We start from the raw sequence: 86,571 nt of genomic DNA, 5'->3' as shown, positions 1-86,571 counted from the left end.
GCTTTTTCAGCCCCTTTTCGTCGGGGGTTGTGAATTATCTCGCACTATACCTACAAAGTGCAATATTGAATTGATATTAAATTTAACCTCAGCCTAACAAAATGACATATACGATTGTTTTATATATATTTTTTATTTATAAATTATGAAATTTGCGAAAAATTAGCTGTTCAAATATAAACTGCCAAAATAACTATTACGAAGATAATTTTTGGATTAAAAAGCAAGTTAAGCACACTACCTGTGGATAACACCAGCACTATCATAAATATTATCAACAGCCAAGTAAAAGGATCAATTAATTGTGGATAGACTTTTTTTCAGGATCTGTGCGATCTTCGATTGACAATAGGATTAAAGATCTCTAGTATTCAGCGTCCTTTTTGAGCGCAATGGTTTATACTCTATTGATGTTCATTTTGTATTAACCCTTATGTATCGGGACTAGGTCATGAAAAGAACATTTCAACCAAGTAACTTAAAGCGTAAGCGTTCACACGGTTTTCGTGCCCGTATGGCGACTAAGAATGGACGTAAAGTCCTTGCTAATCGTCGTGCTAAAGGCCGTGCTCGTTTATCTGCCTAATTTATCAAAGTGAGTGAAAATTCGTTTTCAAGGGAGCTAAGACTTTTAACTCCCACTCACTTTGAAAATGTCTTCCAGAAAGCCATTCCTTCAGTTTCGCCCCAATTAACTATATTAGCTCGACACAATCAGCTTGACCATCCTCGGCTGGGCATTACTGTAGCTAAAAAACGGGTTAAAAAAGCTCACGACCGTAATCGTATTAAACGACTTGTCAGAGAAAGTTTTCGTCTGAATCAGCATGCCCTACCAAACACTGATATAGTAGTGGTCGGTAAAAGTGGTCTCGACACGCTGACAAACCAACAACTGACTCAGCTGTTAGGAAAATTATGGAAAAAGCTCTCTCATCGATGCGCGCAATCCCAATCTGGTTAATACGACAATACCAAAAGTGGTTGTCACCCATGCTTGGGCCCTCGTGTCGATTTCATCCAACCTGTTCGCAGTATGGAATTGAGGCAATAACGCGGCATGGTTTTCTGTATGGCAGTTGGTTAACCTTGAAAAGAATTGGAAAATGTCACCCGCTTCATCCGGGTGGAATTGATCATGTACCAGAAAAAGACAATAAATCGCACGATTGAGCTTATCAATTGGTTCATTTGCCTTTACTATTTCGCCCTGGTAAGAAAACAGATGTAATAAACTAATTCATATCAAGACTAATCAAGATATGAAGAGGAATAGCGCAGCGCTTGGCGCAGCAAAGTTAATCGTAAGTAGTTGAAGAGTATCTTATGGAATCCCAACGTAGTTTTTTGTTAATTGGCCTGGCATTGGTCAGTTTTCTTTTGTGGCAACAGTGGCAGGTCGACTATGGTCCAAAACCCGTCCAATCCACACAAAATGTAGAATCAGTTACACCTTCTACTCCAAGTTCTGATATTCCAACATCCGTGCCATCTGCGACTGCTCCTAACACTAGCGGCGATGTTCCCGTATCAGATAATGTAGCTCAAGTATCTCCTGTGGTATCAAACAGTAATAGTTTGGTAAAAGTGACCACAGATACACTTGACCTACTGATAGATACACGTGGTGGAGATGTGGTTTCGGCAAACTTAGTCAAATTTCCTGTCACCCAAGGCTCTAATGATTCATATAGCCTATTACGTCCCGACAGCAACAGTTTGTATATTGCCCAAAGTGGTTTAATTGGTAGAGACGCAATTGATACACCAAAAGGTCGTCCTGCTTATGTAACTGCTCAGCAACAATATAGCTTACAAAATGACCAATTGATTGTGCCGCTAAAATGGACATCAGCAGATGGTCTGGTCGTCACCAAAAGCTTTATATTTACCCGTGGTCACCATGAGGTAAAAGTAGAATACAGCTTAGAAAATAACACTGGCAGCGATAAGCAATTTCAACAATACGCCCAGTTAAAGCAAAGCATCGAAGGTCAAGAAAGTAGTATGTTCATGCCGACTTATCGCGGTGGTGCATACTCAACACAAGAAGACCAATATTCTAAGTTTTCATTTGACGATATGGAAGATGAACGTTTAAACCAAACTACCCTAGGTGGTTGGAGTGGGATGCTAGAGCATTACTTTGTATCTGCTTGGGTTCCACCACAAGACCAAACCAACCAATTATATAGTGCAACTATACAAGGTAGATATGCAGCCATTGGTTTTAAAGGTCAAACCGTAGACGTTCCCGCTGGTAGCACAACCACTATTAGTTCTACTTTATACATGGGTCCTAAAGATCAAGATTCTTTGGCTAAAATAGCTAAAGGCTTAGATCTAACCGTCGATTATGGTCCACTATGGATGATTTCGCAGGTTCTGTTTACCTTACTGCAGTGGATCCAAAGTATCGTTATAAACTGGGGTCTGGCGATAATTGTGATCACTATTATCGTTAAAGGTGCTATGTATCCTTTGACCAAAAAACAATACGAATCTATGGCTAAAATGCGTAATCTCGCGCCTAAAATGGCCCAGTTAAAAGAGCGCTTTGGTGACGACAGACAGAAAATGTCACAAGCCATGATGGAAATGTATAAGAAAGAGAAGGTTAACCCAATGGGCGGCTGCTTCCCTCTTCTTCTACAAATGCCTATATTCTTAGCTTTGTATTGGGTATTGCTAGAAAGTGTTGAACTACGCCATGCAGACTTTATTTTCTGGATCACAGATTTATCGGTCAAAGACCCATATTTCGTATTGCCCATCTTAACCGGTCTGAGTATGTACTTGTTGCAGAAATTACAGCCTATGACAGTACAAGACCCTATGCAGCAAAAAATTATGCAATGGATGCCAGTAGCGATGAGCTTATTCTTCTTCATCTTCCCAGCAGGTCTAGTTCTATATTGGTTGATCAGTAATATTATTACTCTCATACAAGCCAAAATAATCTATTCTTCAATGGAAAAACGCGGACTTAAAACCAAATAAAATCGCGGTTTTAAAGTGTATCAAACAAAATTAATCTAAAAGCCCGCCCTTGCGGGCTTTTTTGTCACCGTGGAGCCGTTTACAATAGCTCCTATTATTTTACTGGAGCTAACTATGCCTTCTTTTGATATTGTCTCAGAAATTGATATGAGCGAAGTCCGCAATGCCGTGGACAATGCCAACCGTGAACTCACCACCCGCTTTGATTTTCGCAATGTGCCAGCAAGTATTGAGTTCAAAGATGAATCAGTGGTACTCGTTGCTGAAGGAGAGTTTCAGTTACAGCAATTGCAAGACATGGTTCGCAACGCTTGCTCTAAACGCAATTTAGACACCTCCGCAATGGATTCTCAAGATGTGGTCAGAAGTGGTAAAACCCATAAACGCACTATCATCTTCAAGCAAGGTATCGACCAACCGACCGCCAAGAAAATCGTTAAATTGATTAAAGATAATAAACTAAAAGTGCAAACTAGCATTCAAGGTGAGCAACTACGGGTTAACGGAAAGAAACGAGATGATTTACAAGGCGCAATTGCATTGCTGAAAAGCGAAGATGTGGGTCAACCCTTACAATTTAACAACTTTCGCGACTAAGTTAGATTATGAGTGATTTGTCCAATGATACCATTGTAGCTCAAGCCACCGCACCTGGCCGCGGTGGCGTGGGAATAGTGCGGGTATCAGGTCCCCTTGCCAATGAAGTCGCTAAAATAGTATTGGGTCATCCCATCAGTCCACGACAAGCACATTATTTACCCTTTAAAGATGAGCAAGGTGAGACCCTAGATCAAGGGATAGCGCTGTATTTCCAGAATCCAAATTCTTTTACCGGTGAGGACGTACTTGAGCTACAGGGGCATGGGGGACAAATCATTCTTGATTTGTTGATTAAACGTATATTGAGTATCCCTAAATTACGTATGGCCAGACCCGGTGAATTTAGTGAACGGGCATTCTTAAACGATAAATTGGATTTGGCCCAAGCTGAAGCTATAGCTGACTTAATTGATGCCAGTTCTGAACAAGCAGCAAAAAGTGCCATGCGTTCGTTACAAGGGGAGTTTTCCGCTCGTATCCACCAACTCGTTGAACAGGTTATTCATCTACGCATCTATGTGGAAGCCGCAATTGACTTCCCTGATGAAGAAATTGACTTTCTATCAGACGGAAAAGTGGCAAAGGATTTGGCCGATATCATTGAACAAATTGAACGAGTAAAGCAACAAGCTAAACAAGGCAGTCTATTACGTGAGGGCATGCAAGTTGTTATAGCAGGCAGGCCCAATGCGGGTAAATCTAGTTTATTAAATGCATTAGCAGGTAGAGATGCAGCAATAGTGACGGATATTGCTGGTACCACTCGCGATGTATTGAAAGAGCATATTCACCTAGATGGCATGCCACTGCATATAATAGACACAGCAGGCTTACGAGATAGCGAAGATAAAGTTGAGCAGATTGGTATCGAACGGGCATGGCAAGAAATAAATAAAGCTGACAGGGTGCTGTTTATGTTGGACAGCTGTGAAAGTACAGAAAATGATCCCTATAAAATCTGGCCTGAATTTATGCAAAAACTCCCTAAGAATATTGGTTTAACCTTGGTGCGTAATAAAATTGATCTATCAGGGGAGTCAGTAGGTTTTGAACAACATGGTGATACGCCCGTATTCAAATTATCCGCTAGCTTAAATCAAGGAATCGAAGCCCTCGCCCAACACTTAAAAGATATTATGGGGTTTGACCAAAGCGGCGAAGGCCAGTTTATTGCCAGACGCCGTCATATCGATGCCATTGAAAGAGCCGCGGAGCATCTATATATAGGCCATCAACAACTACACGATAACCTAGCTGGGGAACTTTTGGCAGAAGAGCTACGATTAACGCAACAGGCACTAGATGAAATCACCGGAGAATTCAGCTCAGACGATTTGTTAGGGCGGATTTTTTCATCTTTTTGTATTGGTAAATAAAGAGTATTTAACATGGCGAATTTTGACATCATTGTAGGAACAGTATTGGGTGCCAGTGAATACGTTGCCGATGCACTGCAAGAAACATTAGAAAAGCATGGCCATAGCGCAACTATTTGGCTGGAGCCTAATCTAGAAGATTTATCTAAGCAATCCACTTGGCTCATATGTACCTCTACCCATGGCGCTGGAGACTTACCGGATAATATTCAACCTTTTGAAAAACAACTAAAAGGTCAAGATCTAAGTGAGGTTAACTTTTTAGTGGTAGGCTTAGGTGATAGCAGCTACGACACTTACTGTAACGGTGCCATACAAATGCAAGATAGCCTAGAACAAGCAAACGCCACTATGTTGCATAAACCTATTCATATTGATGTGTTACACCATCCCATACCGGAAGACGCAGCAGTAGTATGGCTAGAGGACTTGTTGCAACGCCAAAATGAAAATGTGTAGGCTAACGTGAATTCAACTGAACACGCTGCCCTGACCCAACCTTTGAGCAATGAAGCCCGAGTCTTATATTTTCTGGGGCTTAGGCCTATAGCTGATCAACAAACCGGTATCACCGCACCACTTAATTATAAGCAATTAATTGAGTTGCTAAATGGAGGGGATAAACAATTCACCCTTGGTCGACAGATTAATAGCCTAATAAAAGAGTTAGTTGCCTGCCAACTGGTAGAGCTCGACCCACAATCTTCATTAGACAAAAGCTTTAATGGTCAGCCACTGCATCTGCCCTTGCTCAACAATAAGCAAGACGACTACCCCACTCTTCATCTACAATGGACACCGATGAAAATGGGATGGCAACCTCATCAAAGCCTATTTGATGATTTAGCTGCTTTAGTGGGTATCATCGATCGGGAATATAGTCAGACTGAGCTAGGTGAATTTATTGCCTATTGGATGGGCCGACCGGAAATGCAGTTTAGCCAATTTCAGTGGACTCAAAAATTTGTATTTCAGCTCAAACAACGACGTGTCGCCAGCGGCAGTAAAAATGTGCAAAAAGTCGGAACCCAATGGGTGGCGCCTAAAGCTGGTGTGGAAGCAGACGACAATGCCAAGCAATTGGTAGCCAAATATAGTAAAAAGCACAACAATAACAGTTAGCAACTATTAGCCAAGTCAACAGCACAGTAGCGGATTAAAGTGGATAGCATCAAAAATAAAATCGAGCAGCTTGCAAAAGCGCTAGGAAAATCACATATTCCAGATACTTACACCGAATATAAAGAGGTGCGGGTTGAATATGAACGTTTGGCCAATCAGGATGTTCGCAAACTGCAGTTAGAAAATAAGCTAAAGCGTATTCAAGAGATCCACGGTCGCTCCGATCTAAATCCAAAATGGACCTTTAATACCTTGGTTGAAGACAGTGAAGACGTGATTGAAGCTGTCAGCATTGCCCAATCCTTTATTGCCGCTCACGATGATCCAAACTGGCGTAAAAGTGGCTCTCATATGATGATTTTTTATGGCGATTATGGCCGCGGAAAATCTCATATTGCCGGTGCTATTGCCCATCAACTGATTGAACAATACGAAATATCGGTGTTATACCGCCAGTTATCTAGCTTATTAGAAATGCGTTTTTTCTCTTATGATTACAACGCCACTGATAACGTGGCAGAACAATTTAGGGAAATACAACGAGAATTACTCGAAGTGGACTTATTGATTTTAGATGAGGTATGCGTGAATGAGACTATGCTTAAGAAGAATACCCAAAGCTGGTTAGGTAATTTATTAAGACAACGTTTGGTCAATCATAAAAATTGCATAATGATCACCAATCACAATCTTGCCGAACTAGAAACCGCATTAGGTCGCTACTGTTTTGAGTCTATGAAAGAATATGACACATACAAAGTTAAATTCTCCGGCCCGAGTCGCCGTAAAGAAATCACCCCCCAAGCGGCCGAGCCGATGAACGTTTCAGGTTATCAGCCCAATCAAGTTAAATAGTCTGATTTATACAAACAGTGGCAACCTAGTGCCACTGTTATGCAATTAACAGGATATTGGCCGGTTATAACTTTTTAATCGATACACTACCACCGCTGGTGTGTAATTCTAATTTAGGACCACCACCGTTAATTTCACCACGAATAGATTGTTTCTTAACTTTACCATCCACGTCAAAATCTGTGCGTACTCGTCCACCGCTTGTTGACGCATCAATATCAATTTGTATATTTTCAATCAGATAAGCTTTTATTGATCCGCCTGAGGTAGTCAGCTCAGCATCTTTGCTAGGTTGCTTAGAAATAGTGGTTCGTATACTGCCACCAGAGGTATGCGCATTTAACTCGCCATAAATCGATTCAGTTTCAATCGAACCACCAGATGTTTTCAATACAACATCACCAGTAACTTTACCCACTGAAATTGAACCACCTGAGGTATGAGCATCAATATTTCCGATTAAATCTTCAATATGAATAGAACCACCAGAGGTATGCATATCTAGATTGAATTCACGTGGAACCGTGACTCGAAATTCGATTTTTAAATCTCGATTCCAACCCCAATTTTTTTTGCGTTCTATTTTACCGATTATCTCAATCCGGTCGCCATTAACATCGTGACTCAATTCAAACTTATCGGCGTCTTCGCCTTTGAGTTCTACCTCTAATAACACTTCATTGCTGTTATGGGTCTCGATAACTAATCGACCCATATCAGTGCGCAAGTATAACTCCCCACCTTTATCCACTTCAAAGGTTCGATTGATAACCTCAGCCGACGCACTAAAGGTGGCGAAAAAGACGACTAATATTATGAGCTTATATATTAATAAACGAGACTGTGTGAACATGGTTTTCCCTTATTTTCACGTTTAGATTAAACATAGGTCGCAGTCAACGTTCAAAAGGTTTAAACCGCAATAAAATAATTACGGGCGATTACGACCAAACTGATCATGACTAGACACCCATTCATCAGCAACGATGGCTGATGCGAGGGAAAGCTCGCCGCATAAGACAGTCGCGGCTACAATCTCAGCAAACTTTTTTACCTTACCCTGTCCGTAGCACTCCAAGCCATCCAAACACTCCCGCTGTGTTGCTAGACCAGTTCCACCACCATAAGTTGCTACTACTAATGAGGGAATAGTGACCGAAAAATAATAATCACCTTCAGGAGTGATTTCACTAAAGGTATAACCGGCTGAGGATTCAGCAACATTCGCTACATCTTGACCGCAGGCAATAAATAACGCCGTTATTCCATTAGCGAAATGAGCACCGTTACTTACACTGCCCGCCATAAACGCTCCCATATTCGAATATTGACGTTGTTTATACAAATCTTGCGGCGTGCAATGCATTAACGATGAAAGCAATTTAGCTGGTATCACAACCTCAGCAACAACTTTCTTTCCGCGAGTATGTAGTGCATTCATAAAGGAATGTTTTTTGTCGGTATCCAAATTAGCCGCCAACGCAAAATGCTCTAGCCCAGGGATATCTTGATCCAGTATCCATTGGCACGCATGCCGCGTGGCTTTACTAACCATATTCTGACCTGCTGCATCACCACAGGTAAAATTGAATCTGAGCCAACGCATTTTTGAGGCTGCAAATTGTTGAATATCGCGAAGCTTACCCACCGAAGTGGTCATCTGAGCTTGTTGTTTTATCTGTTCAAAATTGCGCTCAACCCACTCTCCAAATGCTAAAGCTGAACGGGCATCATTGAAGGTAAAAATCGGCGCTCGTTGCATAGCATCATCAATAACCGTGGTTTTGATTCCCCCAGCTTCACGGGTTAAACGCATACCGCGATTGTAACTTGCAACCAAAGTCCCTTCGGTTGTGGCCATAGGTACATAGAACTCGCCTTTAGCATCAATGCCATCTATTAACATAGGGCCGGCCAGTCCAATTGGTACTTGAGCCACTCCAGTGAAATTTTCTATGTTGCCAGGCAAGGTATCAGGCTGAATTGAAAAATGCCCGACATGATCCCAACGACTATTGTTGTGTTGAGTTAAGAAATCGCGGCGGGCTTTAGCCATATGTAACGTATAGTCATTGATTTTATCTCGTGGAATTTTAGGCATGATAGACCCTCATCTTATTATTGTTATAGAAAGATTACCTAGTATGTAGGAGGTATTTAATCAAGAGCAAATTTTACTAGTGAATCTATAACTATAAATATGAGTAAGAATTAATCGATCCAATATGACAATAAAATGCCCAAAAGAAGATCCGAATAGCCTAATAATGGGATCTTATTAGCAAGGATCTGTCTGAAACGATCTTATTTAGATCAGCGCACGCTTGCAAATGGCAGCGTTTTAACATTCAAACAAAACACAAAAAGCACCAACTCTATAAAATACAAAATATTGTAAATATTTGATTTTTAAAGCATTTTAGTTAAAATGAAATCTGTGTATAAGTCTGCGGATAAGCTTGTAGTAACCTATGATTATTCACTGGATAAAAAATCCCGTCGATCGCCCTGTGGATAAGATCGGTACTTACCCACATCTTATACGCAGTTGATCATCTTTTGATCACAGCCTTTGAACGCTTTTAACTATATGATTTAAATAAATAATTATGGGTTATATACAGAAGATCCCTTGCTTAATAATAATAAAAACAAACTACAGATCAATATAGATCATAAAGATTAGAGATCGCGATCTTGCAGAAAACAGCTAATTTCCGATCTAACTCGGATCGAAAACAAAATAGATATTTAAAACCTTTAAATATCTTAGCTTGAAGGAATTTTAAACATTTATATTTGCTTAAAAAAAGGATAAAATACGCGCCCTTTTTTAAACTGTGGTCGATCCTGTTGATCAGCGGGTTTAAAAATATTCAATTTTAAAGCCAGAGGCGTATATGTTTTACCAACAAGAATTTGATGTGATCGTTGTAGGCGGCGGGCATGCAGGTACTGAAGCTGCATTAGCTTCTGCACGCATGGGAGTTAACACGCTGTTGTTGACCCACAACATCGAAACCCTTGGTCAAATGTCATGCAACCCTGCGATCGGTGGGATCGGCAAGGGCCATTTGGTAAAAGAAATTGATGCCTTAGGTGGTGCTATGGCACTAGCCACAGACAAAGCTGGCATACAATTTAGAACCCTTAATTCCAGCAAAGGCCCTGCGGTAAGAGCAACACGTGCTCAAGCTGATCGATCGCTGTATCGAATTGCGATCCGCTCAATGATAGAAAATCAGCCGAATTTAACGATCTTTCAGCAATCTTGTGATGATCTGATCGTTGAAAATGATCGAGTCAGCGGTGTTGTTACCCAAATGGGATTGAAATTTAAAGCTAAAACTGTGGTACTTACCGTAGGCACATTTTTAGGCGGTACTATTCACATTGGCATGCAAAATTATAAGGGCGGTCGGGCCGGTGATCCTCCTTCAATCGCTTTAGCAGAGCGCTTACGTGCTTTACCATTTAGAGTTGATCGACTCAAAACAGGTACGCCAGCACGGTTAGATTCTCGCTCGCTAAATTATGATTTAATGCAAGAACAACCCGGTGATTCACCTTTACCGGTGGTGTCATTCATGGGCAAAGTAGAAGATCATCCTCGTCAGATTTCTTGTTACATCACCCACACCAATGAGCGTACCCATGAAATCATTCGATCAGGCCTTGATCGTTCACCGATGTATACGGGCGTAATTGAAGGCATTGGGCCGCGTTATTGTCCTTCCATCGAAGATAAAATTAATCGTTTTGCAGACAAAAATTCACATCAAATATTTGTTGAGCCTGAAGGACTAAACAGCATAGAGATTTATCCAAATGGGATCTCTACCAGTCTGCCATTTGACGTGCAATTTGATTTGGTCCGCTCAATTAAAGGTTTTGAGAACGCGCATATTATTCGCCCGGGTTATGCCATCGAATATGACTTTTTTGATCCGCGAGATTTAAAGCAAAGCCTTGAAACCAAATTTATCCAAGGCTTGTTCTTTGCTGGACAAATTAACGGCACGACAGGCTATGAAGAAGCCGGAGCACAAGGTTTATTGGCAGGAGCAAATGCTGCCTTACAAGTATTGCAAAAAGATCCGTTAATTTTACGACGTGACGAAGCTTATGCTGGTGTATTAATTGATGATTTAGCTACCATGGGTACCAAAGAACCCTACCGCATGTTTACCAGTCGTGCTGAATATCGCTTATTGCTTCGTGAAGACAATGCCGATGTACGTTTGACCGCCAAGGGCCGTGAAATTGGCTTAGTAGATGATAACCGCTGGGCGGCGTTTAATCTGAAAATGGAAGCGATTGAGCTGGAAAAACAACGCTTAAAATCCACTTGGATCCATCCGAATCATCCGGCTACGAGTGAGCTTAATCCGCTGTTGAAAAATCCAGTTAGTCGCGAACATTCCCTCGTAGATCTGATCCGTCGACCCGAAATGACCTATGCCAAGTTGATGAAAATTGAAGGCTTGGGGCCTGCAATTGAAAATCCACAAGCGGCCGAACAGGTTGAGATCCAAATAAAATACGCAGGCTACATTGAGCGTCAAAAAGACGAAATTGCAAAAAGTCTTCGTCATGAAAATACCCTGCTTCCCATGGATTTTGATTACAGTACTATTTCTGGTTTATCTAATGAGGTTGTGGCCAAGTTAACCGACACGCGGCCTGAAACCATAGGTAAAGCGACGCGTATCTCTGGCATTACGCCAGCGGCGATTTCATTATTGCTTGTTCACTTAAAAAAACAGGGGTTGTTGCGCAAAGATTCAAATAACGCACAGCAAATTGCTTAATGAGTGAATTAAAAACATCGTTACTTGCGGCATTTGATCATGCCGTTGCACCACTTGAATTAGAAGTCAGTGAACAGCAGCGACAACTGCTGGTGGATTTTGTGCTGATGATGCATAAATGGAACAAGGCCTATAACCTCACTTCGGTGCGAGATCCTCAACAAATGTTGATCAAACATATTGTTGATTCTATCGTTGTAGCGCCTCATCTGACTCGAACTCACTACATTGATGTTGGGACAGGACCAGGGTTACCCGGTATTCCCTTGTCGATAATGCACCCTGATAAACATTTCGTATTGCTCGATAGTTTAGGTAAGCGAGTGAGGTTTATGAAACAAGCGAGCTTTGAACTGGGTCTAAAAAATATTCAGCCTGTGCAATCGCGGGTAGAGCAGTACAATAGCGAGATTGCTCTAGATGGAGTGCTAAGCAGAGCATTCGCGTCGATAAAAGATATGTTGCACTGGTGTCAACATCTGGTAGATTCAACAGGTGAATTTATCGCGTTGAAAGGGCAATATCCAGAACATGAAATTGCCCTTCTACCAGAAGGTTTTGAAGTGGTAGAATCAATACCACTAACGATCCCAACATTGGAAGGACAGCGACACTTGATTAGAATCAGGAAACTCGCCTAGTCTTTTAAAGATCAACAACCAGTTAATCAGCAAGCGGAAGAATAACTTGGCGAAAGTCATAGCAATTGCAAATCAAAAAGGTGGAGTGGGTAAAACTACCACGGCAGTCAATGTTGCTGCATCCATGGCTGCTACCAAACGAAAAGTATTATTAATCGACTTGGATCCGCAGGGCAACGCCACTATGGGAAGTGGTGTTGATAAATATGATGTTGAATCCACTTGTTACGAGTTGCTGATCGAAGAAAAACCGATTCAAGATGTGGTGATCACCGAAACCAGCGGTAAATACGATTTAATCGCTGGTAATAGTGACGTTACCGCTGCAGAAATAAAGTTAATGGAAGTCTTCGCTCGTGAATTACGCCTGCGAAATGCTTTGGCGCCGGTGCGAGATTATTACGATTATATTTTTATTGATTGTCCGCCTTCTTTAAACCAATTAACCGTTAATGCAATGGCGGCCGCTGATTCAGTGCTAGTGCCCATGCAGTGCGAGTACTATGCTCTGGAAGGCTTAACTGCGTTAATGGACACCATTAAAAAACTGGCATCAGTGGTCAATCCAGATTTAAAAATTGAGGGTGTACTTCGCACCATGTATGATCCGCGTAATCGACTTGCCAATGACGTGTCTGAACAACTCAAACGTCATTTTGGTGAGCAAGTTTATCGTACTGTTATTCCCCGTAATGTGCGTCTAGCCGAAGCGCCAAGTTTTGGTGCACCTGCGATGTATTACGACAAATCGTCCACTGGCGCAAAAGCGTATTTAGCCTTGGCAGGTGAGATATTGCGCCGCCGTGATAAAAATATGAAAAAAGCCAGTTAAGCAAAAAAAGGTTAGTAGCTGACATGTCGTCGAAGAAAAGAGGTTTAGGAAGAGGACTTGATGCACTGCTTGCAACAAGCAATGCAAATACCAAGCAAGAGTCTAGTATTTCCGAAAGTGAAAGCGAATTGCAAAAAATACCGATTGAATTTTTGCAACCGGGTAAATATCAACCTCGTAAAGACATGTCGCCAGAAGCGTTAGATGATTTAGCTTCTTCAATTCGTTCTCAAGGGATCATTCAACCTATAGTGGTACGTCAGGTTGGCGAACAAAAATATGAGATTATTGCCGGTGAACGTCGCTGGCGGGCCTCGCAATTAGCCCAGCAAGAAGTTGTGCCTTGTATTATCAAAAACGTTCCTGATGAAGCTGCTGTTGCGATTGCGCTGATTGAAAACATACAGCGAGAAGACCTTAATGCAATGGAAGAAGCACAAGCATTAGACCGTCTGATGACAGAATTTGAGTTAACTCACCAAGAAGTGGCTGAAGCCGTAGGTAAATCTCGAACTACCGTCACAAATTTATTACGTCTGAATAATCTTAATGAAGATGTAAAGTTATTATTAGAACACGGTGATATTGAAATGGGTCACGCCCGTGCCCTACTCGCTTTAACAGGTGAGCTGCAAACCGATGCCGCACAAACGGTTTCGGGTAAAGGTATGACGGTAAGAGATACCGAAAACTTAGTGCGTAAGCTTCTTGAGCCTGCTAAGGCCAAAACGGAGCAAAGTATTGATCCTGATGTGCAGCGTTTACAGAATGAATTATCTGAAAATCTTGGCGCGGCGGTAACTATTGCCCACAATGCAAAAGGCAAAGGAAAATTGGTCATCAATTTTTCCAGTTTGGATGAGCTAGACGGTATTCTGACACACATTAAATAAGTTATTTTACACCCAAAAACCTTCATTTTTACGTTTATGACATTAGATAGTGCAGCTTAACAGCAACCACTGCCCGTTGGGGCCGGATTTCTGCATTAAAATGACAAAGCAACTAAGGTCATGTAGGCTGAGTTAGAATTGTTTGACGGCTACCGATTAGCCTAGAATAAAGCGGTATTTTACCCCACATGGGTAAATAGTAAGCGTAAAGGTTGGAAACACAAAATCATTACTTTTTGTGGGGCTTTTGTAGGTAGCTTCGTACTTTTACCAAAGCAACAACAAAACACGCTTAATGGTTGAATATTTGCGATAAAACAGTATACTTTTGGCGCTTTTTGTTTAGCTTTGAATGTATAGAGGGATAAATTGGCAACTAGTTTGAGCCATGTAGGTCGACAGTTGGCCAGAAAAGTTCTGATTTTTCAGACGATAGTTTCCATTGTCAGTGCTGTTATTTTTACCCTCTTAGCTGGGAAAAATAGTGGTATATCAGCAGCTTTGGGTGGTGTTAGCTGTCTTATACCAGCATTCATATTTGCCCATTTTGCGTTTAAATATGCTGGCGCTACGCAAAACAAGTTGGTAGTGCAGAGTTTTAGCAAAGGCAATAAACTGAAATTTTTTATGACCATCATTTTATTCGCCTTAGCGCTGAAGTGGTCTGAAATTCAGTTTTTACCGTTAATAGTCACATATATTATTACGGTAGCGGCCCAGTGGCCGATAATCATTTTTTTACATCGGGTTGATAAGCTCACTTAGTCGCTTATAACGAGATGTGGTACCAGTATTTTTAACTTTATAATTTTGGATGGGAAAATGGCAGGATCGGGTGGCGAACAAACCATTAGCGGTTATATTCAGCACCATTTGACCAATGCGGCAGTCGGAGAAGGGTTTTGGACCTTTCACGTCGATACGCTGGCATGGTCTGTGGTTCTTGGATTAGTGTTTATTTTAAGTTTTCGTGCAGTAGCTAAAAAAGCCACTGCTGGGGTACCAGGAAAATGGCAAGCGACGGTTGAGTTAATCGTTGAGTTTGTTTCAGATACGGTGAAAAGCACCTATCATGGTAAAAGTCCTCTTATTGCGCCATTAGCGTTAACCATCTTTGTATGGGTATTGCTGATGAACTTTATGGATTTAATCCCTGTCGATTTCTTGCCTTCATTTGCACAATTTATTGGTGGTCAACTCGGTTATGATCCGAGCCACGTTTATATGAAAGTGGTACCTACCACTGACGTGAACATGACTTTCGCTTTGTCTATTGGCGTCTTTATTTTGATGATTTACTATTCGGTCAAAATTAAAGGCTTCGGCGGCTTTATGAAGGAGCTATATGCTCATCCGTTTAACACGCCGTGGTTATACTGGTTCAACTTTATCCTTGAAGTAGTTTCGTTACTTGCCAAACCTTTGTCATTGTCATTGCGTTTGTTCGGTAACTTGTACGCTGGTGAGCTGATATTCATCCTGATTGCGGGCACTATGGGGCTATGGCAGTTGCCGTTGCATTTCATGTGGGCTGCATTCCACTTATTGGTTATTCCTTTGCAAGCGTTCATTTTCATGATGTTAACCATCGTGTATTTGAGCCTAGCAAGTGAAGAGCATTAATTTTTTACATTACTATTTTTATTTAAACTTTAACTTAAAACACAAAGGTGAAAATCTATGGAAATCTTGGGTAATCTATATATCGCAGTTGGTATTTTGATTGGTCTATGTGCATTGGGTCCTGCTATTGGATTCGGTATATTGGGTGGTAAATTCTTAGAGTCTGCTGCACGCCAACCAGAGCTTGCTCCAACACTACAAGTTAAAATGTTCATCGTAGCGGGTCTTATCGATGCTATCGCGATGATCGGTGTTGCTATCGCTCTATTCTTGTTGTTCGTTGAAAGCGCGAAGTTCGCTGTTTAAGCACCTTACTTGTAATCAACGAATAGAGGAGGAGCGGACTTGAATATCAATGCCACTCTACTAGGCGAATTAATAGCATTTATATTCTTCGTGTGGTTCTGCATGAAGTATGTATGGCCCCCTATAATGGGCGCTATTGAAGAACGCCAACAAAAAATTGCGGACGGCTTAGCTGCGTCAGAACGAGGTGAAAAAGACCTTGAATTGGCACAACATAAAGCAACCGAGCTTCTCAAAGATGCTAAGTCTCAAGCGGCTGAAATCATCGAACAAGCGAAAAAGCGTTCTACGCAAATCGTCGATGAAGAAACCCAACGTGGTCATTCTGAGCGTGAAAAAATCATCGCACAGGGTCACACTGAGATCGAAGCAGAGCGTAACCGTGTGAAGGAAGATCTGCGTAAGCAAGTAGCAGTTTTGGCTGTTGCAGGTGCTGAGAAGATTTTGGGTCGAGAAATCGACGCCGCTGCACAAAGTGACATAGTTGAAAAACTTGTCGCTGAGCTATAAGGGGCACATGAGCTATGTCTGAATTGACAACTGTCGCTCGCCCTTATGCTAAAGCAGCTTTCGACTATGCGGTCGAGAAAAATGCCATTACACAATGGCAAGAAATGCTAGTGTTTGCCGCTGAAGTAGCAAAAAATGATTCGGTGACTGACATCTTGTCTGGCGCTATGGCAGCAGAAAAATTAGCAGATTTATTCGTCAATATATGTGGCGAACAACTCGACCAAGCGGGTCAAAACCTGATACATGTTTTGGCTGAAAATGGACGTCTGAAAGCGTTACCTGAAATTGCCTTGTTGTTTAATCACTACAAAGCTGAGTATGACAAAGAGATTGACGTTGAAGTTACCTCTGCCGTTGAACTGAGTAAAAAACAACTTGATGAAATCAGCGCGTCTCTTGAGAAGCGTCTTGCACGAAAAGTTAAGCTGAATTGTAGTGTCGATGCTGACATCGTAGCTGGTGTAATTATTAAAGCCGGCGACACAGTAATTGATGGCTCGGTTAGATCGAAATTAAACCGTCTATCAGACACACTACAATCATAGCGGGGAAATAGAGCATGCAACTGAATTCCACTGAAATTGCAGAACTGATCAAAAAACGAATTGAACAGTTTGATGTAAAAAGTGAAGCTCGTAACGAAGGTACAATCGTTGGTGTTACTGACGGTATCATTCGTGTCCACGGCCTTGCCGATGTTATGCAAGGTGAGATGATTGAGCTTCCTGGTAGTCGTTATGCTATTGCACTGAACCTTGAGCGTGACTCAGTGGGTGCGGTAGTAATGGGTCCTTATGCGGATCTACAAGAAGGTATGAAAGTCCAATCTACAGGTCGTATTTTGGAAGTGCCAGTAGGGCGTGCCCTACTTGGTCGTGTGGTTAACACCTTGGGTGAACCTATCGACGGCAAAGGCGCGATTGAAGCTGAAGGTTTTGAACCTGTAGAAAAAATCGCACCTGGTGTAATCGAACGTCAATCTGTTGATCAACCTATCCAGACTGGTTATAAGTCTGTTGATGCCATGATCCCAGTTGGTCGTGGTCAGCGTGAATTGATCATCGGTGACCGTCAAACAGGTAAAACTGCATTGGCAATCGATGCCATCATCAACCAGAAAAGTACTGGCGTTAAATGTATCTATGTTGCGGTTGGCCAAAAGGCTTCAACAATTGCAAACGTAGTACGTAAGCTTGAAGAGCACGGCGCAATGGGCCACACAATTGTGGTTGCTGCAACGGCTTCTGAATCAGCTGCGTTACAATACTTGGCACCCTACTCTGGTTGTACTATGGGTGAATTCTTCCGCGACCGCGGTGAAGATGCCCTTATCGTATATGATGATTTGTCCAAGCAAGCAGTAGCTTACCGTCAAATTTCATTGCTACTTCGTCGTCCTCCTGGTCGTGAAGCTTATCCTGGTGATGTTTTCTATCTTCACTCTCGTCTACTAGAGCGTGCAGCTCGTGTAAACGATGTATATGTAGAAAAGTTCACTAAGGGCGAAGTTAAAGGCCAAACAGGTTCATTGACGGCATTGCCAATCATTGAAACCCAAGCGGGTGACGTTTCAGCATTCGTACCAACCAACGTAATCTCGATTACCGATGGTCAGATCTTCCTAGAATCTGATTTGTTTAACGCAGGTATTCGTCCAGCGGTTAACGCAGGTATTTCGGTATCTCGTGTTGGTGGTGCGGCACAAACTAAAATCATCAAGAAGTTGGGTGGCGGTATCCGTCTAGCCCTAGCTCAGTATCGTGAATTGGCGGCGTTCTCGCAGTTTGCATCTGATCTTGATGAAGCCACACGTCAGCAGTTAGAACATGGCCAACGTGTTACTGAATTAATGAAGCAAAACCAGTATGCGCCACTATCTGTAGGTGACATGGGTGTGTCTTTGTTCGCAGTTGAAAAAGGCTACCTTAAAGGGATTGAACTGAATAAGGTGCTAGATTTTGAATCTTCACTGCATTCATTCATGAACAGCGAATATGCTGAGCTTATGAAAACACTTAACGACACCGGTAACTATAACGGTGAAATTGAAGCCCAGTTAGCTGAAGCTTTGGAAAAATTCAAAGCGACACAAACGTGGTAATCAATACAATCGCTGTAAAGCTCAATATGAGCAATACAGCGGTTGGTCTGTTGAGTAATCGGAGATAAGTCATGGCCAGCGGTAAAGAGATAAAAGGTAAGATCGGGAGTATCAAGAATACTCAAAAGATCACCAGTGCTATGGAAATGGTCGCCGCGTCTAAAATGAAAAAGGCGCAAGACCGTATGGAATCTAGTCGTCCATATGCCGAAAGCATGCGCAAAGTGATTGGTCACGTTGCCCACGGTAACCTTGAATATCGTCATCCTTATTTGGAAGAACGAGAGGTTAAACGTGTTGGTTATATTGTTATTTCAACTGATCGTGGTTTGTGTGGTGGTTTGAACTCTAACGAGTTTAAGAAAGTTACTGCAGATATCAAAAAGTGGAAAGAACAAGACGTGGACGTTGACTTTGCTGCCCTAGGCGCAAAAGCATGTACATTTTTCGGTCGATTCGGTGGCAGAGTATTAGCCGCAGAATCTGGCATCGGTGATTCACCCAGTGTTCAAGACGTGGTTGGCTCTGTACGCGTAATGTTAAACGCATACAATGAAGGTTCGATAGACCGTTTGTTTTTGGTCTACAACGACTTCATCAATACCATGACGCAAGAACCCAGAATCGATCAATTGTTACCTTTGCCTAAGTCTGATGAAGAAGAATTGAAGCATCGTTGGGACTACATATACGAACCAGATCCAAAACCTATTTTGGAAAAATTGATGGTCCGTTATATCGAATCTCAGGTGTACCAAGGCGTAGTAGAAAATACTGCGTCAGAGCAAGCGGCTCGAATGGTCGCAATGAAAGCGGCTACCGATAATGCCGGCGATCTAATCGACGATTTGCAATTGGTATACAACAAAGCACGTCAGGCAGCAATCACACAAGAAATTAGTGAGATTGTGAGCGGCGCGGCAGCGGTGTAGGCAAAGGTTTAAAAATTAATGAGGACTAAACATGAGTCAAGGTAAGGTCGTCCAAATCATTGGCGCGGTTGTGGATATTGAATTTCCACAAGATTCCGTTCCAACAATCTATGACGCACTGAGAGTTACTGAAGGTAACTTACAGGGATTAACCTTAGAAGTGCAACAGCAGCTTGGTGGCGGCGTGGTACGTAGTATCGCAATGGGAACTACCGACGGTTTAAGCCGTGGTCTGACTGTAGAAAATACAGGTGCACCCATCATGGTGCCAGTGGGAACTAAAACACTGGGCCGTATTATGGATGTACTAGGTAATCCTATCGACGAAGCAGGTCCAATTGGTGAAGAAGAGCGTATGTCTATTCACCGTGAAGCGCCTAGCTACGAAGAACAATCTAGTTCAGTTGAACTACTCGAAACTGGTATCAAAGTAATCGACTTGGTTTGCCCTTTTGCAAAAGGTGGTAAAGTTGGTTTGTTCGGTGGTGCGGGTGTAGGTAAAACTGTAAACATGATGGAATTGATTCGTAATATCGCAATCGAGCACAGTGGATACTCAGTATTCGCCGGTGTTGGTGAGCGTACTCGTGAGGGTAACGATTTCTATCATGAAATGAACGAATCTAACGTACTTGATAAAGTATCACTAGTTTACGGACAAATGAATGAGCCTCCTGGAAACCGTTTACGCGTAGCGTTGACCGGTTTGACTATGGCTGAGAAATTCCGTGACGAAGGTCGTGACGTTCTATTCTTTGTTGATAACATCTATCGTTATACACTAGCGGGTACAGAAGTTTCTGCACTACTAGGTCGTATGCCTTCTGCTGTAGGTTACCAGCCTACCCTTGCTGAAGAAATGGGTGTGCTTCAAGAGCGTATCGCATCAACTAAGACAGGTTCAATTACGTCCATCCAAGCGGTATACGTACCTGCGGATGACTTAACTGACCCTAGCCCAGCGACAACTTTTGCTCACTTGGATGCGACAGTTGTATTGTCTCGTGATATCGCCTCTTTGGGTATTTACCCAGCGGTTGATCCACTAGATTCTACTTCACGTCAGCTTGATCCACTTGTAATCGGTCAAGATCACTACGACACGGCTCGCGGTGTTCAGTCTGTATTACAACGTTACAAAGAGCTTAAAGATATTATCGCTATCTTGGGTATGGATGAATTGTCTGAAGAAGACAAACAGTCTGTATCTCGTGCACGTAAGATCCAACGTTTCTTGTCACAACCATTCTTCGTTGCTGAAGTATTTACCGGTTCGCCAGGTAAATATGTATCTTTGAAAGATACTATCAGTGGCTTTAAAGGGATCCTAGCCGGTGAGTATGATCACTTACCAGAACAGGCATTCTATATGGTTGGCTCAATTGACGAAGCCATCGAAAAAGCAAAAGGTAAATAAGACGTATCTTTGATACGTTTTTCCTGTGTTTTTTCTTAAACCTTATTAGGAGGTCCCATGGCAATGACAGTAAATTTGGACGTAGTAAGCGCTGAAGACAAGATTTTTTCTGGTCTGGTTGAAACGATTCAGATTACCGGTAGTGAAGGTGAGCTAGGTATACACCCTGGTCACGCACCTTTAATTACTGCATTGAATCCTGGCATGGTTCGTTTGGTTAAACAGTTCGGTGAAGAAGAAATTATTTATATTGCAGGCGGATTGTTAGAAATTCAGCCAGGCAGTGTAACGGTTTTAGCTGACACCGCTGTGCGCGCAGAAGATTTGGATGAACAATCCGCATTAGAAGCCAAGCGCAGAGCAGAAGAACATATTGCCAATGCTGGTGCTGATTTTGACTATGCCGAAGCAGCCGCAGAGCTAGCTGAAGCTATCGCGCAAATTCGACTTATTCGTAAATTGCGTAAATAACAGCACAAAAAATTCATCAAGAACCCAGCCTAGCGCTGGGTTTTTTATTTTTCAGTCCGCTAGCCTAATGATCACTTTGCGTTCTACAATAATTCTATGTATCACTATAAACTGATGGAACATCAACTATTTCGATAGAGTGTTGGGGGAGATATGCAAATAAAAACTATTATGACTCCAGATGTAGTCACAGTAACCATGGATGATACTCTCGCCCACGTGAAGCGATTATTTGAACTTAATAGCTTTCATCATATTCTGGTAGTGGCAGAGGCAAAACTGGTTGGAATATTGTCAGATCGTGATTTGTTCAAAGCGATTAGCCCGAATATCAATACTTCTGGCGAAACGAATAAGGATTTAGCAACTCTCAATAAACGTGTTCATCAAATAATGACTCGTAAACTTATTACTATAGACGCCGAAAAGGGCATGTTTCATGCTATTCAATTATTTAATAGGCATAAGATATCCTGTTTGCCCGTGGTAAATAGCGATAACAAACCAATCGGGATACTAAGCTGGCGAGATATATTGTATTTCATTGAAAAGAATCAATTGGAAAGGCACAAGACTTAGTCTACATAATACCTATAATTGCCATTGTAACGGCCTAGAGCAAATTTAAAGGACTGACTACCGCATTACCCCCTCGCTGTAAAATATGGGTATAGATTTGCGTTGTACGCAAGTCAGCATGGCCTAATTGATCTTGTACCGTTCTTATATCTGCACCTGATTGCAATAAATGAGTGGCAAAGGTATGGCGCAAGGTATGGGGGGTAACATTTTTTCCGATATCGGCATTGCGGCTAGCAATTCTTATGGCTTTTTGCAAACCAGACTCATCAATATGGTGACGACGTAGGCGTTTGCTTTCTGGATCAATTGAAAGTTGCCGAGCAGGAAATAGATATTGCCAACCTAATTCCTTACTAGCAGACTTAAATTTAACTCTTAAACGATTCGGTAACCATACCCCCGAAAACTCCGGGTTGGCGATATCGGCTGCTAAATAGAGCTCAACGAAAATGACTTGTTTGTGTAATTCAGATAACAGTGAATCTGCCAAAGTCACAACACGATGCTTCCCGCCCTTACTATTCCAAATTCGAATTGACCTATAATCAAAATCGATGTCTTTTACTCGCAAACGAATACATTCCATCAACCGCAGGCCACTACCGTACAACAACGAAGCGGCTAATTTGTAATTGGCATTAATATGATTGAGCAAGCTAAGCATTTCTAGTTGGGTTAACACCACCGGAAGTTTTTGTTGTCTGGTACTGCGAACATATCTCAATTTTAAAGACAGAGGTTTTTCAATGATTTCAGCATATAAAAATGAAAGTGCATTTAACGCGATTTTTTGAGTAGACACTGCCACATCCAATTCCAATACCAAATGGGATAAAAAAGTCTCCACTTCAATATCGTGCAACTGCGCAGGATGACGCTTTTTATGAAAAACAATATAGCTGCTTATCCAGGTTAGATAAGTTTCAATGGTCCGCTTCGCGTAATGACGTTTAAACATTTCCTCTTTAACAAATTGCAAAAATGGTGATTTCATCCGGTTTACATTCCTTGTAAAAATACTGTATAAAAAAACAGAATAGACAAATTTTCCGCCTAACAGCAATAAAACGGATAAAAACTGTACTTCATAAATGCAAAACAGGACTAACTGGACATATTTTTAACCTGTACATACAGTTACAACTTATGCTAAAAAAGACCTACGTTAATTTAAGGATAAATTCCATGTTGGTTTTACGGAATTTTTCTAACTAATAATATTGTTATATGGCAAATGTTGAATATAGGTGATCTAATATGAATGAGGGTTTGATATTTGTAATTCCAGTATCAATTCTATCTTTCATAATCTTATTAGTTTGGTTTGTGAATGGTGCAGGTAAAAAAAAGTGGAAGTTAACATTCGTCTTAGTCTATGTTTTAATTTCTTGTGTACCCTTGGTGTTTAACGCTACTTTTTTTGCATTTTTATTATTGTTCTCCGGCGGCTTTGTAGTACCAGTATTATCGAGCAGGTGGTTAAATCGTAATGCAACATAACAAACCAATTATTCCGACCTCAACTCGCTGCGCTCGTTTCGTCGGCATATTGGGGCGTTAGTGCGTCAAGCGAAGCTTGATGCATCTTGCAGGGTGTAAGTCCCTGTCAGGTAAGGTTTAGCCAGCCACCTGTATCGAGTGTTGCGCCTATGGCGGAGTCTAGGATTGGTGAAATACTTATCAGCGATGTATTCGTGACTAGATGAACAATATAGGTGAAGCGTACACAGAGAATTATATAGGCCATAGGGAATACGTGTTCCTGAAGTGCTGTTATCGCTCCGATAATAAATTAAGTTCTGACTGACGAGGCTTGTAACGCCGTCGAAGTCCATGCAAAGCAACCATTATTCAATGGATTTGAGATGGCAAGGTTGTGGCGAGTCAGCGGAGTTATTAAGCCGTGGCATGTATAAAGAGATGTATTGAGAACTTGAGAGAGCCAAAGGTGTTCCATAAGGAAAATGGTAGTGACGCTAAGCCACAAGCGAGGCCAACGATGACCCTCTGGCAGTCAGACTTGCTCATAGTAGTTTGAGGTTGGGAAAGCCAATCACGTGGCGAAGGGGCAAGCAGTTATATCAGGTATTTAGCAGATACATAGGCCGGACAAAGTAGGGCTGGATTCACTATGACAACCGCACTAAATTCCATCACAATTAAATCACAGACACACCCTAATCACAGATTTCAGAACCTATATGGATTACTAGGAGATGATTTACTGTATCAAAGTTGGGGGCAACTGAATAAACGAGCGGCGCCAGGTATTGATGGTATCACTATGCCGAAATACCAGACATCGCTTGTGGAAAACGTCACACGTTTAAGTTCAGCCTTGGAAGCCAAGCGCTATCGGGCTGATGATATTAAGCGTGTCTTCATTCCCAAAAGTCATGGCAAACAACGTCCATTAGGTTTACCCACGGTGGATGACAAGCTGGTACAGCAAAGCGTGAGCCAGATACTGCAAGGTATCTGGGAAGCGAATTTCTTGCCTAACAGCTATGGTTATCGGCCAAATAAGAGTGCGCATCAAGCGGTGCATAGTTTGAGTTTGAATCTTCAGTTCAAAGGTTATGGTTATATTGTTGAGGCTGACATTAAAGGCTTCTTCGACAATATTGACCACGACTGGCTGATGGGGATGCTTAAACAACGCATTGATGATAACGCGCTCTTGAGCTTAATAGGGCAATGGTTAAAAGCACGGATACACACCCCGCAAGGAGAATATCTCAAACCAAAAAGTGGCACCCCACAAGGCGGTATCATTAGCCCTGTGTTAGCCAATATCTATCTGCACTATGCATTGGATTTATGGTTTGAGAAGAAGGTAAAACCTCAGATGAGAGGCAGAGCTATGCTTATCCGCTACGCAGATGATTTTGTGTGTGCGTTTCAGTATGCCAATGATGCCGAGCGATTTTACCGCGTGCTGCCAAAACGACTAAAGAAGTTCAAACTGGACACGGCACCAGAAAAGACGAGCCTGATAAGGTTCAGTCGATTCCATCCCAGTCGTAAGCGCCAGTTTGTGTTCTTGGGTTTTGCGTTTTACTGGGGAGTGGATGTGAAAGGTAAACCGAGATTGCGGCGGCGAACTGCAAGTAAGAAGCAGCAAACCAGTCTAAGCGAGTTTTACCATTTCATTAAAGCCAAACGCTCGCAGAAGCTAGCAATTTGGCTGCCTCAATTGAAACGCAAACTCACAGGGTTTAGAAATTACTTCGGATTACCCGACAACAGCCGCAGCGTGAGTAAGCTGTATAACTATGTACTGCATAGTTTATACAAATGGCTGAACCGACGCAGTGGCCGTCGAAGTTACAATTGGCGTGATTTTAAGAAGATGTTAGAGTATTTCCAAATACAGAAGCTACGAGTTAGCAAAAGAGTGATCGATGTTGACTGGTATTAAGGTGCGCGTGATTTACACGGGTGAATATATAACTGAAGAGCCGGATGCGGTAATTCCGCACGTCCGGATCTGTGTGGGGTCGGCTCAGTAATGGGCCGCTCTACCACGATGGCATTAATTTATGGTTCGAGTTCTTTTCATGCTCCTTGCTGTAGTTTTATCGCAAAGTATCTTTGCCGCAGATGAGCATGCTCCTGTATGGAGTCAGGATAAAAAAGCTAAAGCATTTTGTGACACAAATACTCAATCGGTCTGTTATGTGTTGTGTAACGATCAATTAGTGAATGTCAGTCTGGTCGAAAAAGGCAATTTAGGAAAGATTGGAAAATATGATTACGAAAAGGTCATTAGATTTCCAATACGTTGGGAATCTAATGATGAAGTTGGATGTTTATTTTGGTTTTCAACGCAGGCTTGGATTGATGGTCAAAGACATACTGTTTCTGAACCTGTTTGGGTTAAAGGCAATGAATACATTCAGCGATAAAATACCTAACAAAAAACAAAAAACAAACAACATTCGCTTCGCTCACTGGGAAAAAGCCTCGCTGTCGCTCTGCTTTTCCCGTTATTGTAAGCGTTTTGTATAAATGAGGGGTAAGCTTTTGGCCGTCTTTTTGCGGCTCTCGGCTCAATTTTTCCTAGCCGAAGGCCAACAGGATCAAGAGGCCAGACTCCTTGATCCTATTATTTAGCGCGGGGGAAAATAGCGACTATAAATACTTGTCAATATTAATCTTTCTACTCTTCCCGTTGGCTTTCTTAACCGCTTCTAGCATTGCGTCTAGTTTTGCACGATCAAACACACGGCCGTTGAGTATGACTGTATCGATAGTACGAGTGTTCGCAATATCAACCAGTGGATTCCTATTTAGGAGCAGCAAGTCAGCGCGTCGGCCAGCTTCAATGCTTCCTGAATTACTGTTCATCATATTTGCTGGGTTTTGAGTGGCGGCTGCCAGTGTTTGTGCGGGGGACATGCCGGCTGCATTAAGTGAAGTTAATTCATCGTGTATCGAAAAGCCTGGCACCACCAAGTTTGCACCTGAATCTGTTCCAGCTACCAGTTTGACACCCCGACGAATCATCGCCTTTAGCAGAATATGATGTGCTTTCTCTCGTGCTTGCCAGAAAATGTCATTCTCTTTGCGCAATTTTTCAGAGGCATTGCTCGTTAGTTCGAATTGATTGTAGCTAGGCAACCAGCCAACTTTAAAATCTTTGGAGTCTTTGGTGCCTTCAACAATGCCGGGGTTGGCATACTCGATAGCGACATCCTTCAAGGCCAACTCAAGATTGCTGAATTGATCATGGATACTTTCCATAAACCACAACACCGAGTTGACCGTAATATCCTTCGCTAATAAGTCATCTACTATTGCTTCACTGCGGGCTTCAACATGAGCATAGAAGGCGGTGCTGCCCTGGTCATTTATCGATCCAAACTCGCGAATCAGCACGCGAACGATTTCCTCAATATGAGCAATTTCCTTTTGCTGTGTTATAGCGAGTTCAGACAACTCCATTGTTAATGGGAAATGGCCCGTCGTCGGCACTCCCAGTGTGGCGGCCAACTCATTCACTGCTCGATAGCTAGGCATATCGAGGTGGTAGATTTTGATCGCATCGTAACCTTGTTCTACAAATTTCTTCACCATGGTTTTTGCGTGCTTGACACTGCGGGTATTTTTATGAAACGTAATGAGTTCATAAAAGGCACCTTGGAGCAGCCCCATCGAATCAATCGGGGGTGATGCAACAAACATCCGCGGACCCACGCGACCTTGTGCAATCTCTTCGCGCAACTTCAAGCGCTCTGGCGGCCCACCCAAGTCGCGAACATGGGTGACGCCGTTGGCAACGTAAAGCAATAGATCGTTGGGGCTCTTTAGTATGTGCACGTGCGAATCAACCAGGCCCGGAATGATGTATTTGCCACGCCCATCTATTACCGTCGCCTTGGCAGGTACAGTGCCGTTGGCCGTCACTGAGATGATTTCGCCACCGTCGATGACTACCGTGCGGTTTGGCAGCATCATTTGACCGTCTGGTGATAGTACGCTGACATCCGTAATCGCTGTAAGCTCGATAGATGAAGCAAAAACTGAATGGTCGACTAGGTCGGTGTGGGCGCCATAGATAAAGTTGACGCCGTTATTAAACCAGAATAGGTATGTGGTTATAGCCATTAGTGCGCAGGCTGCGAGGCCGATAAGCCATTTCGAAAGTGTTTTTAACATGGGTAGGTTCCATTTGTGATTAATGGCCCTATTTCAACACTCAGGAGAGGTAGGTGCGTCCCGCTTTATAAGATTAGACGTCCAATATTGTATTTCTACACCAGTCTAGTGTCTAAATTGACCGCGCCTTCAGGGTGCGGCTATTGGCGTCGGTACAGGCTTGGGGTTTGTCCGGTGAGCTTTTTAAATATGGCATTGAAACTGCTTTTTGATGAGAAGCCGGCGGCTAGCGCCAGATCAATCAATTTTTGATCGCTTTTTTGGTCGAGTTGTTGACAAACCTCAGCTACCCGATATTCGTTAATGAATTGATTGAAGTTCTTCCCTCCATGTTGGTTCAGCGTCTCTGATAGGTGATGCACACTGACCCCAACTTTGTCGGCGAGTGTTGCAAGCGTTAGCTCACTATTTCGATACAAAGCCTGTTGTTTGACTTGGTGTTGCGTCGATCGCAAAATTTCTGCCCGTGTATCTTGATCTAATAAGCCATCCGATAGGTGTTTGCTGGCGGCAGGCGTTGGTTGCTCCTGTTGCGTTGTAATTTGCTGAATCTGAAACAGGCTTGGGTTACGCCATTGCACAATTGCAATAAAATAAACCATTACCGCCAATAGACAGTCGGCCAGTATATCTAGAATTGGCGACCGGTAAATAAAGTAAAATACTACTTTTAAGGCCCAAATTGAAACTATGAAAGCAATCAGACTCCATAACCACTTAAAAATATCTGGGTTGTAAGATGAATGCGTTTGCTTAGCGTTAGTTTGGTAGTAGCTGACCATTCGCATCAACAGCGCCGTGTAAACCACAACTTGGCCGTAAAAAATAGCTTTAGTGAGGGTGTGTCTAAACAGTGTGATATCGGCCATTCTGACAAAGTTCAACGCCTTTTCGGGGGAGAACAGAATGTCATAATTGAGTAGGTAGCAAATTGCTAAGGGAAGTAGATGGACAGTGTCACTATATTTGAGCGGCAAGCCGGTAATGGCTGCTCGACAATATAAGTAGGTCAGCGCGCCGTAACAGGCGGGGAGAAATACTAAGAAGCCAATCAGCCAGGTAAATTTGCTATCACCGCCGGCAACAATTAGCGGCAGTAAGAAAGTAGTCGCTATAAACAGACATTGTAGACCCAGTAATTTACTGGCGTAGTTAACCCGCTTATCACTCACCAGCAGTGTGAATAGAAGAAAGCCCTGAAGCCCACCAATGGCCAGTATGACAGTCTGAACTTGAGACATAGTTATTTTTGTGTTTTATCAGAATATAAGATGTGTGAGTTTATCTATTAATGAATTAGAAGGACAGCCAAGATAAACACCAGAATTGCTGGGGTAGCCATGTTGCAGGATGTTGTGGATGCATCTCGTTTGTCAGCCAGATAGGTGGATAAAAGGCGTATTATTTTGCGGATACCGGAGAAAGGGTGTGATAACTTACTGACTTTATTGGCAATGTCCGAGTTCGTACACAGGTGTCAAGCTGGATAAATGGATTAAATCCGTATTCTATTACGGACTTAATCCACTGAAAGTAGTGATTTGTTGTCAATATCCAAAGTCATCAGAGGACCACTAAACGTTATGTATGATTTGGGGTTATTTCAATTGTTGTAACGCACATATCAATTGCAGTTTTAATTTAGTCATGGCATTAAATAAACCAATATTGTTTAGCCGGCAAGTTGGCTTGGGAAAGTTACTGCTGGTACTGCGTACCAAAGCGCTTACAAACGCCACAAATTGAAGCGTTAGTGTGTAAAACGGATAGAGTCCAAGTTTAGTTTCCTAGGGAAGTATCGATTTGAAAAAGTATATGGTTGTAGAAAAGTTCAAGGATGGTTGCATTGAGGCCAATTATGAAAGATATAACTCTAATGGGCGCATGTTTCCCGATGGGCTACATTATTTAAACTCTTGGGTGAATAAAGAACTTAATGTGTGTTATCAGCTCATGGAATCAAACGACATTGAACTATTTTACGAGTGGTTTAAAAAGTGGGATGATTTCGTTGATTTTGAATTAGTACCGCTGGACTAATTTATCCACAACACGCCAATTTTCAGTGGCTATTTCTTGCTGACGGCTGCTTATTTTCGCCAAGTATAGCCAGCAATGTTGCTCGGAAAATACGGGCGTTATGTGTCTTTGCAAATGGAGCATTTTTTGCCAAAAGAGTTAAGCTTTAGGTTTATCAAGGGGATGTCTTTGGTTACCTTTGTGACTACATCATTGCTTTCTTTGCAATTACCGTGGAAAAACGACATATAACAAATACTTGCTGGCCTTTGGCCAAAGTACTCGTATTTGCCCATATTCAAAGTATTATGTTTACATGGAAGGAACCTAAATGTCTGTCAAACTTAATCACCATGCACAACCGATAAAGACTAATGTTAGGACCAATATTGAAGCTAGTTTCATAGAGTTATTTATTGGCCTTATTTGTGCCGGTTTTGCATACTTTACCTACGATGAAACACTGGTTCTATTCGTGTCTACTGCCCTTATCGCAGGAGTCTGCTTTCTACTGACTATTTATAACATTTACATAGTTATTCAGGATGTTAGCTCGCAAAGGCGGGCTCGAAATTTGCTGAAGGACACTAACAAGGATGATTAAGAAAAGTGGTAATTCGTTTGTGTCAATTAAGAGTAAATATAACAAGCAAATGCTACTGACCCACACTCGCTTCCATAGCTCGTGCTGCATAAAGTTACCCAACAAGTCGTTTCAGTTATTAAGAGCCTTTTAAAATGAAAAAAATGGTTAGTCGTATCACTTTTGTTCTTTTTTTATTAGCGGGGTGCGCACAGCCATCACGATTTGCCCCCAGTTATGCTGATGCACATGTCGGCACTCCAGATGCTGATAAGGCAGTATTAGTTCTTTATAGAAAAACTGTTCCACCATTAATTTACACTGTAACCAGCCAAGTTAATGACAAAGAGTTTGCGAGTCTCCCTAATAATGCATTTTCATGGTCGTACCTCACACCAGGTGATTACGAAATTAAGATGAAATGGCCTTTATTAGCTTTGACTCCAGGCAAGACGATTAATCTCAATATTGAGGCTGGAAAGTATTACTTTGTCGAGTTTGGCGGTGATACTCATATAGCTGGCGTGGGAGGGGTAGTCTACAGTACTCATGATATAACGCTTAATAACTATGAACAGGGCATATTAGCAGTCCAAAATTGCTGTAAATATGTGCCTAGTAGGTTATGAAAAGCCGCTAAACTAAGATAAAACCAAGTAAGCTGTTTCGTATAGTCATTTTTAATTGTTGGCTTAATAAGAGAGGCAAAAGTGGATCCATTAGTCACTATAATTTGGGCTTGTGTAATTGTTTTCATACTTACCGCATTTCTTAGCCTTTTACATGTTTCAGGAATATATCAGTTACCGGATCCTGATCACGGAAAGATACTCTTTAAGGCGCTTGTTGTAGAAGTTGTCGTGATATCCGTCGGGGCTTTTGGATCTTATTTAGGTGGTTTTAATCAAAGTGATAAGCTCAACTCTAACAATGAAAATGTCCAGTCTGGCTTAGTCTGGGAAAATAAAATTGAAATGGTAGGGGGTATAGAAAGAGGCTGTATTTACTTTGAAAACGATAGCACCTCAATATTTTCCAATGCGCTACCTAGTGTAGCTAAAGAGAATATCAAGCTTAAACTTGAATCAATGGCATTCGGAAAATTATTACTAACCGGATATGGTGATCCTGGTCATTCAGAAAATTACTCCGCTACTATTGGCATGAGCAGAGCCAGAACGGTTGCCGATTACTTAATTAATAGTGGGGCATCAGCAGCAGACATTACTATGATGTCAAGTGGTGAGTTTAAGCGAAGCTTGTACGTACACCCTTTTGTGTGTGGAGTCATCGTGCATCGACAAGAAAGCTAGTAAAGCGGTCATTCATTCACATAAAAAGTCCGTGCTGTGGTAGCTTCCGTATTACTCTACCGGCCCAAACAGGCGCAAAACATCTTAGAGGTTAAATTGAAGTATTACGTGAAAATTTTAATTTTGCTCTTCTCTAATTGGGTATTAGCGACAGAGCCAAATATGTGCCCTATAAATAAAAATGTAGCTGAAGATATGAGAATTTTGGAGTCTGATTTCACTAAAGAAAGAGCTGAATCGGCTACAAAATTATTAGCTGGAATTATTGACGGGTCTATCACTTCATATAGTTCGTTCAATGTTTACAACGCACAAAAATTAGTCACAGGGTTTATTCTCAAAAAGAATGCGCTTGATGCTGCAGCAGCGGATAAAGATTTTAGGAAGAAAGAGTTTTGCTCGTTTATGGAAAAATCAGCATGGTGGTATGATTGAAAATGATGTGTAAATTGTGGATGCTCCTCTACAGCTGGTGCTGAATAGATTACCCTTTGGGCGCGCTCTCAAATTCATTTTATTTTGAGGAATAACATGTCAGCAAAGACGATTAATCAAGATGCAGCTCAAACGGTATCCCTTCGCCAGTGGATCAGATTGGTAGGCGTGTATTGCTTAATTCCGCTGATCTTATTCATATGCGGTGGAGATGTCTGCTGGTGGCAGGCGTGGTCATATTCCTTGCTGATTTTGGCTGCTGGTATAGGTGGGCGTGTGTGGGCGGAGCAGCGTCACCCAGGATTAACAGCCGAAAGACAAAATATTGAAAATATCCAAAGTGCAAAAGCCTGGGACAAAGTGCTTGCTCCACTGATGGCGGTGAGTATCGGGTTTCCTATGGTCATTGTTGCAGGGCTGGATCATCGCTATAACTGGTCCCCCGAATTTCCGCTATGGCTCATGGTGATTGGCTTTATTTTAATCTCGCTCGGATACGCTTATGCTGTTTGGGCTCTGGCAGAGAACCGCTTTTTTTCCAGCGTGGTGCGCATTCAGACGGATAGAGGGCATGTGGTGTGCGACAGTGGTCCATACCAGTTTGTGCGGCATCCGGGTTATGCCGGAAATGTTGTTGCACTGTTCGGAATCGTTCTTGCCCTGGGCTCGGTTTGGACCCTGATTCCTACGGTGGTAGCATTAATTATCACAGTGATTAGAACCGCCCTTGAAGACCAGACTTTACACGAAGAGTTACCGGGCTATCGAGACTATGCACGTCGCGTGCGCTACCGGTTGATTCCTTGGATTTACTGATAGAATTCAGTGCTACATATCCTAGTTCCGAGATAGAGGACCTATCGAGAGAGTGGCGTGCGGCCAATAATAGGTGAAAATCAAATATGTACTGGACCAAAGACTGGCAAGAGATTACAAAGGCATTTGCCATTGCGCCGGCAGTACCAATAGGGATTATTAGCATATTATCACTGCCAACGGGTCTCTTTATATTCATCCTCGGAGTTCCGGTTGCCTACGCTTGTGCGGCTATTGTAGGCATTCCATTGTTTGCTGCTTTCAAAAAAGCGCACATTTTTGGATGGTCTTACTTTGTGATGGGTGGCTCAATGTGTGCTGCTCCAGCAATACTCCTATTTGCAAAATTCGATGCGCCCTTGGTATATAGCCTTCAAACCATCAGTGTATTTAGCTTGATGGGAGCCGCGGGTGGCAAGTTACATAGGTATAAGTCTTGTAACGTTTCTGGCTTACTTAATCGATAAATCAGCCGCGCAAGAAGGTCGCTGGCGTACCAAAGAAAGTACCTTGCATTTGTTTGCCTTACTGGGGGGCTGGCCTGGTGCACTAGTGGCGCAAAACTGGTTACGGCACAAGTCTAAAAAAACCTCATTCAGGCTGGTATTTTGCTGCACAGTGGTGCTTAATTGTAGCGGCCTAGGCTGGTACTATTGGCATTTAGTAGCCGTATAACGTTAATCTCGCTTTCTTAACTGCCCGAAGCGTTATCTTGCAACAGGAGACACGGCAATGACCCCCGCAATAAACCTTGCCATTAAACAAAAAATTGCCCATACCGTGCACGAATATAGCCATGACAGCGCCAGTGAATCCTATGGTTTGGAAGCGGCGGAAAAGTTAGGCGTGGCTCCCCAGCGAGTCTTTAAAACCTTGGTGGTCAGCTTGAACAATAATGAGTTGGTTGTAGGGATAATTCCGGTAGCCTCAAAGTTAAGTATGAAACTGATTGCCAAAGCCTGTGACGCTAAAAAAGCCGAAATGGCCGACCCGGCTTCGGTTGAACGCAGCACTGGTTATGTATTAGGTGGTGTTAGTCCATTGGGGCAGAAAAAACGTCTCAAGACGGTTATCGATGAATCGGCTCAACAGTTTGCCAGCATTTATGTCAGTGCTGGACGACGGGGCTTGGAAATCGAATTAAGTCCCGCTGATTTGCACCAAGCAGTGAATGGAGTGTTTGCGTCAATCTGCCAAAGCCAATAGGCGATAAAGTTAAGACTTTTAACAAGCGCACTATCACTTCAAGTTGATCTGTGTGCATCTAATCCAAGTTGCTAATTTGATTTTTCTAACATAATCATACAACACCATCAGGAGGTGTCGTGGTTTCAAAATTACCTCGCTGGGTAGAATACGGCGCTTTTATTCTGGCGTTTATCGCCGGAAATGTGAATGCCATTGGGTTGCTTGGCTTTCAACATCAATCTGTTTCCCATCTGTCGGGAACGGCGACGCTCGTTGGAACAGGACTCATGGGGGCATCCACCAGCGATGTACTGCATCTGATTGGTGTTTTGATTAGCTTTTTGATGGGCGCATTGGTGTCTGGCTTTATATTGTCTAGCAGTTCGTTGAAGTTAGGCCGTCATTATGATTCATTGTTGGCAATTGAAGGGCTGTTATTACTCATGTCTTATTATCTATTAAGCAATGGCTTACCCGCAGGACATTATGCTGCATCGGCAGCCTGTGGGTTACAGAATGCCCTTGCTACATCTTATAGTGGTGCGATTGTGCGTACTACGCACGTAACCGGTATTTTCACCGATTTAGGTATTATGCTAGGCGCCAAGTTACGGGGTGAGCTATTCGACCAACGCAAAGGAATTCTATTTTTACTGATCATAGTGGGCTTTATTGTCGGTGGGACAAGCGGTGCTGTGTTATTTAACTCTTTGCAGTTTTTTGCATTGGTGGTGCCTGCCTCAATTTGTCTGGTGTTGGCGGTTTCCTACCGCATATACACCCGAGATAAAACTAACTAATATATGGCAGTAGGTTGACACCTAGACACAAAGTCGTTGCTATAAAGAGAGCTAAATTATGCAGAAACGAACACGTTGGACCTTTTTACTGGAAGCCCTGTTAGGCTTTATCTTTATCATGGCACTGTGGATATTAGGTATCAAAGCGGGGTTTGATATTGGCATGAAGATGATTTCGGCTGGCAACTTGTATGGCTATGCTATGGCTGGTGGCTTTATTCTCAGCGCAGTGGGAGTGTGGGGAGTATTCCAAATTGTGCTGAAACTGGTGTTTCCTGAGGCTTACGAGCAAAGCATCTCCTACTACCAACTTCATTTACTATGTGGCGCGTTTGGCGTGCTAAGTTCCACGGTGTTTTTCAGCCAAACAGAAGCCACGTTGGCTCTGATATATCCCATTAGCATTGCGATTTGTGGGTATCTTTATTTCAAATGTAAAAGAGTAGAAGTACAGCTTACTGACTAGCCAATTTATAGGGTACTAGCAGGTTTAACGGTTGCAAAGGTTGAATTGCTTCACAACCTTATACTATGCTGGTTCACCTCTTACTACAGCGAGACACAATGAAAACCTCCGAGCATCTCGACAACCCACAAAACGAGCCTGATCAGCCAGTTAACCCAACCCGTAAAAAATTACCGGCTAATGTAAGGGTAATGATTGGTATTGTTGCCTCTCCTACTCTATTGATTATCGCCTTTTCACTTCATGCGATATTTTTCGGTAACTGGAAAGATCCTGGTATCGGTGGGATCATTTTTAGCGCTTTAGGCGTGTTTGCTTATTATGTTGTGATAATGGGAAGGCTACCGAGATGGTTCAACTTCAAAGATAAAAAGCCATAAGGTTGTTACTTTGCGCATTAGGCGTTGCGGTTTCATTAGGGTTTATCATGATAAGCGCTAATATAGCGTTGACGGTTATTCTGCATGGCATTTAGGGCATCATACAAAGGCGAGGTGTCAATGGCATACATCTGCTGCAAGGCATAGGCCGTAGCTTCTAGGGTTGATAAACTATAGCTTAATGATGATTTGCGGATGGCATACCGGCTCTCTGGTAGCTGGTCAAAATGCCAGCTCGGTAAGGACTGCAACCACGGATTTAGCTGCCACATCTTGTAAGCCTTTCGCCAAGTGGCATCAATCAGAATCAATTTTTGCGGTAATGACGCCACAGGCAATGGATGCTGCTTCTCAATGGGTTGGCTGCTTGCATTGGGATAAATTAACCAGTGATGCTTAGGAAACTCAATGCACTGGCGTTTCAATTGAACAAAATCTTGGCTATTTTCACCAATTATTATTTCGCTATTTTCACAGCATAGCCTCAGCAACCTTGCGGTATTTTTAGCATGTTTGGCTTCGTCTGGATGTTGCAAGATTATGAGTTTAACCGGCAAATCCAATGCACGAATTGAGTCGCACACGCAAACCTGCTGTGGATAATGGCAACGCTGGCAGTATTGTCGTTTATTCATGAACTTGATGTTGCTTTTGAAGTGGCGGTTTAAACAAAGGTGAAGTTGTCAGCGGCAAAGCACGTTTCGACTCAAATTGATTCACACAACGCTACTATAACTGATAATCTAGCATAAACGTAGACTCTGGTTTATCTGTTGCCACTGACAAAACCGCACAGTTATTAGAATGGAAGAGAAGCATGTCTTTTAGTGAAAATGTAGAAGTGATCCCGTCACAAAACGGTGCGGGTAGCTCAGATCAAATTGCCACACAGGAAGCGAAAAGGCTACAAAAACAGAAATGGTGGGTACTCACGGCGACATTCCTAGTGATTTTTGTCACGGCGATGATTTGGATTTGGTCCCGTGCACCTATTTATCAGAGTCAGGCGATTATCCACTTTAGTTATGCCCAAGCGCTTAACAACGAACAAACCGCGGTGCCTGAAGAGCAAATTACCCTCAATAGTAAGCGCCTTACCAGTTATCGCATTCTTGAAATGCTAAGTCTAAAGCTCGATGAAGAATACAGCCTTAATCTCAATCCTGAAATGCTGGCACAGATGCTATTCACTGAAGAGCAACTAAGCAGCCGGATCATCAATCTGTATGCAACAGGTGAGCAAGCAGAGGTTTTACAACCGGTTTTAGAACAATGGTTGGCGCTGTATTTGAGTTTATTGGCAGAGGAAACTGAAGATAACACCGAACAAGACATTTCACTTGGGCAACAAAAGCTGATCGCACTTGAAGAGAAAATCATTGAACAAAGATTGCTGGTGGAGCAATACAGCGAAGATAACAATATCATTTCGATGGAAAGAGATGAAAACCGGGCTCTGTCAAAAATTAAGAGCATGGGTGCAGCTTTGGATCAGGCAGAATCTCAGCACGCAGAATCTACTTCAACCCTCAATAGTGTGAAGCAGAGCATTGCCAAGGGTGAACAAGTCACTCATCCTGTGGATAAAAATCGCTTGGATGAGGTGAAAAAAGCGATCCGCGATCTAGAGGCTACCCTCGCACAGTTGGCGCAACGTTATACTCCGGAATATATGAATTTGGACCCAGCTATTGTCAATCAAAAACGTAACCTAGACAGCTTGCAAAACCGCCTTATTGAAATATCGGCGGAGAGCCAGGAAAAGTTTGTAGCTGATTTACAGCGTACCGTATTGGCCTCGAAAGACAAACAAAAGCAGCTAGAAATACAACTAAATGAGTTGGGGCGTGAGGCGCAGTTATTTAATCAGAAGTTGGAAGAATATGGCCGTCAAACTCGCTCACTCAAACAGCTTGAAGAGCAGGCGCAACAATTAAAAGATCAATTGGTAGAAAAAGAAGTGCAAAAGCCGTTTCAAGCCAAAATCAATGTGTTGGAAGCGCCCTTTATTCCCAGTTACCCCATCGCTCCGCACTATTGGCGTGATACGGCAATTGCTGGCGGCGCAGCCGTTTTAATGAGCCTGTTTGCATTGCTACTATTTAGCTTTATTCATCGCCACAAGCAGCCTGCGGCAACTATGACAAGCTACACGGTCGTGCCGCCTACAGGTTTAACATTCAATCAGCAAGCCGCACAGCAGGCTTTAGAGCAACAACAGATGGCGATGCTTGAACAGCAAAATACACCCTTACAGTTAGGCCAGGCTGAGGCAGCCAATGCCGCTAGACTGCTTAGCGATTTCGAAGTAAAAGAGTTATACAAAGTAGCGAATAGAGACGGAAAAATAGTATTGCATCTACTCCTTAGCGGCGTCAGAACAGACGAGCTACTGGCATTGACAGTAGCTGATGTAGATAGTCAAACAAACACCTTGCTTGTGAACGGTGAGTTTCCTCGCAGCCTGAGGTTGAAAGATGATTGTGCGCAATTGCTGATAGGCTTGAGCCTTAATCAACCGCCTGAAAAAGTGCTATTAAGTAGCCGTCTCGACGTACAACAACTAGATCAGATGATGATCAATATGGCGCATGATGCGGGCTTAGCTTACCCAGAGCAGTTTTCAATGGCAGCCTTACGGCATACCTATTTGACATTTTTAGTCTCACAAGGCGCAAGGTTGAATGACTTAGAGCAGGTTGCGGGGTATGTAAGTCCAGCCGAATTAGGCTTGTACCGCCAGGTAAATCGCCGTGGCGAACCAAAAGACATCGATCAACTTGAACTGCAATATTCACTGGTCTAAACGCTCATGGCCGCTAGTGTAAGTTACTACCAAAAAATCTGGCATACGGTGCAAGCTATTCCTGCCGGAAAGGTGGCTAGTTACGGTCAAGTGGCTGACTTGGCAGGGTTGCCGGGCCGAGCGCGTCTAGTGGGCAAAGCCCTTGGCTATGCCCCAGATGATATGCAGGTTCCTTGGTATCGAGTACTGCGCTCAACAGGACAAATTGCTTTTCCTGTTGGCAGCGAAATTGGCGAACAACAAAAAGCGCTATTGCAGCAAGAAGAGGTGGCGGTACTTAATCACCGCGTGAAATTAGCTATTTTTCAATGGCGGCCTGAGCTGGGTGACTTACTGATTAAACTAAAGTACTAGTAAAAGGTGTCTATAAATCAACCAATTGTTTATTTATAAACTTGTGTCACACACAGCGATAGTTTATTTTTAACTGTCGAAACAACAAAAGTGTTTAGGTTTACGTGATTAAAGAAATTTCCATTGATGAATTAAAACCAGGGATGTATGTTCAAGGCATAGTTGAACAACGTGGTAACTTGAAAATAAAAAGTCAGGGAAAGGTCACTAAAAGAGCGATAGTATCTCAGTTGCGCAAGCAGGGAATATTGAGACTACTAGTGGATACTGACAAAGCATTCACAGCAGATCCAAGCGAAGTAGATGAAGCAGACATTGCCAGTGCAGCCGATCCAATAGAAGCACAGCAGGCCCCGCAGCAACCAGAACAGCAGCATGTTAGTTTTGATTCGGAAATCACCACAGCTAAAAAGCTGCATGAAAAAGGTAAGGCCGTTCAACGGCGTATGCTCAACGCTGTGGCCAAAGGTTTGCCGATTGATCTGAAACTGCCAGAAGAATTCACAGAAGAGTTAGTTGGCTCTATGGACCGCAATCCCAATGCGCTAATGTGCCTAACCAAGATCCGCGAAAAAGATACCTACCTCTTTGAGCATTCTCTTAACGTGGCGATTTTACTGGCTAATTTTGCTAAATATTTAGAAATGGACGCTGTTGAAGTACAGGAACTAGCATTAGCGGGTTTCTTACACGATATTGGAAAAATTAGAGTTCCGGATGAGATCTTACATAAGCCGGGTAAATTAACTGAGCCTGAAATGAACATTATGCGAGATCATGTTTATTACGGGATCCAGACACTAGAAGAAATGGGGTTACCTGAACATATAATCCGCACTATGGCTGAGCATCATGAGCGTTTAGATGGGTACGGCTACCCTGAAGGTTTACGAGGTGATGAAATCAGTCAATATGGCCGTATGATCGCAATTACAGATACTTATGATGCTATCACCGCTGATCGGGTATACAAAGCCGGTATGCCCTCGCAAAAAGCACTAAAAATTCTATTGAGCGATTCGCCTGATTTATACGACCGTGATTTGGTCCAAAAATTCGTTAAGTGTGTGGGCGTCTATTCTGCTGGGAGCTTGGTGAAGTTAACCAATGGCCAAATCGGTATGGTTGTGCATCAAAATGAAGATCTGCCATTGAGTCCGATTGTTAAGGTATTTTACTCGGCTCGCAATGAAACTTACCTTCCTATAAAAAATATTGATCTGAAAAACAGTCAGTTGAAAATAGAAAAAGGCGCAACCGCGAGTGAATTTGGCCTAGATTTTAATCGCTTTTTCAATGAACGCATTGCCATCTAGTGTTGCTAATCAACTGACGTCTTTAATGATTGATTCAACCTGATCTTCTGTAATTGAAGAAGGGCAGATGCCGATATTGATCAATAAAGCTCTGACTTCTGCCGGTTCTTTGCTTGAAACTAATTGGTTATTACGCTTTAAATAACGGGTTAAGTTGTAGTGTAATTTGCGTGTTAAACAAGACATGCTCGCCTCTTCATTATTCCTGTCGGTGAATCGCACTACTGCTGATAAAAATGCACCATGCGAATTCGATTAAACCTATTTACTCTTCAGCATAATTTGAACCAACTGACATTTTACTTATATTTCAATTGGTTAATGGTTTTGGCTGTTAGGGGGGTGTTTGTGGTGTGTAAAAAATGCGCAGTTTGGCAAGTGAAAATTACAGAGTCTAGACGCTGTATCATTTCGATTATTTCCGACGCCAATCATTAGCTAGCCGCTAGATTTTTATTACCGAGCCAGTAGTTTGGAAGATATCAGCCCTATTTATTTTTGGGCAACGCGCAAGATGTCTCGCATTTGATCCTCAGTCACATGGGATGGACAAATGCCAACATTGACTAATTCATAACGGACATTATCAATAGACTTTTCAGCCAGCAGATCATGGCGTTTTTTAAGATACTGAGTAATATTTTGCTGCAATTTACGGGTTAAACAAGACATAACTTCACCTTTTACTACAAGGACAATCTCACTCACCTATACTCGTTAAAGGGGCTTACACAAAGCTATTAATAAGATAGGCTACTTGGTTTAATTATATACAGCATAAATTGGGCCATTTTAAATTTTTCATTAATAATCATTAGCATAACCTAAAGTGAAAAAGGGCTTATATAGGGGATTTGTTAAAATTACTGACAATTTTGACCCTCTACGCCAATTATTGGCACTCTTGCATAGGGTTGAGTGGGCGGTTCATGAAATACCAAGTTACTCCTGCAGGTCATATTCACAACTGGGCTCAACGCAAAGCCGCCTGCATTTGACATTTATCTGGTGATTTTAGGAATAGAATTTGAAATCTCATTTACGTAAAGGTAAAGCGCTTATCTGGACACCACTGCAAATTAAGATTTTTGTGTTGGTGGTCAGTTTATTCTCATTAGTTTTCACCCTTACTCTGGTGAGTGTCTACAACGCTGCTTACAATCAGGCAGAAAGGCAGTTCTTATCGCGCTTAAATGTCGGCCGCAACGTATTTCTTAATGAAATTGCCAATGCTAAATCGCAGTTAGATGTGAACGTTGAAACCATCTCTAAAGATTGGGCGCTCCGCAGCGCAATAGGAACAGCAGAGGATACCGAATCAATCCGTACAGTCTTGTTCAATTTTGGTAATCGAATTGAAGCTGATATTGCCTTAGTGCTCGACAAGGACTTCATGTTGATTACCCAATACGGTGGCCAAGACGATGATATAGCCCAAGCACTAGGACGGCGACTAAGTCAATCCCAGCAGCAGCGAGCATGGATCGCTATGGTGGCAAATGAGCCCTATTTGGTCTCCGCTGAGCCTATTCGTGCCCCCGGTATTATTGGTTGGTTGATCATGGGTAAAAAGCTGAATCTAAGCTTGTTAGCACGGATCAAGACCCTGATTTCTTTGGATATAAATCTCGCAGTAGTGACTGGCGACACCAGCGTAGTGCCGCTGTCCTCGGCGCAAAATGATCCTATGATGGTTGAGAAAATCCAGCAAACCAGTTTAATGCTGCCGGACCAACGTAGACCAATTGAATTCCAAACCGTCGATGCCAGAGAAACCGTGCTGCTACCTTTCGTGTTATTTGAAGATGAACAGCATCAATTTGTGGTGGTACTACAAGACTCAATTCAAGTGTGGTTAAAGACATTACGGGAGTTTATGCTTGAGTTACTACCCTTTTTCTTAGTTGGTGTGCTGTTAGCAGTGCTTGGCTCGTATTACATCGCACGGAGTATCACCCGGCCAGTCGGGCGTTTGCTTGATGCTGCTAAGCGGGTAGCAAGTGGCCAATACAGTGAAACGATTGAAATATCGGGGAAGAGTGAATTGGGTGAACTGGCCCATGAATTTGCGGCTATGCAACATGCGGTGATGATTCGAGAGCAGAAAATCAAAGATCAAGCAGAAGAAATACGCCAAACCAATAAAGCCAAATATCAAATAGAGATTATCCAAAAAGAACAGCAATTGGCCGCTTCTGCCAATGAAGCCAAAAACCGCTTTTTAGCCAATGTCAGTCATGAGATACGTACCCCACTCAACTCTATTATTGGTTATTCAGAAATGCTGAGTGACCAACATGCCAGTCAACAACAGATACACCAGGCCACCCTAGCAATCAATCATAGTGGCCATTATTTACTCAATATTGTCAATGATGTGCTGGACTTATCCAAGATCGAAGCAGGGAAGATTCAGTTAGATAGAGCCGATGTGTGCTTGGTTAGTTTACTCAACGAAGTCTGTTCATACATGCGTGGGTTTGCTGAAGAAAAGAACTTGCAGTTTGGCTTACAACTGCACTACCCACTTCCCCAATATTGCAATATAGACGGTACACGGTTGAAACAGATTTTGCTGAACCTGTGTAACAACGCGATTAAATTCACCGCACAGGGCCGAGTGGATCTGCAGGTCTACTTAGATAATAGCAAAGGTCGGTTTATCTTTGTGGTATCTGACACTGGGTTGGGAATGAGTGAAGAGCAGCAATTGCGTTTGTTTACCGCTTTTTCACAGGGCAATCAGGCAATAAATCGTAAGTACGGTGGCACAGGATTAGGTTTGCACATCAGCAAACAGTTAATTGAAATGATGGGCGGCCATATCAAGGTGACGAGTCAGGAAGGCATAGGTAGTCAATTTGCGGTGTACTTGCCTTGGACGCCGGCCCAAGATGAGCGGATGCTGACCTGCGAGCAGCAGGTAGATTGGATTGCCCAGCATCAGCACAGTCATGATTTGGCCGTGCCGCAGATAAACGGCCGTATCTTAGTTGTTGATGACAACGAAGACAATCGCCTGTTAGTTGCCTATTTACTGGCTAAAACCGGTGCACATTTTAGCTTAGCAGAAGGCGGTAAAGCAGCCTTGGAGTTGGCCGGTAAAGAGCAATTTGATTTAATTTTGATGGACATGCAAATGCCAGACATGGATGGATTGCAAGCTACCGGAAAATTACTCGAGCAAGGATTCACTAAGCCAATCATTATGCTGACCGCCAATGTGGATAATGAAAGTATTAAACAAGTGGAGGAGGTGGGAGCGACAGCGCATTTTGCTAAACCGATCAATAGTGAGCGTTTTTATAAATTGTTAGAACAATTCATGGTTATTGACGTCCAACCCCATGGGATGGTTGGAGATGCTCCAGTAGGAGAGGGTTATGCGAAGTTAACCCAGCAGTATACTGCCAGTTTTGAAGATAAAATCATTCAGTTTCGCGCCGCGTTGTCGGAACAGAATTGGCCCATACTTAAAGAATTGCTGCACAAATTAAAAGGCTCAGCGGGGAGTTACGGATTCGATCATATTAGTGATTTGGCCGAAGAAATTGAAGATGCGCTGCAGCAAAATAATATTCCATCGGTTAACGTATTGATGAGTAAAATGTTTAGTGATATGGCTCGCGCAGCCGACTAATTTTGCAGGTATAGTATTGCTTAGACTGACAGGAGAACACTATGGCAAGTCCGCAAGACAACTTATTCGCCAAACAAACTCAAAATGCGCTAGATAATTTTAAGATTAGCAATTTGACCATGCCAGTTGCTTTTATTCATGCCTTAGGCGAGGTTAAATCTGCCTGCGCAAAAGCTAATAAAGCCTTAGGCCTGTTGGATGATAAGATTGCCAACAGTATTATTGCAGCCGCTGAGCGTATTGCAGGTGGCGAATTTGATCAGCAATTTCCCATAGACGTTTTTCAAACGGGCTCAGGCACCAGTACTAATATGAATGCGAATGAGGTGATCGCCCAGCTTGCTAGCTGCGACCTAGGCCAACCAGTTCACCCCAACGATCACGTCAACATGGGGCAAAGCTCCAATGACATCATTCCCAGTTGTATCCACATCAGCGCAGTCAAGACCTTGTCTAATCAACTATTGCCGACAGTGACTCATTTAGTCGACGTCATCGACCATAAAGCGGTAGAGTATGCGACGCTGGTAAAAACCGGGCGCACCCATTTGATGGACGCTATGCCCATTTCGGTGGCACAAGAGCTAGGTGGATGGTCGGCGCAGCTTCGTGCTGGTATATCTCGTATATCTGAAACCCTGCCGCGAGTTTGCCAATTGGCGGTAGGCGGCACGGCAGTAGGTACAGGTATTAATACCCATGTGGAATTTTCACAAAAAGTCTGCTCCCATTTATCCAAACAAACGGGATTGCCCTTTACCCCAGCAGTGAATTTCTTTGCCGCGATCAGCTCGCAGGATGCGGCAGTAGAATTAAGTGGCCAATTGAAAACTCTCGCAGTAAGTTTAATGAAAATCAGCAATGATTTACGTTGGATGAACAGTGGTCCCAATAGCGGGCTAGGCGAAATAGTCCTGACCAAATTACAAGCGGGCAGCAGTATTATGCCTGGTAAGGTGAATCCGGTCATACCTGAGGCTACCGCTATGGCATGTGCCCAAGTGATGGGTAACGATGCCACTATTAGCATAGCCGGACAATCCGGTAATTTTCAGCTCAATACCATGTTACCTGTCATCGCCTATAATTTGCTGCAAAGTATCGAGATACTAGCCGGGAGTTGCACTGCTTTAGCTGACAAAGCCATCCATGACATGCAATTCAATCGCAACAAACTAGAGCAGGCAGTATCACGTAACCCCATCTTAGTCACCGCATTAAACAGTATCGTGGGCTATGACAAGGGGGCAGAGATTGCCACTTGCGCCTATAAACAAGGGCGGCCAATACTGGATGTTGCCAAAGAGATGACGGATTTGAGTGAGCAGCAACTAACTGAATTACTCGATCCAAGAACGATGATTTAAGCTCAATCATCACCATTGGCTTAGCTGCTAGGGATACTCTTGTTTTTAGCTGCTGGGCCTGTTCAGCCGCCTTGATAAACACAAAACTTCATCCAACGGACACGCCTAGTTACACTAAATGCTTACTGCTTAACGGATAAAAGATGGGAGTATGGCTCTTTAAATGATGGAATTAACAGGGACGTATGCATGTATTTAAGCAAGCACATTTATAACAGTGGCGAGGCTAAAGGCTGGCTACCTTGGATAGTTTTAGCGCCATTTTTGGGTATGTTGTTTGTGATTGGCTCTGTTTTGCCAGTTGATCTCGCCTTAGGCCAGTTCGGTTTGACTGAAGAAGATGGCAGTTTCAATAGCATCACCGGTTTTATACTTTTCCTGATACTGCCATTTTCAATCATGTTCTTCATCGTAATTTTATGGACCCTGAAGGTCGAAAAACGTTCTTTGCAAACCATAGGGGTTTTCTGGCCAACTGCCGCTAAAGTATTTCCCCGTTATGTGATGGTTGGTGTGTTGACCAGCGCTACGGTGGTGTTGCTAATAAGCCTTGCTGGCGGATATGAAATTGGCGCTTGGTTGCCCGCATTTGAGAGTCTGTCTGAACTGGGACTGATTCTGTTATTGCTTGGCGGTTTCGCCATTCAATCCAGTGCCGAAGAGTTGTTATTCCGCGGTTGGTTGTTATCTACTGTGAGCCGCAAAAGTAACTTGCTGGTGGGCATGCTGGTCTCATCAGCCTTGTTCACCTTGCTGCACTTCGACCCGAGAGTGGCGTGGTATGTGGCTGTTGGCTCCTTTTTGTTTTCTATTTTTGCGTGCTACCTAGTGTTGGTGACAGGCAATATCTGGTCCGCCATGGGCTGGCATGTAGGATGGAATTGGTTTATTGGCGTTGGCTTTGAGATCCCTATCACGGGGATCAAAATCGACGTTTCTGCTCTTATTGTGCAATTATCGCCCAATCAACAAACGTGGTTAAACGGCGGCAACGGTGGCCCAGAAAACGGCGTTTTTTGTCTGTTGGTACTAACGCTGGGGATCTTGATTTGCCAAAGAAGTTTGTCCAAAAGAGCAAGCTCTTTGCGGCCCACCGATGACGCTTAGTTTTTAAGAATATGATTTAACTGGCATCCAGAGATGGTTGAAAGTGCAGCCATTAGCTCAGGATGCTAACCAAACCTACAACCTCGTATGATGAGGTTGTAGGCAGATCTATCAAATTCCAAATATGGACTGAGCCAATTAGCTAAGCTCGAAAGCTCTTATTAGCAACTAGTAGTTAGTGCTTACATTCGTACTTGGCCATCTCTATCACTTGCTCTTTGGACTTGTCGGAAATGAGTCTAACTTTGCCATGACGACGGTTGCTGCATAATATTTTCCAACCGTATGAGTAATCTAAATTGGCGAATTCTTTACCGTTAAAATACAGACGTCCATCGCCATCTGTTCGATAGCCGCGATCACTTTTTTTAGGGCTGGTGCTGGCGGCAGGCTCATTGTAAGTAGAGCTGGAACCGCTACTTGCATAAGATTCATATTGATAGTCGGTGCCGCGAGATGTGGTTCGATATTGCCAGTCTGTTTTATTGGCTAATTCAGAATAAGCCTGACTATTTCCCAGCGTTTGGCTAAAACGCTCAATACTGGCTATATCAGCGGATTGGGCTTGGCATGAGTAAACATTATTATAATAGGTTGCCTTGTCTGCGCCTAGGGTAAATATTGACTCTATGATGCCTGTGTCGCGGGTGCCACTTTCTTCACGCAAGAATTTGCAACTGCCATCAAAGCTAAGGGGGAAGGTGCTGTCCCCATACTTGATATCAACAAAATATTGTTCTTGTGCAAAACGCAGCTTGGTTGCTGGAGTTAGATACTTCAAGACGTAGCGATACTCAACAGAATCAAAAAAACGCTCAGGACGGTTCAAGTGTTGTCCAAATCCACTTACTTGCATCGATTTTCTAAAGTACTTGGCTTGCTCAAAATTAGCTATGTTGCTAGCCATATCGAAAAAGCTTGGTATGTCTCTAAGGTATTTGGTGCGCGAATCAAAATAGTTCTCAAGCAATTTGCTAGCAACTTCAACTTTAGATGAGGAGCTAACTACAGCTTGATGGGCATGGTTTAAATGGATATTTTTGGCAGTCAGTCTGTAGGCGTTCATGTAACCGTTAAAGCTATGATATTCGACGAATAGACTTTCCAAATTATTAGTTGCCTGTTGGCTGAATTCGCCCTTTGGATAATGGTTTAAATACTGCTGATAGCTTGCAATGGACCCAGCATTTTTTGCAAGGTTAAAGGCTTTGCGATCTTTATCTCGGGCAATTTGGTTTTGAATATTACTACGTTTGCCATTGACCCGCGCAATCAAACTTTTAGATACCTTAGGGATCACAGGCGTGACATCGCGCTTGCTGATGTAGCCGATAGTCATAGTTTCGGGCGAAAACGCATAAATATTCTTACTGATTTTTACCCAGTTTGCACCAACCTCTCCTTGAATGTAATCACCTTTGTAATAAGTCCAATCCCACTTTTGATGGAGGTCACCCGCTTTTGGCGTTTCATTAGCGATGAGCTTTTTTCTGGTGACCTTGTAGCATCTATCAGCGGTGCGCTTGCGCTTTTTATGCCATGCGGTGACATCTCTCTGCGTTTGGATATCGTTAAAATCGGTCGATAACTCAATCTCAATTTGTCTTTTTTCCATCATGCAGTGGTTTTTGGTACTGACCGGAGACATCTTGTTTAATACTGAAGTCAATTTTGCTAGTGCGGGTTCTGAGTCAGACGCGTTGATCTGCGCAATGATTTCTTTGTCTAGAAATGGTTGTAAATAATGGAAATTTGCTTGCCCCAGACCTGCTATTTCTCGTGTTTTTAATGATTGCTTGAACTGAGCTAGCGCAGCGGAGTAATCGATAATTTCGACCCTATAGCTTCGATAAGCTACGTCACTCTTGTAGGGTCTGATTAACACCTCTATACCTGATTTTAATGATACCTCGTGATACACATTGGAGCCCGGCGAAATGTTGGGGTTGTCTGCCATTAAGCTCAAACCCATTTGCTTGATTCTCTGATCCGCTAATTTTCTTGCCTGTTGTTTGTTGCCATAGAAGCTCTCGCTAGTACTATTTTTAAGTCCAAATAAACTTCCGCTTCCCATGTTATTGCTATACACATAGATATAAACGTCTTGTTCGTTTTCAAAAATACGCAATTTACCGTCATTGAAGTATTTTCCGACTCTTGCTACACCGACATCAGGATGTTTTTTAACAAACTTCAGTTCTTCAGGCGCAACCACTGCGGTGGAATCGTAAGTACCACATCCCGCTAGGAGCAGTGCTAGTGCAGTGACAGATATCCAACTGCATAATCTAAAAATATTGTTAAACAAGAGACGATTTCCTTATTATCAAAGTTTGTTTGACAAAAATAACCCTAGCATCACTGGACTCTAAACACCCATAATTGGCGTGTAAATATCGGTGATTTCCGGGCGTTACACCTATTTTCGGCAATAGCCTAGCACAATGTTTTTACTGAAATAATCAGTTTTATTTATATTTATCTACAAGCTGAATTGTCAGAATGCGTTTTAAAGGTTAATTAATTTCACTTTATATTCAATTGGTTACATCTTACAGTAACCTCAATCTTATTTTTGAATGGGTTAACTGGGCGCCGTGTACTATTAAATAGGCTTGACTATAGATAGACTAATTCCCGTTGATGTAAGGTGAAAATACAAGAGTTAAACCAAATGAAAATTGGACGTAATGATCCCTGTCCGTGTGGCAGTGGCAAAAAATATAAAGGTTGTTGTATGGATCAGGTATCCAAGCAGCACGCCGAAATAGCCGATGACATCCAACAAAGCGTGTTGATGAATCCAAATCTAGATATTGACCAGCTGAATGTCATTGCTCAGCACAAAATGGCACAGAGAAATAATCACCCCAATGAAGATTTTTGCGGCCTGACGCCTACACAAATGGCGAACTGGCTATACGCGCCTCTGAATGAATTGGCTTGGGTTAAAATAAACACGCCGGATGATTTATCCAGCAGCCCAGTGATGCGCTACTTAGCATTAATACTAGATGAAGCTTTGCAGAGTGGAGGCTCGTTCAAAGCAACGAGCAAAGGCAATCTACCGGCAAAATTGGTTAAACAAGCCAGTGCGCTATTAGATGAGTTTGCCGTGGCCCAGTATCAAACTGTGCCAAGCATTAGCGAATATTCGGGTAGTAACGAAGACAAACTCAATGGGCTGCACTATACCCGCGTGTTGGCTCAACTGTCAGGGATCCTCTATGTAAAAAGCGGGCGTTTTCACATGAAAAAGGCTGCGCAGAAACAATATCAGGCTCAGGGAATCAGCGCTTTCTTCCTGCCTATGCTAGAGGCTGCGGTAGCAAAGTATAACTGGGGGTATTTAGATGGCTGGTCTGAGGATATTGATCTGCAAACATTCTGGCTATTTATGCTCTGGCGTGTGCAAAGTCATGGCTCTATCGATCAATTAATTGACGAAATGTGTATTGCCTTTCCGGATTTGCTTCTTCAGTTCCCAAAAGGAGAATACAGTACACCATCAGAGCAGCTCGGTTATCGCATTGAAGCTCGCTTTATTAAACGTTTTTTAGAGTTTTGGGGCTTTATTATCGTTAATCCTAGAAGGGTTTTAGATAATAAGCCGCTACCGAGAAAAGCAGATATCCAGCCGTTGCTAGTACAAACATTCGAGTTCCACTTCTAGTCTAGGTGGCAGATAACGTTCAATAACTAAGTGTAGTGCTACTCCATTGAATATATAAGAATGCAGCAGCTTAATATTGAACGTGATTTTATAGTGCACATCCCACTTGTGATTTGTTCATTATTAATGAACGGAAAGTTATGTTGAACGATATGCAAGAGAATGAAATTAGCGATGCCACTATAGGTCAGCTCAACAAGCAAATAGGCTTGGGGCCTTACACACTTTTCCCAAGCGTAATACTAGAGCAGCTTCGGTTAACTGCTTAATGAGGTGCGTTAATACACCATTTTCACCCATTAAACCTTTACCTGATTGAAGTTCAGCTAATGCTTTGTTGAAGTCGAAAGATTGAGTGATGTTTTTAAATTTAAATATGTCAATGCCTTGAGCTTTAAACTGATATGTAATATTGAATGTTACTCACCATTTCAATCACCGGCTGATGGCTTCTAAACGTATTGGGGATGTTAAGTTAAAAGAATGCGTCAGTTAATTTGCTCGATGAAGAATATACCGGCTTTGAATGCCTTTCTCTATATATGATCGCACCTCATATTTATGGATATTATTGTATCCAAAATCCGCCTTTTTGCACTATAATGGACATTACTGTATCCATAAGGGTTGAATATGAGATTTTCACTTTTAGACGACACTGATGTTAGCCAAGCTTTTGCAGCTCATCTTCGTGGCTTACGTGAACAAGCTAAGCTATCGCGAGAGGCGCTTGCACAGCGTAGTTGTGTACCTGCGCCTACCATTAAAAAATTTGAACTCACTGGGCAAATTTCATTTCGCCAGTTACTACTATTATGGCAGTCACTTGACTCACTCGATAGGCTTTATCAGCTAACTCAGGTAAGCGCAGACCGCACTGCTTTGCCTACCAGTATAGAAGAGGTCCTTAAAGATGAGCTTTAAATCAATTCAAAAGCTGAATGTGCAACGAACGCTCGCAACGGGTGAGACTGTGCCGGTGGGCGTAATAGCTCAAAACCGTCAGGGAGTGTTCTTTCAGTACTTTGATGAATACATTAGTAAATTTGGAAATTTATCCCCGTTTACTTTACAAACTAATGGACAGCTTCAACAAGCCCCCAAAGAGCCTCACCAGGGAATTCATGGCGTTTTTGGTGATAGCCTTCCTGATGGCTGGGGTCTCTTGCTCCAAGACCGAATATTTCGCCAACAAGGCGTTTTACCTGCTCAAGTAACTGCGATGGATCGCTTAGCGTTTGTAGGCGACCAAGGGATGGGAGGGTTGTCTTTTACGCCCGTATCAGCATTTTCACCTGAACAACATCAAAATATTGACATAGCAACGCTAGGGCTAGAAGCACAAACCTTGTTTGATCAGTCTCTATCTGAAGAGTTAGATGGTAAGACTCAACAAGTTTTAGCTACTTTGGTCGCTGTGGGTAGCGCTGGTGGCGCAAGGCCTAAAGCACAGGTTTATATGCCTACTGGTGATGCACAGCAATGCCGAACGTATGCAAAGACAGGGGATGAAGCATGGTTAGTTAAGTTTACGTCGAAGAACTTGGCACTAGGTCATGAAGAAGGCTTATGTGAAGCCGTGTATTTACAAATGGCTGAACAAGCAAAGTGCCAGCCACCGGTTTGGCAATTAATTGATGCACCACCAAGTAGTGGTGCAAAGGCTTGGCTAGCACTTAAACGTTTTGACTATTTACCTAATGAACAAGGGTTACCGGCACATAAAGTAGATGGTGAACAACATGCAGGGCGTTTGCATATGCATAGTGCCTGTGGGTTATTAGATGCTGACTTTCGTACCCCTAGCCTAGACTATAGCGACCTTATTAAAGCCAGTCGTCAGTTGTGTAAGTCTCCTGCGGCAGGTCAACTTCAGTTTCGTCGCGCTATCTTTAATTTATTTGCTGCAAACCAAGATGACCACAGTAAAAACTGGGGATTTTTGCAAGGCGATGATGGTAACTGGCAACTAGCCCCCTTTTACGACGTCACATTTAGCCCTCAGCCCTTTAATGAGCATGCAACAGCCTTTGCAGGGCATGGAAAAGCGCCCCCACTCAAAGTAATGCAAAAGTTGGCAGCAAGTGCTGGTTTTGCTAATTGGAAAGAAGCGCAGCAATGTATTCAAGAAGTCGTTGAGGCGATTAGCAACTTTTCATCCTTGGCGACACAACAAACGATCAGTAAAACAACCGTACTTGCAATTGCTGAGACGCTTGCCCAGCGAAAACAAGAGAACGCAGCGCTTTTTCTACAGCAATAAGAAAGCTCAACAATAACTGGGGATCTTTGGACGGATTTGAATATGATGTGGACTTGCGTACCTTTTGGTTGTTTATGCTGTGGCGTATTCAGAGCCACAACAGTGTGGATACACTTGTTAAAGAGGTGATGATGGCTTTCCCCGACTTACTACAGGCATTCCCTACAGATGATTGCTTGTCACCGGAAAGCAACTTAAGCATGCTAATTGGATCCAGATTTATTGAACGATTTTTACAGTATTGGGGTTTTTTACGATTGCTCCAAGACGTTATATAAACACTGTACCTGTCGGCAGTATGGTACCGGTACAGCCTTTATTAAAACAAACTTTTCAATTTTTGGTTTAATATGCGAGCTATGGTTACTTAGGTTTAACAGGTCAAGAGATTATTAACTATAACGTAACTTGGATGACTAACGGGGCGATAAACCCAGTACCAGATTGTCACCTTTTAGTGCACTGTCAGTCAACATAAGGGCTTGACAAGGGTTGAAGTACAGTACAGACAATACCGCTAGTGTACAGGTGGAACACTTCCTGTAAATGGGGATTGGTATTGCACTAAAAGGAAAATATTCTTGCGCTATTATCAGCAGTTGATAAGATGCACAACTTATGTATAAACGTACAGTCTTTGATCGGCTAAGCACTGCTTTTATTTGCAGCATTCATGCTAGCGAATACACGATTCGAGTAAACAATGGAAAACGTTAAACAATCGCGCTGTGTGATAGGAATTAAAGGGCAAACGACCGACCCAGATTACCCCGTCGATATTTGGTTCGACTCGCTTAAATCGGTGGCCAATGTGCTGTCGAAAGAAAACCAGCAATTGTTAAAAATGATCGCCGAGCACCAGCCGCAATCGGTGACTGAGCTAGCCATGCTTACCGGTCGGGCGGTCAGTAATGTGTCGAGAACACTGAAAACATTGGGCACGTACAACTTAGTTGAAATGCAAAAGTCACCGCACGGATTAGCGGTGAAACTGCAATATCAATCGATGGTATTATTGATCCAGCCATTAGAAACAAAGGAATATCATGCAACAAGTCGGAATTTATGAGCAGTTAATCACGCAGCTTATTGCCAGTCGTATTGACCGTAAGCGATTCTATGTAGGTGAGCGAGAGCTCAATAGCAGTGAAGCATCCACTTGGTTATCTCGTTTCCTCTCGCACATTATTGAATACGCCATTGATTCCGTTCCAGCCGCTGATGATCGGTTGCAACAACAAATTACTTTGTCTAATCAGCTGTTACTATGGCTAAAAACGCAAATTCAAGATAAGGATTTAATCGAAGACAATTTACTTGTTAGCCAAGGTAAAATTCTGACTGCGCTATACGAATTAGAAAATCCCGTCTCAGCTGATTTTAAAAATTATATTAAGGACATTTCCCCCCTAACAGGTTTAACGCAAAGTGAACTGTTCTGTGGCAGTAATGCCGGATTGTCGCTTGAATCTGAATTAAAAAGAGAGATTTTATCAGCAGATAAAATTTATTGGTTGGTGTCATTTATTAAGTGGGCGGGCATTCGAATTTTTCGCAAAGAGCTTGAAGAATTCACTGCAAGCGGGCGCGAGCTAAAAATCATTACCACGTCATACATGGGTGCAACTGATGCGAAAGCGGTTGAATACTTAGCAAGCTTGCCTAATACAGAAGTTAAACTGAGCTACAATACAGAGCGCGAACGTTTACATGCTAAGAGCTATCTATTTTTGCGCAACACTGGCTATCACACCGGCTACATAGGCTCGTCCAACCTGTCGCGTTCCGCACTAACCAATGGCTTAGAGTGGAATTTAAAAATCACTTCGCAAGAAATTCCACACATTATCAATAAATCATTAAGTACCTTTGAAACCTATTGGGCTTCTAATGATTTTGAAAATTTTAATGGCGATGCGAAAAGCAGTGAAAAACTCAAAAAAGCTTTGAGCAAGCAGCGTGGTGATTATGATGCCAGCCCAACGCATTTCTTTGATATCTCGCCGTTTCCTCACCAAAGTGAAATTTTAGAACAACTGGCCGTTGAGCGCAGTGTTCACCAGCGCTTTCGCAATTTAGTGGTCGCGGCTACAGGTACTGGAAAAACCCTGATTTCCGCCTTTGATTTTGCGCGTTTTATTAAAGAAAAACCGCAAGCCAATTTCTTATTTATCGCGCACCGAGAAGAAATATTACAACAAGCCAGAGCGGCGTATCGTGGTGTATTACGTAATGGCACTTTTGGTGAACTTTGGGTTGGTGAGCATACGCCAGAGCATTATCGGCAGTTGTTTGTTTCCATTCAAACGCTCAACAATCAGCTTGCTCAGTTGAACCTAACATCCGATTTTTATGACTACATCGTGATAGATGAAGTTCATCACATTGCTGCAAGTAGTTATCGAGCGGTATTAGAATATTTTGCACCCGCTATATTACTAGGCCTTACAGCAACGCCAGAGCGCCATGATGGTGGCGATATTTTAGCGGATTTTGGCGGTGTGATTGCGGCAGAAATTCGTTTGCCCGAAGCGATTAACCGTCGCCATCTATGCCCATTTCAGTATTTTGGTACAGATGATGATACCGACCTGCGAACGATTGCTTGGAGTCGAGGGCGTTACGATATTGCCCAACTAACTAATTTGTATACACACAACCAAGCACGTTTTAACAAAATTTTGCAGAGTTTACAGGAGGTCATCACTGATATTGGCAAAATGAAAGCGTTAGCTTTTTGTGTGAGTAAAGAGCATGCCCAGTACATGGCACAGCAATTCCTGCTAAAAGGCATTAAAGCGGATGTACTGACCAGTGATAACAGCCATGAACGGCAACAAAAGCAACAAGCTATTCGTTCAGGAAGTATTAACGTGCTCTGCGTAGTGGATATATTCAATGAGGGTGTCGATATTCCCGAAGTGGATACCTTGTTATTCCTACGACCAACAGAAAGCTTAACTATTTTTTTGCAGCAGCTTGGTCGTGGATTGCGTTTAGCTGACGGTAAAGAGTGTTGTACAGTGCTAGATTTTGTCGGTAATTCTCGCCCGGAATACGACTTTGCTAATAAATTTAGATCTTTAGTAGGGAAAAGCAATCGTGCGATCAGTGATGAAATAAAGCAAGGGTTTCCCCATGCGCCACTTGGCTGCCGTATTGAATTGAGTAAGCGAACTCAAGAAATGGTGATAAGAAATATTCGCCAAGCATCCCTAACATTGAATCGTTTAGTCGCGATGATCCGCCAGTTCCCTCAACATTCTACTTTACCGTTAACCCTATCCAACTTCTTAGCGCTAAATCCTCATATCGACTTAAATGAGCTATATAAGCGAGGTTGTTGGTCGCAACATGTTCAGCAAGCTGAAGATAAAATCAATGAAAATACACTGAATGAAAACCTTCTAAAAGTGCTTAAAAAAGCTATCCATAATCGTATTTTGATCTGTGATGACCATGCCTATTTGAGTTTTCTAAAGCGACTCTACCAAGCGAATTTTGTTATTGAAGATACGAATCATCGTCATGCTTTGATGTGTCATTACGACTTTTGGCAGAAAACAGGAGCAGAGTGTGGTTTTAACTCAATTGCGCAGAGTTTAGAAAAGCTGAATTCACCTGAATTAAAATCAGAATTATTAGACGTACTAAACTGGCAACTGGCTCAAACAAAGCACGAACAGCCAATAATGCGTGCCTTAGCAGAGGTTTCGTTAAGGTTACATGCGCGCTATGCGCGTGAACAAATATTGGTTGCATTTGGGGCGACTACTTTCGAGCGTCAACCGCCAGCACGAGAGGGTGTATTTGTTCTGAAAGATCAAAATATTGAACTGATGTTTGTCACATTAGATAAAAACGAAAAGCAGTTTTCGCCAACCACCATGTACCATGATTACGCGATTAACGAACACCTTTTCCATTGGCAGTCGCAAAATAGCGCACGGCCAGACAAGGGGCGTGGTTTGGAATACATCCAGCACCAAAAAACGGGTAAACGTCTGTTTTTATTTGTTCGTGAGCAAGCCAAAGATGAATACGGTCGCACTATGGGCTTTGTTAACTTTGGAGAAGTGGAGTATGTATCGCATACAGGTTCACAACCTATGAGTATCACTTGGCAGTTAGAAGAGCCGATGCCGAACTTTATGTGGCAACAAGCCGCTAAGTTGGCTGTGGGGTAGTGGAAATGACAGTGGCGTTGGCATCTACCTCAGACACCCAAAGTTCAACCAAGGAATTGACAAACTTTGGCCGGTTAAACGGGTAACCAAGGTGCCACATCGCCCAATGAAAAACTCGATGAAGCTCACAACCTTAACTCGCCTAGAGAGCGTGACAAAATTTGCCAAAGTCGAAAAAGTGTACGAAGAGGCAATAGTGTGATTAAGCAAGTCCTATCAATTATAAAGAAGGTTAATTGAATGACAGAACACGTCCCTCAAGCTCCACAAGGAGAGTTTGTTCTTTTTACTAGCGCAGACGGCCAAACTCGTGTTGAGTGTCGCTTTGAGTCCGATACCTTGTGGCTATCTCAAGCCGTGATGGCAGAACTTTATGACAAAGATGTTCGTACGATTAATGAGCACTTAATTAATATCTACAATGAAGGTGAACTTGTACAAAACGCAACCATCCGGAAATTCCGGATAGTTCGATTAGAAGGAACTCGCCAGGTATCTCGCGAAATCGACCACTACAACCTTGATTCCATTTTGGCAGTGGGCTACAGGGTTCGTTCACAGCGCGGTACACAGTTTAGGCAATGGGCGACTGGGATATTAAAAGAATATCTTATCAAAGGTTTTGCCATGGATGATGAACGTCTGAAAAACCCTCCAGTCGGCCAGTCTGCCGTTCCAGACTACTTTGATGAAATGCTTGAACGCATTCGCGATATTCGAGCTAGTGAACGACGTATATATTTGAGGGTTAAAGAGATTTTCACAATGGCAGCTGATTATGAGCCATCTAACCAAGATACAACCCGCTTCTTTCAAACCATCCAGAACAAGCTCCATTATGCTTGTACGCACATGACTGCTGCTGAGCTTATCTCCAGTCGTGTAGATGCCAGAAAGCCAGATATGGGCTTAACAAGTTATAAAGGCGATGAAGTTCGCAAGACAGATGTCACCATTGCAAAGAACTATTTGCGTGAAGATGAAATTAAAGAGCTCAATCGCATCGTTAACATGTGGCTTGATTTTGCCGAAGACCAAGCTTTGCGCCGCAAGCAAGTTTTCTTACAAGACTGGGCCGAGAAGCTTGATCAGTTTTTGAACTTCAATGATAGAAATGTGTTGAACGATTCCGGAAAAATTTCAAAAAAAGCGTCAGATGAAAAGGCTAAATTGGAGTTTGATAACTTTGCAGAAAATCGCCGCCGTCTAAGAGAAGCTGAAGGCGCGCAAGCTAATATCGCCGCCCTTAAGGCAATACTTAAAAAAGAAAAATAGAAACAATAGGAGGAGGATGATGCAAAGACAAAATTCCCTCGTTTTGTCTACTGAATTGAAATTTGACAATGCGGGAGGGGCTACTTTAAACGGTGAATTGTTTACCGGTGGTGTCATTTTTACTAAAAACGGCATTTTGGTTGATAAGTTATCTTATATCTAAAGAAAAAGGGGTCGGAGTGAATATTCCTACTGGACCCCTTAACTGACATTGGACTGATGAAAAACTACTCGATATTCTGGATCTGTTTATCGTTTTAAATTTCACGATTTCAGTAATAACAAGGCCTGCAAAGTACTTTTGACCCGTTTTTAAGCCCTCTTACTCACCGGTGTACTCACCATAAAGAAATCGAAAAAATTTATGAAAAAAATTAAAAAAATGCTCAATTTCTAACTGGGAAAGTTGGGATATGGGAAACATAACTAACTATCAGCGTCGGTACAAACACAAAATGGTGAGTGCAGAGAAACATTCACAGATAACAAGCAATCATCACGAATGATCCAGAATTGTAATTTACTGCCTGCTTTAACCAGGTAACATTTATCGCTAGCCCGAACGTGTTTAAGAGTCGCACGTTCAATCGGTTTCGCCGACCTTGCTATATCAGCAAATTCTACTTTTTTAGCCCTGTTTATAAAGTCCATAGATTTCATAGAAGCCCCTTTTGCTATGAGGTTGGTAAGTTTTAGGCGCTTGCCGCCTAAAGGCGCGCCATACCTCATGGCCAAAACAGACTACGCAGAGAAAAGCCAGTCAAGCTAGAAATCGCCCGAAGGGTTGCGTAGCAAGGGGGCCCCGCTTGCGGGGTTCCGATTTATGGCTTTACAGGATTTGAACGAAGTGGTTTAGGGCTATCTAACCATTGTCTATTCCCCAATTTTCTCATATTCTCTCATTTATATACATATTCAGGTAAACGTATTGAAATGTCAGACCAAATTTTGACCTTGAAAGAAGTAGCTGCTTATTTAAAGTTGGCCGAAAAAACCGCTTATCGCTTGGCTAATGAAGGCCAATTACCTGGCTTTAAGGTGGGTGGTTCGTGGCGTTTTAAGCGTGAGGATATAGAAATATGGATTGAAGAGAAAAAGAAACAAAATACTTAACTCTTTATACATCTGACCCCTTCTACCTGATAACAAAAGCTTGCTTGGACATACCGAGCGACAGCGGAAATTTTATGCAAAAACTAACTCTAGCTAAGCTATCTAATAAACTATTTAAGGCCTGTGACATCCTAAGAGGAAAAATGGATGCCTCCGAGTACAAGGAATACATATTCGGGATCCTGTTTCTTAAACGTATGTCCGATCAATTCCATAAAGACTATCAAGCGAAATTCAGCAAGCTAAAGGAAGAAGGGCATGACGATGATGAAATTGAACTTCTGCTAGAAGACGAAGAGCAGTTTGATTTTTATGTTCCAGAAAGAGCTCGTTGGGAAAATATTAAACACATTAAAGAAAATGTTGGATCTGGCTTAAAGAAGGCACTTGAAGAATTAGAAGAGCGGAATACTGCAAAAGGGTTAGAAGGGGTTCTCAAACATATAAATTTCAACAAACAAGCGGGTAAGAAGCCAATTCCTGATACCCGCTTAGTTGAATTTATTGAACACTTTAACGAAATTCCTTTGTCGAACGATGACTTCGAGTTTCCAGACCTACTTGGTGCAGCTTATGAGTACCTGATTAAATATTTCGCCGATAGCGCAGGTAAAAAAGGTGGAGAGTTCTATACACCAGCTGAAGTTGTTCGTTTATTAGTTGAAATACTTGAACCTCAAGAGGGTATGGAGATCTATGACCCAACTTGTGGTTCTGGCGGTATGCTCATCCAAAGTCGTAATTACGTCGAGGAAACTGGGGGCAACGTCAAAAACATCCACCTGTTTGGTCAAGAAGATAATGGTGGGACTTGGTCTATCTGTAAGATGAATATGATCTTACATGGTTCAGGTGGTGCAGATATTGAAAATGGAGATACGTTAGCAAATCCTCTTCACAGAACGAAAGACGGTGAGCTTCGTTCATTTGACCGTGTGATTGCGAACCCTCCGTTCTCTCAAAATTACAAAAAAGCGGAAATGAAATTTAAAGACCGCTTTAGCACCTTTATGCCTGAATCTGGCAAGAAAGCTGACTTGATGTTTGTGCAGCATATGGTGGCAACCCTCAAAGCGAACGGTAAAGCTGCCGTGGTGATGCCTCATGGCGTATTGTTCCGTGGTGCAGAAGAGCGTACATGCCGCGCAGATTTTATCGAGCGAGGCATTCTGGAAGCGGTGATAGGCCTACCACAAGGTTTGTTTTACGGCACCGGCATTCCTGCTTGTGTGTTGGTACTCAATAAAGCCGGGCGCGAAAGCCGCGATTCAGTGCTGTTTATTAACGCTGACCGCGAATATCGTGAAGGCAAAAACCAAAACAGCCTTCGCCCTGAAGACATAGAGAAAATCACCAGCGTTTATAAAGCGATGCTGGAAGGTGAAAAGCACCCAAGCATCGAAAAATATGCACGCTTGGTTCACAAAGATGAACTGGCTCGTGAAGACTATAACCTCAATATTCGCCGCTATGTCGATAACAGCCCAGCGCCTGAGCCTCAAAACGTGAAAGCCCATTTAAACGGCGGTATTCCAACCACAGAAATTGACGCGCTGAAAAGCACTTGGACTGATTATCCCGGCTTGAAAGAAAGTCTGTTCGTTCCACGTTCTGACAAGGATCTACAAGATTTTGCCGATGAGTTTGAAGTACTGTCATCGCTCAAACTTCATATTGAAAACTTCCCCGCAGTACAGAAAAAGCATGCTGTTTTCCAAGCAGCGTTGGATGGTTGGAAACAGGACTTCGCGGGGTTTGAAGCACTAGGCGATCAAAAGCTGGGTGATAAAGGAGTATTTGCACTGCGCCGCGAATCCCTGAATACCATTGAGAAGCACCTAATGCCTATCAACCTGTTGAACCAATACAAGGTACGTGGAGCGTTGGCGGATTGGTTTAAAACCCTGGAAGCAGATTTTAAATCTGTTGCTGCGAGCGGTTGGAATGCTGAACTCATTCCCGACGAAGTGATATTCGCCAGTCAGTGCGCGGATGTGGTGGAAGAGTTAGAAGCTAAGCAATCGCGTATCAGCGCACTACAAGCTTTTGTGGATGCAGCAGATGAAGAAGATTACGAGCCGACCGATGAAAATCCTGCGCTGCCGTCGGAGTACGTCAAACAGCTTAAAGAAGAGCTGAAGAGTTACAAAGCGACGATCAAAACTAGTCTGGCAGTGCTGAAAGCCCAAATCAAAGATGCGTATATACAGCTGAAAAACAGTGCTGAACTTCCCAAAGGTATCAAGCAAGGGGATTTTGCAAAAGGACTGACGGGCAAAGACCTAAACTTTGCTGTTCATAGCGAAATACTTACACTCGCTGATGAACTCGGCGTTCAGTTGGATAACTTTGAACTGATCAAAGAGCACGCGCGACGAGGTACTCAAGCTGCGGCTGAAGCAATTGCGATTGAAACCAAGTTGACAGCACACAAAGAGTTGGAGAATGAGCTAAAGCAACTGAACGCTGAAATCAAGGAAACAGAAAAACGCCGTGATGAATTGCTTGAGATAGCACGTAATGATATTACGGATGAAGAGGCTAAAGTGCTGATTCTAGAACGATTCAAAACTGCGCTGGATCGCCAATACCAAAATTATGTGCGAGCCTTGTTGCTTGACCGTATCGCTGCAATCGAGAACCTACATCGCAAATACCAAGTCACAGCTAAGAGTATTATTGCTAAACGAGAGCAGGAAGCGAGTAAGCTGGCTGGCTTTATGAAGGAGCTGGGTTATGAGTGATTTTGAATGGGTGCAACTAGGGAAAGTTGCTGCGATTACGATGGGGCAATCGCCAGACTCTGAAACATATATAGATGATGATAGGTACATCCCTTTCTTGCAAGGTTGTGGAGACTTTACAGGTAGCTATCCTGAGACTGATGTTTTTTGTACGTCTCCTGGAAAGGTTGCTAAAGAAGGTAGCTTATTAGTTAGTGTTAGGGCTCCTGTTGGTACAACCAATGTTGCAGACAAAGATTATTGTATTGGTCGAGGGTTAGCTGCGGTTAAAAGCAATATTGTCTCGGCGATATATTTGAGGGAGGCGTTCACTATATCAGCTAGTTTTCTTCATCGTCGTGCTCAAGGTTCAACGTTTGATGCTATTTGCGCAAAAGATCTTTCGGAAATGAAAATTTCTATGCCAAAGAATCGTAGAGTGGGCGAAAAAGTCACAGATATAATCCAATGCCTTAACTCTGAACTCGACGCCACTCAAGCCCTTATCGACAAGTACACTGCTATCAAGCAAGGCATGATGGCAGATTTGTTTAGCCGAGGTATCGACCCAGAAACCAAAACCCTGCGCCCAACTTTTGAAGAGGCGCCAGAGCTTTATAAAAAAACACCTTTGGGGATGTTGCCTAAGGAGTGGGATGTAAAAACACTTGGAGATATATCAGAAAAGATAACAAGCGGCTCTAGAGACTGGGCTAAGTTTTACTCTTCGGAGGGCGATCTTTTTGTTCGGATCAGTAATCTTACTCGTGAGCATGTGAATTTTCGTTGGAATTCCGTTAAATATGTCAATATCGGCGGTGGCTCTGAGGGGGAAAGAACCCAGCTACAGCCTGGTGACATTCTTATTTCGATTACTGCGGATTTAGGTATTGTTGGTGTTGTCCCTGAGGATATGGGGAGAGCCTATATTAACCAACATACGGCACTAATTCGCTTATCCACTGATGGTGAAAATGCGAGATTTATTGGTAATTATTTGTCGTCTCGGTGTGGGCAGGGTCAGTTTGAAAAAAACAATGATTCCGGTGCAAAAGCAGGTATCAATTTACCTACAATAGCCTCGTTTCGTTGTCCAATCCCCAAGGAAAAAGAGCAAATCTTAATAGCATCAAAAATCGATACTTTAGACGAAGTTATTGCTGATCTCAAAAGGGAAAAGTCGAAGAGTATTTCAGTCAAACGAGGCCTAATGCAAGACCTCCTAACAGGCAAAGTCTCCGTACCCGTATAACAAAAAATAAAAAATGTCGGCAGGCAAACGCCTCGCTGACAGCTACAAGGATAGCAAACAATGTCAGAGTACCAATTGGTTGAAAAGCCCCTGCTAAACCAGCTTAAAAGTATGGGGTGGGATGTGACGGATTTAGGGCAAGGTGTACCTACCGATCCAACTACCAGCTTTCGCAGTTCTTTTCGTGAAGTCATTTTAAAAAACATTTTTAAAACCGCAGTGCATCGCATCAACACTACCGATGAAGGTAAACCATGGCTAACGGATAGCCAACTAGATGTATTACTGGACAATGTCACCGACTTTGGTACTCAGAAATTGCTGGCGGCCAATGAGGAGTTTATTGGCCGTCTGCATAAGTGGCAGCTCGACCGTAACGAGTTAACCGGCGAAGAAGACCCTGTTGTTAAGCTGATTGATTTTGATAACTGGGAAAACAACTCGTTCACCGCCATAAATCAGTTCCGCGTAGATACCCCAGGGTTCGGCAAAGAGCATATTCGCCCTGATATTGTATTGTTCATTAATGGCTTGCCACTTGTAGTGATTGAAAGCAAATTACACTCTCAACACTGTAGTGACCCAATGGCCGCAGGTATAGAGCAACTGCGCCGTTATGCAGACTTACGTGAACCGGAACACAGTAAATATAGAGAGGGTGAGCCAGCTCTATTTTTTACTAATCAGTTGATGATCAGCACCCACGGTGATGATTGTAAAGTGGGCACCATTACCTCAAATGAAGATTACTATTTTAACTGGAAAACTATCTACCCAGATACAAAGCCCTACATAGCATCGGAAATCGGCACCCACCGCAGTCAAGAACGGCTAGTTCAAGGTATGCTTGAGCCACAAAGACTACTCGATATCACCCGTTGCTTTACCCTATTTATGGATACAGATAATGGTTCTCGAGTAAAAGTTATTTGCCGCTACCAGCAATTCCGTGCAGTGAAAAAAATCATCGAGCGTATGGAGCAGGGGGAAACAGGGATTCAGCGTTCGGGCGTGGTTTGGCACACCCAGGGAAGCGGAAAAAGTCTAACCATGGTGTTTTTGGTACGGAAGCTCCGTCGCCATCCAGAACTGAAAAGCTACAAGGTATTGATGGTTAACGACCGGAGTGACCTGGAAGAACAACTGACCAATACCGCAGCGTTAATAGGCGATACTGTGGTGGAGATCAAAAGCACTAAAGATGCAAGGGATAAGCTGGCAAACGACACTTCAAACACCAATATGGTAATGGTGCATAAGTTTCGCGAGCAAGACAGCAGCTTCCTACCGGAATCCGTGCGTAAGCTGTTATCTAAGAATCTCGCAGAAGCACAAGAAGCTGGCGATGTTGAGCGTATTGAAGAGCTAGAAGCAGATTTTGACGCAGAAATTGTCATGCATCGCCCTTTTGGTGTGATAAATAGCACTGAGAAAGTACTTATCTTGGTCGATGAAGCCCACCGAACCCAGCGCGGCGGAAAAGATCGCCCTAGCCTTTCGGACAATCTGTTTGATGCTTTTCCCAAATCAACCCGAGTGGCATTCACGGGAACACCGCTCATTGCTGAGCACCACACTTATCCAACCTGGAAGCGTTTTGGCGTCAGCCAAGAAAAAGCCTATATCGACAAATACAAACTTCAGGATGCTGTCGATGATGGCGCTACGTTAAAAATTCTCTACGAAGGTAAAACTGCTGACAGTGCGATATATGATAAATCGGGGTTTGATACCAAATTTGAAGATCTCTTTGCAGACAGAACGGAAGAAGAGCTAAGAGAGATCCGTAAAAAATACGGTGCGGAGGGGGATATCCTTGAAGCAGAAAAGCGCATTGAGGAAATAGCTGAGGATTTAGTAAAGCACTACATAAGGCAGATTTTGCCAGCGGGCTTTAAAGCCCAGGTGGTGTGCTCTTCCAAACGAGCGGCTATTCATTACCGAACCTACATTGAAAAAGCGTTGGCGAAAGAAATAGAGCGATATAAAAAGCAGCCAGAGCAATGTATTGATAAAGCTTGGCTTGAGCGACTTGAGTTTTTAAAAACGGCGGTTGTGATTTCTAGTGATGACACCAATGAAGCAGCGTCTTTCACTTATGCCAGAAAGCAAGCCAAAGAGCTAAAAGCAGTCGAGAATTTCAAGAAGAAGTTTGATCACAGCAAACCCAATACGGGCGTTGCTTTTCTAATTGTCTGCGACATGCTGCTAACAGGCTTCGATGCGCCAATTGAGCAGGTGATGTACCTCGATAAAAAGTTGAAGGAACATAACTTATTGCAGACCATTGCTCGCGTGAACCGTACTGCGAAGGAGAAAAAACGCGGCTATATCGTCGACTATATAGGGCTAGCTAATCATCTTAGAGAAGCGCTGTCGATGTACTCGCAGGATGACCAAGACGATATTTTGGAAAGCTTGCAAAACATAGATAGTGAAGTGCCGGTTTTAGAAAGTCGTTATCGCCGATTGCTTCAGCTGTTTACTGAACTCAAGGTTTACAACATCGAAGCGTTTGTGAATCAGAAGCTAAGTGTGGATGAACATTATCAAGTTCAGCTTCAGGCTATTGCTGTTTTAGAAGACCCTCGCCAGCGTGACAACTTCAACGTGTTTTTGAAGAAGTTTCTTCAGAGTATGGACATCATCATGCCGAACTCATTGGCTGACCCTTACAAAACGCCGATGTACCAATTTGTGCATATCCAGGCGAAAGCGCGCCAACGTTATCAAGATAGCAGTATGAGTTTTCATGGTGTAGGTGAGAAAATTCGTAGCCTAGTTAGTGAACATCTCATTAGCTTAGGGATTAACCTTAAAGTCGATCCTGTTGACCTATTTAGTCCTGAGTTTATGAATAACGTCGGGAAGGAAAAAAGTAAACGCGCTCAAGCCAGTGAAATGGAGCACGCGATTCGAAAGCACTGCAAAGTTAATGCTGAAGATGATCCTGCGTTTTACAAGCAAATGAGTGAAAAGCTCGAAGAGGTGATCAAAAAGCACTCAGGAAACTGGGACAAAATGATCATTGAGTTAAGCGCGCTTCGCGAACAAATTAACGTAGGACGTGGACCAAACGCTCGAGTGGTCGATCCATTTTTTGACCTAATCACTAGTATTGCTTTCCCCGATGGTCAGAAGGTTAAGCACATCGATAAAGTTAGGGCATGTGCTGAAGCCGTTATGGAGGAGCTAGGAGAGCATATTGGGAGTTTGGATTTCTGGGAGCGTGAAGATCTGGTATCTCAATTGCGAGGAAGAATAAAAAAGCATTTTATTCTGAGTAAAGTCCCAGAGCTTAAAGATGCAAGAGAGCAACTTACTATTGAGGTAGTAGCACTAGCACGTAGGCGGGAACAACTACTCCTATCTGATCATGAATTGACTATCAGAATTGAGAGACTTATAGAATCCATTAAAGATCTTAATATTACAGGTACTATAGAAGATGATCGCAGGATACTGGATATGCTTAAATATTCAGTTTGTGGTGTTGAGCTTTATTTAGCGAGTGAGCTTGAACAGTATGAGCAGTTCATTCGGGTAGCTTCGGTGACGGTAAGAACTGATATTGATGTTCCAAATGCGCCAGCAGCTCTATCATCGGAGAGCACGATGTCTTATGAAGTGAAAACCGAATATGATCTAATGTCATCGCTGTCACAAAATGCTCTTTCGGATATTGTTTCTGCTCTTCAAAAAGAATTAAGCGTTGATGGTCTTGAGACTCCGCTTATTGCCTTAAAGCAGACAAGAAGAGGTAGTCAAGATTTTGATGTTGTAGCGTATATTCAAATGGCTGCACTAACTGGCGTAATCGGCAATGTTGCCACTTATATTGCAGTAGCTACGTTTAAAAAGCTCTTTAAAAAAATCTCAGAGCTTCCACTAATGCTTCCAGGAGCTATGGAAGTACACAGAGTGGAGAGTGAACGAATTGAGCCAACGTTTGGCATTTATGGTGTCGTGTCTGAGGAAGAGTTAGAAAAAGCAATAAAAGAGCGCGATGAGCTAAAAAGTAAGAAGCTTCATTAATATGAAGTATAAAGATATCAAATACAGCTTGAAGCAGAGTAAGCGAAAAACCACCAGTATTTTCATTGAAAGAGATGGTTGCGTTACTGTATTAGCGCCAGAGAGTTATAGCCTGACAAAAATAGAGGGGATTCTTGAAGAAAAACGTAGCTGGATTTATCGGAACTTAGCTGAGTGGGAGGACCTTAACCGAACTAAAATTGAGCGAGAATTTGTAAGTGGTGAAGGCTTTCCGTATTTAGGATGCAATTATCGATTGAAATTAGTGGATGAGCAGCAAGATAGTCTGTTATTGAAAAGTGGATGCTTTTTAATGCGAAGAGACAAGTCTCAAGATGGTGCTGACTTATTTAAGGACTTCTATAAGAAGAAAGGCGTGGAACGTCTGCGTAATCGTGTAGCGCATTTTGCACCAAAGTTGGGTGTAAAGTACGGAGTGATCCGAGTTCTGGAACTTCAACACCGGTGGGCGTCATGTACGCCTGTAGGAGATTTGAATTTTCATTGGAAATGCATGATGGCTCCCTTAGCTGTTATTGATTACATTGTTGTGCATGAGTTAGCTCACCTTAGACATCTAAATCATAGCCCCGCATTTTGGAATGAGGTAGACAAGGTACTTCCCGATTATTCTAAACACGTTTCATGGCTGCGACATAATGGTGCGGGAATGGATTTGTAAGTTTAATGTCAATTTTTTAAAAGCAGCACACACCAATTCTTAAGAAAAACAGCCCAATATAATGGGCTGCGCGTGTAGGAACTACACGACTATCCTCTAAGACTACAGACGATAAACCCTAACGTCTGATGGATTACTCGCCTCCAGGGTCGCACCCTGATGCACCATAGCCCTGTTTCATGCACCCAGGTGTGGGCCGTTACTATCGATAACGAATCGCGGTGTGCGCTGCCAATTACAAAGATAAACCCTTTCCAAAAATAATGTTTGGAAAAACCCAGGTTAGATTGCCGGGGTTTTTTTGAAGGCGGATTGGCGACGAGTCGTCCCTACTCGAAAGAGGTAGGGACGACTCGCAGAGTCGCTCGTCGAGGCCACTGCTCATGATGCCTCGATACCCAATCCGCCTTGAAAAATTGCAGGGCCAGAAGAGGGATGGAGATTTGAGCGCGTCAAAGAGGTGTTGCAATTTCTGATTACTGTGATAATTTTATTTATGAACTAGCTCGACATGAGCATCAAGAAAAAGGGCGTATCCACTGCCCGCAACACGTTCCTGAGGAGCTGCATTCGCAGCATTATGGGTCACACGACCACCCCACTATAAACAACACAAATATAAACCACAGTAGTTCGCGCTGTATTTCAACAGAAATCACACGGCTCAGCTTTGTTGCTTTAGACCAGTTAGCCTTTATGTCTTATGACAATATGCTCGGTTACGCACCGTTCATATGGCTTTAAAACTTACCTATTTTGGCATTTCGCCCCCTGGTCTTCGGTTTGGTGTTTTTCTCAATACTTTCAAAAATTAGTTTTTTTATTTATGAGGAACATGACATGAGCCAATTAGGATATCGTCTTCATCAAATGGTGAACGACACTCACCGCGAAAGTAGCTTTAGCACTAGAGCTACCCGTAGCAAAGTATTAAACCTTGCTGCAAAGCAGCTACTCAAACATGGTTATAGATTAAAAGACCCGACCGGCCTTAAAACCAAGCATATCAATCATCTTGTTACACGTTGGCAAGATGAAGGTCTAGCAGCAAAAACAATAAAAAACAGAATGGCGGCCTTGCGTTGGATTGCCGAAAAAATAGGTAAACCTAATATCTGTTCACGTAGCAATGATGATTACGGCATTCCAAGAGTTCGCAACAACCCCATTGGCAAGTCAAAAACGTTAGATATGGATAAGCATGCCAAGATCAAGAGTGACTTAATCAAGCTTTCCCTGCGTTTGCAGCAAGAGTTTGGGCTTAGAAAAGAGGAGTGTATGAAATTCAGCTTATCCTATGCTTTGATAGACGCTAACACTCTACAAATAAAAGGCTCATGGGCTAAGGGTGGCAAATACCGCAAAATTCCGATTTTAAAAGAATCCCAACGACAGCTTATTCGTGATATAGCTGCTGTTACTAAAGGCGCACTTATCGAACCTGATAAGAATTACAAATTACAAATGGGGGAGTATGATCGCGAAACCATCAGAGTTGGATTAAATAAAAATCACGGATTACGTCACCATTACGCAAGGGAGCGTTATTTAGAGCTTACAGGTTGGAAATGCCCTGCCGACGGTGGCCCGCATAGAAGAGAGCTGTCGCCCACTGATTATGAGCACGATACCAAAGTCCGTGAGCAAATTAGCCAAGAGTTAGGTCATGAACGTTTGAAGATAACCTATGCTTACTTGGGCAGTTAAAATTAGGCATGCCTAATTTTATCCGCTTACTGACCAATCCAATATCTTTTCAGCCAACTCGTCTTCAATGCAGTACAAGAAGGCAGTTGGCACCTTTAGAACACCGCTCAACGCGACTACCGTTTTGAAATCTGGAGTGTGAACACCACGTTCATATTGGTTCATACGAGCAGACGCAACAAACTTATCCATCCCCGCCATTATTCCTAACTGCTTCTGGGACAGACCGAGTCTTGTTCTTGCTTGCTTTAGCCGTGTTGGAAACGGTGAACCATCATTAGTTTTCAATTGGTGTAAGACATCTGCTCTTGAAAACTAAGATTTTCTTAGCTTTAATTGAATCTAGATACTAAGGAATACTTAGCAACAAAATTAGGCATGCCTAATTTTTTGGGAGGAAATGACTATGCTTGAAACTTTCGTGTGTGTGTCGGTAGGGGTTATCTACTTGTTGATTAGTATATTTACGGCTGATGATCAATCATCTACGGAAAATGAACAACTCGATAAGCTTGATGATGGTATGGGTAATATTATCGCTGATGGCGAACATATGACTCGTCAAGAGGCTGAGGATGCTCAGGCACGAGGCGAGTTATACGACACTTATTACTAGAGCTAATTTACAGCCCAATTTGGCATGCCAAATTGAGGAAAGGCTTTTATGAACGAAGAAAAACTGATTAATAACTCTGTGTTATGGCCCTTTTTACCCGCGCTGGCTGAGATTAAGCATCGACTGTGTGGTATTGAAGTCGAATGTGAGCCACTAGGCCTTTCTTTTGATAAGGATGTTCAGACTGAAGAGGATATGTTACTCACTTTAATATCTCAAAAGGCGTTTGTGTTCGATGTAACCAACGAAAATGGGGTTGTCTGGGATATAAGACGGGAGCCCTTTTCACAATTTAAAGCGCGCAGCACCAAAATAACATTCCCGTTTACTGGCTATAATCCTAATAAGCGACAGCAAATCAGTAATTGGGTTATCGAGTTGTGTAATTGGGAAGGTGACGTGTTTACCGGCATTACTAGGCATTAAAATTAATAGGAACTGCTATGACAACATATGAATGGTTTCAAATGTGGGTGCTGATGGTTTTAGCTATTAGCGCTACTCGCCAGTACGACAAACTAAAACATGACCTATTTGAAGCAATTAAAGAGGGGAGAATATAGTTATGGCTCCTTTGCTTACAGGATGTGCCTTGGTTCTGGCAGTGGTGATATTTTTTGCTGTGCTATTTCACTTTAATCGCGACAAGCTCAATAAAATCGACTGATTTCCAATATTTCTAGCGAAAGAATTAGGCATGCCTAATTTAAAACGCCCAAAACCAGCATTTCCTCCCCCCATTTTGAGTAAAGATTACTCCTCTAATTTTGCTAAGTCCGCATTTTTAAAGGCTTGAAAAACCCATCAAAAGTAAGGTGGGCTTTTTCGATCCAACCTGTCTCAAACCGTGTCAACCTAACTCTCAATGATTCAAGTAATACAAATGCGTTGATTTTGAGAGGTAAAATTCATGCTAAAAGCAAAAGCTGATGGTATCTACTCATACAGTAGTAGCGGTGAAGAGAAAAAAATATCTGGGCCAATTGAGGTTAAGGCAATTGTGTCTTCCCCCAACAAGCGAGAAGACTTTGGTCGTCTTATAGAATGGAAAAACTACTTTGGTCTAACAATTCGAGAAGTACTCACTATGGGAGAAGTGTGCGAAGGCTCAGCAACAAGTTTTAAACAACGGTTGATGAACTCTGGATTTCAACTATCTCCTGAAAAAAGATCTTGGGAGTTACTTTTAGCACACCTAATTGAGGCTCCATGTAAATTGCATGCCTACAGTGCAAGACAAAGTGGTTGGATTAACGGGCAGTTTGTGACACCAGATTGGAGCGTAGGTCGACACGAGACACCTGCTATCTATGTCGGTGATTTTGCTGGTGCTAGTTTAGAAGAGTCAGGCTCTCTATTGGATTGGCAAAAACATGTCGCCCAATACTGCCGAGGTAATCCAATCTTGATTATGGCTGTGTGTACAGCCCTAGCGGCCCCCATTGTCGAGTGGACAGATTTGGAAAGCTTTGGAATACAGATTGTTGGGAGCTCTAAGTCTGGCAAGTCTACAGTCATGAAAGTGGCTGCCAGTGTTTATTCAGATCAAACCTACTGGGAAACTTGGAGCTCGACTTCAAACGGGATTGAGTCTATTGCACGGGCAAGAAACAACATGTTGCTTTGTTTGGACGAATTTAAGCAGTGCCCTGCAAATGAAATGGATCGACTGATTTACCACTTATGTAATGGTGTATCAAAGCTTAGAAGCACAAAAAACGGTGGACTAGACAAACGGTATCGGTGGCGCACTATTTTGCTTAGTACAGGAGAGCTAACTCTTGAGGAGCTTTTCCTGAGTATTAACCAGAGTGTGAGCGCTGGTCAGTCTGTTCGCCTGATAGAGGTACCAACTTTCTGTACGTATGATGCCTTTGAAAATACTCATGAGTTTCCTTCAGCAAAGGAATTTGCTGAATATTTATCAGCCAGCGTTAATAAATATCACGGAACTTTTATCAAATCATGGTTGGAAGTCCTATCGAGATTTAATTGTCCGCAAGATGAAATAATAAAAGAGTTTAAAAGCATACGCGAGGAATGGCCTTGGCCAAAAAACATAGAGAGCCAAGCTAATAACGTTTTAGATAAATTTGCACTGCTAGCTGCCGCGGGGGAAATTGCCATTAATTTAGGGCTGTTGCCATGGCACTTGGGTGAAGCTAAAGATGCATTAGAACAAGTAGCAACAATTTGGTTAGATGACCGAAATAGCACCGAAAATTCAGAAAGTAAGAAAATTATTAAGAAGCTTATCAAGCTAATCAATAAGTGGCGGCATAGCCTGAGTTCTCGGGGGGAGTCCCATAATGGGAGCATTGGATTCTTCGAATCAGAGCCTGAGCTGACTTGGTTCATCCCTCAGCAGCTGTTCAAATCGGAAGTAATAGAATCCGTTGCTCATGAATACACTCAATTATTACATTACATGCTTCAAAAAGGTTGGGCCATTTCAAATGAGAGAACGCGTCGTACATTTAAAATAGGAGGGAAGCGGTTTATTAAGTTCTTTCCAGAGAAAATATGTCGCGAATGCGGTGAAAATGTGGATCTATCCCACTTTTATCCAAATGATAACTCATTGAATAGTAATTTAAATCCCACTTTCCCAGTTTCCCAGAGCGAGAATTACTAATGCTTACTGACCAACTATTTGACGAAATAAAAGGCGTTATTGAAAGCCAACTTTGCAAAGTAGCGCTCAATAGCAAAGAGTTCCTGACATTTGATGAATGTGTTCAGTACACAGCACTGAGCCCGAATTTCTTGCGTCAACAAGTACGGGATGGTTTGCCATGTTACAAGCTTGGAGGGCGGCGAACCTTTTTTAAAAGAAAAGAAGTTGAAGCTTGGATACTAAAGAATCGCGTGAAATTGGGAGACGAACATGAATAACGAACTATTTGAAAAACGAGCGGGCATTTTAAAACTTTACGGTGAAGAAGAGCGCTTGATAAGCGAGACTGAACGCTGCCGCAAAACCGGCATAAGCCGCACTACCTGGTGGCGCATGCAAAAGGCGGGAGAGACCCCTCCTGCTTCCAGCGTTAGTAAGGGAAAAGCCCGCTGGTTGTTGTCTGATATTTTGCTTTGGATAAATGGAAATTAATGAATAGCACTATGTTAATGCTGGAAAAATAGCGTTATTTGTACTGGCTCATACACGATCTGACACTGTTAGTTTTTGGGCGTGACCTAATGTGACATTTAGGTTTTTTCTGATTGATGACCGCTATGAGCGAATTGCAATCGTTCGATGGTTGCCGCCAAGGTCTGGTTTAGACAAACAACGGACGTTCATTAGTAGTGTTCTCTTACTTTCAAGTAGTGTCTTCCATAACCGGTCATTCAGTAACACCGCATTCAGCGGCTTGTACGCTGCAATGCTTTGTTGACCGATTTTTTATACCAATACTTTGAAAGAGACCAATAAAATCTATCGATTTTCTTTGGCCTGAAAATAGTAATAACAAGGCTGACGAAGCTTGCCAGACCAAATATTACTGAGAGTGATGTATCTGACGGAGAGTATAAAGATACCATCGCATAAATAAGGGCAAGGGGAATAATGACGTAAGTTAAAACCCTGAGACCAGTATACTGGCGTCTTGCAACAGCCTTGATAGGCTCTCGCTTCCGAAGCTCTGCTTGATGCTTTAATGCTGCCAGTTCAGAAATGGCTTGTTGACCATCTGAAGCCTGCTTTTCAAGCAAGTGTTTTTCATTTATAACCTTTTCAATATATGAGTCATTTAAGAAGTCATGTGCCATTGAAATTGATGCGATCGAAACATCCTCGGGCCTAGATGGGGCTTTGTATATTTCATGATGAATTCTTGCCAATACATCTTTATCAACTTTCCCTTTAGCATATTTATCAGAAAGATCTCGATATATACTTGATACAGACTTGCTTATTTGATTGGAGATAGTCATCTTGGCTCTGATAACCGGATCAAAAGAAATTGGCATCTTTGACTTACCACCAAACCCCTTATTTAACTTGAACCACAATTTTTCGGTTAGGAACTCAATATTAGTTGCAAACGGAATTGCACCATTACCATCGTGTACACAGCTTGAAAAAGCCATCCTTTGTGGTAGCCAACTCTCCGTAAGAAAAATTGATGAAATCTGATCAATACCAACGTTATTTTCACCTTTTCTTAAAACATTAATCTTTGTAAATATTTTGAGGATTGAAGAAATATCATCAGTTTTAGCGCTGGTTTCGGCTAATTCAGCAATTAGTCTCTGAAGGACATCTGATCCTTCTACGTTATAGTTAGGAAGGGAATAATAATCCGTACGAGGCTCTTGATTTATTTTAAGCCGAGCCAAACTGGTCATAAATTCTGCTTTCTTGGTTAAAACATCACTTTGATATTTACAGCCATTGCATATATTTATCATTGCCGTTTTAGACGGATCAACAGTGCCTTGTCTTCCAACGATTTTTTCTGCGGCATAGAAAAATGATTCAATATCACTGGATGTTTCCTCTAAATATTTTAATTCTATTCTGCCCCCCTTCTTATTTCGATTGACTTCACATACTAAATCATTGAAGTCGTCAAATAGAGATTTATACAAAGTTCCATTCAAGCCGGCTGCATTAAAGAGGTGCTCAGAATCCAAAAATATTGTTAAATTACCCCTCCAGCTACCTAATGTAGATAAGTCTGGGGAGTATCGAATTCCGGTATAAAGAATCAACCCCTCCTCGATCCTATCTAATTTATCTTTAAATCCAGACTCACTCTCATATGTAATGATAAAATTCGCGATTTCATTAGCAAGTTTATCGTTTTTATCTGGACGAGTTAGATAGGTTTCTAGGCTTTTCTCGACGTCCTCTTTTTGTATGCCAAGTAATCCATTATCATTACAAAACCTATGAATTCTTGTGACAATCTCATCATAATCATTACGAGATTTTTGAAAATCGGAATTGAATGTAGAACTTGAAATAAAATTCTCTGCAACACTATATATTCCGCTATTTAGAGTGATGAGCCCTGCTTTAACTAGGCGCTTTCTCAGGCAACTTTTCACAATTGCCTCAGGAAGCAAAAAACCAAAGTCCTCATCCAGATATCTGACACATTCTATGGAGCTAAAGGCAGAAATTGAACGCTCGCTTATTGTTTGCTTAATAAATTCAGCCAAAACGTCATATATATCCTTCTTTTCATCATAAATGACGCGTAAAACTGAGGCTGAGGCAAGTAATTTTACTTCTTCCAATGCTCACATTCCTTTATTCGAATAACAGCGTATTATACCGACCATGCAAGGTCGGCCTCCTTTCAAGCTAGATTACACTCTAAGGATAGAAAATAAAACTTCCGCTTTACGTACACAGCAGCCATTCAAAATCTAAAATACGATAGTCAGCTATTGGCACATGGCTGACAGCCAGATTAGGTCAAGCTCTGTGATGTGAAGTGTCAGAAGAAATTTTGTCTAATCCACCTTATTCGAGTGAAAAGAGACATTTGAGATTGTTGAGTGTTAACTGTTTGGACTTTGCAGCCTCTTCATCACTGAAGAAGAGGCTGCAAAGTGACTGATACTGCTTGGTGAATAACCTTTCTCTCTTCAAAGAAGTCATGTTTGTTGTAAATTACATCTAACTTACTGATTTGATGATTTAAACAACGTTCTAAATGATCGTCTTGAAACTTTAGCTCTGACCCAATAGACCTGAACGTACGACGAAGATCGTGAACTCTAAAATGTTCCAAATCACCCATACGGTTTGGCGGTGGGACTTTCTTACTTTTGTCTATACCGAACAGTGAATTAATAGCGCTGTTGATGGTATCAGGGCCCATATATGGTTTTTTGCTCTTACGTCTAGCCGGAAATACATAATCTGAGCCATGTGAGCGAACTTTTAGTTCTTTCAGCCATTCGATAGCTAGTGGTGGTAATGGGATTTTGATTGCTCTAAATTTTTTCTTGGTACGCTCTTTTGGGAGATGCCACACCGCGTTGTCTATATCGAATTCATGCCATGGTGCTTGAATTAATTCAGATTTACGTACTCCCAAAACCACTAACAAACAGCATGCCAGATAGTTGTCGCGAGTAAAGGACTCAGGGTATTTCCTAAATATGCTGAATGCTTGCTCTATTTCAACATTAGTTAATGCTCTTTCCCGAGATGGCTCGTGCCCTCCAGCATCTTTGTAGCTAAAAGCTGAAGCAGGATTGTTTAGTGTAATATTCAGCTGAATTGCATGTTTAAAAAGATTGTTAAGGAGGTCGAGTACATCATTCGCCACTGTAGGCCGACCACTATCGGTAATGATATTTAAGATATCTCGAATGTGAAACGCATTGACCTGCTCAACTTTCAGGTGACCAATGAACTTGGCTATTTCTCTGTCATATTTGCTTTTTGGAATGTCAGGCCTTTCTAATCGTTTAAGAAGCTTATTTTCGTACATATCTTGAAATAACTCGTCAAAAGTCATTCCAGTATTCTTTGTGAGGGAGCTCAATGATAGTGGATCAACGCCTTCTCTTAGCATGGCTCTGATTGTTTCAGCCTCACCACGAGCTTCAGCCAGTGTCAGTTGCCCGAATTTACCCAGCGACTTTTCCCTCCTCTTTTCGTTAAAGGTATATCTCAGGGACCAGTAAGGTTCGCCACGCTTTGGAACGACGAAGGACAACCCATTGCCATCGGATGTTTTACTGTGCTGACCTTTAGCAAGTATGTTGACTTGTTTAACTGTTAAATTTGGCATTTTTTCACCTCTTGTACTCACCAGTAGTTTGAGACTAGCAGTGAAAAATACTCACCACAATACTCACCAATTGGATGAAACAGAATGAAAGAATACGGAACCATAAAAAACAAAACCCCGCTATAAAGCGAGGTTTTTCAAGTGTTTATAAGTTATTGTGAACGCTAGTGAGCTTTATTCTATATTCTGGATCTGCTCGCGCATTTGTTCTATTAGGACTTTTAATTCTACCGCTGATTGGGTGATGTCGGTGTGGATGGATTTTGAGCCTAGGGTGTTGGATTCACGATTGAATTCTTGCATCATGAAGTCGAGTCTGCGGCCTACTGCTCCGCCTTTTTTGAGGATGTTGTAGGTTTCGCCGATGTGGGAATTGAGTCGGTCTAGCTCTTCGGCTACGTCAACTTTTTGGGCTAGCATGATCATTTCTTGCTCTACGCGGCCCTCTTCTAGTTCAATTTTGGCTTCTTCGAAGCGGCTAAGCAGTCGATCTTTTTGCCATGCGATTATTTCTGGCATTCTGGCGCTGACCAATTTCACTTGTTCTTCGATACCTTCGAGGCGCTGCTCAATCATTGTTTTCATGTTCGCCCCTTCAGCGGCGCGGGCTTGGATAAAGTCTTTTAAGGTTTCGTCGAATGCTTGCATCACGTCGGTCTGCACGCTATCCATATCGGTTTCTTCGCTGGCGATAACGCCGGGCCAACGTAGTATGTCGACCGGATTAACACCACTTGATTGGCCATGGGATTGCACCCAATCTGCCGCATGCATAAGTTGCTTGGCAAGCTCTTCATTCAGGCTCAGTTTGCCTACCGCGCCGTCATTTGGCACATACCGCAGTGAACATTCAACTTTACCGCGCTGGAGGCTTTTTCTAAAACGTTCTCTGAGCATGGGTTCAAGAGAGCGAAGCTGCTCGGGCAATCTAAAAAAGGTTTCTAAGTAGCGTTGATTTACTGATCGTATTTCCCAAACAGCAGTTCCCCATTGGGCTTTAATTTCTCTGCGGGCAAATGCGGTCATGCTGTAAATCATAGGAAATCCTCTAGGTTTAAATTATTTTTTAGACAACTATTTGCTGCATATAGTACTCGCAATTGAGCAAAATTGTAGAGCGCTTTTAGTCATTCAGTCATTTCTTCTTACAAACCGGCTGGCAAATCGATGCAACTCGGCAAAAATCACCAAAACAGCGGATTTTTATAGTTACCTTTTTATTTGTGCACTTGCTGCAACATTGGCGCTAGTTAGGCTATAATCCTGCGCCATATCAATTAGGAGTGTAAACATGCGTCCAAGTGGAAGAACTGCCAGTCAAATCCGTCCCGTTACTATTACCCGTCAATTTACTTGTCATGCTGAAGGCTCAGTATTGGTCGAGTTTGGCAACACTAAAGTGTTATGTAATGCCAGTGTTGAAGAAGGCGTACCACGCTTTATGAAAGGTCAGGGTAAAGGCTGGATCACTGCTGAATACAGCATGTTGCCGCGCGCAACCCACACACGTTCTGGTCGTGAAGCTGCCCGGGGTAAGCAAGGCGGACGTACACTTGAGATCCAACGCTTAATTGCCCGTTCATTGCGTGCAGCGGTTGATCTGAAATTACTTGGTGAAAATACGATCACGCTAGATTGCGATGTAATTCAGGCTGACGGTGGCACGCGCACGGCTTCTATAACCGGTGCTTGTGTTGCTATGGTTGACGCACTTACATGGATGCGCAGTAAAGGTATATTAAAAACCAATCCGTTGAAGCACATGATTGCAGCATTATCGGTTGGTGTTTATAAAGGTAACGCGATTTCTGATTTAGAATATGTAGAAGATGCTGACGCTGAAACTGATATGAACGTTGTTATGACGGATACCGGTAAATTGATTGAAATACAAGGTACGGCCGAAGGCGAACCTTTTACCTTTGAAGAAATGCACGAGATGCTAGAACTAGCCAAACACGGTTTACGTGAGCTGTTCGATATTCAAAAAAGCGCGTTAAATTAATTCAACTTGAGAGTCTGGTTATGCAAGATTATCAAAAAGCTTTTATTGAGTTTGCCTTGCAACGTGAGGTCCTTAAGTTTGGCCAATTCACGTTAAAGTCTGGCCGTAACAGTCCGTACTTCTTCAATGCTGGCTTGTTTAATACTGGCGGTGATTTAGCTAAATTGGGCCAGTTTTATGCTCAAGCATTGATCACCTCAAAGATAGAATTTGATGTGTTGTTTGGCCCTGCTTATAAAGGCATTCCCATTGCTACCACCACCGCGGTTGCCCTTGCTGACAAACATGATGTCGACACGCCTTATTGTTTTAATCGCAAAGAAGCTAAAACCCATGGTGAAGGCGGCACTTTGGTTGGCAGTCCACTTAAAGGCAGGATCATGCTGGTGGATGACGTGATTACTGCTGGTACGGCTATTCGTGAATCAATGCAGTTGATTGATGCCCATGGCGCGACTTTGGCCGGAGTGTTGATTGCACTGGATCGCCAAGAAAAAGGCAAAGCCGAACTTTCTGCGATTCAAGAAGTTGAACGGGATTTTAATACCCAAGTGATCTCGATTATTAGCTTGTCCGATTTAGTCGAATATCTACAAGATAAACCGGAAATGAAAGCCCACTTGGCCAATATTGAACAATACCGGCAGGATTATGGGATCTAGTAACGAGGGATTAGACGAGTTCGCCCAAGCCGATCAACATTTGGACGCTTTGGGTTTACGCTGTCCAGAGCCTGTGATGATGGTACGTTTGCAAATCCGCAGAATGGATGACGGGCAAACGCTAAGTATTATTGCTGATGACCATTCTACCACTCGCGATATTCCTAGCTTTTGTCGTTTTATGAATCATACGTTAGTGAAGGCTTACACTGACGCTAGCCCATACAAATATTTGATTCGAAAAGGTTTGTAGTTTTATTGACGACCAATAAAAAAGCCGCGAAAGCGGCTTTTTTTGTGGAAATTAAACGCTGACTAGATTAACGACGTTTGCGTAAACCAAGTCCTAATAACCCTAGACCTAAAATGGCAAGAGAGGTTGGCTCTGGTACTTGAGTGGTATTTTCCAAAGTTAAGCCATTGATGATTGGATTATTGTCAGGAAAGCCCGCTGCGCTGCCACCCATTGCAATATTCAAGGTTTCATCTGTTGCTGTGAAGTCAAAACGTACAAATGCGCCAACAGAGTTAACCCCAATGCCACCTTGTTGAACCGAAGGAGCAAAGTCATCTACGATTTGTTGACCTTCAACAGAAACATCAAAACCACGACTACAGCAGTTTTCAGCAAATAATAACTGCAGTGAATAGTCGTTTCCAATCACTAGATTCGCAAGGTCGACTCGGACAACATCAGTTCCGGCGTTACTCCAACGAATAGAACGCATCACTGTTTCAAGACCGTCATCATCGGCAGATGCGCCATAACTAGCATTGTGCCAATTGAGTATGTTATTTGCTGCAAAAATTGACACACCAGCAGCATTATCATCGGTAAAGTTGGCATCACCAATAGTTATGCCACCAGGACCACGTACGTTTACTGCATAGTCAAACAGGCCTTGAAAATCTAGTCCTTCGCCTGCATCTGTACCTGTAAAGGATCCTGTGATTACGGTGGCATTAGCTATACCTGAGCACAACACAGAAGAGACGAGTAGACCCGCTAACAATGTTTTGATTGACTTGATTTTCATTTTACTTCCTTAACAATTAACTGATACAAGAAAAATTAGAGGTGGTTGAGGCGGAGATAATTTTTTTTCATACACTGACAAAGCAAATATCAGGCCATATTTTAATGGCTATATATCAGTGGGTTAACTCATTTTTTTGCGCTATGGGAAGTATGATGTTAAAAAGCTCGACACTGGCTGCATATTTTTTGAGCTAAATGAGTCAGGGCCGTGAAGATGACCGACAGCCCTGCTCAATAAAATTTAAATATCTAGACTAGCAAGGAATTGGCTAGTTAGGTTTGCGAAACTTCATGGTCCAACGATCGGTGTTGCCGGTCACTGACTTGGCGCCTACTTCATATTCTAATTCATCATCTTGACGGTAGTGTATGTCTGAGTAATCAACAAACTCAAAACCAGCCGCTTGGATTTCTTTGATGGCTAATACCGGATCGACGCGGCGACGATTCGCACCGTTCATCGGCTCCATATGTCTTGCAGTGTGGTCCACAACCGCATAAATTCCGCCGGGCTTGAGCGCTTCAAAGGCGGCTTTATTCATTGCTGCTCGGCCTTGGGCATTGAAATTGTGATAATTTCTAAAGGTGAACACTATGTCTATATTGTTTACACCGAACCCATTTAAATCGAGAGAATAAAATCTGTCCCCTTCTTCACGCCATAATTTTGCATCTTCGGCAACGATCTGAATTTTCTCAAAGCCAGCAGTATTGGTTAGTCGTTCCTTTATGCCACTCGTTCCCATAGCTGCATAATATTGACCTTTTTCGGCAACCAGTGGGGCTAGAATTTTAGTATACCAACCACCACCTGGGATCAGTTCTAAAATGCGCATGTCTTCCTGCAAACCAAAAAATTCTAAGGTTTGAGCCGGTAAGCGATTATCATCCCGCTCTTTTTCAGCATCGGTCCGAATGTCGCTTTGCATTGCCTGTTTAACTTTATCCGCGATACTGTGATGCTCGGCGAAAGCCGATGCGCTGCTAAGGGTTAAACCCATAGCCGTTATTAAGGTAATTGTGGTATTACGTAATTTCATGTTCATTTCCCTGTTTTTTATACTTAAACGACCTTAGTGGGCTTCCGGATCAAAGGCCGGATAAAAGCTATTATTGTTCACACCCTAACAGCTTATATTGGTGACATTATCAGTTACCTACGTGCTTCTTTGCTGTAGGCTTTGCTCAGTTACTTTCCTAATTAGCATAAAGTGGGGTTAGGCCTATTTATACAGGTAGACCTTGCCGTCTTTCATGACAAAATCGATATCTTGCATTTCTGCAATATTAGTAAGAGGATCGCCTTTCACAGCCACCATATCTGCCAACTTACCTTGTTCAATGGTGCCAAGACGGTCGAGTTCATTGAGTAGAACTGCGCCGTGATAGGTAGCGCTGCGTATCGCTTCGATGGGTTTCATACCCCCTTCCACCATCAGGACAAATTCTAGTCCGTTATCACCATGTGCCGACACACCAGAGTCAGTACCAAAAGCGATATTGACCCCTGACTTATAAGCGGCAGAAAAGGTATTCATTATTTTCGGGCCTATCTCTGCTGCCTTGGGGCGGACAACATCTGGGAAGAAACCATCAATTTTGGCTTTTTCTGCTACCCAGTTACCAGCCATGATGGTGGGCACATAGTAGGTACCATTTTCTTTCATTAATTTGAAGATTTCTTTATCCATGTATGTGCCGTGCTCTATGGAGGTAACACCCGCAACAATGGCACGACGCATGCCCTCTTTGCCGTGGGCGTGAACCGCGATGGTCATGCCGTAGTCTTTTGCGGTTTCGACAATCGCTTGAAGTTCGTCTTGCATAAACTGTGGATTTTGGCCGCTTTTAGCAACTGAGAGTACTCCGCCCGTGGCAGTGATTTTGATTAAATCAGCGCCATCTTTGTAGCGCTGACGAACGGCTTTACGGGCCTCAGCAACGCCATTGACTACGCCCTCTATCGGGCCTGGATCAGTGGTGATGACTTTTGCCTGTCCGTTGGTTGGATCAGCATGCCCACCAGTAGTGGCAATCGCTTTTGCGGCGGTGAATACGCGGGGACCGTCAATCATCCCTTTGTTGATGGCGTTACGCAAGGCCACGGTCTCGTTATATGCATCGCCTAAGTTTCTAACAGTGGTAAAGCCAGCTTGCAGGGTTTTCTCGGCGAAACCCACAGCCTGAATGGTGAAATCAGCTTCGTTTAATACAAAACGCTCCATATATGAGGCCGGTCCTGAGTGCTCAAAGGTTAAGTGGGTATGCATATCCATTAAACCGGGCATCAGGGTGTAGTCGGATAAATCGATTAAGGTGTCATTTGGGCCAACTGCAATAAAGCCGGATTGAATAGAACGAATACTGTTGTCTTCAACGATAACGGTGACGTTATTTTGTACCTTATCGGATGCCGCACTGATGAGTGTACCTGCATGAATATATGTGGCTGCTTGCACCGATGTACTCAATAAAATTGAGCCGACAATGAGCGCCATCATATAAGTTTTACAAAGGTTGGTTTGTTGTAGTGGCATAGTGTTGGTCTCTTCAACATTGATCAATTTTGAACAACATTAGGGGAATTTGTGCATCAGGTCAAAGTCGCTAAACGCAAACTCAAATTTAACTTAGTAATTGATTGGTAAGAAAAGATTATACTTGGGGTGGTCTGGTTTGAGCAGGATTGTTCTCACAAGCCTATAAAAATAGGGGCTGAGATTAATGGCATTGTATACGTCTAAGCTAAACATTTTTTCAATATGTACCAAGGGAAAACGAATAATCCCCACTGCTTAATACTAGATGGGAATCGCCCTCTATGACTTGCTGTTTGGCAATCTCAATGAGCTGGTAATATACATTTTGGTGAAGTCTGGCCCACAAATTTCGTCTTACCTTTACATAAGGTAGTAGTGCTCCAGTGATGGCATCGGTGCGTAATTCAACGGGGTTTTCTGAACTGACCACAAATTGATCATCGGTTTGGGTGGTAAACACTAACATGTCGTCCGATTTTTCCCACTGGACGATTAAAAAAGGTACGTCTTCTACTTGAATGCCGACTTTTTCAACTGGGGTTACTAGGTAATATTTATCATCATCCTTACGTAGAACGCCAGCGAACAATTTCACCAGCGCCTTGCGGCCTATAGGCGTCCCCATATAAAACCAACTGCCGTCGTGCTTAATTTGCAAATCTATATCACCACAAAAAGCTGGCTGCCATTTTTCAACTGGCGGCACCTTATTTTGGTGTTGCGCCAGTTGCTGCTGGAGTTTGCCTAAATCCATATCGTAAAGTTACTCTTGTAAAGCGTCTTTGATCTCGCGCAGTTTTGATTTCAAACGGCGCATATTCTCTGGCCCAGTGCGCAATAATTGCTTTTGCACAGAAGATAGCTCTTCCAATCGTTGATCTTTGAACTTATACATCACACTTTCGGTATAAACTTCCATCGGCATAGGGACTTCAGGGGTATCCAGGATATGATTGATTGCGTCAACTAAAACGAATTTAAAGTCATCATCGGGGTCCCCTATTTCAGCATAAAAATTATCTAATGCTGGTTTATAGGTTTCATATAACGACAATAATGCAGGGGTATCCATAGAGTCGATGGCGTCAACATAAGGAGTGTAACGTTTAAAGCTTGAAGCATCAATAAAGGTCTTGTCAGATTGCTCGTAGACCCGAAATGCCTGTTCAGGCGCGACAACAACTTGATGTTTAGGAACCAAGGTTTTATTTGCAGCATTGGAGGTTAGCACCACAAAACGACGCAGTAGGTCATCGTTAACCAGCAGACGGGCTGCGGTTTCATAGTTTGCTATGCTAAGTAATGACGTTTTCACGGCAGCATCGCTGGTATCCAGCGGCTCAGGCTCAGGCATAGGTTCAGGCATGTCTAAAGCTACAGGCTCGTCGTTAGCCAAAGCGTCATCTTCGGTAACATAATCGCTGCTGTCGGCTGTTGATTCAGGGGAGAATGCCGGCTCTACAGGCTTGCTTTCTATGGCTATGGGGGGGGCGTTGAGGTCTGCTTGTTCGTCCCCTGAGAACATAAAATATGCAGCAACAATGATGATGCCAACTACCGCCGCTAATATGATGTGAGGAGCGATTGATTTGTTTTTCGATTCTTCAGTCATACATTTTTTCCATATTTCAAAGACCTATATCTTATTATGACAAGCATCTTGGCCAATTGTTGAAAATTTTTAGGATAATTTTATATATGGAGTGTAGACCTTACAATTACAAGGTCTGGACAGAGTAACTTATGCCGTTTAAACTGGTCGGAGAATTTACAATTAATTTACATTTGAGTCGATAAGTTTATGACTATTATTCTGTACGCCATACCGTTCTTCTTTTTATTAATTGCGCTTGAATTGATATTTGAAAAGATTCGGAAAACTGATTATTACCGTGTCAATGACGCTATAGGCAGTCTAAGCGCAGGCGTTATGAGTCGTATGATTGGTATTGCGAAAAACTTAGTCCCCTTTACGATTTATATCATTTTATATGACAACCTGAGGCTTTTCACTTTGCCAGAATCGACACTAGTTTGGGTGGCGGCATTTGTCATATATGACTTTTTTTACTATTGGAATCATAGGTTTGGCCACGAAATGAGTATATTTTGGGCGGGGCATGTGGTGCACCATTCCAGCGAAGACTACAACCTAACCACAGCGTTGCGTCAGTCTTCAGGTACTATTTTTAGCTTTGTGTTTTATTTACCCATGGCACTAATGGGCTTTGATCCTTTGATGCTGATCAGTGTGGCGGCAATAAATTTAGTCTATCAATTTTGGGTTCACACCCAGCACGTGCCCAAATTAGGCTGGCTGGAGTGGATTTTTGTTACACCGTCAAATCACCGAGTTCATCATGCCCAGAATCAGCGTTATTTAGATCGAAATTACGGTGGGGTGTTTATTATTTGGGATCGTATCTTTGCCAGTTTCCAAGATGAATTAGACGAAGAGCCGCCCATTTATGGTGTGCGCAAAGCATTACACAGTTGGAACCCCGTGTGGGCCAACCTACAAGTTTATTCGCAATTGGTAAAAGACAGTACAAGAACGAAAAGGTGGCCAGACAAGTTTCGAGTCTGGTTCGGTAAAACCGGTTGGCGGCCTGATGATGTAGCTGCAAAGTACCCTCTTACACGAGTGGACCTAACGAAATTCGAACGTTTCGATACTGCGTTAAGCGTTCCAGCAAAAATATATTGTGTGTTCCAATATGCGATTTCTGCAATGATTGCTGTTTATCTGATGATGAATGTTGCCGTTATGGCGATTGGTTCTCAGATGGCGCTCGCTGCCTTTGTTGTTTTGAGCAGTGTTTCATTGGCCTGGTTTATGGAATCAAAACCTATAGCTTATTGGCTTGAGTGGGGCAAAAATGCCTTGCTACTAACTGCTGCAGTAACACTACAAATCCCCGAAATTATTTCCACAGTCTTATTTGTTGGCACTCTATTAAGCTTGTTTCTATTGGTTAGCGTAAAACGAAGTGAACCTAAAGCTTCACCAATAGCACAGCCTTCCCCGCCTCAATAAATACTTATTTAGCAGAAAGTTTAGAAAGCACTAATACTGAACTTTCTGCTCAACTTAGGCGTAGTAACTAGTTCTGCAAGATTAGCTTCAGGACTATTTATGAAATTTGACTACGAGCGCGTCATTCGAGACAAAATAACCATTGATTTACTTGAAGTACAGTCATTTGAAATGAGCCTATATTTGGTTAAACTGCACGTTGGGAATAACCAAGGTATGCTTTATCAGGGGCCTTCGCTAAAACGCTTCCATAGTGCCCAACAAATCCGTGATGCGTTTGAAGTAATAAATGTCAGCAAAGCCATAATGGTGCATGAATCCCCTTATGATGAGATGATTGGCAATCCACCTAAGGCTAAAGGAGCAACGATCTTGCCGTTCTCCATGTCTCAACCTTATTGATAAAACCTTAATACCTTGCTGATCAAACAGCTGGAGAGAATATTCAATGCAATATCTGCACACTATGGTACGCGTATCTGACCTAGATGCGTCACTCAAATTTTACTGTGAACAATTGGGCTTGGTTCAGACTAAGCGAACAGACTATGAAAAAGGCCGCTTTAGTTTAGTTTTTCTAGCCGCACCAGAAGATGTTGAGCGCGCTAAAAGTCATGCGTCCCCATTGATAGAGCTCACCTATAACTGGGATCCGGAGAGCTATAGCGGCGGGCGTAA

At 42.6% G+C, this 86,571-nt stretch carries 86 protein-coding genes and 1 pseudogene (1 of these 87 only partly in view); 68 read left to right on the top strand and 19 right to left on the bottom strand.

Annotated features, from left to right (window positions below):
- Positions 1-451: 451 nt before the first annotated feature.
- The 9 genes from rpmH to QR722_RS19315 all read left to right on the top strand — a co-directional run bounded on the left by rpmH (position 452) and on the right by QR722_RS19315 (position 6,953).
- Positions 452-586 (top strand): 50S ribosomal protein L34, encoded by a 135-nt coding sequence (rpmH, locus tag QR722_RS19355; protein WP_008842504.1) that lies wholly within the window; start codon positions 452-454, stop codon positions 584-586.
- A gap of 9 nt (positions 587-595) precedes the next feature.
- A complete protein-coding gene (rnpA, locus tag QR722_RS19350) occupies positions 596-964 on the top strand; it encodes a ribonuclease P protein component (RefSeq protein WP_286284679.1) in 369 nt (122 codons plus the stop codon).
- Positions 919-1,173 carry a membrane protein insertion efficiency factor YidD gene (gene yidD / locus QR722_RS19345; protein ID WP_286284678.1) on the top strand — a complete coding sequence of 85 codons (255 nt, stop codon included), beginning with the start codon at positions 919-921 and terminating at the stop codon, positions 1,171-1,173. Before rnpA ends, yidD begins: the two co-directional genes overlap by 46 nt.
- A 153-nt stretch (positions 1,174-1,326) precedes the next feature.
- Positions 1,327-3,000, top strand: coding sequence for a membrane protein insertase YidC (gene yidC, locus QR722_RS19340; protein WP_286284677.1), 1,674 nt, complete (start codon positions 1,327-1,329; stop codon positions 2,998-3,000).
- A 114-nt stretch (positions 3,001-3,114) separates the two neighbouring features.
- Entirely contained in the window at positions 3,115-3,597 is a 483-nt protein-coding gene (locus QR722_RS19335; protein ID WP_286284676.1) for a YajQ family cyclic di-GMP-binding protein, read from the top strand.
- 8 nt (positions 3,598-3,605) lie between these two features.
- Positions 3,606-4,976 carry a tRNA uridine-5-carboxymethylaminomethyl(34) synthesis GTPase MnmE gene (gene mnmE, locus QR722_RS19330; RefSeq protein WP_286284675.1) on the top strand — a complete coding sequence of 457 codons (1,371 nt, stop codon included), beginning with the start codon at positions 3,606-3,608 and terminating at the stop codon, positions 4,974-4,976.
- 12 nt (positions 4,977-4,988) lie between these two features.
- A complete protein-coding gene (gene mioC / locus QR722_RS19325; protein ID WP_286284674.1) occupies positions 4,989-5,435 on the top strand; it encodes an FMN-binding protein MioC in 447 nt (148 codons plus the stop codon).
- A 6-nt stretch (positions 5,436-5,441) separates the two neighbouring features.
- Positions 5,442-6,098 (top strand): DnaT-like ssDNA-binding domain-containing protein, encoded by a 657-nt coding sequence (locus tag QR722_RS19320; RefSeq protein ID WP_286284673.1) that lies wholly within the window; start codon positions 5,442-5,444, stop codon positions 6,096-6,098.
- A gap of 39 nt (positions 6,099-6,137) precedes the next feature.
- Positions 6,138-6,953 (top strand): DnaA ATPase domain-containing protein, encoded by an 816-nt coding sequence (locus tag QR722_RS19315; protein ID WP_286284671.1) that lies wholly within the window; start codon positions 6,138-6,140, stop codon positions 6,951-6,953.
- 64 nt (positions 6,954-7,017) lie between these two features.
- Here the strand turns inward: QR722_RS19315 and QR722_RS19310 are convergent, their stop codons facing one another.
- Positions 7,018-7,806, bottom strand: a complete 789-nt coding sequence (locus QR722_RS19310; protein ID WP_286284670.1) for a DUF4097 family beta strand repeat-containing protein — start codon at positions 7,804-7,806, stop codon at positions 7,018-7,020.
- Positions 7,807-7,884: 78 nt separating this feature from the next.
- A complete protein-coding gene (locus tag QR722_RS19305; RefSeq protein WP_286284669.1) occupies positions 7,885-9,054 on the bottom strand; it encodes a hydroxymethylglutaryl-CoA reductase in 1,170 nt (389 codons plus the stop codon).
- A gap of 799 nt (positions 9,055-9,853) precedes the next feature.
- Between QR722_RS19305 and mnmG the strand changes: the two genes are divergently transcribed.
- From mnmG to QR722_RS19235, 14 genes are all read left to right on the top strand, one after another.
- The gene (mnmG, locus tag QR722_RS19300; RefSeq protein WP_286284668.1) at positions 9,854-11,764 is read left to right on the top strand and encodes a tRNA uridine-5-carboxymethylaminomethyl(34) synthesis enzyme MnmG; all 1,911 of its coding nucleotides are present in this window, start codon (positions 9,854-9,856) and stop codon (positions 11,762-11,764) included.
- Positions 11,764-12,405 carry a 16S rRNA (guanine(527)-N(7))-methyltransferase RsmG gene (gene rsmG / locus QR722_RS19295; RefSeq protein ID WP_286284667.1) on the top strand — a complete coding sequence of 214 codons (642 nt, stop codon included), beginning with the start codon at positions 11,764-11,766 and terminating at the stop codon, positions 12,403-12,405. Before mnmG ends, rsmG begins: the two co-directional genes overlap by 1 nt.
- Before the next feature lie 46 nt (positions 12,406-12,451).
- Entirely contained in the window at positions 12,452-13,237 is a 786-nt protein-coding gene (locus QR722_RS19290; protein WP_286284666.1) for a ParA family protein, read from the top strand.
- Between the two features lie 23 nt (positions 13,238-13,260).
- Positions 13,261-14,130: a ParB/RepB/Spo0J family partition protein gene (locus tag QR722_RS19285; RefSeq protein ID WP_286284664.1), complete on the top strand. Its 870-nt coding sequence runs from the start codon at positions 13,261-13,263 to the stop codon at positions 14,128-14,130.
- A gap of 369 nt (positions 14,131-14,499) precedes the next feature.
- Complete coding sequence (locus tag QR722_RS19280; RefSeq protein WP_353506894.1) at positions 14,500-14,895, top strand: ATP synthase subunit I; 396 nt, start codon at positions 14,500-14,502, stop codon at positions 14,893-14,895.
- Positions 14,896-14,952: 57 nt separating this feature from the next.
- Positions 14,953-15,753: a F0F1 ATP synthase subunit A gene (gene atpB, locus QR722_RS19275; protein WP_286284662.1), complete on the top strand. Its 801-nt coding sequence runs from the start codon at positions 14,953-14,955 to the stop codon at positions 15,751-15,753.
- A gap of 57 nt (positions 15,754-15,810) precedes the next feature.
- Entirely contained in the window at positions 15,811-16,059 is a 249-nt protein-coding gene (gene atpE / locus QR722_RS19270; protein ID WP_008842484.1) for a F0F1 ATP synthase subunit C, read from the top strand.
- 39 nt (positions 16,060-16,098) lie between these two features.
- Positions 16,099-16,569, top strand: a complete 471-nt coding sequence (atpF, locus tag QR722_RS19265; protein WP_286284656.1) for a F0F1 ATP synthase subunit B — start codon at positions 16,099-16,101, stop codon at positions 16,567-16,569.
- 14 nt (positions 16,570-16,583) lie between these two features.
- Complete coding sequence (gene atpH / locus QR722_RS19260) at positions 16,584-17,117, top strand: F0F1 ATP synthase subunit delta (protein ID WP_286284655.1); 534 nt, start codon at positions 16,584-16,586, stop codon at positions 17,115-17,117.
- Positions 17,118-17,131: 14 nt separating this feature from the next.
- A complete protein-coding gene (atpA, locus tag QR722_RS19255) occupies positions 17,132-18,673 on the top strand; it encodes a F0F1 ATP synthase subunit alpha (protein WP_286284654.1) in 1,542 nt (513 codons plus the stop codon).
- A 71-nt stretch (positions 18,674-18,744) separates the two neighbouring features.
- A complete protein-coding gene (atpG, locus tag QR722_RS19250; RefSeq protein ID WP_286284652.1) occupies positions 18,745-19,605 on the top strand; it encodes a F0F1 ATP synthase subunit gamma in 861 nt (286 codons plus the stop codon).
- 31 nt (positions 19,606-19,636) lie between these two features.
- Positions 19,637-21,022, top strand: a complete 1,386-nt coding sequence (gene atpD, locus QR722_RS19245; protein WP_286284650.1) for a F0F1 ATP synthase subunit beta — start codon at positions 19,637-19,639, stop codon at positions 21,020-21,022.
- Between the two features lie 57 nt (positions 21,023-21,079).
- Positions 21,080-21,493 carry a F0F1 ATP synthase subunit epsilon gene (locus QR722_RS19240; protein WP_286284649.1) on the top strand — a complete coding sequence of 138 codons (414 nt, stop codon included), beginning with the start codon at positions 21,080-21,082 and terminating at the stop codon, positions 21,491-21,493.
- A 153-nt stretch (positions 21,494-21,646) separates the two neighbouring features.
- On the top strand, positions 21,647-22,072 hold the full coding sequence (locus QR722_RS19235) for a CBS domain-containing protein (protein WP_286284648.1): 426 nt from the start codon (positions 21,647-21,649) through the stop codon (positions 22,070-22,072).
- Positions 22,073-22,106: 34 nt separating this feature from the next.
- Here QR722_RS19235 and QR722_RS19230 read toward each other — a convergent pair whose 3' ends face one another.
- Positions 22,107-23,069 (bottom strand): integron integrase, encoded by a 963-nt coding sequence (locus QR722_RS19230; protein ID WP_286284647.1) that lies wholly within the window; start codon positions 23,067-23,069, stop codon positions 22,107-22,109.
- 1,137 nt (positions 23,070-24,206) lie between these two features.
- On the opposite strand from QR722_RS19230, the gene ltrA reads away from it, so the two are divergent.
- Together ltrA and QR722_RS19220 are read left to right on the top strand one after the other, a co-directional pair.
- On the top strand, positions 24,207-25,496 hold the full coding sequence (ltrA, locus tag QR722_RS19225) for a group II intron reverse transcriptase/maturase (RefSeq protein ID WP_286284645.1): 1,290 nt from the start codon (positions 24,207-24,209) through the stop codon (positions 25,494-25,496).
- A gap of 121 nt (positions 25,497-25,617) precedes the next feature.
- On the top strand, positions 25,618-25,983 hold the full coding sequence (locus QR722_RS19220) for a hypothetical protein (RefSeq protein ID WP_286284643.1): 366 nt from the start codon (positions 25,618-25,620) through the stop codon (positions 25,981-25,983).
- A gap of 226 nt (positions 25,984-26,209) precedes the next feature.
- Here the strand turns inward: QR722_RS19220 and QR722_RS19215 are convergent, their stop codons facing one another.
- Together QR722_RS19215 and QR722_RS19210 are read right to left on the bottom strand one after the other, a co-directional pair.
- Complete coding sequence (locus QR722_RS19215) at positions 26,210-27,736, bottom strand: amidohydrolase family protein (protein ID WP_286284642.1); 1,527 nt, start codon at positions 27,734-27,736, stop codon at positions 26,210-26,212.
- Positions 27,737-27,876: 140 nt separating this feature from the next.
- Positions 27,877-28,977: a helix-turn-helix domain-containing protein gene (locus tag QR722_RS19210; protein ID WP_286284640.1), complete on the bottom strand. Its 1,101-nt coding sequence runs from the start codon at positions 28,975-28,977 to the stop codon at positions 27,877-27,879.
- A 562-nt stretch (positions 28,978-29,539) separates the two neighbouring features.
- On the opposite strand from QR722_RS19210, the gene QR722_RS19205 reads away from it, so the two are divergent.
- From QR722_RS19205 to QR722_RS19150, 12 genes are all read left to right on the top strand, one after another.
- The gene (locus tag QR722_RS19205; RefSeq protein WP_286284638.1) at positions 29,540-29,776 is read left to right on the top strand and encodes a DUF3303 domain-containing protein; all 237 of its coding nucleotides are present in this window, start codon (positions 29,540-29,542) and stop codon (positions 29,774-29,776) included.
- 310 nt (positions 29,777-30,086) lie between these two features.
- Positions 30,087-30,359 carry a hypothetical protein gene (locus QR722_RS19200; RefSeq protein ID WP_286284636.1) on the top strand — a complete coding sequence of 91 codons (273 nt, stop codon included), beginning with the start codon at positions 30,087-30,089 and terminating at the stop codon, positions 30,357-30,359.
- Between the two features lie 134 nt (positions 30,360-30,493).
- Complete coding sequence (locus QR722_RS19195) at positions 30,494-30,967, top strand: DUF2846 domain-containing protein (protein WP_286284633.1); 474 nt, start codon at positions 30,494-30,496, stop codon at positions 30,965-30,967.
- A gap of 81 nt (positions 30,968-31,048) precedes the next feature.
- A complete protein-coding gene (locus tag QR722_RS19190) occupies positions 31,049-31,651 on the top strand; it encodes an OmpA family protein (RefSeq protein ID WP_286284631.1) in 603 nt (200 codons plus the stop codon).
- A 108-nt stretch (positions 31,652-31,759) separates the two neighbouring features.
- Positions 31,760-32,086, top strand: coding sequence for a hypothetical protein (locus QR722_RS19185; protein WP_286284630.1), 327 nt, complete (start codon positions 31,760-31,762; stop codon positions 32,084-32,086).
- A gap of 96 nt (positions 32,087-32,182) precedes the next feature.
- Positions 32,183-32,902, top strand: coding sequence for a methyltransferase family protein (locus QR722_RS19180; RefSeq protein WP_286284628.1), 720 nt, complete (start codon positions 32,183-32,185; stop codon positions 32,900-32,902).
- An 86-nt stretch (positions 32,903-32,988) separates the two neighbouring features.
- The gene (locus QR722_RS19175; protein ID WP_286287752.1) at positions 32,989-33,369 is read left to right on the top strand and encodes a hypothetical protein; all 381 of its coding nucleotides are present in this window, start codon (positions 32,989-32,991) and stop codon (positions 33,367-33,369) included.
- Positions 33,314-33,577 (top strand): DUF1294 domain-containing protein, encoded by a 264-nt coding sequence (locus QR722_RS19170; protein ID WP_286284626.1) that lies wholly within the window; start codon positions 33,314-33,316, stop codon positions 33,575-33,577. The genes QR722_RS19175 and QR722_RS19170 overlap by 56 nt, the downstream gene beginning before the upstream one ends.
- A gap of 57 nt (positions 33,578-33,634) precedes the next feature.
- Entirely contained in the window at positions 33,635-34,108 is a 474-nt protein-coding gene (ybaK, locus tag QR722_RS19165) for a Cys-tRNA(Pro) deacylase (protein ID WP_286284625.1), read from the top strand.
- A gap of 119 nt (positions 34,109-34,227) precedes the next feature.
- Positions 34,228-34,890: a YoaK family protein gene (locus QR722_RS19160; protein WP_286284624.1), complete on the top strand. Its 663-nt coding sequence runs from the start codon at positions 34,228-34,230 to the stop codon at positions 34,888-34,890.
- Between the two features lie 58 nt (positions 34,891-34,948).
- Positions 34,949-35,356: a hypothetical protein gene (locus QR722_RS19155; RefSeq protein WP_286284623.1), complete on the top strand. Its 408-nt coding sequence runs from the start codon at positions 34,949-34,951 to the stop codon at positions 35,354-35,356.
- A gap of 98 nt (positions 35,357-35,454) precedes the next feature.
- Positions 35,455-35,736, top strand: coding sequence for a hypothetical protein (locus QR722_RS19150; protein WP_286284621.1), 282 nt, complete (start codon positions 35,455-35,457; stop codon positions 35,734-35,736).
- Between the two features lie 35 nt (positions 35,737-35,771).
- Here QR722_RS19150 and QR722_RS19145 read toward each other — a convergent pair whose 3' ends face one another.
- Positions 35,772-36,371, bottom strand: a complete 600-nt coding sequence (locus QR722_RS19145) for a tRNA-uridine aminocarboxypropyltransferase (RefSeq protein WP_286284619.1) — start codon at positions 36,369-36,371, stop codon at positions 35,772-35,774.
- Positions 36,372-36,553: 182 nt separating this feature from the next.
- On the opposite strand from QR722_RS19145, the gene QR722_RS19140 reads away from it, so the two are divergent.
- The 3 genes from QR722_RS19140 to QR722_RS19130 all read left to right on the top strand — a co-directional run bounded on the left by QR722_RS19140 (position 36,554) and on the right by QR722_RS19130 (position 40,212).
- Positions 36,554-38,542, top strand: a complete 1,989-nt coding sequence (locus QR722_RS19140; RefSeq protein ID WP_286284618.1) for a tyrosine-type recombinase/integrase — start codon at positions 36,554-36,556, stop codon at positions 38,540-38,542.
- Between the two features lie 6 nt (positions 38,543-38,548).
- Positions 38,549-38,896 carry an MGMT family protein gene (locus QR722_RS19135; RefSeq protein ID WP_286284617.1) on the top strand — a complete coding sequence of 116 codons (348 nt, stop codon included), beginning with the start codon at positions 38,549-38,551 and terminating at the stop codon, positions 38,894-38,896.
- Between the two features lie 104 nt (positions 38,897-39,000).
- Positions 39,001-40,212, top strand: a complete 1,212-nt coding sequence (locus QR722_RS19130) for an HD-GYP domain-containing protein (protein WP_286284616.1) — start codon at positions 39,001-39,003, stop codon at positions 40,210-40,212.
- Between the two features lie 9 nt (positions 40,213-40,221).
- Here the strand turns inward: QR722_RS19130 and QR722_RS19125 are convergent, their stop codons facing one another.
- A complete protein-coding gene (locus tag QR722_RS19125) occupies positions 40,222-40,398 on the bottom strand; it encodes a hypothetical protein (protein ID WP_286284615.1) in 177 nt (58 codons plus the stop codon).
- A gap of 306 nt (positions 40,399-40,704) precedes the next feature.
- Positions 40,705-40,884, bottom strand: a complete 180-nt coding sequence (locus tag QR722_RS19120) for a hypothetical protein (protein ID WP_286284612.1) — start codon at positions 40,882-40,884, stop codon at positions 40,705-40,707.
- Between the two features lie 355 nt (positions 40,885-41,239).
- Between QR722_RS19120 and QR722_RS19115 the strand changes: the two genes are divergently transcribed.
- From QR722_RS19115 to QR722_RS19105, 3 genes are all read left to right on the top strand, one after another.
- Entirely contained in the window at positions 41,240-43,852 is a 2,613-nt protein-coding gene (locus QR722_RS19115; RefSeq protein ID WP_286284610.1) for an ATP-binding protein, read from the top strand.
- 41 nt (positions 43,853-43,893) lie between these two features.
- Complete coding sequence (locus tag QR722_RS19110) at positions 43,894-45,219, top strand: class II fumarate hydratase (protein WP_286284609.1); 1,326 nt, start codon at positions 43,894-43,896, stop codon at positions 45,217-45,219.
- Between the two features lie 189 nt (positions 45,220-45,408).
- Positions 45,409-46,326, top strand: coding sequence for a CPBP family intramembrane glutamic endopeptidase (locus tag QR722_RS19105; RefSeq protein ID WP_286284607.1), 918 nt, complete (start codon positions 45,409-45,411; stop codon positions 46,324-46,326).
- A gap of 175 nt (positions 46,327-46,501) precedes the next feature.
- On the opposite strand, the gene QR722_RS19100 is transcribed toward QR722_RS19105, so the two are convergent.
- On the bottom strand, positions 46,502-48,634 hold the full coding sequence (locus QR722_RS19100) for a hypothetical protein (protein WP_286284605.1): 2,133 nt from the start codon (positions 48,632-48,634) through the stop codon (positions 46,502-46,504).
- Positions 48,635-49,000: 366 nt separating this feature from the next.
- On the opposite strand from QR722_RS19100, the gene QR722_RS19095 reads away from it, so the two are divergent.
- Entirely contained in the window at positions 49,001-49,999 is a 999-nt protein-coding gene (locus tag QR722_RS19095; RefSeq protein WP_286284603.1) for a YecA family protein, read from the top strand.
- Positions 50,000-50,139: 140 nt separating this feature from the next.
- Positions 50,140-50,268, top strand: coding sequence for a hypothetical protein (locus QR722_RS19090; protein ID WP_286284602.1), 129 nt, complete (start codon positions 50,140-50,142; stop codon positions 50,266-50,268).
- Here the strand turns inward: QR722_RS19090 and QR722_RS19450 are convergent.
- Positions 50,231-50,359: pseudogene (locus QR722_RS19450) on the bottom strand (IS256 family transposase); the annotation flags it as partial. The gene QR722_RS19090 and the pseudogene QR722_RS19450 sit on opposite strands and share 38 nt — an antisense overlap.
- Before the next feature lie 273 nt (positions 50,360-50,632).
- On the opposite strand from QR722_RS19450, the gene QR722_RS19085 reads away from it, so the two are divergent.
- The 12 genes from QR722_RS19085 to QR722_RS19030 all read left to right on the top strand — a co-directional run bounded on the left by QR722_RS19085 (position 50,633) and on the right by QR722_RS19030 (position 69,236).
- The gene (locus QR722_RS19085) at positions 50,633-50,923 is read left to right on the top strand and encodes a helix-turn-helix domain-containing protein (protein ID WP_286284601.1); all 291 of its coding nucleotides are present in this window, start codon (positions 50,633-50,635) and stop codon (positions 50,921-50,923) included.
- On the top strand, positions 50,913-52,262 hold the full coding sequence (locus QR722_RS19080) for a type II toxin-antitoxin system HipA family toxin (protein ID WP_286284599.1): 1,350 nt from the start codon (positions 50,913-50,915) through the stop codon (positions 52,260-52,262). The genes QR722_RS19085 and QR722_RS19080 overlap by 11 nt, the downstream gene beginning before the upstream one ends.
- Before the next feature lie 703 nt (positions 52,263-52,965).
- The gene (locus QR722_RS19075) at positions 52,966-53,331 is read left to right on the top strand and encodes an HVO_A0114 family putative DNA-binding protein (RefSeq protein ID WP_286284598.1); all 366 of its coding nucleotides are present in this window, start codon (positions 52,966-52,968) and stop codon (positions 53,329-53,331) included.
- A complete protein-coding gene (locus QR722_RS19070) occupies positions 53,309-56,449 on the top strand; it encodes a DEAD/DEAH box helicase (protein ID WP_286284597.1) in 3,141 nt (1,046 codons plus the stop codon). Before QR722_RS19075 ends, QR722_RS19070 begins: the two co-directional genes overlap by 23 nt.
- 240 nt (positions 56,450-56,689) lie before the next feature.
- On the top strand, positions 56,690-57,724 hold the full coding sequence (locus tag QR722_RS19065) for a virulence RhuM family protein (protein ID WP_286284595.1): 1,035 nt from the start codon (positions 56,690-56,692) through the stop codon (positions 57,722-57,724).
- A gap of 16 nt (positions 57,725-57,740) precedes the next feature.
- On the top strand, positions 57,741-57,887 hold the full coding sequence (locus tag QR722_RS19060) for a hypothetical protein (protein ID WP_286284594.1): 147 nt from the start codon (positions 57,741-57,743) through the stop codon (positions 57,885-57,887).
- Positions 57,888-58,657: 770 nt separating this feature from the next.
- Complete coding sequence (gene mads1, locus QR722_RS19055; protein WP_286284592.1) at positions 58,658-58,837, top strand: methylation-associated defense system helix-turn-helix domain-containing protein MAD1; 180 nt, start codon at positions 58,658-58,660, stop codon at positions 58,835-58,837.
- A gap of 74 nt (positions 58,838-58,911) precedes the next feature.
- Positions 58,912-61,581, top strand: a complete 2,670-nt coding sequence (locus QR722_RS19050) for an N-6 DNA methylase (RefSeq protein ID WP_286284591.1) — start codon at positions 58,912-58,914, stop codon at positions 61,579-61,581.
- The gene (locus tag QR722_RS19045) at positions 61,574-62,812 is read left to right on the top strand and encodes a restriction endonuclease subunit S (RefSeq protein WP_286284590.1); all 1,239 of its coding nucleotides are present in this window, start codon (positions 61,574-61,576) and stop codon (positions 62,810-62,812) included. Before QR722_RS19050 ends, QR722_RS19045 begins: the two co-directional genes overlap by 8 nt.
- A 60-nt stretch (positions 62,813-62,872) precedes the next feature.
- The gene (locus QR722_RS19040; RefSeq protein ID WP_286284588.1) at positions 62,873-66,847 is read left to right on the top strand and encodes a type I restriction endonuclease subunit R; all 3,975 of its coding nucleotides are present in this window, start codon (positions 62,873-62,875) and stop codon (positions 66,845-66,847) included.
- 1 nt (position 66,848) lies between these two features.
- Positions 66,849-67,529 (top strand): M48 family metallopeptidase, encoded by a 681-nt coding sequence (locus tag QR722_RS19035; protein WP_286284587.1) that lies wholly within the window; start codon positions 66,849-66,851, stop codon positions 67,527-67,529.
- Positions 67,530-68,369: 840 nt separating this feature from the next.
- The gene (locus QR722_RS19030) at positions 68,370-69,236 is read left to right on the top strand and encodes a phage integrase N-terminal domain-containing protein (RefSeq protein ID WP_286284586.1); all 867 of its coding nucleotides are present in this window, start codon (positions 68,370-68,372) and stop codon (positions 69,234-69,236) included.
- Between the two features lie 18 nt (positions 69,237-69,254).
- On the opposite strand, the gene QR722_RS19025 is transcribed toward QR722_RS19030, so the two are convergent.
- Positions 69,255-69,524: a helix-turn-helix domain-containing protein gene (locus QR722_RS19025; RefSeq protein WP_101566470.1), complete on the bottom strand. Its 270-nt coding sequence runs from the start codon at positions 69,522-69,524 to the stop codon at positions 69,255-69,257.
- Positions 69,525-69,642: 118 nt separating this feature from the next.
- Between QR722_RS19025 and QR722_RS19020 the strand changes: the two genes are divergently transcribed.
- From QR722_RS19020 to QR722_RS19000, 5 genes are all read left to right on the top strand, one after another.
- Positions 69,643-69,852 (top strand): hypothetical protein, encoded by a 210-nt coding sequence (locus QR722_RS19020; RefSeq protein WP_105167653.1) that lies wholly within the window; start codon positions 69,643-69,645, stop codon positions 69,850-69,852.
- A 48-nt stretch (positions 69,853-69,900) separates the two neighbouring features.
- Positions 69,901-70,278 carry a hypothetical protein gene (locus tag QR722_RS19015; RefSeq protein ID WP_286284584.1) on the top strand — a complete coding sequence of 126 codons (378 nt, stop codon included), beginning with the start codon at positions 69,901-69,903 and terminating at the stop codon, positions 70,276-70,278.
- Between the two features lie 484 nt (positions 70,279-70,762).
- The gene (locus QR722_RS19010; protein ID WP_286284583.1) at positions 70,763-72,487 is read left to right on the top strand and encodes a DUF927 domain-containing protein; all 1,725 of its coding nucleotides are present in this window, start codon (positions 70,763-70,765) and stop codon (positions 72,485-72,487) included.
- On the top strand, positions 72,487-72,747 hold the full coding sequence (locus tag QR722_RS19005; protein ID WP_286284582.1) for a helix-turn-helix transcriptional regulator: 261 nt from the start codon (positions 72,487-72,489) through the stop codon (positions 72,745-72,747). Before QR722_RS19010 ends, QR722_RS19005 begins: the two co-directional genes overlap by 1 nt.
- Positions 72,740-72,961 (top strand): helix-turn-helix transcriptional regulator, encoded by a 222-nt coding sequence (locus QR722_RS19000; RefSeq protein WP_286284581.1) that lies wholly within the window; start codon positions 72,740-72,742, stop codon positions 72,959-72,961. Before QR722_RS19005 ends, QR722_RS19000 begins: the two co-directional genes overlap by 8 nt.
- A gap of 254 nt (positions 72,962-73,215) precedes the next feature.
- Here QR722_RS19000 and QR722_RS18995 read toward each other — a convergent pair whose 3' ends face one another.
- The 3 genes from QR722_RS18995 to QR722_RS18985 form a co-directional block, all read right to left on the bottom strand.
- Positions 73,216-75,099, bottom strand: a complete 1,884-nt coding sequence (locus QR722_RS18995; RefSeq protein WP_286284580.1) for a hypothetical protein — start codon at positions 75,097-75,099, stop codon at positions 73,216-73,218.
- A 296-nt stretch (positions 75,100-75,395) separates the two neighbouring features.
- Positions 75,396-76,610, bottom strand: coding sequence for a tyrosine-type recombinase/integrase (locus QR722_RS18990; protein ID WP_286284579.1), 1,215 nt, complete (start codon positions 76,608-76,610; stop codon positions 75,396-75,398).
- 174 nt (positions 76,611-76,784) lie between these two features.
- On the bottom strand, positions 76,785-77,648 hold the full coding sequence (locus QR722_RS18985) for a YicC/YloC family endoribonuclease (RefSeq protein ID WP_286284577.1): 864 nt from the start codon (positions 77,646-77,648) through the stop codon (positions 76,785-76,787).
- Positions 77,649-77,901: 253 nt separating this feature from the next.
- On the opposite strand from QR722_RS18985, the gene rph reads away from it, so the two are divergent.
- The 3 genes from rph to tusA are packed head-to-tail and all read left to right on the top strand — an operon-like array spanning position 77,902 to position 79,530.
- Positions 77,902-78,615, top strand: coding sequence for a ribonuclease PH (gene rph, locus QR722_RS18980; protein ID WP_286284575.1), 714 nt, complete (start codon positions 77,902-77,904; stop codon positions 78,613-78,615).
- A gap of 20 nt (positions 78,616-78,635) precedes the next feature.
- Complete coding sequence (gene pyrE / locus QR722_RS18975; RefSeq protein ID WP_286284573.1) at positions 78,636-79,277, top strand: orotate phosphoribosyltransferase; 642 nt, start codon at positions 78,636-78,638, stop codon at positions 79,275-79,277.
- Positions 79,267-79,530 carry a sulfurtransferase TusA gene (gene tusA / locus QR722_RS18970; RefSeq protein WP_286284571.1) on the top strand — a complete coding sequence of 88 codons (264 nt, stop codon included), beginning with the start codon at positions 79,267-79,269 and terminating at the stop codon, positions 79,528-79,530. The genes pyrE and tusA overlap by 11 nt, the downstream gene beginning before the upstream one ends.
- 67 nt (positions 79,531-79,597) lie before the next feature.
- Here the strand turns inward: tusA and QR722_RS18965 are convergent, their stop codons facing one another.
- From QR722_RS18965 to QR722_RS18945, 5 genes are all read right to left on the bottom strand, one after another.
- The gene (locus tag QR722_RS18965; protein WP_286284570.1) at positions 79,598-80,314 is read right to left on the bottom strand and encodes a PEP-CTERM sorting domain-containing protein; all 717 of its coding nucleotides are present in this window, start codon (positions 80,312-80,314) and stop codon (positions 79,598-79,600) included.
- A 271-nt stretch (positions 80,315-80,585) separates the two neighbouring features.
- A complete protein-coding gene (locus QR722_RS18960; protein ID WP_286284569.1) occupies positions 80,586-81,356 on the bottom strand; it encodes a class I SAM-dependent methyltransferase in 771 nt (256 codons plus the stop codon).
- A 183-nt stretch (positions 81,357-81,539) separates the two neighbouring features.
- Positions 81,540-82,817: a metal-dependent hydrolase family protein gene (locus QR722_RS18955; RefSeq protein ID WP_286287746.1), complete on the bottom strand. Its 1,278-nt coding sequence runs from the start codon at positions 82,815-82,817 to the stop codon at positions 81,540-81,542.
- A gap of 256 nt (positions 82,818-83,073) precedes the next feature.
- Positions 83,074-83,610, bottom strand: a complete 537-nt coding sequence (locus QR722_RS18950) for a DUF1285 domain-containing protein (RefSeq protein WP_286284568.1) — start codon at positions 83,608-83,610, stop codon at positions 83,074-83,076.
- A gap of 9 nt (positions 83,611-83,619) precedes the next feature.
- Positions 83,620-84,468, bottom strand: coding sequence for a DUF3014 domain-containing protein (locus QR722_RS18945; protein WP_286284565.1), 849 nt, complete (start codon positions 84,466-84,468; stop codon positions 83,620-83,622).
- Positions 84,469-84,657: 189 nt separating this feature from the next.
- Between QR722_RS18945 and QR722_RS18940 the strand changes: the two genes are divergently transcribed.
- From QR722_RS18940 to QR722_RS18930, 3 genes are all read left to right on the top strand, one after another.
- Positions 84,658-85,893, top strand: coding sequence for a sterol desaturase family protein (locus QR722_RS18940; protein WP_286284564.1), 1,236 nt, complete (start codon positions 84,658-84,660; stop codon positions 85,891-85,893).
- 99 nt (positions 85,894-85,992) lie between these two features.
- A complete protein-coding gene (locus QR722_RS18935; protein ID WP_286284562.1) occupies positions 85,993-86,295 on the top strand; it encodes a DUF6482 family protein in 303 nt (100 codons plus the stop codon).
- Positions 86,296-86,341: 46 nt separating this feature from the next.
- A protein-coding gene (locus tag QR722_RS18930) for a VOC family protein (protein WP_286284561.1) crosses the window boundary here: on the top strand, positions 86,342-86,571 show its 5' portion. It continues 211 nt past the right edge of the window; 230 of the gene's 441 nt are visible here — the first part of the coding sequence; it begins with the start codon at positions 86,342-86,344; its stop codon lies beyond the right edge, outside the window.

It is taken from the genome of Aliiglaciecola sp. LCG003, assembly GCF_030316135.1.
Classification (GTDB): domain Bacteria; phylum Pseudomonadota; class Gammaproteobacteria; order Enterobacterales; family Alteromonadaceae; genus Aliiglaciecola.
The sequence above is the reverse complement of the archived record's forward strand: the minus strand, read 5'-3'. Positions and strand labels throughout refer to the sequence as shown.

Excerpts from the sequence above, each read along its gene's own strand:
- rpmH (WP_008842504.1), top strand. The coding sequence starts at position 452 with ATGAAAAGAACATTTCAACCAAGTAACTTAAAGCGTAAGCGTTCACAC.
- yidD (WP_286284678.1), top strand. The coding sequence starts at position 919 with ATGGAAAAAGCTCTCTCATCGATGCGCGCAATCCCAATCTGGTTAATA.
- yidC (WP_286284677.1), top strand. The coding sequence starts at position 1,327 with ATGGAATCCCAACGTAGTTTTTTGTTAATTGGCCTGGCATTGGTCAGT.
- QR722_RS19335 (WP_286284676.1), top strand. The coding sequence starts at position 3,115 with ATGCCTTCTTTTGATATTGTCTCAGAAATTGATATGAGCGAAGTCCGC.
- mnmE (WP_286284675.1), top strand. The coding sequence starts at position 3,606 with ATGAGTGATTTGTCCAATGATACCATTGTAGCTCAAGCCACCGCACCT.
- mioC (WP_286284674.1), top strand. The coding sequence starts at position 4,989 with ATGGCGAATTTTGACATCATTGTAGGAACAGTATTGGGTGCCAGTGAA.
- QR722_RS19310 (WP_286284670.1), bottom strand. The coding sequence starts at position 7,806 with ATGTTCACACAGTCTCGTTTATTAATATATAAGCTCATAATATTAGTC.
- QR722_RS19305 (WP_286284669.1), bottom strand. The coding sequence starts at position 9,054 with ATGCCTAAAATTCCACGAGATAAAATCAATGACTATACGTTACATATG.
- mnmG (WP_286284668.1), top strand. The coding sequence starts at position 9,854 with ATGTTTTACCAACAAGAATTTGATGTGATCGTTGTAGGCGGCGGGCAT.
- rsmG (WP_286284667.1), top strand. The coding sequence starts at position 11,764 with ATGAGTGAATTAAAAACATCGTTACTTGCGGCATTTGATCATGCCGTT.
- QR722_RS19285 (WP_286284664.1), top strand. The coding sequence starts at position 13,261 with ATGTCGTCGAAGAAAAGAGGTTTAGGAAGAGGACTTGATGCACTGCTT.
- atpB (WP_286284662.1), top strand. The coding sequence starts at position 14,953 with ATGGCAGGATCGGGTGGCGAACAAACCATTAGCGGTTATATTCAGCAC.
- atpE (WP_008842484.1), top strand. The coding sequence starts at position 15,811 with ATGGAAATCTTGGGTAATCTATATATCGCAGTTGGTATTTTGATTGGT.
- atpH (WP_286284655.1), top strand. The coding sequence starts at position 16,584 with ATGTCTGAATTGACAACTGTCGCTCGCCCTTATGCTAAAGCAGCTTTC.
- atpA (WP_286284654.1), top strand. The coding sequence starts at position 17,132 with ATGCAACTGAATTCCACTGAAATTGCAGAACTGATCAAAAAACGAATT.
- atpG (WP_286284652.1), top strand. The coding sequence starts at position 18,745 with ATGGCCAGCGGTAAAGAGATAAAAGGTAAGATCGGGAGTATCAAGAAT.
- atpD (WP_286284650.1), top strand. The coding sequence starts at position 19,637 with ATGAGTCAAGGTAAGGTCGTCCAAATCATTGGCGCGGTTGTGGATATT.
- QR722_RS19240 (WP_286284649.1), top strand. The coding sequence starts at position 21,080 with ATGGCAATGACAGTAAATTTGGACGTAGTAAGCGCTGAAGACAAGATT.
- QR722_RS19235 (WP_286284648.1), top strand. The coding sequence starts at position 21,647 with ATGCAAATAAAAACTATTATGACTCCAGATGTAGTCACAGTAACCATG.
- QR722_RS19230 (WP_286284647.1), bottom strand. The coding sequence starts at position 23,069 with ATGAAATCACCATTTTTGCAATTTGTTAAAGAGGAAATGTTTAAACGT.
- ltrA (WP_286284645.1), top strand. The coding sequence starts at position 24,207 with ATGACAACCGCACTAAATTCCATCACAATTAAATCACAGACACACCCT.
- QR722_RS19220 (WP_286284643.1), top strand. The coding sequence starts at position 25,618 with ATGGTTCGAGTTCTTTTCATGCTCCTTGCTGTAGTTTTATCGCAAAGT.
- QR722_RS19215 (WP_286284642.1), bottom strand. The coding sequence starts at position 27,736 with ATGTTAAAAACACTTTCGAAATGGCTTATCGGCCTCGCAGCCTGCGCA.
- QR722_RS19210 (WP_286284640.1), bottom strand. The coding sequence starts at position 28,977 with ATGTCTCAAGTTCAGACTGTCATACTGGCCATTGGTGGGCTTCAGGGC.
- QR722_RS19200 (WP_286284636.1), top strand. The coding sequence starts at position 30,087 with ATGTCTGTCAAACTTAATCACCATGCACAACCGATAAAGACTAATGTT.
- QR722_RS19195 (WP_286284633.1), top strand. The coding sequence starts at position 30,494 with ATGAAAAAAATGGTTAGTCGTATCACTTTTGTTCTTTTTTTATTAGCG.
- QR722_RS19180 (WP_286284628.1), top strand. The coding sequence starts at position 32,183 with ATGTCAGCAAAGACGATTAATCAAGATGCAGCTCAAACGGTATCCCTT.
- QR722_RS19175 (WP_286287752.1), top strand. The coding sequence starts at position 32,989 with ATGTACTGGACCAAAGACTGGCAAGAGATTACAAAGGCATTTGCCATT.
- ybaK (WP_286284625.1), top strand. The coding sequence starts at position 33,635 with ATGACCCCCGCAATAAACCTTGCCATTAAACAAAAAATTGCCCATACC.
- QR722_RS19155 (WP_286284623.1), top strand. The coding sequence starts at position 34,949 with ATGCAGAAACGAACACGTTGGACCTTTTTACTGGAAGCCCTGTTAGGC.
- QR722_RS19150 (WP_286284621.1), top strand. The coding sequence starts at position 35,455 with ATGAAAACCTCCGAGCATCTCGACAACCCACAAAACGAGCCTGATCAG.
- QR722_RS19145 (WP_286284619.1), bottom strand. The coding sequence starts at position 36,371 with ATGAATAAACGACAATACTGCCAGCGTTGCCATTATCCACAGCAGGTT.
- QR722_RS19140 (WP_286284618.1), top strand. The coding sequence starts at position 36,554 with ATGTCTTTTAGTGAAAATGTAGAAGTGATCCCGTCACAAAACGGTGCG.
- QR722_RS19135 (WP_286284617.1), top strand. The coding sequence starts at position 38,549 with ATGGCCGCTAGTGTAAGTTACTACCAAAAAATCTGGCATACGGTGCAA.
- QR722_RS19125 (WP_286284615.1), bottom strand. The coding sequence starts at position 40,398 with ATGTCTTGTTTAACACGCAAATTACACTACAACTTAACCCGTTATTTA.
- QR722_RS19120 (WP_286284612.1), bottom strand. The coding sequence starts at position 40,884 with ATGTCTTGTTTAACCCGTAAATTGCAGCAAAATATTACTCAGTATCTT.
- QR722_RS19110 (WP_286284609.1), top strand. The coding sequence starts at position 43,894 with ATGGCAAGTCCGCAAGACAACTTATTCGCCAAACAAACTCAAAATGCG.
- QR722_RS19105 (WP_286284607.1), top strand. The coding sequence starts at position 45,409 with ATGTATTTAAGCAAGCACATTTATAACAGTGGCGAGGCTAAAGGCTGG.
- QR722_RS19095 (WP_286284603.1), top strand. The coding sequence starts at position 49,001 with ATGAAAATTGGACGTAATGATCCCTGTCCGTGTGGCAGTGGCAAAAAA.
- QR722_RS19090 (WP_286284602.1), top strand. The coding sequence starts at position 50,140 with ATGTTGAACGATATGCAAGAGAATGAAATTAGCGATGCCACTATAGGT.
- QR722_RS19085 (WP_286284601.1), top strand. The coding sequence starts at position 50,633 with ATGAGATTTTCACTTTTAGACGACACTGATGTTAGCCAAGCTTTTGCA.
- QR722_RS19080 (WP_286284599.1), top strand. The coding sequence starts at position 50,913 with ATGAGCTTTAAATCAATTCAAAAGCTGAATGTGCAACGAACGCTCGCA.
- QR722_RS19075 (WP_286284598.1), top strand. The coding sequence starts at position 52,966 with ATGGAAAACGTTAAACAATCGCGCTGTGTGATAGGAATTAAAGGGCAA.
- QR722_RS19070 (WP_286284597.1), top strand. The coding sequence starts at position 53,309 with ATGCAACAAGTCGGAATTTATGAGCAGTTAATCACGCAGCTTATTGCC.
- QR722_RS19065 (WP_286284595.1), top strand. The coding sequence starts at position 56,690 with ATGACAGAACACGTCCCTCAAGCTCCACAAGGAGAGTTTGTTCTTTTT.
- QR722_RS19060 (WP_286284594.1), top strand. The coding sequence starts at position 57,741 with ATGATGCAAAGACAAAATTCCCTCGTTTTGTCTACTGAATTGAAATTT.
- mads1 (WP_286284592.1), top strand. The coding sequence starts at position 58,658 with ATGTCAGACCAAATTTTGACCTTGAAAGAAGTAGCTGCTTATTTAAAG.
- QR722_RS19050 (WP_286284591.1), top strand. The coding sequence starts at position 58,912 with ATGCAAAAACTAACTCTAGCTAAGCTATCTAATAAACTATTTAAGGCC.
- QR722_RS19045 (WP_286284590.1), top strand. The coding sequence starts at position 61,574 with ATGAGTGATTTTGAATGGGTGCAACTAGGGAAAGTTGCTGCGATTACG.
- QR722_RS19040 (WP_286284588.1), top strand. The coding sequence starts at position 62,873 with ATGTCAGAGTACCAATTGGTTGAAAAGCCCCTGCTAAACCAGCTTAAA.
- QR722_RS19035 (WP_286284587.1), top strand. The coding sequence starts at position 66,849 with ATGAAGTATAAAGATATCAAATACAGCTTGAAGCAGAGTAAGCGAAAA.
- QR722_RS19030 (WP_286284586.1), top strand. The coding sequence starts at position 68,370 with ATGAGCCAATTAGGATATCGTCTTCATCAAATGGTGAACGACACTCAC.
- QR722_RS19020 (WP_105167653.1), top strand. The coding sequence starts at position 69,643 with ATGCTTGAAACTTTCGTGTGTGTGTCGGTAGGGGTTATCTACTTGTTG.
- QR722_RS19015 (WP_286284584.1), top strand. The coding sequence starts at position 69,901 with ATGAACGAAGAAAAACTGATTAATAACTCTGTGTTATGGCCCTTTTTA.
- QR722_RS19010 (WP_286284583.1), top strand. The coding sequence starts at position 70,763 with ATGCTAAAAGCAAAAGCTGATGGTATCTACTCATACAGTAGTAGCGGT.
- QR722_RS19005 (WP_286284582.1), top strand. The coding sequence starts at position 72,487 with ATGCTTACTGACCAACTATTTGACGAAATAAAAGGCGTTATTGAAAGC.
- QR722_RS19000 (WP_286284581.1), top strand. The coding sequence starts at position 72,740 with ATGAATAACGAACTATTTGAAAAACGAGCGGGCATTTTAAAACTTTAC.
- QR722_RS18990 (WP_286284579.1), bottom strand. The coding sequence starts at position 76,610 with ATGCCAAATTTAACAGTTAAACAAGTCAACATACTTGCTAAAGGTCAG.
- QR722_RS18985 (WP_286284577.1), bottom strand. The coding sequence starts at position 77,648 with ATGATTTACAGCATGACCGCATTTGCCCGCAGAGAAATTAAAGCCCAA.
- rph (WP_286284575.1), top strand. The coding sequence starts at position 77,902 with ATGCGTCCAAGTGGAAGAACTGCCAGTCAAATCCGTCCCGTTACTATT.
- pyrE (WP_286284573.1), top strand. The coding sequence starts at position 78,636 with ATGCAAGATTATCAAAAAGCTTTTATTGAGTTTGCCTTGCAACGTGAG.
- tusA (WP_286284571.1), top strand. The coding sequence starts at position 79,267 with ATGGGATCTAGTAACGAGGGATTAGACGAGTTCGCCCAAGCCGATCAA.
- QR722_RS18965 (WP_286284570.1), bottom strand. The coding sequence starts at position 80,314 with ATGAAAATCAAGTCAATCAAAACATTGTTAGCGGGTCTACTCGTCTCT.
- QR722_RS18960 (WP_286284569.1), bottom strand. The coding sequence starts at position 81,356 with ATGAAATTACGTAATACCACAATTACCTTAATAACGGCTATGGGTTTA.
- QR722_RS18955 (WP_286287746.1), bottom strand. The coding sequence starts at position 82,817 with ATGATGGCGCTCATTGTCGGCTCAATTTTATTGAGTACATCGGTGCAA.
- QR722_RS18950 (WP_286284568.1), bottom strand. The coding sequence starts at position 83,610 with ATGGATTTAGGCAAACTCCAGCAGCAACTGGCGCAACACCAAAATAAG.
- QR722_RS18945 (WP_286284565.1), bottom strand. The coding sequence starts at position 84,468 with ATGACTGAAGAATCGAAAAACAAATCAATCGCTCCTCACATCATATTA.
- QR722_RS18940 (WP_286284564.1), top strand. The coding sequence starts at position 84,658 with ATGACTATTATTCTGTACGCCATACCGTTCTTCTTTTTATTAATTGCG.
- QR722_RS18935 (WP_286284562.1), top strand. The coding sequence starts at position 85,993 with ATGAAATTTGACTACGAGCGCGTCATTCGAGACAAAATAACCATTGAT.